The sequence below is a fragment of the Rhizobium mesoamericanum STM3625 genome, assembly GCF_000312665.1.
Taxonomy (GTDB): Bacteria; Pseudomonadota; Alphaproteobacteria; order Rhizobiales; family Rhizobiaceae; genus Rhizobium; species Rhizobium mesoamericanum.
The window spans coordinates 612,526-725,149 of sequence record NZ_HF536772.1 but is presented as its reverse complement, the minus strand read 5'-3'; the positions used below and the strand labels follow the sequence as shown (position 1 = coordinate 725,149).

110 protein-coding genes, 1 tRNA gene, 1 pseudogene and 3 riboswitches (2 of these 115 running past the window's edge) are annotated in these 112,624 nt (G+C 58.7%); of the genes and pseudogenes, 56 read left to right on the top strand and 56 right to left on the bottom strand.

Features of this window, described 5'->3' with window-relative positions:
• The 4 genes from BN77_RS03555 to BN77_RS03540 form a co-directional block, all read left to right on the top strand.
• Positions 1-1,023: the 3' portion of a murein hydrolase activator EnvC family protein gene (locus BN77_RS03555; RefSeq protein ID WP_007528527.1), read on the top strand. It extends 432 nt beyond the left edge of the window; the window shows 1,023 of its 1,455 coding nt (coding positions 433-1,455); its start codon lies beyond the left edge, outside the window; its stop codon occupies positions 1,021-1,023.
• The gene (locus tag BN77_RS03550; RefSeq protein WP_040676691.1) at positions 1,013-2,335 is read left to right on the top strand and encodes a S41 family peptidase; all 1,323 of its coding nucleotides are present in this window, start codon (positions 1,013-1,015) and stop codon (positions 2,333-2,335) included. The genes BN77_RS03555 and BN77_RS03550 overlap by 11 nt, the downstream gene beginning before the upstream one ends.
• A gap of 81 nt (positions 2,336-2,416) precedes the next feature.
• The gene (locus tag BN77_RS03545) at positions 2,417-3,622 is read left to right on the top strand and encodes a divergent polysaccharide deacetylase family protein (RefSeq protein WP_007528523.1); all 1,206 of its coding nucleotides are present in this window, start codon (positions 2,417-2,419) and stop codon (positions 3,620-3,622) included.
• Between the two features lie 13 nt (positions 3,623-3,635).
• Complete coding sequence (locus tag BN77_RS03540; RefSeq protein WP_007528520.1) at positions 3,636-4,169, top strand: RNA pyrophosphohydrolase; 534 nt, start codon at positions 3,636-3,638, stop codon at positions 4,167-4,169.
• A 33-nt stretch (positions 4,170-4,202) separates the two neighbouring features.
• On the opposite strand, the gene bfr is transcribed toward BN77_RS03540, so the two are convergent.
• The 3 genes from bfr to BN77_RS03525 all read right to left on the bottom strand — a co-directional run bounded on the left by bfr (position 4,203) and on the right by BN77_RS03525 (position 5,529).
• Positions 4,203-4,688, bottom strand: a complete 486-nt coding sequence (gene bfr / locus BN77_RS03535; protein ID WP_007528518.1) for a bacterioferritin — start codon at positions 4,686-4,688, stop codon at positions 4,203-4,205.
• Positions 4,654-5,043 (bottom strand): (2Fe-2S)-binding protein, encoded by a 390-nt coding sequence (locus tag BN77_RS34630; RefSeq protein ID WP_081593519.1) that lies wholly within the window; start codon positions 5,041-5,043, stop codon positions 4,654-4,656. Before BN77_RS34630 ends, bfr begins: the two co-directional genes overlap by 35 nt.
• 222 nt (positions 5,044-5,265) lie before the next feature.
• Complete coding sequence (locus BN77_RS03525; RefSeq protein ID WP_007528511.1) at positions 5,266-5,529, bottom strand: helix-turn-helix domain-containing protein; 264 nt, start codon at positions 5,527-5,529, stop codon at positions 5,266-5,268.
• Between the two features lie 106 nt (positions 5,530-5,635).
• Here BN77_RS03525 and BN77_RS03520 point away from each other — a divergent pair, with 106 nt between their 5' ends.
• Entirely contained in the window at positions 5,636-6,547 is a 912-nt protein-coding gene (locus tag BN77_RS03520; RefSeq protein WP_007528509.1) for a LysR family transcriptional regulator, read from the top strand.
• Positions 6,548-6,707: 160 nt separating this feature from the next.
• Here the strand turns inward: BN77_RS03520 and BN77_RS03515 are convergent, their stop codons facing one another.
• The 3 genes from BN77_RS03515 to BN77_RS34625 are packed head-to-tail and all read right to left on the bottom strand — an operon-like array spanning position 6,708 to position 12,500.
• Positions 6,708-10,097 (bottom strand): error-prone DNA polymerase, encoded by a 3,390-nt coding sequence (locus BN77_RS03515; RefSeq protein WP_007528506.1) that lies wholly within the window; start codon positions 10,095-10,097, stop codon positions 6,708-6,710.
• A complete protein-coding gene (locus BN77_RS03510; protein ID WP_280109948.1) occupies positions 10,097-11,638 on the bottom strand; it encodes a Y-family DNA polymerase in 1,542 nt (513 codons plus the stop codon). Before BN77_RS03510 ends, BN77_RS03515 begins: the two co-directional genes overlap by 1 nt.
• On the bottom strand, positions 11,553-12,500 hold the full coding sequence (locus BN77_RS34625) for an ImuA family protein (protein WP_007528502.1): 948 nt from the start codon (positions 12,498-12,500) through the stop codon (positions 11,553-11,555). The genes BN77_RS03510 and BN77_RS34625 overlap by 86 nt, the downstream gene beginning before the upstream one ends.
• A 161-nt stretch (positions 12,501-12,661) precedes the next feature.
• Between BN77_RS34625 and BN77_RS03500 the strand changes: the two genes are divergently transcribed.
• Positions 12,662-13,099 carry a metallopeptidase family protein gene (locus tag BN77_RS03500; RefSeq protein WP_007528500.1) on the top strand — a complete coding sequence of 146 codons (438 nt, stop codon included), beginning with the start codon at positions 12,662-12,664 and terminating at the stop codon, positions 13,097-13,099.
• Between the two features lie 8 nt (positions 13,100-13,107).
• Here the strand turns inward: BN77_RS03500 and BN77_RS03495 are convergent, their stop codons facing one another.
• Both BN77_RS03495 and BN77_RS03490 read right to left on the bottom strand, forming a co-directional pair.
• Positions 13,108-13,314 carry a DUF1737 domain-containing protein gene (locus tag BN77_RS03495; RefSeq protein WP_007528498.1) on the bottom strand — a complete coding sequence of 69 codons (207 nt, stop codon included), beginning with the start codon at positions 13,312-13,314 and terminating at the stop codon, positions 13,108-13,110.
• Between the two features lie 13 nt (positions 13,315-13,327).
• Positions 13,328-14,236 (bottom strand): HpcH/HpaI aldolase/citrate lyase family protein, encoded by a 909-nt coding sequence (locus tag BN77_RS03490; RefSeq protein WP_007528495.1) that lies wholly within the window; start codon positions 14,234-14,236, stop codon positions 13,328-13,330.
• A gap of 112 nt (positions 14,237-14,348) precedes the next feature.
• On the opposite strand from BN77_RS03490, the gene BN77_RS03485 reads away from it, so the two are divergent.
• The 3 genes from BN77_RS03485 to leuD all read left to right on the top strand — a co-directional run bounded on the left by BN77_RS03485 (position 14,349) and on the right by leuD (position 15,875).
• Positions 14,349-14,591 carry a hypothetical protein gene (locus BN77_RS03485; RefSeq protein ID WP_007528493.1) on the top strand — a complete coding sequence of 81 codons (243 nt, stop codon included), beginning with the start codon at positions 14,349-14,351 and terminating at the stop codon, positions 14,589-14,591.
• Between the two features lie 110 nt (positions 14,592-14,701).
• Positions 14,702-15,130: a VOC family protein gene (locus BN77_RS03480; protein ID WP_007528491.1), complete on the top strand. Its 429-nt coding sequence runs from the start codon at positions 14,702-14,704 to the stop codon at positions 15,128-15,130.
• A gap of 136 nt (positions 15,131-15,266) precedes the next feature.
• Positions 15,267-15,875 carry a 3-isopropylmalate dehydratase small subunit gene (gene leuD / locus BN77_RS03475; protein WP_007528489.1) on the top strand — a complete coding sequence of 203 codons (609 nt, stop codon included), beginning with the start codon at positions 15,267-15,269 and terminating at the stop codon, positions 15,873-15,875.
• Positions 15,876-15,936: 61 nt separating this feature from the next.
• On the opposite strand, the gene BN77_RS03470 is transcribed toward leuD, so the two are convergent.
• Positions 15,937-16,869, bottom strand: coding sequence for a pyridoxal-phosphate dependent enzyme (locus tag BN77_RS03470; RefSeq protein WP_007528487.1), 933 nt, complete (start codon positions 16,867-16,869; stop codon positions 15,937-15,939).
• Between the two features lie 172 nt (positions 16,870-17,041).
• Between BN77_RS03470 and leuB the strand changes: the two genes are divergently transcribed.
• The gene (leuB, locus tag BN77_RS03465; protein ID WP_007528485.1) at positions 17,042-18,154 is read left to right on the top strand and encodes a 3-isopropylmalate dehydrogenase; all 1,113 of its coding nucleotides are present in this window, start codon (positions 17,042-17,044) and stop codon (positions 18,152-18,154) included.
• A gap of 116 nt (positions 18,155-18,270) precedes the next feature.
• Complete coding sequence (locus BN77_RS03460) at positions 18,271-19,032, top strand: phosphatase PAP2 family protein (RefSeq protein WP_007528483.1); 762 nt, start codon at positions 18,271-18,273, stop codon at positions 19,030-19,032.
• Between the two features lie 59 nt (positions 19,033-19,091).
• Here BN77_RS03460 and BN77_RS03455 read toward each other — a convergent pair whose 3' ends face one another.
• The 3 genes and pseudogenes from BN77_RS03455 to BN77_RS03450 form a co-directional block, all read right to left on the bottom strand.
• Entirely contained in the window at positions 19,092-20,978 is a 1,887-nt protein-coding gene (locus tag BN77_RS03455; protein WP_007528481.1) for an MFS transporter, read from the bottom strand.
• Positions 20,979-21,186: 208 nt separating this feature from the next.
• Positions 21,187-21,353 (bottom strand): annotated as a pseudogene (locus tag BN77_RS35795) (VOC family protein); the annotation flags it as partial.
• A gap of 293 nt (positions 21,354-21,646) precedes the next feature.
• Complete coding sequence (locus BN77_RS03450; RefSeq protein ID WP_007528479.1) at positions 21,647-23,410, bottom strand: glucan ABC transporter ATP-binding protein/ permease; 1,764 nt, start codon at positions 23,408-23,410, stop codon at positions 21,647-21,649.
• Between the two features lie 321 nt (positions 23,411-23,731).
• On the opposite strand from BN77_RS03450, the gene BN77_RS03445 reads away from it, so the two are divergent.
• From BN77_RS03445 to BN77_RS03435, 3 genes are all read left to right on the top strand, one after another.
• Positions 23,732-24,472 (top strand): helix-turn-helix transcriptional regulator, encoded by a 741-nt coding sequence (locus BN77_RS03445; RefSeq protein WP_007528477.1) that lies wholly within the window; start codon positions 23,732-23,734, stop codon positions 24,470-24,472.
• 113 nt (positions 24,473-24,585) lie between these two features.
• Positions 24,586-28,050, top strand: a complete 3,465-nt coding sequence (pyc, locus tag BN77_RS03440; RefSeq protein ID WP_007528474.1) for a pyruvate carboxylase — start codon at positions 24,586-24,588, stop codon at positions 28,048-28,050.
• Between the two features lie 72 nt (positions 28,051-28,122).
• Entirely contained in the window at positions 28,123-28,683 is a 561-nt protein-coding gene (locus BN77_RS03435) for an NADPH-dependent FMN reductase (protein WP_007528472.1), read from the top strand.
• Positions 28,684-28,704: 21 nt separating this feature from the next.
• On the opposite strand, the gene BN77_RS03430 is transcribed toward BN77_RS03435, so the two are convergent.
• From BN77_RS03430 to BN77_RS03420, 3 genes are all read right to left on the bottom strand, one after another.
• Positions 28,705-29,466: an amino acid ABC transporter ATP-binding protein gene (locus tag BN77_RS03430; protein ID WP_007528470.1), complete on the bottom strand. Its 762-nt coding sequence runs from the start codon at positions 29,464-29,466 to the stop codon at positions 28,705-28,707.
• Entirely contained in the window at positions 29,463-30,143 is a 681-nt protein-coding gene (locus tag BN77_RS03425; protein ID WP_007528468.1) for an amino acid ABC transporter permease, read from the bottom strand. The genes BN77_RS03430 and BN77_RS03425 overlap by 4 nt, the downstream gene beginning before the upstream one ends.
• A 102-nt stretch (positions 30,144-30,245) precedes the next feature.
• Complete coding sequence (locus BN77_RS03420; RefSeq protein ID WP_007528466.1) at positions 30,246-31,019, bottom strand: amino acid ABC transporter substrate-binding protein; 774 nt, start codon at positions 31,017-31,019, stop codon at positions 30,246-30,248.
• Between the two features lie 238 nt (positions 31,020-31,257).
• Between BN77_RS03420 and BN77_RS03415 the strand changes: the two genes are divergently transcribed.
• The 3 genes from BN77_RS03415 (at position 31,258) to ispG (ending at position 34,638) form a co-directional block, all read left to right on the top strand.
• Entirely contained in the window at positions 31,258-32,040 is a 783-nt protein-coding gene (locus BN77_RS03415) for a DeoR/GlpR family DNA-binding transcription regulator (protein ID WP_007528463.1), read from the top strand.
• Between the two features lie 57 nt (positions 32,041-32,097).
• Positions 32,098-33,291: an MFS transporter gene (locus BN77_RS03410; RefSeq protein ID WP_007528461.1), complete on the top strand. Its 1,194-nt coding sequence runs from the start codon at positions 32,098-32,100 to the stop codon at positions 33,289-33,291.
• A gap of 96 nt (positions 33,292-33,387) precedes the next feature.
• Positions 33,388-34,638, top strand: coding sequence for a flavodoxin-dependent (E)-4-hydroxy-3-methylbut-2-enyl-diphosphate synthase (gene ispG / locus BN77_RS03405; RefSeq protein WP_007528459.1), 1,251 nt, complete (start codon positions 33,388-33,390; stop codon positions 34,636-34,638).
• Positions 34,639-34,654: 16 nt separating this feature from the next.
• Here ispG and BN77_RS03400 read toward each other — a convergent pair whose 3' ends face one another.
• Positions 34,655-35,293, bottom strand: a complete 639-nt coding sequence (locus BN77_RS03400; protein WP_007528457.1) for a LysE family translocator — start codon at positions 35,291-35,293, stop codon at positions 34,655-34,657.
• Positions 35,294-35,406: 113 nt separating this feature from the next.
• Positions 35,407-36,321: a polyprenyl synthetase family protein gene (locus BN77_RS03395; protein WP_007528454.1), complete on the bottom strand. Its 915-nt coding sequence runs from the start codon at positions 36,319-36,321 to the stop codon at positions 35,407-35,409.
• Between the two features lie 162 nt (positions 36,322-36,483).
• Here BN77_RS03395 and BN77_RS03390 point away from each other — a divergent pair, with 162 nt between their 5' ends.
• From BN77_RS03390 to BN77_RS03370, 5 genes are all read left to right on the top strand, one after another.
• Positions 36,484-37,200: a biosynthetic peptidoglycan transglycosylase gene (locus tag BN77_RS03390; RefSeq protein WP_007528452.1), complete on the top strand. Its 717-nt coding sequence runs from the start codon at positions 36,484-36,486 to the stop codon at positions 37,198-37,200.
• Between the two features lie 97 nt (positions 37,201-37,297).
• The gene (locus tag BN77_RS03385) at positions 37,298-38,017 is read left to right on the top strand and encodes a DUF1868 domain-containing protein (protein WP_007528449.1); all 720 of its coding nucleotides are present in this window, start codon (positions 37,298-37,300) and stop codon (positions 38,015-38,017) included.
• Positions 38,018-38,029: 12 nt separating this feature from the next.
• Complete coding sequence (locus BN77_RS03380; protein WP_007528447.1) at positions 38,030-38,677, top strand: glutathione S-transferase family protein; 648 nt, start codon at positions 38,030-38,032, stop codon at positions 38,675-38,677.
• A 156-nt stretch (positions 38,678-38,833) separates the two neighbouring features.
• Positions 38,834-39,019, top strand: coding sequence for a 50S ribosomal protein L32 (gene rpmF, locus BN77_RS03375; RefSeq protein ID WP_003543812.1), 186 nt, complete (start codon positions 38,834-38,836; stop codon positions 39,017-39,019).
• Positions 39,020-39,168: 149 nt separating this feature from the next.
• Complete coding sequence (locus BN77_RS03370) at positions 39,169-39,573, top strand: hypothetical protein (protein ID WP_007528401.1); 405 nt, start codon at positions 39,169-39,171, stop codon at positions 39,571-39,573.
• A gap of 3 nt (positions 39,574-39,576) precedes the next feature.
• On the opposite strand, the gene phaR is transcribed toward BN77_RS03370, so the two are convergent.
• Complete coding sequence (phaR, locus tag BN77_RS03365; RefSeq protein WP_007528399.1) at positions 39,577-40,149, bottom strand: polyhydroxyalkanoate synthesis repressor PhaR; 573 nt, start codon at positions 40,147-40,149, stop codon at positions 39,577-39,579.
• A gap of 235 nt (positions 40,150-40,384) precedes the next feature.
• Between phaR and BN77_RS03360 the strand changes: the two genes are divergently transcribed.
• A complete protein-coding gene (locus tag BN77_RS03360; protein ID WP_007528397.1) occupies positions 40,385-41,566 on the top strand; it encodes an acetyl-CoA C-acetyltransferase in 1,182 nt (393 codons plus the stop codon).
• 62 nt (positions 41,567-41,628) lie between these two features.
• Positions 41,629-42,354 (top strand): acetoacetyl-CoA reductase, encoded by a 726-nt coding sequence (gene phbB / locus BN77_RS03355; RefSeq protein ID WP_007528395.1) that lies wholly within the window; start codon positions 41,629-41,631, stop codon positions 42,352-42,354.
• Here phbB and BN77_RS34035 read toward each other — a convergent pair.
• The 8 genes from BN77_RS34035 to metA all read right to left on the bottom strand — a co-directional run bounded on the left by BN77_RS34035 (position 42,351) and on the right by metA (position 48,728).
• Positions 42,351-42,503: a hypothetical protein gene (locus BN77_RS34035; protein ID WP_167540359.1), complete on the bottom strand. Its 153-nt coding sequence runs from the start codon at positions 42,501-42,503 to the stop codon at positions 42,351-42,353. The genes phbB and BN77_RS34035 overlap by 4 nt on opposite strands.
• A gap of 75 nt (positions 42,504-42,578) precedes the next feature.
• Positions 42,579-42,740, bottom strand: coding sequence for a hypothetical protein (locus BN77_RS34030; protein ID WP_167540358.1), 162 nt, complete (start codon positions 42,738-42,740; stop codon positions 42,579-42,581).
• A gap of 136 nt (positions 42,741-42,876) precedes the next feature.
• Positions 42,877-43,605 (bottom strand): SIS domain-containing protein, encoded by a 729-nt coding sequence (locus tag BN77_RS03350; RefSeq protein WP_007528390.1) that lies wholly within the window; start codon positions 43,603-43,605, stop codon positions 42,877-42,879.
• Between the two features lie 14 nt (positions 43,606-43,619).
• Positions 43,620-44,771, bottom strand: a complete 1,152-nt coding sequence (gene nagA / locus BN77_RS03345; protein WP_007528388.1) for an N-acetylglucosamine-6-phosphate deacetylase — start codon at positions 44,769-44,771, stop codon at positions 43,620-43,622.
• Entirely contained in the window at positions 44,771-45,802 is a 1,032-nt protein-coding gene (locus tag BN77_RS03340; RefSeq protein WP_007528386.1) for an SIS domain-containing protein, read from the bottom strand. Before BN77_RS03340 ends, nagA begins: the two co-directional genes overlap by 1 nt.
• Positions 45,799-46,572, bottom strand: coding sequence for a GntR family transcriptional regulator (locus tag BN77_RS03335; protein ID WP_007528384.1), 774 nt, complete (start codon positions 46,570-46,572; stop codon positions 45,799-45,801). Before BN77_RS03335 ends, BN77_RS03340 begins: the two co-directional genes overlap by 4 nt.
• A 115-nt stretch (positions 46,573-46,687) precedes the next feature.
• Positions 46,688-47,710 carry an aldose epimerase family protein gene (locus BN77_RS03330; protein WP_007528381.1) on the bottom strand — a complete coding sequence of 341 codons (1,023 nt, stop codon included), beginning with the start codon at positions 47,708-47,710 and terminating at the stop codon, positions 46,688-46,690.
• A gap of 94 nt (positions 47,711-47,804) precedes the next feature.
• Positions 47,805-48,728 carry a homoserine O-acetyltransferase MetA gene (metA, locus tag BN77_RS03325; protein ID WP_007528379.1) on the bottom strand — a complete coding sequence of 308 codons (924 nt, stop codon included), beginning with the start codon at positions 48,726-48,728 and terminating at the stop codon, positions 47,805-47,807.
• A gap of 34 nt (positions 48,729-48,762) precedes the next feature.
• Positions 48,763-48,840, bottom strand: a riboswitch (SAM riboswitch).
• A gap of 149 nt (positions 48,841-48,989) precedes the next feature.
• Here metA and BN77_RS03320 point away from each other — a divergent pair.
• Positions 48,990-50,816, top strand: coding sequence for an ABC transporter ATP-binding protein/permease (locus tag BN77_RS03320; RefSeq protein WP_007528377.1), 1,827 nt, complete (start codon positions 48,990-48,992; stop codon positions 50,814-50,816).
• A 4-nt stretch (positions 50,817-50,820) separates the two neighbouring features.
• Here the strand turns inward: BN77_RS03320 and BN77_RS03315 are convergent, their stop codons facing one another.
• The 4 genes from BN77_RS03315 to BN77_RS03300 all read right to left on the bottom strand — a co-directional run bounded on the left by BN77_RS03315 (position 50,821) and on the right by BN77_RS03300 (position 54,636).
• Positions 50,821-51,438, bottom strand: a complete 618-nt coding sequence (locus tag BN77_RS03315; protein ID WP_007528375.1) for a hypothetical protein — start codon at positions 51,436-51,438, stop codon at positions 50,821-50,823.
• Positions 51,439-51,577: 139 nt separating this feature from the next.
• Positions 51,578-53,404: an ABC-F family ATP-binding cassette domain-containing protein gene (locus tag BN77_RS03310; RefSeq protein ID WP_007528373.1), complete on the bottom strand. Its 1,827-nt coding sequence runs from the start codon at positions 53,402-53,404 to the stop codon at positions 51,578-51,580.
• A gap of 2 nt (positions 53,405-53,406) precedes the next feature.
• Positions 53,407-54,057 carry a thiamine diphosphokinase gene (locus BN77_RS03305; RefSeq protein WP_007528371.1) on the bottom strand — a complete coding sequence of 217 codons (651 nt, stop codon included), beginning with the start codon at positions 54,055-54,057 and terminating at the stop codon, positions 53,407-53,409.
• A gap of 48 nt (positions 54,058-54,105) precedes the next feature.
• Positions 54,106-54,636, bottom strand: coding sequence for a MarR family winged helix-turn-helix transcriptional regulator (locus tag BN77_RS03300; protein WP_007528369.1), 531 nt, complete (start codon positions 54,634-54,636; stop codon positions 54,106-54,108).
• Between the two features lie 119 nt (positions 54,637-54,755).
• Between BN77_RS03300 and BN77_RS03295 the strand changes: the two genes are divergently transcribed.
• The 5 genes from BN77_RS03295 to BN77_RS03275 all read left to right on the top strand — a co-directional run bounded on the left by BN77_RS03295 (position 54,756) and on the right by BN77_RS03275 (position 61,658).
• Positions 54,756-56,282: an MDR family MFS transporter gene (locus BN77_RS03295; protein ID WP_007528367.1), complete on the top strand. Its 1,527-nt coding sequence runs from the start codon at positions 54,756-54,758 to the stop codon at positions 56,280-56,282.
• A gap of 59 nt (positions 56,283-56,341) precedes the next feature.
• A riboswitch (TPP riboswitch) is annotated at positions 56,342-56,453 on the top strand.
• 44 nt (positions 56,454-56,497) lie between these two features.
• Positions 56,498-57,526 carry a thiamine ABC transporter substrate binding subunit gene (thiB, locus tag BN77_RS03290; protein ID WP_007528365.1) on the top strand — a complete coding sequence of 343 codons (1,029 nt, stop codon included), beginning with the start codon at positions 56,498-56,500 and terminating at the stop codon, positions 57,524-57,526.
• Complete coding sequence (thiP, locus tag BN77_RS03285; protein WP_007528363.1) at positions 57,526-59,157, top strand: thiamine/thiamine pyrophosphate ABC transporter permease ThiP; 1,632 nt, start codon at positions 57,526-57,528, stop codon at positions 59,155-59,157. The genes thiB and thiP overlap by 1 nt, the downstream gene beginning before the upstream one ends.
• The gene (locus tag BN77_RS03280; protein WP_007528361.1) at positions 59,150-59,866 is read left to right on the top strand and encodes a thiamine ABC transporter ATP-binding protein; all 717 of its coding nucleotides are present in this window, start codon (positions 59,150-59,152) and stop codon (positions 59,864-59,866) included. Before thiP ends, BN77_RS03280 begins: the two co-directional genes overlap by 8 nt.
• Positions 59,867-60,113: 247 nt before the next feature.
• Complete coding sequence (locus BN77_RS03275; protein WP_040676667.1) at positions 60,114-61,658, top strand: M48 family metalloprotease; 1,545 nt, start codon at positions 60,114-60,116, stop codon at positions 61,656-61,658.
• 53 nt (positions 61,659-61,711) lie between these two features.
• Here the strand turns inward: BN77_RS03275 and BN77_RS03270 are convergent, their stop codons facing one another.
• From BN77_RS03270 to BN77_RS03250, 5 genes are all read right to left on the bottom strand, one after another.
• Positions 61,712-62,575 carry an RNA polymerase factor sigma-32 gene (locus BN77_RS03270; RefSeq protein ID WP_007528357.1) on the bottom strand — a complete coding sequence of 288 codons (864 nt, stop codon included), beginning with the start codon at positions 62,573-62,575 and terminating at the stop codon, positions 61,712-61,714.
• 375 nt (positions 62,576-62,950) lie between these two features.
• Positions 62,951-63,523 carry a CarD family transcriptional regulator gene (locus BN77_RS03265; protein ID WP_007528356.1) on the bottom strand — a complete coding sequence of 191 codons (573 nt, stop codon included), beginning with the start codon at positions 63,521-63,523 and terminating at the stop codon, positions 62,951-62,953.
• A gap of 397 nt (positions 63,524-63,920) precedes the next feature.
• Positions 63,921-64,259, bottom strand: coding sequence for a ferredoxin FdxA (gene fdxA / locus BN77_RS03260; RefSeq protein WP_028746468.1), 339 nt, complete (start codon positions 64,257-64,259; stop codon positions 63,921-63,923).
• 194 nt (positions 64,260-64,453) lie between these two features.
• Positions 64,454-64,858, bottom strand: coding sequence for an RNA-binding S4 domain-containing protein (locus BN77_RS03255; RefSeq protein ID WP_007528351.1), 405 nt, complete (start codon positions 64,856-64,858; stop codon positions 64,454-64,456).
• 4 nt (positions 64,859-64,862) lie between these two features.
• Positions 64,863-67,898 carry a helicase-related protein gene (locus BN77_RS03250; protein WP_007528349.1) on the bottom strand — a complete coding sequence of 1,012 codons (3,036 nt, stop codon included), beginning with the start codon at positions 67,896-67,898 and terminating at the stop codon, positions 64,863-64,865.
• Positions 67,899-68,412: 514 nt separating this feature from the next.
• Here BN77_RS03250 and BN77_RS31865 point away from each other — a divergent pair.
• Together BN77_RS31865 and BN77_RS03240 are read left to right on the top strand one after the other, a co-directional pair.
• Positions 68,413-68,568, top strand: coding sequence for a DUF3309 family protein (locus BN77_RS31865; protein ID WP_081593518.1), 156 nt, complete (start codon positions 68,413-68,415; stop codon positions 68,566-68,568).
• 27 nt (positions 68,569-68,595) lie between these two features.
• The gene (locus BN77_RS03240; RefSeq protein ID WP_007528347.1) at positions 68,596-68,859 is read left to right on the top strand and encodes a YMGG-like glycine zipper-containing protein; all 264 of its coding nucleotides are present in this window, start codon (positions 68,596-68,598) and stop codon (positions 68,857-68,859) included.
• Positions 68,860-69,014: 155 nt separating this feature from the next.
• On the opposite strand, the gene efp is transcribed toward BN77_RS03240, so the two are convergent.
• A complete protein-coding gene (gene efp / locus BN77_RS03235) occupies positions 69,015-69,584 on the bottom strand; it encodes an elongation factor P (RefSeq protein WP_007528345.1) in 570 nt (189 codons plus the stop codon).
• A gap of 150 nt (positions 69,585-69,734) precedes the next feature.
• Here efp and epmA point away from each other — a divergent pair, with 150 nt between their 5' ends.
• From epmA to BN77_RS03200, 7 genes are all read left to right on the top strand, one after another.
• Entirely contained in the window at positions 69,735-70,802 is a 1,068-nt protein-coding gene (epmA, locus tag BN77_RS03230) for an EF-P lysine aminoacylase EpmA (protein WP_007528343.1), read from the top strand.
• Positions 70,799-71,851 (top strand): lysine-2,3-aminomutase-like protein, encoded by a 1,053-nt coding sequence (locus tag BN77_RS03225; protein WP_007528341.1) that lies wholly within the window; start codon positions 70,799-70,801, stop codon positions 71,849-71,851. The genes epmA and BN77_RS03225 overlap by 4 nt, the downstream gene beginning before the upstream one ends.
• 263 nt (positions 71,852-72,114) lie before the next feature.
• Positions 72,115-72,366: an acyl carrier protein gene (locus BN77_RS03220; RefSeq protein WP_007528339.1), complete on the top strand. Its 252-nt coding sequence runs from the start codon at positions 72,115-72,117 to the stop codon at positions 72,364-72,366.
• Positions 72,367-73,548, top strand: coding sequence for an acyl-CoA dehydrogenase family protein (locus BN77_RS03215; RefSeq protein WP_007528337.1), 1,182 nt, complete (start codon positions 72,367-72,369; stop codon positions 73,546-73,548). It begins immediately after the preceding gene.
• A gap of 4 nt (positions 73,549-73,552) precedes the next feature.
• On the top strand, positions 73,553-74,461 hold the full coding sequence (locus BN77_RS03210) for an amino acid--[acyl-carrier-protein] ligase (protein ID WP_007528335.1): 909 nt from the start codon (positions 73,553-73,555) through the stop codon (positions 74,459-74,461).
• An 8-nt stretch (positions 74,462-74,469) separates the two neighbouring features.
• The gene (locus BN77_RS03205; protein WP_007528333.1) at positions 74,470-75,429 is read left to right on the top strand and encodes a DUF1839 family protein; all 960 of its coding nucleotides are present in this window, start codon (positions 74,470-74,472) and stop codon (positions 75,427-75,429) included.
• Between the two features lie 16 nt (positions 75,430-75,445).
• Positions 75,446-77,920 (top strand): glycosyl hydrolase 2 galactose-binding domain-containing protein, encoded by a 2,475-nt coding sequence (locus tag BN77_RS03200; RefSeq protein WP_007528331.1) that lies wholly within the window; start codon positions 75,446-75,448, stop codon positions 77,918-77,920.
• A 36-nt stretch (positions 77,921-77,956) separates the two neighbouring features.
• On the opposite strand, the gene BN77_RS03195 is transcribed toward BN77_RS03200, so the two are convergent.
• Both BN77_RS03195 and BN77_RS03190 read right to left on the bottom strand, forming a co-directional pair.
• A complete protein-coding gene (locus BN77_RS03195) occupies positions 77,957-78,193 on the bottom strand; it encodes an Lrp/AsnC ligand binding domain-containing protein (RefSeq protein ID WP_007528329.1) in 237 nt (78 codons plus the stop codon).
• A 65-nt stretch (positions 78,194-78,258) separates the two neighbouring features.
• Positions 78,259-79,149, bottom strand: coding sequence for a LysR family transcriptional regulator (locus BN77_RS03190; protein ID WP_007528327.1), 891 nt, complete (start codon positions 79,147-79,149; stop codon positions 78,259-78,261).
• A gap of 218 nt (positions 79,150-79,367) precedes the next feature.
• On the opposite strand from BN77_RS03190, the gene BN77_RS03185 reads away from it, so the two are divergent.
• From BN77_RS03185 to BN77_RS03165, 5 genes are all read left to right on the top strand, one after another.
• Positions 79,368-80,651: an NAD(P)/FAD-dependent oxidoreductase gene (locus BN77_RS03185; RefSeq protein ID WP_007528324.1), complete on the top strand. Its 1,284-nt coding sequence runs from the start codon at positions 79,368-79,370 to the stop codon at positions 80,649-80,651.
• A gap of 17 nt (positions 80,652-80,668) precedes the next feature.
• Complete coding sequence (amaB, locus tag BN77_RS03180) at positions 80,669-82,207, top strand: L-piperidine-6-carboxylate dehydrogenase (RefSeq protein WP_007528322.1); 1,539 nt, start codon at positions 80,669-80,671, stop codon at positions 82,205-82,207.
• 423 nt (positions 82,208-82,630) lie between these two features.
• Entirely contained in the window at positions 82,631-83,659 is a 1,029-nt protein-coding gene (locus BN77_RS03175) for an iron ABC transporter substrate-binding protein (protein WP_007528318.1), read from the top strand.
• A gap of 115 nt (positions 83,660-83,774) precedes the next feature.
• A complete protein-coding gene (locus BN77_RS03170) occupies positions 83,775-85,391 on the top strand; it encodes an ABC transporter permease (RefSeq protein WP_007528316.1) in 1,617 nt (538 codons plus the stop codon).
• On the top strand, positions 85,388-86,428 hold the full coding sequence (locus BN77_RS03165) for an ABC transporter ATP-binding protein (protein ID WP_007528314.1): 1,041 nt from the start codon (positions 85,388-85,390) through the stop codon (positions 86,426-86,428). The genes BN77_RS03170 and BN77_RS03165 overlap by 4 nt, the downstream gene beginning before the upstream one ends.
• On the opposite strand, the gene BN77_RS03160 is transcribed toward BN77_RS03165, so the two are convergent.
• The 11 genes from BN77_RS03160 to BN77_RS03110 form a co-directional block, all read right to left on the bottom strand.
• The gene (locus BN77_RS03160) at positions 86,429-87,754 is read right to left on the bottom strand and encodes a glucoamylase family protein (protein ID WP_040677542.1); all 1,326 of its coding nucleotides are present in this window, start codon (positions 87,752-87,754) and stop codon (positions 86,429-86,431) included. It lies immediately after the preceding gene.
• A gap of 127 nt (positions 87,755-87,881) precedes the next feature.
• Positions 87,882-88,490: a thiamine phosphate synthase gene (locus tag BN77_RS03155; RefSeq protein ID WP_007528310.1), complete on the bottom strand. Its 609-nt coding sequence runs from the start codon at positions 88,488-88,490 to the stop codon at positions 87,882-87,884.
• Positions 88,487-89,260 carry a thiazole synthase gene (locus tag BN77_RS03150; RefSeq protein ID WP_007528308.1) on the bottom strand — a complete coding sequence of 258 codons (774 nt, stop codon included), beginning with the start codon at positions 89,258-89,260 and terminating at the stop codon, positions 88,487-88,489. The genes BN77_RS03155 and BN77_RS03150 overlap by 4 nt, the downstream gene beginning before the upstream one ends.
• 3 nt (positions 89,261-89,263) lie before the next feature.
• Positions 89,264-89,461: a sulfur carrier protein ThiS gene (gene thiS, locus BN77_RS03145; protein ID WP_007528306.1), complete on the bottom strand. Its 198-nt coding sequence runs from the start codon at positions 89,459-89,461 to the stop codon at positions 89,264-89,266.
• Positions 89,458-90,432 (bottom strand): glycine oxidase ThiO, encoded by a 975-nt coding sequence (gene thiO, locus BN77_RS03140; RefSeq protein ID WP_007528304.1) that lies wholly within the window; start codon positions 90,430-90,432, stop codon positions 89,458-89,460. Before thiO ends, thiS begins: the two co-directional genes overlap by 4 nt.
• A gap of 1 nt (position 90,433) precedes the next feature.
• Positions 90,434-92,260, bottom strand: a complete 1,827-nt coding sequence (gene thiC, locus BN77_RS03135; RefSeq protein ID WP_007528301.1) for a phosphomethylpyrimidine synthase ThiC — start codon at positions 92,258-92,260, stop codon at positions 90,434-90,436.
• A 93-nt stretch (positions 92,261-92,353) separates the two neighbouring features.
• A riboswitch (TPP riboswitch) is annotated at positions 92,354-92,465 on the bottom strand.
• Positions 92,466-92,700: 235 nt separating this feature from the next.
• Positions 92,701-93,186: a DUF3597 domain-containing protein gene (locus BN77_RS03130; protein ID WP_007528299.1), complete on the bottom strand. Its 486-nt coding sequence runs from the start codon at positions 93,184-93,186 to the stop codon at positions 92,701-92,703.
• Positions 93,187-93,688: 502 nt separating this feature from the next.
• Positions 93,689-93,955, bottom strand: coding sequence for a PIN-like domain-containing protein (locus BN77_RS03120; protein ID WP_007528296.1), 267 nt, complete (start codon positions 93,953-93,955; stop codon positions 93,689-93,691).
• A 10-nt stretch (positions 93,956-93,965) separates the two neighbouring features.
• Complete coding sequence (locus tag BN77_RS35505) at positions 93,966-94,079, bottom strand: PIN-like domain-containing protein (RefSeq protein ID WP_280109908.1); 114 nt, start codon at positions 94,077-94,079, stop codon at positions 93,966-93,968.
• Positions 94,076-94,357 carry a hypothetical protein gene (locus BN77_RS03115; protein WP_007528294.1) on the bottom strand — a complete coding sequence of 94 codons (282 nt, stop codon included), beginning with the start codon at positions 94,355-94,357 and terminating at the stop codon, positions 94,076-94,078. The genes BN77_RS35505 and BN77_RS03115 overlap by 4 nt, the downstream gene beginning before the upstream one ends.
• 276 nt (positions 94,358-94,633) lie before the next feature.
• Positions 94,634-94,708 (bottom strand) — tRNA-Gly (locus BN77_RS03110).
• A gap of 252 nt (positions 94,709-94,960) precedes the next feature.
• Here BN77_RS03110 and BN77_RS03105 point away from each other — a divergent pair.
• From BN77_RS03105 to BN77_RS03090, 4 genes are all read left to right on the top strand, one after another.
• Positions 94,961-95,470 (top strand): prolyl-tRNA synthetase associated domain-containing protein, encoded by a 510-nt coding sequence (locus BN77_RS03105; RefSeq protein WP_007528292.1) that lies wholly within the window; start codon positions 94,961-94,963, stop codon positions 95,468-95,470.
• Positions 95,471-95,523: 53 nt separating this feature from the next.
• Complete coding sequence (gene trxA / locus BN77_RS03100) at positions 95,524-96,489, top strand: thioredoxin (protein ID WP_007528290.1); 966 nt, start codon at positions 95,524-95,526, stop codon at positions 96,487-96,489.
• Between the two features lie 112 nt (positions 96,490-96,601).
• Positions 96,602-97,270, top strand: a complete 669-nt coding sequence (locus tag BN77_RS03095) for an LON peptidase substrate-binding domain-containing protein (protein WP_007528288.1) — start codon at positions 96,602-96,604, stop codon at positions 97,268-97,270.
• A gap of 9 nt (positions 97,271-97,279) precedes the next feature.
• Positions 97,280-97,468, top strand: a complete 189-nt coding sequence (locus tag BN77_RS03090) for a Trm112 family protein (RefSeq protein ID WP_007528286.1) — start codon at positions 97,280-97,282, stop codon at positions 97,466-97,468.
• Here the strand turns inward: BN77_RS03090 and BN77_RS03085 are convergent, their stop codons facing one another.
• Positions 97,469-98,683, bottom strand: a complete 1,215-nt coding sequence (locus BN77_RS03085; RefSeq protein ID WP_007528284.1) for a ubiquinone biosynthesis hydroxylase — start codon at positions 98,681-98,683, stop codon at positions 97,469-97,471.
• 86 nt (positions 98,684-98,769) lie between these two features.
• On the opposite strand from BN77_RS03085, the gene tesB reads away from it, so the two are divergent.
• The 6 genes from tesB to BN77_RS03055 all read left to right on the top strand — a co-directional run bounded on the left by tesB (position 98,770) and on the right by BN77_RS03055 (position 106,308).
• Positions 98,770-99,654, top strand: a complete 885-nt coding sequence (tesB, locus tag BN77_RS03080) for an acyl-CoA thioesterase II (RefSeq protein ID WP_007528281.1) — start codon at positions 98,770-98,772, stop codon at positions 99,652-99,654.
• 211 nt (positions 99,655-99,865) lie between these two features.
• Positions 99,866-100,216 (top strand): P-II family nitrogen regulator, encoded by a 351-nt coding sequence (locus BN77_RS03075; protein ID WP_019280527.1) that lies wholly within the window; start codon positions 99,866-99,868, stop codon positions 100,214-100,216.
• Positions 100,217-100,244: 28 nt separating this feature from the next.
• Positions 100,245-101,672 carry an ammonium transporter gene (locus BN77_RS03070; protein WP_007528275.1) on the top strand — a complete coding sequence of 476 codons (1,428 nt, stop codon included), beginning with the start codon at positions 100,245-100,247 and terminating at the stop codon, positions 101,670-101,672.
• Between the two features lie 242 nt (positions 101,673-101,914).
• Positions 101,915-104,575 carry an FtsK/SpoIIIE family DNA translocase gene (locus BN77_RS03065; protein ID WP_007528273.1) on the top strand — a complete coding sequence of 887 codons (2,661 nt, stop codon included), beginning with the start codon at positions 101,915-101,917 and terminating at the stop codon, positions 104,573-104,575.
• Between the two features lie 135 nt (positions 104,576-104,710).
• Complete coding sequence (locus tag BN77_RS03060) at positions 104,711-105,382, top strand: outer membrane lipoprotein carrier protein LolA (protein WP_007528271.1); 672 nt, start codon at positions 104,711-104,713, stop codon at positions 105,380-105,382.
• Between the two features lie 122 nt (positions 105,383-105,504).
• Complete coding sequence (locus tag BN77_RS03055; RefSeq protein WP_007528269.1) at positions 105,505-106,308, top strand: exodeoxyribonuclease III; 804 nt, start codon at positions 105,505-105,507, stop codon at positions 106,306-106,308.
• Between the two features lie 4 nt (positions 106,309-106,312).
• Here BN77_RS03055 and BN77_RS03050 read toward each other — a convergent pair whose 3' ends face one another.
• Both BN77_RS03050 and BN77_RS03045 read right to left on the bottom strand, forming a co-directional pair.
• Positions 106,313-106,768, bottom strand: coding sequence for a cyclic nucleotide-binding domain-containing protein (locus BN77_RS03050; RefSeq protein WP_007528267.1), 456 nt, complete (start codon positions 106,766-106,768; stop codon positions 106,313-106,315).
• A 1-nt stretch (position 106,769) separates the two neighbouring features.
• Positions 106,770-107,453: a response regulator transcription factor gene (locus BN77_RS03045; RefSeq protein ID WP_007528266.1), complete on the bottom strand. Its 684-nt coding sequence runs from the start codon at positions 107,451-107,453 to the stop codon at positions 106,770-106,772.
• A gap of 142 nt (positions 107,454-107,595) precedes the next feature.
• Between BN77_RS03045 and BN77_RS03040 the strand changes: the two genes are divergently transcribed.
• Together BN77_RS03040 and BN77_RS03035 are read left to right on the top strand one after the other, a co-directional pair.
• A complete protein-coding gene (locus tag BN77_RS03040) occupies positions 107,596-108,144 on the top strand; it encodes a L,D-transpeptidase family protein (protein ID WP_081593517.1) in 549 nt (182 codons plus the stop codon).
• A 141-nt stretch (positions 108,145-108,285) separates the two neighbouring features.
• Positions 108,286-109,116 carry an aldo/keto reductase gene (locus tag BN77_RS03035; RefSeq protein WP_007528264.1) on the top strand — a complete coding sequence of 277 codons (831 nt, stop codon included), beginning with the start codon at positions 108,286-108,288 and terminating at the stop codon, positions 109,114-109,116.
• A 51-nt stretch (positions 109,117-109,167) separates the two neighbouring features.
• Here the strand turns inward: BN77_RS03035 and BN77_RS03030 are convergent, their stop codons facing one another.
• From BN77_RS03030 to BN77_RS03015, 4 genes are all read right to left on the bottom strand, one after another.
• Positions 109,168-109,707 carry a SixA phosphatase family protein gene (locus tag BN77_RS03030; protein WP_007528263.1) on the bottom strand — a complete coding sequence of 180 codons (540 nt, stop codon included), beginning with the start codon at positions 109,705-109,707 and terminating at the stop codon, positions 109,168-109,170.
• A 107-nt stretch (positions 109,708-109,814) separates the two neighbouring features.
• Entirely contained in the window at positions 109,815-111,224 is a 1,410-nt protein-coding gene (leuC, locus tag BN77_RS03025; RefSeq protein ID WP_007528262.1) for a 3-isopropylmalate dehydratase large subunit, read from the bottom strand.
• Positions 111,225-111,468: 244 nt separating this feature from the next.
• Entirely contained in the window at positions 111,469-112,290 is an 822-nt protein-coding gene (locus BN77_RS03020; protein WP_007528261.1) for an amino acid ABC transporter permease, read from the bottom strand.
• 22 nt (positions 112,291-112,312) lie between these two features.
• On the bottom strand, positions 112,313-112,624 hold the 3' end of the coding sequence (locus BN77_RS03015; RefSeq protein ID WP_007528260.1) for a transporter substrate-binding domain-containing protein. It continues 486 nt past the right edge of the window; only the last 312 of its 798 coding nucleotides appear in the window; its start codon lies off the right edge, out of view; the stop codon is at positions 112,313-112,315.

Here is a 112,624-nt window from a genome sequence, read left to right as displayed (position 1 = left end):
GAAGACGCGGTTCGCCGGTCGCTGCATGAACGGCGTGGTTTGCTGGCGGAGGTGCTGGGGGCTTTGCAGCGCATGGGCCGCAATCCGCCGCCGGCCCTTCTCGTCACACCCGACGATGCGCTCGCTTCGGTCCGCAGCGCAATCCTGCTTGGGGCAGTGGTTCCCGGTATCCGAAAGGAGACCGACAAGCTCGTCGCCGATCTTGCCAACCTGTCTTCGTTGCAGGCAGCAAGTGCTGCGGAGAAATCAGCCTTCACTGCAACGATGACGAACAGTATCGAGGAAGAGCGACGAATGGATTTGCTTCTCGCTGAGAACGAGAAGCTCAGCCGCAGCAGCGCCGCGGAACTGGATGCAGAGAAGAAGCGCTCGGAGGATCTTGCCAGCAAGGCGACAAGTCTGGAGGGGCTGGTCGCATCGATGGAAACCGAGATCGCATCCGTTCGCGACGCCGCCGCTGCAGCGCGCCAAGCCGAAGAGAACCGCAAGCTTCTCACCGACGAGCAGCGTGCCCACGCCAGGGCGCTCGCGGAGAGCGGTGTGCCTGATAAAAACCGTATTGCGCCCGCATATCCCTTCGGAGAATTGAAGGCGAAGCTGGAATTGCCTGTGGCAGGCGATGTCCTCCGCCAGTTCGGCGATGCCGACGGAACCGGCCATGAGGCGATGGGAATGACGCTTGCCACCAATCCGGAAACGGTGGTTACCGCTCCCGCAGACGGCCTTGTCGTCTACGCGGGTGCATTCCGCAGCTACGGCCAGATGATCATCCTCGACGCAGGCGACGGTTACCACCTTGTCCTTTCTGGAATGGAGACGATCAGCACGCGTCAGGGCAAGTTCGTCTTCGCCGGCGAGCCGCTTGCCGCCATGGGTGCAAAAAGAGTGGCGAGCGCGACTGCATTGGCGCTGGAAACCAACCGTCCAACGCTTTACATTGAATTTCGAAAAGATGGAAAACCGGTCGATTCCCGACCATGGTGGACCGCTAAAGACACTGGAAAGGCACGCAATGATTCGTAGGGCTTCTCTTGTTCTGGTCGGCGCATTAATGGGTGCGACCGCGATGAGCGTCATCTATTCGGCGGGCGTGCCTGCGGAAGCAGCCGGAGCCTCCACTTACAAGGAGCTTTCCGTTTTTGGTGACGTTTTTGAGCGTGTGCGCGCACAGTACGTGACGCCGCCTGCCGAAGACAAACTCATCGAAAACGCCATCAATGGCATGCTTTCTTCGCTGGATCCGCATTCTAGCTATATGAATGCCAAGGATGCCGCTGATATGCAGACCCAGACGAAGGGCGAATTCGGCGGCCTCGGTATCGAGGTCACCATGGAAGACGAGCTCGTCAAGGTCATTACGCCGATCGATGATACGCCTGCAGCCAAGGCCGGCGTCCTTGCTGGTGATTATATCTCCGAGATCGATGGTCAATCGGTTCGCGGTCTGAAGCTCGAAGACGCGGTCGAAAAGATGCGTGGTCCGGTCAACACACCGATCAAGCTGACGCTGATCCGCAAGGGTGCTGACAAGCCGATCCAGCTGACGATCGTCCGCGATGTTGTCGCTGTTCAGGCCGTGAAGTCGCGCGTCGAGGATGATGTCGGTTATCTGCGCATTATTTCCTTCACCGAGAAGACTTACCCCGATCTCGAGAAGGCGATCGAGAAGATCAAGAAGACAGTCCCGGCTGACAAGCTGAAGGGCTACGTCCTCGATCTTCGTCTTAACCCGGGTGGTCTGCTCGATCAGGCAATCCAGGTTTCAGATGCGTTGCTGCAGCGCGGCGAAGTGGTTTCCACGCGTGGCCGCAATCCGGATGAGACTCGCCGCTTCAACGCTGGTCCGGGTGACCTGACGGATGGTAAGCCGGTGATCGTGCTGATCAACGGCGGTTCGGCATCTGCTTCGGAAATCGTTGCCGGTGCGCTGCAGGATCTGCGTCGCGCGACTGTTCTCGGCACGCGCTCGTTCGGCAAGGGCTCGGTCCAGACTATCATCCCGCTCGGCGAAAACGGCGCGCTGCGGTTGACGACAGCGCTCTACTACACGCCTTCTGGTCGCTCCATCCAGGGCACGGGCATCACGCCTGATATCAAGGTGGAGGAGCCGCTTCCGGATGATCTGAAGGGCAAGATGGTCACGGAAGGCGAGTCGAGCCTGCGCGGGCACATCAAGGGCCAGAGCGAGACAGACGAAGGCTCTGGTTCGATTGCCTATGTTCCGCCGGAGCCGAAGGACGACGTCCAGCTCAACTACGCGCTTGACCTACTTCGCGGCAAGAAGACCGATCCGGCATTCCCGCCCAATCCTGACAAGGCTGTCAGCGCCAAGTAATCGCAATTTGAGGCGTCAGGCCGGATGGTTTATCCGGCCTGACGCCTTTTTGCTGTCCTGATTCTAAAGCGGAAAAGAAGTTTGGATACCGATCTGCATGCCCCTCTGGGACAGAACCGAAAGGCCAAGCGGCAGCGACCGGGTATTCTGCGTACAGGTCGTGTTGCCGCCGGGATTTGCCTCGTCCTGATCGGGGCTTCGTCCATCTATACGGCATTTCGCGGTGACGGATTGAAGGGGCAGACGCCACCGGCGCAGGACCAGGCGGCTGCGCCATCTTCCGACACGGTTCAGAATCACGTGCCCTCGCAGACTTCATCCGCAGTCGCTCCCAATGGTATGCTGCCATCGGATTCGAGATCGGGCGCAAATGTAGAGCGGATGGTCACCGGCGACGGATCCGTCGTCACGAAATACTCTCCCAGGCAACGGGACGAAAACGGCCCGGTGTTGGTCGATGCCTCGCAGGTCGGCCAGGATCCACGTATGGCGGCGCTACCGAACGACGCGCTTCTGGAAGACACGCCGTTGGGACGGCTGCCGATCGTCGGACCGGACGGGCGCCGCCCAATGGACCAGTATGCGCGACCATGGTCCGGCGTCCACGGGACTCGCATCGCGATCGTCGTCAGCGGTCTCGGGCTTAGCCAGACGGGGACACAGCGCGCCATCCAGCAATTGCCGGAGGAGGTTACCTTCGCCTTTGCCGCCAGCGGTAACAGCTTGCAACGCTGGATGCAGGAAGCGCGCCGCGGCGGCCACGAAATCCTGTTGCAGGTTCCGTTCGAACCATTTGATTATCCGGCAAACGATCCGGGCCCAGATACGCTGCTGACGTCAAGCTCGGTTACGAAGAATATTGAAAGCCTGCACCGGGCAATGGGCGAGATAACGAACTATACCGGCATTATGAACTATCAGGGTGGCCGCTTCCTTTCCGACCCCAACGCCATGGAACCGGTCATGCGGGATCTCGGAAAGCGCGGGTTGCTGTTCCTTGATGACGGAACGTCGGCCCAATCCAAGACCGCCGCGGTCGCAAAGGGAACTGAAGTTCCGTACGCCTTTGCGGATGTGCAGTTGGATAAGCAGCTTGACGTGAACGCGATCATCCAGAAGCTGGATGAACTCGAACGGGTTGCGAAGCGTAACGGCCAGGCGATCGGTGTCGCTGCCGCCTTTGACGAGAGCGTTGATGCAATCGCGCAATGGGCGCAGGAAGCGGCCATGCGAGGCATTGAAATTGTCGGTGTCGCAGCGCTGACCAATGATCCGGAAAGACCTTGAACAGAGAGAGCCTATGAGCAAGCCGATCGTCAAAGCCGAAGACCTGCCGTATCGCCCCTGCGTCGGCGTCCTGATCCTCAATCGCCAGGGCCTCGTATGGGTGGGCCGAAGGATTCCGGAAGAAAATTCTGAGTATGACGGATCGCCGCAGCTTTGGCAGATGCCGCAGGGCGGCATCGACAAGGGCGAGGATCCGCTTGAGGCGGCCTACCGCGAGCTTTACGAGGAGACGGGCATTCGCACGGTGACGCTGCTCGCGGAGGCGCGGAATTGGATCAACTATGATTTACCGCCCCAGCTGATTGGTATCGGATTGAAGGGCAAGTTTCGCGGCCAGACGCAGCGTTGGTTTGCGTTCCGTTTCGATGGTGACGAGAGCGAGGTCACGATCAATCCGCCGCCCGGCGGCCATGCGCCTGAGTTCGATGCTTGGGATTGGAAGCCGATGGAGAGCCTGCCGGGCCTCATCGTGCCCTTCAAGCGGGCTGTCTATGAGCAGGTGGTCGGCGAGTTCAGGCACCTGGTTGGCGTGAGTGCCGCAGAGTAATTGACCGGCGGCTGAGGGCTGCCGGTCATGGTGTTACTCAGCCTCGTTGGCGGAGTCGGCGTTAAGTTGTCCGTACTTGGACTCGCCGATCTTGCCTAGCAGCTCCAGCTGCGTTTCGAGGAAGTCGATGTGACCTTCCTCGTCCGCCAAGAGTTCCTCAAAAAGCTTCATCGAAACATAGTCGCCGGCTTCGTGACAGATGTCGCGTGACTTCTTGTAAGCGGTGCGTGCATCGTATTCGCCGGCAAGATCGGCCTCCAGAACTTCCTTGACGTTCTGGCCGATGCGAAGCGGAGCAAGGGTCTGGAGGTTGGGGTGTCCTTCGAGGAAGATGATGCGTGCGACCAGTCGGTCGGCGTGATGCATTTCCTCAATGGATTCAGCCCGTTCCTTCTTGGCGAGCTTGGTGTAGCCCCAGTCTTCAAGCAGTCGATAATGGACCCAGTATTGGTTTACGGCGCCGAGTTCGAGAAAGAGGGCTTCGTTAAGCCGCTCGATGACTTTTTTGTCGCCTTTCAATATCCGCTCTCCTGTTTTCTTCATGGAATTTTCTCAGGCGGGACATGAAATCAAATAATTCGGCTTCCGTCGAGTGATGGCGGGCGTGATATTCCTCGGTCGTCTGGATGATAATATCGACCACGTTTGGGAAGCAGCCACAGCAGCGACCGCGCTTTTCCATGGCGTGGTAAACCTTTGCAGGTACGATCAGCTGCCAGCAGTCCTGATCGAGAAGCTCGGTGATGACTTCCCGGATTTCGTGATCAGTTATGTAGTTGCAGCTGCAGACAAGCACGTCGACATTCCAAACATGACATTCACTATCGTCTTTTCTGCAAAAGAAGAGGGCGGGTGTCAAGAAAAATAGAGTCATGGAACAAGGTCGTTCGTCGCATGTTAAGAAAATAAAAAGGAAGCTCTTCAGATGTAATGCATCCAGGAGGTCACGAGCTGGCGAGCAAGGCCGGCTGTGATGACGAAGATCCTGATTGCGGAGAGTTCCCGACGACCGTTTCACAACAGCATGAGATCACCGACCAGGCAGACGCAGGTCATTGTCCGTTCAAGCCGATCGAATAACAGCCTCCATGCCCGATCACTTGGTGGCTTTCCGGCCGGGCCGAAGGGGCGTCGGCCTGGGGTCGGTGGGATCCGGTTCTGCAAAAAGAACCGCGATATCTACAGCGAGCGCGGTGGCAAGGCGATCAAGGAGATCGATTGAGGCGTTATGCCTACCTCGCTCCAAGTCACTCACAACCGTCCGATCGATGTTCGCATCTACAGCAAGATTTTCCTGCGTTACGCCCATCGTTGAGCGCAACTGTCGAAGATTCCAGGCGATGCGAGCACGAGTGTCCATGGTTCATGGCCACCATCTTGCATTGCGTTAATCCATCGGATATATCCGACATATTACAATATGGCGGGCCACCGACATCGACCGGTGCCCGAGATCGGTGGTCTCCATGGAACTGCGTCAGCTCTCCTATTTCAAAGCGGTGGCCGAGGAACTGCACTTCGGCCGGGCGGCAGCGAGGGTGCGGATTGCCCAGCCGGCGCTCAGCAATCACGTCATGGCACTGGAAAGGGAGCTTGGCTGTGCGCTGTTCATCCGCTCGACGAGGCGGGTGGAGCTGACCAGGGCAGGGGAAACCTTCTACGATCGCTGCGTGCGCATCCTCAGCGAGGTCGATCTGACCACCGAGCTGACGCGGGCGGCCGGCGGCAGCCGCATGCGCCAGATCAAGATCGGCACCGTCTATCCGGCCACCATCGGCATGCTGCCGACCTTTCTTGCGAAGATCGCCCGCAAGTTCCCTGACGTGAAGATCCATATCGCTGCCGGCAACACCGGCGAGATCATCCGCAACCTGGAAAGCGGCCAGATCAATCTCGGCTTCATCCGCCCGGTGGAAAACATCGGCGCGTTGCGCTTCTTCTCGATTGCCTCGGAGCGCTATTATCTGGCGGTTGGCCATGGCAATCCGCTGGCCGCGCGCGACGAGATCACCATCGACGATCTCAGCGATCAGAAGCTCATCGCCTTTTCCAGGCAGAACCTGTCGTTTTCCGAGCGCTACTTCCAGGAGAAGTTCGAGACCTACGACCTGGTGAAGAATATCGCCTATAGCTGCGACGACACCTGGTCCTTGGTGTCGCTCGTTTCAGCCGGGCTTGGCATCGGCTTTGTCCCGGAATGGACGCGCGAGCTTCCGAACCGCGCCTTCGAACTGAAGAAGGTCAGAGGCATCGACTTTCGGATCGGGCTGGGGGTGGCGTGGAACCGGGAGGATCCGACCGCATCGCGCGACGACATCGTCGATATCGCCCGGTCGCTGGCACGGCCGGGGCGGCATCATGTCAGCAGGGTTGAGTAGCGACGCAATCGCAATGGCTCACCGCGTATGGTCGAAGATACGATAGCGGCCATATCCTACTCCAAGCGTTTCCGCCCTGGCATGATGGCCGCATTGGACTAAAACCATGTTGATCGACGGCCCACCACAGCCAGTGTTTCTTTACCCTGACTTTCTGTCCTCAGTGAAAATTGCGGCCTTTCGGCAGAACTTGAGTTGTTTCTCTCGCGCCAACGCTACCTGAAATCAGCGTTTTATTCATCACTGCCTTATCAGGTGAAGTTGCGAGCTTCCCTTGGCGAGGATCGAATCGATGGGCTTCCTTTTTCAGGATGCCAAGCGCGGGCGTCATATCCTCGATATGGTCGACGACAGTGTGGATCACGCCGCTCTGGCTCTGAAGTTTGCCACGAATCTTTACGAGCCGCGCTCCCATGACGATCGGACGATATTTCTCGAATACCTTCTTCCAGACAATGGCATTGGCAACCCCCGTTTCGTCCTCCAGTGTCATGAAGATGACGCCCTTGGCCGAACCCGGCCGTTGACGCACCAACACCAGACCAGCAATCGTCACTCGTGCGCCATTCGGGATGGTCAGAAGATCGATGTTCCGCACAACCCCGGCATTGTGGAATTCACCTCGTAGGAAGGAGACGGGATGGCTCTTCAAGGAAAGCGAAAGGTAGCGGTAGTCCTCGACTACCTGTTCACCAGCCAGCATTTTCGGCAGCCGTGTCTCAGGCTCGACCTGCAAATCGATGTGGCTCACCTGGTCGAACAAAGGGAGCTTTTCGGCAGCACTCTTCGTATCGAGTGCCCGTACGGCCCAGAGTGCCTCCCGTCGCGACAGTCTTATGGAATGAAAGGCGTCTGCATCGGCAAGTCGTTCTATATCTGCCTTTTGCAGGCCTGAGCGCAGCCAGAGATCGCGGATCGAAGAATAACCCCTGCCTCTGTTGGCGACAAGCTGCTGCATGCTTGTTTCCGATAGGCCTTTTATCTGCCGAAAGCCAAGCCGAACGGCTCGCTTCGTCTGGATAACTTCCCGCATGGCCGCATGCCGGAAATCAACAGCCCCTTTGTTGAATTCGGCCTCTTCAAGCAGACAATCCCAGTTCGATTCATTGATATCGACCGGCCTGATCACAACGCCATGCTCCCGGGCGTCCCGAACGAGTTGTGCGGGAGCGTAGAAGCCCATCGGCTGTGAGTTTAGCATCGCGGCACAGAAGACGTCGGGATAGTAGGCTTTTACCCAGGAAGAGGCGTAGACGAGCAGAGCGAACGAGGCGGCGTGGCTTTCCGGGAAACCGTATTCGCCAAAACCTTTGATCTGGTTGAAACATTGCTGGGCAAAATCGCGAGAGTACTTTTTCGCGACCATGCCCTCGATGAACCGCTTTTCGAAATTGCCGATGGTGCCCGTCCGTTTGAAGGTCGCCATGGCGCGCCTCAGCTGATCGGCTTCAGCCGGCTTAAATCCCGCCGCCGTGATTGCGATCTGCATGGCCTGTTCCTGGAAAAGCGGCACGCCGAGCGTTCGCTCCAGGACACTTTCCAACTCGTTGCTTGGATACTCTATTGGGATACCGCGATCCCTGTCTTCCCTTCGCTTCAGGTAGGGGTGGACCATGTCGCCTTGGATGGGGCCTGGCCGAACGATTGCGACTTCGATGACGAGGTCGTAGAATTTCTTTGGCTTCAGGCGCGGCAGCATACTCATCTGCGCCCGGCTCTCGATCTGGAAAACACCAAGCGTGTCGGCCCGGCATATCATCTCGTAGACTGGCTCTTCGTCCTCATGCGTGTCGTTACCGAGGTCGGCGAGCGTCTTCTTGACGTCGTAATGCAGGAGAAGCAGATCGAATGCCCGCTTCAGCGCGGTCAGCATTCCAAGCGCCAGGATGTCGACCTTGAGGATTTTCAAATTGTCGAGGTCATCCTTGTCCCACTCGACCATGTAGCGTCCGGGCATTGCGGTCTTCATGATCGGAACGACTTCATCCAGCCTGTCCCTGGTAATGACGAAGCCGCCGACATGCTGGGTGAGGTGGCGGGGAAAACCAAGAAGCTCGGAAGCATACTTCAGCACGTTCTTGGTCATGGGATCGAAAATGTCGAGCCCGGCCGCTTTTGCCTCGCGCTCGGACAGCTTCTCTTCCGACCAACCCCAAACCAGGCTGCCGATCGCAGACTGAACATCTTCCGAGAGACCGAAGGCTTTTGAGACCTCCCGTCCTGCGGACCGGGTGCGGTAGGTCGTCACCCCTGCCGTCAGGCCGGCATGCTCCTTGCCATATTTCTCGTAGATATGCTGGATGACCTCTTCGCGCCTCTCGTGCTCGAAATCGACATCGATATCCGGCGGCTCATCGCGGTCCATCGAGAGGAACCGATCGAAGAGCAGGGTGCTCTTCTCCGGATTGACCTCTGTTATCTCGAGACAATAGCAAATGACCGAGTTCGCCGCGGAGCCGCGACCCTGACAAAGAATTTTCTTCTCGTGTCGGGCATACTGGATGATCCGGTGAACCGTCAGGAAGTATGGTTCATACTGCTTCTGGCGAACGAGCCTTAGCTCGTATTCGATGTTCTGCTGGACTTTCTCCGGTATGCCGCCGGGAAAACGTTTTGCCGCGCCTGCCTTGGTAAGGCGCTCCAGGGTTTGATACGGCGTTTCCCCCTCGTCATTCTCGGAGGGATAGTTGTGTTCCAGTTCATCGAGTGTAAAGGAAAGGCTGCCGAAGAACTTTGCGGTGTTCGTGACGGCGTGTGGGTAGTCTTTGAAGAGGCGTAGGATTTCGCCGCCGTCCTTGAGATAACGTTCGGCATTCGGCGCCAGGAGAAAGCCAGCCTCGGGAATGGGAACATGCTCCCTGATCGATGTGACTATATCGGCGAGGGGGCGGCGAGTCGTGTCGTGGTAGAGCGGCTGGTTGGTAGCGATCAGTGGGATACGGCTGCGGTCAGCCAGCATGGAAATGGTCGCAAACATACGCTTGTCGCGGCCGTCATAGGTGGGGGCGAGCGCGATGTGGAATTTTTTCCAGAAGCGTTTTCTGAAGCGATCCAGACAGGCTTCGAACGCTTGGTGATTGCCATTGTCGGCAATAGACGGATCGGGAATGAGCGCGAGCATCATGTCGTCGCCCCATTCTACCAGATCACCTTCCGTTAGGACGCATTTTCCCTTCTCGGTTCGAAGATTCCCGGTGCTCAGCAATCGGCAAAGATGCGCCCAGCCTCGGCGATCCTGCGGATAGGCAAGAATATCAGGCGTTCCATCCGCAAAGACTAAGCGGGCGCCCGGTTGAAAACGAATCGGATGGAGGATGGCGTCATTCTTTTCATGCTCCTCCAAAAGCCCGGCTCTCATTTGTTCGAACTTCTTTTGGATTGCCTTTGATTGGGCATGCGCTCGAACGACCCCCGCAACCGAGTTACGGTCAGCAATACCAAGTCCCCCAAGCTTCAGAACGGCAGCCTGAACGATCATTTCCTCAGGTCTGGATGCGCCCTCCAGAAACGAGAAATTGGTCTTGGCGCCGATCTCGAAGAAGGCAGGCATCAGGCGATGACTCCATGCATGTACCAGTTCTGTGCTGCATCACGCTCATAATGGCCTTGGCGATAAATCCAGAAGCGGCGTCCCTGATCGTCTTCGATGCGGAAGTAGTCCCGATCCTCGGCATCTGATCCATCGAGCCACCATTCCATCGCCAGCCGTTCCGGTCCCTCGCTCTTCAGGACGCGATGCTGCATCCTCCGCCAGTGAAAGCTGGCGGGCGCGCCATCGGGAACTTCGATGGCAAAAGCGTCCATCGGTTCCGGCTTGCACAACAGCCGCACGGGCCGCTCGTTCCGAGCCGGTGGAGGATGTCCTTCCCTGATCATCGGGCCGGATAGGTGATCGATTGCGGGTGCGGTAATAACGGCTCTTTCCGGTACGTGGCTCTCTCGCAATTGGAAGGTCTGCAGGCAGTCTGGCCCGAGGCGGGCGGAAACCCTATCCACGAAGGCAGCAAGAGACGCATCCTTCTGCTGGCGATACTCGAAATCGCCTTGCTCCGTCACGAAATCTTCGTGACGGAGCACGTTGAGGCGAAGGATTTCAAAACCGTAACCCGCGTCGAAATCGTCGTGAATGGCTTGCAGACGTTCGGCAAAGAGAGCAGCAATGCGTTTGGGCTCCCGCAAAGGTTGGGCGGTCCCAGCAGAAATGCGGAACACCTTGCCATCAACACGGAACAGAACGAGTTCGAAGACGCGTCCTCCGACGCCGCGAGCTTCCAATGACGGTTTCAGCGAGACGGCAATCTGATCGGCGACTGCGAGGATATCGTCTTTGGCTTCGATCGGTTCGATCAGGCGACGTTCTACGGAGAGGCTGGCGATCGGAAGGCGGGGAGATATGGGTTCCTCGTCGGCCCCAAGCGCCTGATCGAGCCTCAAGAGCAAGGTTTCTCCGAAGCGGCGGGCGAGCGGGGCGCGGGGCGCGGTCAGCAAATCGCCGACATATTTGAGCCCCATCTTGTTCAGGCCCCCTATGGTTTCTTCCTCGAGGCGAAGGGCCGCGATGGGCAAGGGGGCAAGCGCCTGTTCGGTCTTTCCATGTTCGATGATGCCGCCTTGGCCGAAACGGCTGATGGCCCAAGACAATCCGGGTGAGGAGGAGATAGCGCCGCGAGCGTCAATTCCCATTTGGAAGAGCCTTGCGAGAATATCCTTGAGAAGGGACGTTTCGCCGCCGAACAGATGGGCGCAGCCGGTTATGTCGAGAAACAGGCCGTCCATGCCATCGAGAGCGACAAGCGGAGTATAGCGATCGCACCAATCGGCGATCGCTTCCAGGAAGCGTTGGTTGGCGGCTGGGTCGTCCTCGATCACATCAAGCTTCGGGTAGAAGGCACGGGCTTCGGCAACGCCCATATGCTTCCTAAGATTGAGGGATTCGGCTACCTCATCTAGCGCCGTCAGTCGCATGGTATTGTTGAGGCGGCTGCAACAGACGATCGGTGCGGCCTCAGGACGTCCGTGCGAACGCCAGGAGAGCCCCCATTTCTTTCTTGCGATCCGGTCGGTTGGAAGATGCGGAAATTGGAGTGCCAAGATGCGCTGCGCGTTCGTCTGGAAGGCAAGGGTCGACTGATTGTGAGACGGCGAAAAAACGGCGGTCATGAGGGTTCCACTCCAGTAAAAAGGAGAGGGGAGCCGGATTGCGGCTCTTCTCCAGGGTGAGATGAAAAACTGGATTGCCGATGCTACCGTCCAAGTTCGTGCCATCAGGCAAGTGGCGCACCCGCGCCGGCGCGGGTGCTGCAAGGAAGCGGAAGTAAGCGCTGCTGGCTTCTTCCACTCCAGCCTGTCGCAACAGGAAAAGCGGGCGTTGTACCGCTTTCGCCCGCAAGCTCAAACGGCGGCTCTCCGTCAGGCCGAAACGCTTGGGATTGCCTCGGATCTCCAGAATCGTCGCAGGAAAGACGCCGCTTTCGACTGCGGCTTCGGCAAGCCAGAGGGCGTCCTCCAACTTGCGTGGACTTGCATAGAAGAACTTTTCCGGCTTTAGACCGAAATCGCGCAGACCTATGGCGTAGGGGGCACCTGCTTCCAGTGTAGAAACCATGTCTGCGATCCAAAGGATTGGCAGCGATGCATTGGGGCTCTCCTCGGTTTGACGTTGCAGCATGGCGGCAAGCGCCAACGCAAAGCCGCTGCCGGCACCGGCCTCCCGCAAGTGGCCGGAGCGAACCTCGGTAATTCCATCGAGTGGCAGGCCGCCATCAATCGCTTCGTCGAGCGCAGGGATTCCAAGCGGAAGACGAAGGACACCTTTGTTCTTCGCGGGAGTCCCCTTATCAGCCAAGGCTTCGCTTTCCGCAGCCGCCAAGGCAGGCGCGGGCTTTCCTTCAAGCTTTGCAATGGCTTCGCGGAGCGCAAAAAGCCGCTCGCGCGTCACGGCCGGCTGTGCCATGACGTTCTCCAAATCCCATATGTTCCTGTTATGTTCTTATGGATTCCAGAGGTAGGCGAAAGAGTCAACAGGCATTTGATATGGATTTAGTCCTGCCCTTGATTCCGCTCTCGAAAATCGTGCGCAAAGGTTCTATATGGGCCGCAAAGGAAGGAATGTTCATGGCCCGCATAGACCAGAGCGAGGATTGGCAGGATCGTCACGCGCCGACGATCAGCACCTTCGAGTCGTTAGCAATGGAGGCGTACAGCCACCTGCCGGAGGAATTTCGCTCGCTGACCACCAATCTGACGATCGAGATCGAAGATTTCCCTGATGACGAGGTGTTCGAGGATATGGCGCTCGAAACGCCGTTCGACCTTCTCGGCCTCTTTGAAGGCCGTGGCATCTCGGAGCGTTTCACGATGGAGACCGGCGAACTGCCGAACCGCATCCGCCTCTATCGTCGGCCGATCCTCGATTACTGGGCCGAGAACGATGAGACGCTAGGCGATATCATCACCCACGTTCTCATTCACGAGATCGGCCACCATTTTGGTCTCAGCGACGACGACATGGAACGGATCGAAGCGAGCGCCGAAGAAGCGGCCGAACGCTAAGGTCGCGCTTACTGTTCGGACAGCTTCAAGTCCGGATGGTAGTCCTTGCCTTCGACTTCCTTGACGATCGCCTGAGCGGCGATCACCTGGCCGGTCTGGGCGTTGAAGGTCAGTGACGGCGAGCCGCTCAGCGACCAACCCTTGTTGAGAGCGTCGGTCACGCGGTGACAGAAAGCGGCATCATCCTGGCCGGTCAGAAGGCGATAAAGCTTCATCTAAAGTCGTCTTTCACTTCGCCGTTTGGCGTTCTGCAATCAGGCGGGCTTTATGAACCAGACTTTCCGCCTGGACAAGGTGTAGGCGCTCGATCATCCGACCATTGGCATTGATGACGTTCAGGCCATCGGCAGCAGGGTCGGCAAAGGCGGCGATGATTGCCTCCGCCTCGGCAATTGCCGCCTCATCGGGGCCGAAATGGAGATTGGCGGCTTCGATTTGAGCGGGATGTATTAGCATCTTGCCGTCGAAGCCCATGGCACGGGCATGCGCGCATTCGGCATCAAAGGCATCGGCATCCTTGAAGTCGTTGAAGACGCTGTCGATCGCGTCGAGGCCATAGGCACGGACGGCCAGAACGACCTGCATCAGCCAGGGCACGAGATAGGTGCGGCCCGGCTGCGGCAGGACACCGGTCTCCTTGCGCAGGTCGTTGAGGCCGACGACAAAACAATCAAGTCTTGAGCCCGGCGTGCGACCGGCTTCGGCAATCGCAGCCGCGTTCAGAATGCCGCGGGGCGTCTCTATCATCGCCCAGATCCGGAGGCTTTCGGGTGCGTCGGCATCAGTAAGTCGGTCGCTGATGGACATCACATCCTGAGGCTCGTCCACTTTCGGCAAGAGCACGGCATCCGGCTCCAGTGCCAGGACCAATTCCATGTCCGCATTGTCGAAGGTGGAATCGAGCGCATTGATGCGGATGATCCGCTCCTTGTTCACAAGCGGAGTGCCCGAAAAAAAGGACTTCAGATTCTTGCGGGCTTCCGCCTTTCGCTCAGGTGCCACGGAGTCCTCGAGATCGAAGATGACGGCGTCACAATCGAGCGCATGGGTCTTTTCCAATGCGCGCACATTGATGGCCGGAACGCTCAGGACCGAACGGCGCAGGCTCAAGGAGCGAGTCGGGAAATTTCGGGTCATCACAAATATGTGCCAAGCTTTGTGACAGGTGGCAAGACAACAAAAAGCCATGCTCACCTTGCAGAGAAAGAAATGAAGGACCACATTCCTTTCCGAAGAAAGGTCTAAAACCATGCAAAGTATTCGTTCCGTCTTCCTCCTGCTCGCGGGCATCACTGCCTTCGTTGCCCTGGCGTTCATCACTTTCTCCGTGACGCTCGCAGTTGGCGGTATTCTAACGGTGCTTATGGTTGGACGTGCGCTTTCGTTGAAGATGAAACCGGCGCCAATCCGCACCACCGCCAAGACCAAATCTCATTCTAGCGAGAACATGCGTATCTGGAATGATGGGCGCGGCACGATCATCGACCTCTGACCGTCGGGTCACTTCAGGAAAATTTGGGCTTCGCTGTCGGCTCGACTGATCTTCCTGCGTCTTTGAAAGGCAGGGCTTCCGCCCGAACCAATCAAACAATGGAGGACAGTATGGATACCGCAACGGAAACAGGCATGACAACGATGCCGCCGGTCAAGAATGGTTTGCTGCCTTATGTCACCGTCGATGGTGCGTTGAAGGCAGCGGAATTCTACGAGCGTGCGTTCGGTGCGGAGGAGGCGTTTGTCGTCCCTCCTGACGAAAACGGGCGGACGATGCATGTCCACCTCTACATCAACGGAAGCTCGCTGATGTTATGCGATGCCTACCCCGAGCATGGTCATTCCTTCGAAAAGCCTCAGGGCTTCACGCTTCAGCTCATTATAGATGACATCGATTTCTGGTGGGGTCGTGCCGTTGCCGCTGGTGCAGAGGTGATCATGCCGGTTCAGCTGATGTTCTGGGGCGATCGATACGGCCAGCTACGCGACCCGTTCGGTGTACTTTGGGCGATGAATGCGCCCGCTAATGCAAACTGATCTCAGGCGATCATGGCCGGTTGCGCGTCGAATCCGCGCGCAGCCGCTCCACGGTATAAATTTTCCTTCATTTCGCCGGCAATCTGGACTAAACGCTGATCAACAAAACTACGTCTGCTGATATTGGAGCCAGGCCATGGACAAATTCGTAAAGCTGACGGGCGTCGCAGCCCCTCTGCCGGTCGTCAACATCGATACTGACATGATCATCCCGAAGGACTACCTGAAGACGATCAAGCGTACTGGTCTTGGCAAGGGTCTTTTCGCCGAAGCTCGTTACAATGAAGACGGCTCGCCGAACCCGGATTTCGTTCTGAACAAGCCGGCCTATCAGAATGCGAAGATCCTCGTTGCCGGCGACAACTTCGGTTGCGGCTCCTCGCGCGAGCATGCGCCCTGGGCGCTCCTCGATTTCGGCATCCGTTGCGTCATCTCGACCAGCTTCGCCGACATCTTCTACAACAATTGTTTCAAAAACGGCATTCTGCCGATCAAGGTCAGCCAGGAAAACCTCGACATGCTGATGGACGACGCCTCTCGCGGCTCGAACGCCATCCTGACGGTTGATCTGGAAAACCTCGAAATCACCGGTCCGGACGGCGGTTCGATCAAGTTCGATCTCGACGAGTTCAAGCGTCACTGCCTGCTGAACGGCCTCGACGATATCGGCCTGACACTCGAAAAGGGCGACGCGATCGACAGCTTCGAAGCCAAGAATGCGGCATCGCGCCCATGGGCTGCGTAAGTCTGACAAAACACAGCATCTAGTCAAAGCCGGGTTTTCGCCCGGCTTTTTCTTTGGTAGCTCACAGCAGCCGTTCTTTCCAGGCCTTCAGCTTCTCCAGGGAAACACCGATGCCGCCGCAGACCTCGATCAGCGGATTCTTAAAACGGGCAAGGATATCGGGATGCACGTCGGCGACCGCGAGTGCGGCTCCGCAGGCGGGTTCGACCAGAATACGATAGGCATCGGCGAACTTCAGGCAGGCGGCGACTGCCTGTGCGTCGGTGACTGTCACGCTCTCGATCGGGTGGTGCTTTGGCAGGTCGAAGACGTGCTGGGCTACCTGGCGCGCGCCAAGCGAGCTGGCGATGGAACTGATACCCGGCAAGGCGATGCGCTCTCCTGCGGCAAGACTGGCATGGAGGGACGCAGCCCCTTCGGTCTCGGAGGCAATGACGGGCACATCGGACAAGCCGTTTCGCTGAAGGCCGGCAACAATACCCGCAAGCAAGCCGCCGCCGCCGACGCTCGTGATGACGCAATCGAAGTCGGCATCTTTGCCGACAACCTCATCGATTAATGTGCCATGCCCTTTCCACAGAAGCGGATGGTCGAACGGGTGCACATAAGCGGCGTTGCTGGCCTTCGCTTGCTCGATCGCGAAAGCGTTGGCTTCATCGAACACCGTTCCGTGGACTATAACCGCAGCGCCGGTTGCCTCGATCGATTGGCGCACCTCCGCCGACGTCGTCGCGGGCACGACGATCGTGACTGGAATGCCGAGCGCCCGTCCGGCATAGGCTGCAGCGATCCCGGCGTTACCGCCGGAAGCGCAGAAAATCTCCTGGGCACCATTTTCGATTTCATGCTGACAAAGCCTGCCGACGCCGCGAAGCTTGAAGCTTCCTGAGGGCTGCAGCGCATCGAGTTTCAGCCAAAGCGGCTTGTTGCTCGCGCTGTAATCGGCGGACGTTCGGAAAAGCGGGGTGTCGAGGTGAAGCGGTGCAGATGGCATGGTGGTATCCCATGAGCTTGGCGACGCTTTCCTTGTGGACCCGCTTGCGTTGATCGGTCAACGCGCGATCTCACAGTAATTCCGCAACCGTACCGAAACAGCCTCCCGCTCGCTTGAAATGCCGTTTTTGCGGGGCTAATAAGCCGCAACTTGTTTTTCCGCGGAGGGTTTCATGACAGCGCGCAATCTTTTCCTGTTGCCGGGCGACGGCATCGGCCCAGAAGCCATGGGGGAGGTCCGAAAGATCATTGCCTATATGAACGAGGTGATGAATGCCGGGTTTGTCACTGACGAAGGCCTGGTCGGCGGCAGCGCCTATGACGCACATGGTGCCGCGATTTCTGAAGGCGACATGCAAAAGGCGCTTGCTGCCGATGCCGTTCTCTTCGGCGCCGTCGGCGGTCCAAAGTGGGATAGCGTCCCCTACGAGGTCCGCCCGGAGGCCGGCCTTCTGCGCCTGCGCAAGGACCTGCAGCTGTTTGCAAACCTGCGTCCGGCCATCTGCTATCCAGCGCTCGCGTCGGCTTCGTCGTTGAAGCCGGAGCTGGTCGAAGGTCTCGACATCCTCATCATCCGCGAGCTGACCGGCGGCGTCTATTTCGGCGAGCCGAAAGAGATTATCGACCTCGGCAACGGCCAGAAGCGCGGCATCGATACGCAGGTCTATGATACCTATGAGATCGAGCGTATCGCCGGTGTTGCCTTCGAAATGGCACGTACTCGCCAGAACCGCGTCTGCTCGATGGAAAAGCGCAACGTCATGAAGTCGGGCGTGCTCTGGAACCAGGTCGTGACCGAAACGCACAAAGCCAAGTATTCCGACGTCCAACTCGAGCATATGCTGGCCGATGCCGGCGGCATGCAGCTCGTGCGCCAGCCCAAGCAGTTCGACGTCATTGTTACGGACAACCTCTTCGGAGACATGCTGTCCGACGTTGCCGCCATGCTGACCGGTTCGCTCGGCATGCTGCCGTCCGCTTCGCTCGGCGCCCCGGACCCCAAAACCGGCAAGCGCAAGGCACTCTACGAGCCGGTGCACGGTTCTGCACCCGATATTGCCGGCAAGGGCATTGCCAATCCGATCGCGATGATCGCTTCGTTCGCTATGTGCCTGCGTTATTCCTTCAACCTCGTGAAGGAAGCCGACAACCTCGAGAAAGCGATCGCCAACGTGCTGGACAAGGGCATTCGCACCGGGGACATCATGGCCGAAGGCTGCACAAAGGTTGGAACCACTGACATGGGCGATGCGATCCTCGCGGAGTTCAAAGCGCTTTCTGCCTGATATTTCACGTGAAACATGCTTTGGGCCTCTCGCATCGATCGATGCGGGAGGCCTTTGCTTGAAGGCAGTTGTCACCGCTCCTATCTCCCTTCTGCATTGAGGAAAGAGCGAAGCGGATGCGAGATAAAGTCGACCGTAAGCTAGATTTTTGGAGTTATCTGCGAAAGCGCTACGAGGCACGGCGAACGGTCCATCGACGGGTTCCCTGGAAGGGTTTTGCATTTTCGGCGGTTAATGCCATTGCCATCGCCTTCTTCGTCTTCGATCGCCCGCTCGGCTTGGCAGCCAAGGATTTGGCGCCACCGCTGGTCTCGATCGCCGGCGATGTTACCGATGTCGGCAGGCTTGCCTGGATTCTTGCCGGTCTGTCTACAATCCTCGCTATGAGCTATCTGGTCCGACGTCGGCTCTGGAAGGCTCGCAGACGGTTTCGCGTGGTCTATTTCGGGCAGATGACAGCCTATGTCGCCCTGACCGTGTTGTTCACCAGCATCGCCGCCAACATCCTGAAGTACGCGATCGGCCGGGCGCGACCCTTGATCTATGATCAGGAGGGCATCTTCAGCTTCGCACCCCTCAACATGGATTTCATGCACCAGAGCTTTCCTTCCGGACATTCAGCTAACATTGGTGCGCTGTTCGTGGCGCTCGCGCTTCTCTTCCCGCGGTTTCGCCTTGGTTTCATCGGTATAGGGCTCTGGCTTGGCGCCACACGCATCATCATTGGCGTGCATTATCCAAGCGACGTTGTGGCCGGCCTTGCGCTGGGTGCCTGGGTTGCATTTGCCACCTCCGTCCTGTTCGTGCGCGTCGGCCTGGTCTTCACCATCGATCGCGATGGCGGCTGGCCGAGACCGCGGCTAGGCCGCCTTCTCTGAGGCCTATATGGAAACCGGCGCCTTGTGAGCGCCGGCATCGTGTTTGCAGCTCCCTCGTATCAATCCATCGCGTGGATATCGCGGTCCTTGGTTTCCGGCAGGAAGATCAGACCGATGACAAGCGTGATCGCCGCGAAGACGATCGGATACCAGAGGCCGAAGTAGATATCTCCGGTAGCGGCACTCATTGCGAAGGCCGTTGCCGGCAGCAGGCCACCGAACCAACCGTTGCCGATATGGTAAGGCAGCGACATGCCGGTGTAGCGGATGCGGGTCGGGAAGAGTTCGACCAGCAGCGCGGCGATGGGGCCGTAGACCATCGTTACATAGAGAACGAGCACGAACAGAATGGCGATCGTGCCGATCCAATTTACGCGCGCCGGGTCAGCCGTCATCGCAAAGCTGCCGCCATTGGCGATGTTGTAGACCGCCATCTCGGTGGCGCCCTTGGCTTCGTCAGCGCTTAGAAGCTTGTCGGCGACAAGCTTGTCAGCCGGAATCATTTGCTTCTCGCCGGCGCGTACTGCATCGGCATTGAGAGCAAGTTCCGGGTTGGCCGCGATAAAGGCGTCCAGCTTTGCATCCGGAACTTTGATGGCGCCCCGTTTAAGCGGATAACCAGCATCATGCAGGGCGATATTGACGCTCTTTTCGAAAGCGCCGGTCATTGCCTTTGCCTTATCGCCGGCTGCGACGGCATCGAAGCTGGTGATTGTCTCGTCATTGACCTTGACTGTTGCGGGCTGTCCTGCCGGGCCAGGCACAACATCGTAAGGGACCGAGTTCTTGGTTAGAAAGGCCGTTGCTACATCGCAAGAGCTGGTGAATTTCGAGGTTCCTGTCGGGTTGAACTGGAATTTGCAGTCAGCCGGGTCGGCCGTCACGGTTGCTCGGACCGAGGCCTGGGCTTCGGCAAGCGCTGGATTGGCAGTCCAGGTCATTGCCTTGAACAGCGGTGTGTAGGTGACGGCGGCAATCAAGAGACCGGCCATGAGGATTGGCTTGCGGCCAATCTTGTCCGACAGGGCGCCGAAGACGACGAAGAAAGGCGTTCCAAGGAAGAGTGCGATGGCGACCATGATGTTTGCAGCCTGCAGGTCAACCTTGAGCACGTTCTGCAGGAAGAACAACGCATAGAATTGGCCGCCGTACCAGACAACCGCCTGACCCATCGTAGCGCCGAGAAGCGCGATCAGTGCGATCTTGGCATTCTTCCATTGCCCGAAAGCTTCCGTCAGCGGTGCCTTGGACCCCTTTCCTTCGGCCTTCATGCGCTGGAATGCCGGAGATTCGTTCATCTTCAGACGAATCCAGACGGAAATACCGAGGAGCACGACTGACACGAGGAACGGAATGCGCCAGCCCCAAGCCGCAAAAGCTTCCTTGCCCATCAGGAACTGGACGCCGACGATAACAAGAAGCGACAGGAAGAGGCCGAGCGTTGCCGTCGTTTGGATCCATGACGTGAAGTAGCCACGCCGTCCGTGCGGCGCATGCTCGGCAACATACGTGGCCGCACCACCATATTCACCGCCGAGCGCGAGACCCTGGAGAAGACGCAGTCCGATGAGGATGATCGGCGCAGCGATGCCAATTGTTGCCGCACCGGGGAGAACGCCGACTAGGAACGTCGAGAGGCCCATGATGAGGATCGTCACCAGAAACGTATACTTGCGGCCGACCAGGTCGCCGAGGCGGCCGAAGACGAGCGCGCCGAACGGGCGTACGAGGAAGCCCGCGGCAAAGGCCAACAGCGTGAAGATGTTTCGTGTTGCTTCCGGATACTGTGTGAAATAGGTCGCGCCGATATAGGTGGCGAGCGAACCGTAAAGATAGAAGTCGTACCATTCGAAAACGGTTCCCAGTGACGAGGCGAAGATAACCTTCTTTTCCTCGCTCGTCATCGGGCCCGCCTTAGGGCCGTCGACGCTTGCGATATTTGCCATTTTCTGTCCTCCACAGAACGATGTGAAACGCGGCGCGCGACCATACTCTCCTCAAAGCATACCTCAGGTCGCGGTCTGCCTGACGAGAGTGTGACAGAAAAGGTCCCCCTTAAAGAGAGCGGCTTTGGGATTATGACTTTAGTCTAACGCCGTCGCGCAGATCGTGGAGGCAAGAAACGGTTGCTGGCTTGCAGCGATGCGGGGAGATTCATGCCTTGTGGGAAAGGCTATTCACCAGCATTCCCAAGGGGTCGCGAACATAAAAGCGGCGTACGCTCCACGGCTCGCCAGTCGGGCCGTAGCAAATTTCGAAACCTGCGGTGCACATGGCTGCGCCTCATCGACACCATCGACCTCGATCGACAGGCTTGAAACCGGCGCTCCGGCGCCCTTTCCCTTGCGAAGCTGACGTGGACGACTTCTGATGGCTCGAGGCGTAAGTTGCGATCCGGCCGTGATCCATCAGGAGATCCAACCCCGAAATATCCCAATAGAATGCGCTTGCGTGGGCCGGACCTGGTAGTGAAGATTGGCGACAGTTCGTCTGACTTGCTTCCGACCTCCTTCCGCAGTGTCGTTTCTATTATTTGGGAATGATCGGCGGTGGCAAGAAAAAAGCCGGATGGCAGAACCATCCGGCTTTGGCCAATCGACTTGCCTTCTTCCTGTCAGGCGGCTTCCGTCGTGTGTGCCTTGCGAACTTCCTCATCCGTCAGGATGCCGCTTGCACGCAGCAACGCAGCGAAGCGACCGTTGCTCTGGCTGAGTTCTTCGAAGCTGCCTTCTTCAACGACACGGCCGCCATCCAAAAACAGGACCTTGTCTGCTTCACGAACCGTCGAAAGGCGGTGCGCAATAATGAAGGTCGTGCGGTTTTGGCGCAGGTTGTCGATTGCGGCCTTAACGCGGTTTTCCGTTTCGACGTCAAGCGCGCTCGTGGCTTCGTCCAGCACCAGGATCGGTGCATCCTTGAGGATGGCGCGGGCTATCGCAACGCGCTGACGTTCACCGCCCGAGAGCTTGTTGCCACGCTCGCCGACGTGGGTGTCGTACTGATCTTCGCGCGTCTCGATGAAGTCGGCTGCGGCAGCAGCTTCGGCTGCGCGACGCATGTCTTCATCCGAAGCGCCCTCCCGACCGAGGCGAATGTTGTCGCTGATCGAGCGGTTGAGCAGGCCGGCATCTTGGAACACGGTTGCGATATATCGGCGAAGCGACTTGCGTGTGATCTTCGTCGTATCGTGACCATCGACCAGGATCTGGCCGCTATCCGGGTCATAGACGCGCTGCAGCAGATTGATCATCGTGGTCTTGCCCGAACCGGTCGGGCCGACGATTGCAACCGTCTGGCCGGCCTTCGCGGTGAAAGACACGTTGTGCAGGCCCTGGGCGGTATTGCCGAAGCGGAACGACACGTTGCGGAATTCGACCTCACCCCGCACGTCGGCGATATCGGCATTGCCGGCTGGTTCTTCCCGTTCACGGACCGAGTCTTCGAGCGAGTAGAAATCCTCGAGCTTCGAGCGGGCCTCGAAAATCTGCGTGGCGAATTGACGCATCTGGTCGAGACGCGAAATCAGCAGGTTCGCAAAGCCGATAAAGGCGATGACATCCCCGATGCGAAGCTCGCCGGACTGAACCATCAACGTACCGATCACCAGGATGATCATCATGGCGATGGTTGATGCCATGCGGTTCATGGCGCCGGCCAGAGCCCACCAGTCGAGAACCGGATACTGAGCTTGAAGCAGGCGGTCTGCAAAGGATTTCAGCGCCTTGGTTTCCGCCTCAATGCGGTTGTAGCTGTGAAGGACCGATACGTTGCTGATCGAGTCGCTGACATGCGAAAAGACCGTGTGGTAGTGGTTCTCGACCGAAGCCTGGCCATCCTTGGTGCGGCTCATGACGAGGCGACCGATCAGCCAATAGGCGACACCAAGGACAACCAACACGCCCGAAAGACGCAGGTCCATCGACATCGCAGTCGGCACCAGAAGCGCGATGGCTACAGCGGTCGCCAGGTGGTTGCGCATGAACTCAAGCCAAAGTCCGAAGAGCGTCTCGCAGGCGCGCAACAGCGTATGCAGCGCATTCGACGTGCCGCGCTGATGATGCCAGGACAGGGGCATCGAGATGATGCGCCCGAACGCCTCCGTCAGCAGCGCGGCGCGGCGGCCATGAGCCAGCCGGTCGGCTTCACGCGCGACAAGAACGAACGCTATGGTGTTGAAAACGGCAAAGCCGGCCCACATGAAAAGGATGGGTTTGACTTCGCCCTTGCCTGAAATTGCATCAATGATGCGACCGAACAAAATCGGTTCGGCGATCGTGATCGCGGCAAGCACGATGTTCGCAATAACGACCAGGGACACGCGGAGCTTGTAGGCGCCAAGATAGCGCAAAGCTCGAGCATAGACCTTGAATAGCGACACGGTGATACCTCTTGTGCATCTGCGAAACATGGGACGTTGCAACGCTACAAAAAGATACCTGAACCAGCGATTAACGGGGCGTTCAGGCGGCTGGTTGTGGCAAGATTCTTTTATCCGAATGCCCGTCCGAGCGATCCATCCCGAGGCGGCGGGCTGAAATTTTTTGGCGCGTATCGCAAATTTCGCAATTTTCACTTGCGCTGCGAGGCGGCACTGGCACACCATAGATTGACGTTGTAATTGCGTCGATGGGCGCCCAAACGGGCACATCCATGGGGGTGGTCATTCCGCGTGGAGCCCAATTGGGGTAGGGGCATTACTGTGAGTATTCATTCATTAATTCAATTGCTTGTCATTCTTGAAGAGTGTCGCGAGCCGGAGGGAATCGTTGGTGAACTGGCGCAGGTCATCCACTCCTACGGCTTCCAGTATTATGGCCTGTTGCGACATCTGAAAGCCACGGAAGACCCAATCAGTCTTATGTTTGCCGGGCACTGGCCAGAAAAATGGCCGCAGATCTATCTTTCTAAGAAATACGTTCTGACCGATCCGACGGTTCGCTATCTCGCATATGCGCAAAGGCCATTTCGTTGGAAGGACAGCCTGACTGCCTTCCGCAAGGATCCCCATCACCGTCGCATGGAGCAAATGATGGCGGACGCTCACGGTCACGGCCTGAAGGACGGTTATATCTTTCCTATCCACGGTCGAAACGGGATCCTTGGCAATATGACTGTAGGCGGAAGGCCCGTGGATCTCTCCCCTGTCGAAATCTCGCTATTTGATGCCGTCGCCAGGAAGGCTTTCTGGCGTCTCCTCGAACTCAAGGAAGAGGCTCAGGAACTCGAAGAAGTTTCCGGCGTCGACACGCGCTTGACGCGTCGCGAGATGGAAATACTTCAATACCTAGCCGAAGGAATGACCTCCGTGGAGATCGGCAAGCGCCTGAAGATTTCGAACCATACCGTCGACTGGTACATGAATGGTCTGCAAGACAAGCTGAACGCAAAAAACAGGCAGCACGCGGTTGCCGTTGCCTTTCGGCACGGGCTCATCACCTAGTCTTAGAAATCCTTTTTAGGTCGTTTCCAGAAATTGAACTTTCCGTGACACCACGTTAAGACTTCTTTTCGCGGGTGCAGCATTGCCCGTTTCGATGCCGTGAGGAGACAGCATTGCCCATTTCCAAGATACTTGTTGCTAACCGTTCCGAAATTGCCATCCGCGTGTTTCGCGCGGCCAATGAGCTCGGGATAAAAACGGTCGCGATATGGGCGGAAGAAGACAAGTTGGCGCTGCACAGGTTTAAGGCCGACGAGAGCTATCAGGTTGGCCGCGGTCCGCATCTTGCGCGCGATCTCGGCCCGATCGAGAGCTATCTTTCAATCGACGAAGTGATCCGCGTTGCTAAGCTTTCGGGAGCCGACGCGATCCATCCCGGCTACGGCCTGCTTTCGGAAAGCCCGGAATTCGTCGATGCCTGCAACAAGGCCGGCATCATCTTTATCGGTCCGACGGCCGACACCATGCGCCAGCTCGGCAATAAGGTCGCCGCCCGCAACCTGGCAATCTCCGTCGGGGTCCCCGTCGTGCCGGCAACGGAGCCGCTGCCGGATGATATGGCCGAGGTCGCCAAGATGGCGGCAGCGATCGGTTATCCCGTCATGCTGAAGGCATCCTGGGGCGGCGGCGGACGCGGCATGCGCGTCATTCGCTCCGAAGGCGATCTTGCGCGCGAGGTGACGGAAGCCAAGCGTGAGGCGATGGCCGCTTTCGGCAAGGACGAGGTCTATCTCGAAAAGCTCGTTGAGCGTGCGCGCCACGTAGAAAGCCAGATCCTCGGCGATACGCATGGCAACGTCGTTCATCTCTTCGAGCGCGACTGCTCGATCCAGCGCCGCAACCAAAAGGTCGTCGAGCGTGCGCCGGCTCCCTACCTGACCGAGGCACAGCGCCAGGAACTGGCGGCCTATTCGCTGAAAATCGCACAAGCGACCAACTATGTCGGTGCTGGCACGGTCGAGTATTTGATGGATGCCGACACGGGCAAATTCTACTTTATCGAAGTCAATCCACGCATCCAGGTCGAACATACCGTCACCGAAGTGGTCACCGGCATCGACATCGTCAAAGCACAGATCCACATCCTCGACGGTTTTGCGATCGGTACACCGGAATCGAGTGTGCCCGAGCAGAAAGACATTCGGCTCAACGGCCACGCATTGCAGTGCCGCATCACGACCGAGGATCCGGAGCATAACTTCATTCCGGATTATGGCCGCATCACTGCTTACCGTTCGGCATCCGGTTTCGGCATCCGTCTCGATGGCGGCACCTCCTATTCCGGCGCCATCATCACCCGATATTACGATCCATTGCTGGTCAAGGTGACGGCCTGGGCGCCGAACCCGCTGGAGGCGATCTCCCGCATGGACCGGGCCCTGCGTGAGTTCCGTATTCGCGGCGTTGCCACCAACCTGACCTTCCTGGAAGCGATCATCGGCCATCCGAAGTTCAAGGATAACAGCTACACCACGCGCTTCATTGACTCGACGCCTGAGCTCTTCCAGCAGGTCAAGCGACAGGACCGCGCAACCAAGCTTCTGACTTACCTCGCGGATGTTACAGTTAACGGCCATCCGGAAGCCAAGGATCGGCCGAAGCCGTCAGCTGGCATCGCGGAACCGATCGTGCCCTATACCAACGGCAACGGCATTCCTGATGGCACCAAACAGCTCCTCGATAAGCTCGGCCCGAAGAAGTTCGGCGAGTGGATGCGGAATGAAAAGCGCATCCTGATGACCGACACGACGATGCGCGATGGCCATCAATCGCTGCTTGCGACCCGTATGCGCACCTATGACATCGCCCGCATCGCCGGCGCTTATGCGCATGCCCTGCCGAACCTGCTGTCGCTCGAATGCTGGGGCGGCGCGACCTTTGACGTGTCGATGCGCTTCCTGACCGAAGATCCATGGGAACGTCTGGCGCTCGTACGTGAGGCTGCACCAAACCTGCTTCTGCAGATGCTGCTGCGCGGCGCAAACGGCGTCGGTTACAAGAACTACCCTGACAACGTCGTCAAATACTTCGTCCGGCAGGCGGCCGCTGGCGGCATCGATCTCTTCCGCGTCTTCGACTGTCTGAACTGGGTCGAGAACATGCGTGTCTCGATGGACGCGGTGGCTGAAGAAAACAAGCTCTGTGAAGCTGCGATCTGCTACACTGGCGATATCCTGAACTCCGCGCGCCCGAAATATGATCTGAAGTACTACACCGACCTCGCCGTTGAACTTGAAAGGGCCGGCGCGCATATCATCGCGCTCAAGGATATGGCAGGTCTCCTGAAGCCGGCTGCCGCCAAAGTCCTGTTCAAGGCGTTGCGCGACGCGACCGGCCTGCCGATCCACTTCCACACGCACGACACGTCCGGCATTGCAGCGGCTACGGTTCTTGCTGCCGTTGATGCTGGTGTCGACGCCGTCGATGCGGCAATGGATGCGCTTTCTGGCAATACGTCGCAGCCCTGCCTCGGCTCGATTGTCGAGGCGCTGCGTGGGTCCGAACGCGATCCTGGCCTCGATCCGGAGTGGATCCGCCGCATTTCCTTCTATTGGGAGGCGGTGCGCCATCAGTATGCGGCCTTCGAAAGCGACCTCAAAGGGCCGGCGTCGGAAGTCTATCTGCACGAAATGCCGGGTGGCCAGTTCACCAACCTTAAGGAACAGGCCCGTTCACTGGGGCTCGAGACGCGCTGGCATGCGGTTGCGCAGGCCTATGCCGACGCTAACCAGATGTTCGGCGATATCGTCAAGGTGACGCCATCTTCGAAGGTTGTCGGCGACATGGCGCTGATGATGGTCAGCCAAGACCTGACGGTTGCTGATGTCGTTAGTGCCGATAAGGAAGTCTCCTTCCCGGAATCAGTGGTTTCGATGCTCAAGGGCGATCTCGGCCAGCCGCCGTCCGGCTGGCCGGAAGCGCTGCAGAAGAAGGCACTGAAGGGCGACGCGCCCTATACGGTCCGCCCGGGTTCGCTGCTTGCCGACGCCGATCTCGATGCCGAGCGCAAGGTTATCGAGACTAAGCTGGAACGGGCGGTTAGCGACTTTGAATTCGCATCCTACCTGATGTATCCGAAGGTCTTCACCGACTTTGCACTGGCTTCCGACACCTACGGCCCTGTGTCCGTTCTGCCCACGCCCGCTTACTTCTACGGCTTGGCCGATGGCGAGGAACTGTTTGCCGACATCGAGAAGGGTAAGACGCTTGTAGTAGTCAACCAGGCGATGAGCCAGACCGACAGCCAGGGCATGGTGACTGTCTTCTTCGAGCTCAACGGCCAGCCGCGCCGTATCAAGGTTCCGGATCGCGCCCACGGTGCGACCGGTGCTGCCGCCCGCCGCAAGGCCGATCCGGGCAATGGCGCACATGTCGGTGCGCCGATGCCAGGCGTCATTTCCCGTGTCTTCGTCGCGCCAGGCCAGCAGGTCAATGCGGGCGACGTGCTTGTTTCCATCGAGGCCATGAAGATGGAAACAGCAATCCATGCGGAGAAGGATGGCGCAATCGCCGAAGTGCTCGTCAAGGCCGGCGACCAAATCGATGCCAAGGACCTGTTGGTCAGTTATACCGGCTGATGGAGACTGGAACGATAAACGGGGCGGCCTGCATGTGGGCCGCCCCGTCTATTTTTTACGAAAGGGATTGATATGAGTAAGCTCAAGATTGCCGTGATCGTCGGGAGCACGCGTACCGGACGCTTTGCGGATCATCCGGCCAAATGGATCGCCGAGATTGCCGCAGGCCGTCCGGAACTCGAGGTTGAAGTCCTCGATCTCCTGCACTACCCGATGTCCTTTTTCGGACAGGCAAACGCGACTGAAGCCCAGAACGAAACGGCGGAGCGATGGAAGAAGAAGCTGCGCGAATTCGACGGCTACATCTTCACGGCCGCCGAGTACAACCATGCCCCGACCGCAGTCCTCAAGAATGCGATCGACCTTGGCGATTTCGTCCATAAGCCGGTCGCCTTCGTCGGCTATGGCGGCGTCGGAGGCGCACGCGCGGTCGAGCAGTTGCGGCTCATCTTCGTTGAAATGAGCGCCGTCTCGGTAAAGACCGGCGTCCATATTTCCTTCCCGGAATATCTCTCCGTCGTCAAGGATGGAAAGAGCCTGAACGACTACGCGCATCTCATCGAGGCGGCCAGGAACCAAATCGATCAGCTTGTTTGGTGGGGCAAAGCGCTGAAGGCGGCGCGCGCGGTCTAATGCTTTACACGCCGCCCGTGCCTAGTTGTCGTAGGTGTGGGCGGCGTTGATCGTCGAAATGAAGCGCTTGGTGCGCTCGCGCTCCGGCGCCGTGAAGATGTTCCTTGCACTTCCCGTTTCGACCACGCTGCCGGCCTCGAGGAAGACGACGTCATTGGCGATCTTGGAGGCGAGACGAAGGTCGTGCGTCGCCATCACCATCGTCGTACCCTCACGAGCCAGGCGGCCGAGAACATCGACGACTTCGGCCGACAGTTCAGGATCGAGTGCCGACGTCGGTTCATCGCAGAGAAGAACACGCGGAGACGGGGCGAGCGCGCGGGCGATTGCGACACGCTGCTGTTGACCACCCGAGAGCGTTGATGGCCAGGCGTCAGCCTTGTGGGCCATGCCAACTTTCGTCAGCAATTCCATTGCCCGTTCTCTCGCCTTCTCCTTCGGCCATCTCAGGACTGTGACAAGGCCTTCCATCACATTCTCGATAGCGGTCTGATGTGGAAAGAGCTGGAAATTCTGGAACACCATGCCGGTTTGTCGGCGAATCTTCTGAATTGCCTGCCAGCCGGTCTTCTGGCCCGGCGCAAAGCTCAGCTTCTCTTCGCCGAGGCGGATCATCCCTGCTGTCGGAATCTCCAGCAGGTTGATGCATCGTAGCAGCGTGCTTTTGCCGCCACCGGACGGACCAACAAGTGCGGTAACGCTGCCTTCGGGAATACGGAGGCTGATATCTTTTAGGATGACGGCGTCGCCGAAGCGCTTTTCAATGTGGGAAAGCTCGATCATGCGTTTGCCTCCAGCATCCCGCCATAACGCGCGAAGCGACGCTCGAGGCGAACTTGTAGCGCTGACAAAACGGAGCTCAGAGCAAGGTATATCAATGCAGCCTCGATGTAGAGGATGAGCGGCTCGTAAGTCGTTGCAACGATACGCTGCGCCGCCTGAAACAGCTCCGGCACCGTAATTGCGGCGGCGAGCGACGTGTCCTTCACCAGTGAAATAAACGTGTTGGAGAGCGGTGGCACCGCAACGCGCCCCGCCTGCGGCAGGACCGTGCGGCTCATTGCCTGACGCCAGCTCATACCGATCGAGTAGGCGGCTTCCCACTGTCCCTTCGGTACGGACGAAATAACGGCGCGGATGATTTCGGAGCTGTAAGCACCGATGTTGAGGGTGAAGCCGATCAGCGCTGCCGGAAATGCATCGAGCAGGATGCCGATGCTCGGCAGCCCGTAAAAGATCACGAAGAGCTGCACCAGAAGCGGCGTGCCTCTGATAACCCAGACATAGAAGCGCGCGATCGTGGCAACTGGCGCTGCAGCGAAGAGCCGTGCGATTGCCGTGATTAATCCAAGGACGAGGCCGAAGGTGAACGACAGGAGCGTCAGCGGGATCGTAAAGATCAGGCCGGCCCAAAGGAGCGGACCAAGCGACTCCGCCATCAGTTGAAGCCAGTGCTGCAAGGTGAAATCCTCAAAGAAAGATGCGTCCAGCGAGGTTCGCTGGACGCTTTTCACGCACTTATAAAGGATGTGGCGGGGGCAGCAAGCCGCCTGGGGTGCGACTTACTTCGAAACGTCCTGGCCGAAGTACTTGTCGGCAATCTTCTTGTAGGTGCCATCAGCCTTGATGTCGGCCAGCGCCTTGTTGATCGCTTCCAGCAGTTCCGGCTCGCCCTTGCGGATGATGATGCCGGAATAGTCGGCATTTTCCTGCTGGGCGACGATCTTCACCGGAGCGTCCGGCTTGTGCTTCTTGAAGTCGAGGAAGGAGAGGCTGTCATTGATCGTCGCGTCTGCGCGCTTGGTCAGCACAAGCTGGATCGATTGGTCGAAGCCGTCGGTGCCGACGAGTTCGGCGCCGGACTGTTCAGCAAGCTTGCCGAAGTTGCTGGTCAGCGACTGGGCCGCCTTCTTGCCCTTGAGGTCTGCAAAGCCCTTGATGGTGTCGTCGCCATCGCGAATGATGAGCGCGGCCTTTGAAGCGATGTAGGGCTCGGAGAAGTCATACTTCTGCTTTCGCGCCTCTGTGATGCCGACTTGATTGATGACCGTGTCGTAGCGTTTCGCATCGAGACCGGCGATCAGGCCATCCCACTTGCCTTCAACGAATTCGGCCTTGACGCCGAGCTTAGCAGCGACGGCTTCTCCGATTTCCACGTCGAAGCCGACCAGCTTGCCGCTGTCGTCATGAAATGTGAAAGGCGCATAGGTCCCCTCGGTACCGATCTTGAAGACACCTGATGACTTGATGGCGGCGAGGTTTTCACCGGCAACGGCGGGAAGAAGCGCGGCGGCCTGGATGAGTGCTGCTGCGGCAATGGTCTTCAAAAGGTTCATTTTCTTATCCAATTCATGGGCTGTTCGATGCGCAGAAAGTCGCAGAAAAGCCGCTGCTGCGAAGCGTAGAAAACTGCAAAGAAAATCGGCATCTGCGAATATTTTTCTCATTTATCACGGATTTGGCGGGGCATGTTTCAGTTCGTGAAGAATGACATGAGGTTGCCCACTTGTTTGCACGTTTGCATCGGGTTATGCATGTTTATATCTATTTCTTAAAAACCGGACTCAAATCGGCATGAACACGAACGAACTTCTCTTGCAGGAGCGCCAGAGCGTAATCCTGCGGAAGCTGAAGAGCGATGGTCGGGTGCTTGCAGCAGACCTTGCGGTTGAATTCGGTGTATCCGAAGACACGGTGCGCAGAGATCTGCGTGAGATGGCGGCCGCTGGACTGTGCGAGCGCGTCTATGGCGGCGCGTTGCCGCTCTCCCCTGTTGGTGGAAGCCTCACCCATCGGACGAGTATCGCGCCGGATCGCAAGCAGGCGCTTGCCGTGGCCGCGGTCTCGGAGATCGTTCCCGGTTCAGTCGTCTTTTTCGATGCGGGCAGCACCAATCTTGCAATTGCGATGGCCTTGCCGATGGATTTGTCACTGACGGCTGCAACAAACGCTCCAGCGATCGCTGGCGCCCTGATCGAGAAGCCTGCCGTCAACGTGATCCTAATTGGCGGCCTTATCGACCGGCAGGTTGGCGGCGCACTCGGTGCGAAGGCTCTGCGCGACATGGAGGCCCTGTCGCCCGATCTCTGCGTCCTCGGTGCTTGCGGCATCGATCTGACGGCCGGTGTAACAACCTTCGGCTTCGAAGATGCCGAATTCAAGCGTTTTGCGGCATCGCGAAGCAAGAAAATCCTTGTTGCCGCGACGTCCGACAAATTCGGTACGGCCGCGCCCCATAGCGTGCTTCCGGTGGCGCATTGCGGATGTCTGGTGGTCGAGCGTGATGCGGATCCCGCCATGCTAGCGCGCTATCGCGACGGCGGCTGTAGGACGATCGTGGCTGGCGGACGGACGTAAGTTTCATTCATGAACGTCGTGCGCGATTGCCGGCGTTGAGACATTGTGGGAAGAGAAATGGACAACCCCGTTAATACAGCGCAGATGCTCAGAAGCGGCTTCATAACGAAGAACAGGATTGCGGTTTCGCTGCTGTTCCTCATGAATGGCTTCATAGTCGGCTGCTGGGCGCCGAAAATCCCCGAATTTGCGGAGCGTCTGCAACTGAGCAAGTTTCAGTTGGGCCTGATGATTCTGGTTCTTGGCGTCGGTTCGCTTACGCTTATGCCAATCGCCGGATCGCAGATTGCGCGCTATGGCTCGAAGCTTATCGCGCAGATCACTGCGGTTTGCCTTATGCCAGCGCTTCTTGCGCTGACGCTTGCGCCCAACGTCGTGACGGGGGCGGTTTCGATCTTCCTATTTGGCGGCTTTATGGGCGCCATGGACGTTGCCATGAATGCGAACGCGGTTGCAGTCGAGCAATCAATGCGGCGCTCGATCATGTCCTCGTGCCATGCCTTCTGGAGTTTGGGGGGTCTGATCGGTGCTGGCCTCGGTGGCCTGCTGATCGCCAAGGTCGGCGTGCTCTGGCATGCCCAGATTGCGACTTTGCTTGCAGCAATTGTTCTGGGCGTCGCCTGGGGAATAATCCTTGCCGACCCCCCGCATCCGGACGAAAAGAAGGAAAAACTCCGGCTGCCGTTGGTTCCGCTGCCATGGCTGATCGGCCTGATGGCGCTGTTTTCCATGGTTCCCGAGGGGGCTGTGCTGGATTGGGGCGCGCTCTACCTGCGTCAGGAACTGGGGGCGTCGGTGGCGCTTTCCGGTTTCGGTTTCGCGGCGTTTTCATTAACAATGGCGGTCATGCGTTTTGGCGGCGATCTTGTTCGTGACCGGCTTGGCGGCGTGATGACGCTTCGGATCTGCACGCTGTTTGCGATCGCCGGCATGCTGCTCGCCGCGTTCGCGCCAAATGCGGAAATTGCGATCTTAGGCTTTGCACTTTGTGGGATCGGAATTTCGAATATGGTTCCGATTGCTTTCTCAGCTGCAGGCAATATTCCCGGTCTCCGCGCCGGTATTGGTCTCTCGGTTGTCACCATGATGGGCTACTCCGGGATGCTGGTAGCGCCATCGGCGATCGGCTTCGTGGCAGAGCATATTGGCTTCGGCGTTGTCTTCATGGCGTTGCCGGTCCTGCTGGTGGTCGTGCTGTTGTTCTCGAACCTTGCGCGCTATGCCGACGGCATATCGGGTGGCGGCCACTGAAACTGCTCCAAGCAAAAGTGATGTGCGGGGCGGTTGACAACAAAGCAGGCATGATCCACCTGAAAGACACGAAATTCAGGGGTCCAAGAACTCTATATGTCTTCTGCTGCAGATTTTGATCCGAAACCACGCCGCGCTTCTGTCGCCGTCGATGTTGGCGGCGTGATCGTGGGCGGAGGCGCGCCCGTTGTCGTCCAGTCGATGACGAACACCGATACGGCGGATATCGACTCCACGGTCGCGCAGGTGGCGGCTCTCTTCAGGGCAGGGTCCGAGCTCGTCCGCATCACTGTCGACCGTGACGCGAGTGCGGCCGCGGTTCCGAAAATTCGCGAGCGCCTGCTGCGGCTTGGCATGGACGTCCCGCTTGTGGGCGATTTTCACTACATCGGCCACAAGCTTCTTGCCGATCATCCGGCCTGCGCCGAGGCACTGGCGAAGTATCGCATCAATCCAGGCAATGTCGGCTTCAAGGACAAGAAGGACAAGCAGTTCGGCGACATCATTGAGATGGCGATCCGATACGATAAGCCTGTTCGCATCGGTGTGAACTGGGGTTCACTGGATCAGGAGTTGTTGACGGCGCTGATGGACCAGAACGCCGAGGCTGGCTCGCCGCTTTCGGCACGCCAAGTGACGCGCGAAGCAATCGTTCAGTCGGCGTTGATTTCAGCCAATCTGGCCGAAGAAATCGGTCTGCCGCGCAACCGCATCATCTTGTCAGCCAAGGTTAGCCAAGTACAGGATCTGATCGCCGTCTATTCGATGCTTTCCGAACGCTCCGACCATGCCTTGCATCTCGGTCTTACCGAAGCCGGTATGGGCAGCAAGGGGATTGTCGCTTCATCGGCTGCCATGGGTTACGTGCTGCAACAGGGGATCGGCGATACCATTCGCGTGTCGCTGACGCCGGAGCCGAACGGTGACCGGACGCGTGAAGTTCAGGTTGCCCAGGAGCTGCTGCAGGTAATGGGCTTCCGTCAGTTCGTGCCTGTTGTTGCGGCCTGTCCCGGCTGCGGCCGCACGACCTCGACTGTCTTCCAGGAACTGGCGCAGAATATCCAGAATGACATTCGCAAAAACATGCCGGTCTGGCGCGAGAAATATCCGGGTGTCGAAGCGTTGAACGTTGCGGTGATGGGTTGCATCGTCAATGGACCGGGCGAAAGCAAGCACGCCGATATCGGCATTTCCTTGCCTGGCACCGGTGAAACGCCGGCTGCGCCGGTGTTCATCGACGGCAAGAAGGCATTGACCCTGCGCGGGCCGAACATCGCTTCGGACTTCGAGGCGCTTGTCGTCGACTACATTGAAAAGCGGTTCGGACAGAAGACCGCGGCCGAATAGGGCGCAACGGGAACCGTCAGATGCGGCTGGTCAGCAGCCTCAATCCCGCGACGCAGTAGATAGCGGCCATGGCCCCTTCGATCCAGCGCCGCAGGCTGCGATAAATCTTCAATGCGTGCGGTGTCGAGAACGCCGCCGCGTACCCCATGAAGACGGTAAAGCCCGTTGCCATGCATATGCCGATGATCAGGCCGGCGACCGATGTCGGGGCACCCTGAGGCATACCGAGCGCAATAATCGCCAGCCAAGCGAAGATGGCTTTCGGGTTGGTGACGTGAATGCCATAGCCGCGCAGCAACAGGCCGCTTGTCGTAAGGCTCTTTTGCACGACGGCCTGCGGCAGGTCATGATTGGCGCGCACCGCCCTGAAAGCCTTATAGGCGAGATAAAGCAGGTAGATGCCGCCGAAGATCTTCAGGATCTCCAGCGCCATGGCATAGGTCTGGAGAATGGTCGCAAGGCCGAGAGCGGCAGCACACGCCCAGGTGAACGAGCCTGCGAAGATGCCGAGCGAAATGGTCATGCCCGCCTTTCGACCATGCGTCATCGACGTCGATACGATTGCCATGACCGCTGGGCCAGGGCTGATGACGGCGATCAGATAGGCGACGTAGGCCGGCAGAATCTGCGGGAAGTAGGCCAAGATCTCATGCATCGTGCGTCTCTTATTTTTCCGGCGACTGTCCATCGTTGTTTGGCGCGGTTCCCCGCGATCGACAAGAGATTGCACAGAGTCTGGTAGGGGAAACATTGTCCCGGTGACGCTTTTCAGCTCTTGCGACCGGCGATGAAGCGAGCCGCTTGCGCAAGAACGATGCTTCGCTCAGCGTAAGGCGCCAGCAATGCTTCTGCCTCACGTACTTGCTCGGCAAGCTTGGCTTCTGCCCATGCCATGCCGTGCATTGCCACCAGGGTGCCCTTGCCGCGACTGGCGTCCTTGCCCGTCGCCTTGCCCATTGTGGCGGCATCGGAGGTGAGATCAAGAATGTCGTCCGCGAGCTGGAAGGCGAGGCCGATCCTTTCGCCGAACTGACGCAATCGCGTGCGATCCTCGGGCGAGGCGCCGGCGACGATGGCGCCTGCCTCGCAGGCGAAGCGGATGAGCGCGCCGGTTTTCATCGCCTGCAGCGTCACGATGCCTTGTTCGTCCGGCGCTTGTTTCTCGGCGGCAAGGTCGAGAGCCTGCCCGCCAGCCATGCCTCCGATGCCAGCAGCGCGGGCAAGCGCCAGTGTCAACGCCAGTTTGGCTGCGTCGGGCAATTTCGTTTCGGGCGCGGCGATGATGTCAAAAGCATAGGTGAGCAGACTGTCACCAGCGAGGATGGCGGTCGCCTCATCATAGGCGATGTGCACGGTCGGTTTGCCTCGACGCAGGTTGTCGTCATCCATTGCCGGCAGATCGTCGTGAACGAGCGAGTAACAGTGTACGCATTCGAGTGCCGCACCCACCCTGAGTGCGGCGTCCCTGTCTCCACCGAGCAACGATGCCGCTTCGATGACAAGGAAAGGCCGCAACCGCTTGCCGCCGTTCAGGCTGGCATAATGCATGGCTGAACGCAGCCGTTCCGGCCGGGTGATCTCGCCGTTAAGGGCTGAAGGCGACAGTAAAACGCCGAGCGCGGCCTCGACCTCGCGTGCCGTAGCGGCCAATCTGGCTTCGAATGTTTCAGAGCTTGCATCCATGGCGCGCTGTTTGGCATGAGCCGCCTTCTGCTTGCAACGGAATTGTCGATGGTGAGGTGAAGATTTCCTTTGTCTCTGGCAATGCCAGTTCGCAAACGCTATGGAGGAGAAGGGCAAGAGACTGGGTCGGGGATGGACATAACGCCGGAGAGAGAGGAAAGCATGACCGTGCCGATTCACAGGCACGCGTTGCTTTGGCTCAAGGGTCGGCCCTTGATTAGGCGTGTCGCTCTCGCGCTGGCGGCGCTCGCCATTCTTCCGTATGTCCTGATTGTCCTTTATCTGCTCCCCTTCGTTCACCCCGTTTCGACGCTCATGCTTCGTGATCTGGTGTTGCTGCGCGGCTACGACCGGCAATGGGTATCGCTCGATGATATTTCGCCGGTTCTCGTTCAGTCAGTGATGATGTCCGAGGATGGACAGTACTGCTTTCACGGCGGTGTCGATTGGGGCGAGATGCGGATGCTGTTAGAGGATACGCTGAATGGCCAGGCGACCCGCGGCGGCAGTACGATCCCGATGCAGACGGTGAAGAATCTGTTCCTGTGGAACAGCCGGTCCTTCGTTCGCAAGGCGTTGGAGCTGCCATTGGCTGTGACGGCGGATTTCATCTGGTCTAAGCGGCGCCTAATGGAGATCTATCTCAACATTGCCGAATGGGGGCCGGGAATTTACGGGATCGAGGCTGCAGCACGTCATCATTTCAAGGTGCCGGCATCGAAGCTGACCAGCCGGCAGGCAGCCCTTCTCGCCGTATCGCTTCCCAATCCCTTCGATCGCAACGCCGGCAAGCCCGGGCGTGGATTGCGACGGCTCGGTGGCCTCATAGAGCGGCGCGCGCGAGGTTCAGGTGATTACATTACGTGCATTTATGATTGATATCGCAATAAGTCGTTGGTGTTCATGAGTGTCATCTGGCATTCGTGCTTCAAACGTATGGACGGAAATCCCGCCACCAATGACTGGATTGCCAACGATGACTTCTGCCTTTTCGCCTAGCCTTCTCACGTATTCCACCGTTCATAACCCGGCCCCGCCGAGCCATGTCGGGACGCGCTATGATGCATCCGGCACGTTTCTGCGCGAGCCTGGCAATACGGTCGTCTGCCATTTGGTCGAGGCGGCGCCGTCGCAGCAGGCGATCATTGAAGCGCGCCAGAGTTTTCTGGCGATGCCTGAGGCATCTCAGTTTGCCTTCACGCCGATCTCCAGTCTGCACATGACCCTATTTCAGGGTATTATCGAATATCGCCGGTCGCGGCCTTATTGGCCGGCGGATGTGGCGCTGAATACGGGGATCGAGCGCATGAACGAGATCTTTCTAGATCGGTTGCAATCCTTCGAGCCGCTCGGCCCGTTTGACATTGAAGTAACCGAAGTCACGCCGGTCGGACTTACGGTGGACGGCATTACCCCAGCGGACCGGCGGATAATGAAGGAATGGCGTGATGCGTTCGCACGTGTGTTCGGCTACCGGCACCCGGATCACGACACCTATGCATTCCACATCACATTCTGCTATCCGATCGCAAGGCTGCCGGAAGCGGCGCTTCCGGCATGGCAGGTCATGCTCGATGGCACGCTTGCCACACTGCGCGAAACCGTCCCGGTGATAGAGTTGAAGCCTCCGGCATTCTGCACTTTCAACGATATGAACCGTTTCGAGGAGCGGCTTGTGTTCGCCCCTGCAGCGTAAAAGGGAGATTTCATGGACAAGCTCACGCTCTACATAGGCAACAAGAACTATTCGTCCTGGTCGTTTCGGCCATGGATCGCCATGACGGCCGCCGGCATTCCCTTCGAAGAGGTGCTGGTTCCCTTCGATTTTCCCGCCGGCAATCCGCGCTTCAGGGAGTTCTCACCAACGGGTCAGGTTCCTGTGCTTCAGCACGGCGAGGTTCGTGTCTGGCAGTCACTGGCGATCATCGAATATGTTGCAGAGCTCTTCCCGGAAGCCGGGATCTGGCCAAAGGAGCGGGCGAAGCGAGCGGTCGCGCGCGCTGTTTCCATGGAGATGCTTGCGGGTTTCAGAGCCCTGCGGAACGCCTGCCCAATGAATATTCGCAGGCCGAAGGGCAAGGTCCCACTTGCAGATGGGGTCATGGCAGATGTCGCTCGCATCGAGACGATCTGGCGTGACCTGCGCGCGCATTCCGGCGGGCCGTTCCTGTTCGGTGCATTCTCCGGCGCCGACGCAATGTTCGCGCCAGTTGTCAGTCGATTCGATGTATACGATCTGGTATCTGCCGGCGACACCCTCAGTTATATTGCAGCCGTTAAGGCGCATCCCGCCTGGAAAAAGTGGGAACAGGCGGCGCGATCCGAGCCCTGGATTGTCGAGGAAGACGAGGTCTGACCGTTGAACTGCATGATTCTCAAAAAATAAGCTTGGGGACTGGTCAAGTACCCTCAAGGCATGTATAAGCGCGCAAAATTTCCGAAATCGCGATACGTCGTTTCGGCCGCCAGTCTGGCCGTAGGATGTGTTTGCCCGTGAAGTGGAGTAAGAGAAATGGCTGTACCGAAGAGAAAAACGAGCCCGTCCAAGCGCGGTATGCGCCGCTCTGCAGACGCACTGAAGGCTCCGACCTACGTTGAAGACAAGAACTCCGGCGAACTGCGTCGCCCGCATCATATCGATCTGAAGACCGGTATGTATCGCGGCCGTCAGGTTCTGACGCCGAAGGAAAGCGCATAGTACCTTCGCGCTTGCTTGAGCGAAACTTGCAAGGTCGGCCATGTGCCGGCCTTTTGCTTTTGCCCCCGGGACAAATACCTTCTTCTGATATCTTGAAGTGATGCGATAGTTTGCGGCACTGTTCCCCGGCTGAGGGGGAGCTGCGCCATATGGTCAATGCTGTGCCGTTGATGATTATTCCGTTCATTCTTTACAATATGTCGATGCTAGGCTTGATGGGCAGCAGCGGGCTTCCCTCCCTGCAGAACGACATCATCGTTTTGTCGATGATTTCGGGAGCTATGTGGAGCATGTCGCTAGGCGACCTCTTCATCGTCATCGCGCTCGGTGTCCTGTTCTTCGAGATCCTGAAGGCGACGCGCAATGACGGTAGCCTGACCAACCACATGCTATCGATGCTCGTCTTTATTGCCTTTCTGGTCGAGTTTCTCCTCGTCCAGGATGCGGCCACTCAGGTTTTCTTTATCCTGATGACGATTGCGTTGATCGATGTGGTTGGTGGCCTTGTCGTATTCATTCGCACCGCCGGGCGCGATGTATCGATTGGGCTCTGAAGCTTAAAGGTTATCGAGTTTGTTCTGAAGCGCGCGCAGCTGTTCCTTCAGCTCGTCGATGTCCTTTGCTTCCGCCTTGCGGCTTTCCTTGGCCGGCGGGGTCATGAACGGCGAGAACATCTGCATGGCTTGTTGGAACATCTCGGTATTGCGACGCACCTGATCTTCCACCATCTGCATCGGCAGTTGCAGATTCTTGCCGATCGGCGTTTCGCCGAAAGCACGCGTGACCTGTTCGCGCATCTGTGCCTGCTGCTCGGTAAAGGCACGCATGGAATGTTCCAGGAAGCTCGGAACGACCATCTGCATCTGGTCGCCGTAGTAGGTAATCAGCTGGCGGAGGAACGAGATCGGCAGCAGTGTGTTGCCCGTCTTTGATTCCTGCTCGAAAATGATCTGCGTCAGCACAGAGTGGGTAATGTCGTCCCCGCTCTTCGCGTCTTGGACTGTAAAATCCTCGCCCTTCTTCACCATCTCCGCCAGATCTTCCAGCGTCACATAGGTGCTGGTGCCTGTGTTATAGAGGCGGCGATTGGCGTATTTCTTGATTACGATCTGCCCGTCATTCTTCGCCATATCAGTCTCCCAAAGCCCGTCTGATTATTATGGAAATTCCTCCACCTAGGAATGTAGACGCAAACGAAGCCCAGTGACAATCTCTTTGTGCGATGCGGCAACCCCTTTTAGGGCAGAGATAATTTGTCTCAATGTAAGCAGTCCCTAAAATTGTTTGGCGCATTCTTGTCGTTTGACTTGACGGGGAAGCTTTGTCAGTTTCCTCTAAGCTGGTTGAGTTAACGAGGAGATCGTAATGTCGAGTTCATCCATCGTCATCGCTAGTGCAGGCCGCACTGCTGTTGGCTCATTCAATGGGGCCTTCGCCACCGTCCCTGCCCACGAACTGGGTGCAGCGGCAGTCAAGGGCGCGCTACAACGTGCGGGTGTCGACGCCAGCGAAGTCGACGAGGTCATTCTCGGACAGGTTCTTCCCGCTGGCGAGGGCCAGAACCCGGCTCGCCAGGCGGCCATGAAAGCGGGCGTACCCAAGGAAGCAACGGCGTGGGGTGTCAACCAGCTCTGCGGTTCTGGCCTTCGCGCGGTGGCGCTCGGCATGCAACAGATTGCGCTTGGCGATGCGAAGATCATCGTCGCCGGCGGCCAGGAGTCGATGTCGATGGCGCCGCATGCCGCGCACTTACGCAGCGGCGTCAAAATGGGCGACATGAAAATGGTCGACACCATGATCAAGGATGGTCTGACAGACGCCTTCTATGGCTACCATATGGGCATCACCGCGGAGAACATTGCCCGCCAGTGGCAGCTCTCCCGTGAGGAGCAGGATCGGTTTGCTGTTGCATCACAGAACAAGGCGGAAGCCGCGCAGAAGGCCGGGCGTTTTGCCGACGAGATCATTCCTTTCGTCATCCAGACACGAAAGGGGGATGTGACGGTCGATGCCGACGAATACATCCGCCACGGCGCGACCTTGGACTCGATGGCCAAATTGCGCCCGGCTTTCGACAAGGAGGGCACTGTCACCGCGGCGAATGCCTCCGGCCTCAATGATGGCGCTGCCGCAGCCGTGCTGATGACCGAAGCCGAGGCGTCCCGCCGGGGCATCCAGCCGCTCGTCCGCATCGTTTCCTGGGCTACCGCAGGGGTTGATCCGCAGGTCATGGGAACGGGTCCTATCCCGGCATCGCGGAAGGCGTTGGAAAAGGCGGGGTGGTCCGTCGGTGATCTCGATCTAGTCGAAGCGAACGAAGCCTTTGCCGCACAGGCTTGTGCCGTCAATAGGGACCTTGGCTGGGATCCGTCGATCGTCAACGTCAACGGTGGCGCGATTGCAATCGGCCATCCGATCGGTGCATCCGGCGCACGCGTGCTCAACACGCTCCTATTTGAGATGAAGCGCCGCGGCGCGAAGAAGGGGCTGGCGACGCTGTGTATCGGTGGCGGCATGGGCGTTGCGATGTGCTTTGAAGCTCTTTGAGGCAATCCAACAATAACCTGAGCCCCGCAGCATAGCGGGGCCTTCAAATAAGGGAGCGGAATATGAGTAGAGTGGCTGTTGTCACTGGTGGTACCCGAGGCATTGGCGCCGCAATTTCCGTCGCACTGAAGAATGCAGGCTATGCGGTTGCCGCAAACTACGCGGGCAACGATGAAAAGGCGAACGCCTTTAACGGCGCTACAGGCATTCCCGTCTTCAAATGGGATGTCTCCGACTACGCATCATGTGGCGAGGGTATAGCGAAGGTTGAAGCCGAGCTTGGTTCGATTGACGTCCTCGTCAACAACGCCGGCATCACGCGGGATGCAATGTTTCACAAGATGACGCCGCAGCAGTGGCATGAGGTCGTCAACACCAACCTCACCGGTCTCTTCAACATGACGCACCAGGTATGGGGCGGCATGCGCGACCGGAGCTATGGGCGGATCGTCAACATATCCTCGATTAACGGCCAGAAGGGCCAGATGGGGCAGGCGAACTATTCCGCTGCCAAGGCAGGCGACCTCGGCTTCACCAAGGCGCTTGCGCAGGAAGGTGCTGCCAAGAACATCACCGTGAACGCGATCTGCCCAGGCTACATCGGGACGGAAATGGTTCTTGCGGTTCCGGAGAAAGTTCTGAACGAAAGGATCATTCCGCAGATACCGGTTGGTCGTCTCGGCGAACCTGAGGAGGTGGCGCGCTGCGTCGTGTTCCTAGTTTCCGACGACGCAGGCTTCATTACCGGATCGACGCTTAGCGCCAATGGCGGTCAGCTGTTCGTTTAACGGATGGACGCAGTAAGGCCGTTATCGTGGCTCTCGATCTGCTGCGAATAGCGGCCTTCCTGGCTGCGCGTATCGTACGGATTCAAGTATGCCGCATAGGCCGCCATGGCGATCGTCAACAATGCGGCTGCACCGATAATTTTGGTCATTGCCCTGCACTCCAAATTTCCCCACGACGCATTGGTCATCCAACCCGATGTCGATATTGGGGCCGATTTGAGGAATTATTTGGTTGTCTTTTCGCCCATTGGGTGGCGCCTGGCTTTAGCCCTGACCGGCACCTTCTGCATAGCGCGGTTCTCGCCACGAAGAGCGGCGGCGGTCGTTGTCACGAAGGCAGTCGCAATTAGGATGGCGATGACTGAATTTAAGATGATCTGGGTCATTGGACCGTTCCTTTCCAAGCCCGCGGGAGCTGGCCTCGCGGCGTTCTTGACAGGAATATGCGCCTGACCCTTTCGGTGCGGAAGATTGAACTTTGGCGACCGACTGTCGGTGTGGCATTGACAATGGGTCGCTCTCTTAGAGATGAGGATTGCGCGGCCGATACTTCTTGACCAGTCGCTGGTTGACCGCGGCAGCTCCGGGCATATTGGCACTGAGATAAATCGGTGCATCGCCGTCCTTGGATAGTACTGACGCCACTTCAGCGAGAATGGCGTTGAGGATCGTTGCACCGATAGCGGTAGAAACCGGACCAACCTTCAGTTCCGTACCCGGGAGCTCGATCACCGCATCGCCGGGTGGTAGGCCGTTATCTAAGACGATGTCGGCGATGTCCGCAAGTCGGCGCCGGCCGTTCGCAACCGCACTCGAGTAGGAGACCGAGGTGAGTGCGATCACCTTGGCGCCGATCTCGCGGCCGTAATCGGCAGCCTCGATCGGCGCTGCATTCACACCGGAGTTCGATGCGATGATGATGACGTCACCCGGCTGCATGCCATAGCGCTCCAATACCGGCCGCACCAATCCGTCCGTGCGCTCGTAGACGGAGCTGATCACCGCGCCCTCGTGGAGCATTGCGGAGCCGACGAGAACCGGAACAGTAAAAGCAAGGCCGCCTGCCCGATAGTGGACCTCCTCCGCCAGCATGTGAGAGTGTCCTGTTCCGAAGACATAGACCCGCTTGTCATTGCGAGCAGCTTGCAGAATTGCATTGGCTGCCAGGGTCATCGGTCCGGCGAGTTCCGCCTTCAAGGTCTGAAGTCGGTCGATCAGGTTGGAAAAATAGGCATCGGTGATCGCTGTCATCACGTCCTCGCGTTCTAGGCTGCTTCGCCGCTGATGAACGTTCTTGTGACATCCAGGGCATCGGTAAGATGCGCCAGATCGGCTCGGGAACCCGGCGAAAGATCACCGCGATCTTCAAGGCGCAGAAACCGCGCCGGGTAGAGCGTCGCCATGCGAAGAGCCTCTGCGAGCGTCAACTCCAGATAGGTCACGCCATAGCGGATGGTGGATGCCATATCGACGTCGGAACCGGCGAGCGTGCCATCGGAGAGAACCAGTTTGGAGCAGAAGTCACCTCTTTCGCGTCGGACGGTCCGGCCATTCAATGTGAAGGAGTCTTGTTCCGATCCAACCAGCGACATCGCGTCGGTGACGAAGAAGAGCTTACCTTCGCCCCGTTTGGCGCGAAGAGCGGTTCGCAGCGGCTTCGGATCCACGTGGTGACCATCCGCAATGATACCGCACCAGACCGAAGGATGGTCGATGGCCGCACCGACAAGGCCAGGGGCCCGGTGGCCGAGTTGGCTCATGGCGTTGAAGAGATGTGTCACGCCACGCGCGCCGGCGTCAAAGCGCGCCTCCGCCGCCTCGCTGGAGCAATCGGAATGGCCGATGCTGACGGTAACGCCAGCTTCGCTGAGTTCACGCACTTGCTTCGCCGTGACTTGCTCGGCTGCCATCGTTACCAGCAGTGTGCCGATCGCCTCCTTTGCCGCAATGAGAGCTTTCACGTCCTTGTCTTCGACCGGGCGCATGAGTTCGGCAAGATGGGCTCCCTTGCGCGCCGGCGCCAGATGCGGGCCTTCGAGGTGGAGACCCGCGACCCCCCGGTTCGTCTTAACGGCTTCCTTGGCTGCTTCGATCGCCGCAGCGGTCGCGTCTGACGTATCGGTGATCAGCGTCGGCAGTAGTGCAGTCGTACCGTAGGGCCGATGGCCGTCGGCAATGATGTACATGGAGGCTGCGGATGGCTCGTCGTTGAGCATCCGGCCGCCGCCGCCATTCACCTGCGCATCGATGAAGCCCGCCGAGAGGACACCGCCCTCAAAGCGCGTGTGCTCGCCCTCCGGCAGGTCGCCCGCCGCCGCAATGGACTCGACGCGCCCGTCCAAGACAATGAGCGCTTTGTTGTCGTGGAAGCGCTGACCATCAAAAATCCGCGCGCCGGAGAAGATCTTGCGAACCATCACATCGTCTCCGTGACCTTGAGCAGGTTGGCGGGCTTGTCCGGGTCGAAACCCTTGCGGCGCGTCACCGACTCGATCAGGCGGTAGTAGACCAGCAGCGAAACGAGCGGATCGAGTAGGCCGCTGCCGGTCGTCGGCACCTGCAAGTTGATGCCGGAAATTGGCTGCGCCGAGAACGGCACGGTAGTCGCGCCGAGTTTACGCAGTCGCTCAAGCGCCTGGACGTTGTTGCTGAACGCTGGATCATCAGGCGTAAAGGCGACAATCGGGAAGCCTGGCTGAACAAGACGCATCGGTCCGTGCATCAATTCGGCAAGCGAAAAGGCTTCTGCGTGCAAGCCTGCCGTCTCCTTGGCTTTCAAAGCTGCCTCAAGCGCAATGGCGAAAGCGGGGCCGCGGCCGGCTGTATAAAGTGAGCTGGCCTCGAAAAGTACATCCTCGGCTGCCTTCGTATCGATGCCACTGGTCGCCTCCAGGGCTTCCGGCAGCTTTTCCAGAGACGCGTGCAGGTCGCGTTTGCCGCTGATGGCTGCCGTGACACCGGAAAGCGCGGCGACCGAAGCAATGAAGGACTTGGTCGCCGCAACACTCTTCTCCGGGCCTGCATTGAGGCCGAGAACGATATCGGCCTGCTTTGCGAGCGGGCTGTCGGTGACGTTGACGACGGCGATGGTTGTTGCACCGCCGTGCCTTGCCGCATCCTGCAAGGCAATGATGTCGGGGCTCGCACCAGATTGCGACACGGTGAAATGGATGCCGCCTTTGAGATGCAGAGACGCGCCATAGACCGACGCGATCGACGGACCAACCGACGCCACCGGTACGCCGCAACTGATCTCGAACAGATACTTGAAGAAGGTCGCTGCGTGGTCCGAGGATCCGCGGGCTGCTGTCGTGACTACAGCCGGCGCACCCGACCCAAACAGCTTCGCAATTTCGTCGAAGGCGGGCTTTTCTTTCTGAAGCAGCGTTGCGACGACCTCCGGTGACTGGCCGGCTTCTTGCAACATCAGCGAATGGCTTTCACTCATAGGTCATCTCCGATTCTCAATTCCGCAACAAAATCATATGCATCACCACGGTAGTGGGAGCGGGTGTATTCGACGACACGCTGGTCTTCCAGGCGCGACACACGTTCGATCAGCAGCGCCGGTGCGCCGGCCTTTACGTCCAGCACCGCAGCCGATGACGGATCGAGCGTGACCGCCGTTAATCTTTGCAGCGCTCGAACGGGGCGGTGACCGCTTGCCGTGAGCGCTTCGTAAAGAGATCCTTCCCCGCCAGCATTTTCTCCCAGGAACTTCACCGGCACCACGGCGCGTTCGATTGCAAGCGGGAGGCCATCGGCAAGGCGCAGGCGATCCAAACGAAGGACAGGTTCATCAAGGCCGAGCCCAAGCAAAAACGCTTCGTCAGGAGATGGCGTATTGACTGTTCGAGACAAGATCCTCGCAGCAGGTGCACGACCGCGTGAGCGCATATCGGCAGAGAACGAGGAAAGCCGCCACAGCGACTGCTCCATCCGCTCGACCTTGCTCGAGACGAAGGTGCCGCTTCCATGTCGAGATTCAAGTGCGCCTGAATTCATCAGGTCGCGATAGGCGGTCCGAACGGTTACGCGTCCGACCTTCAAGGCTTCAGCAAGGTCGCGCTCACCCGGAAGCGCCGTTCCGGGCTTCAACAATCCTTCCTGGATAAGGCCGGTCAGAGCCTGTGCCAACCGCTTGTAAAGCGGCCCTGTGAGGGCCACGCCACGCAGGCCGCGGCCGTTCAACTCCGCTATCAGACTGGTTCTATCCATCTTCCAATTGTAGAACCTATTTAGAACCAATCGCAAGCGGGAAAATCAGTCTGAAAAAGAAAAACCCTCGCAGGCGACCTGCAAGGGTTTGTTTCTTCGAGCCGAAGGGAGAGCGTCAGCTCTTCGAGAAAATGTAATCCGTTTCCTGACGCAGCACTTCGCCCGGACGTAGAACCGCGTTGGGGAACCCCTCGTGGTTGATAGCATCCGGCCAAACCTGCGTTTCCAAGCAGAAGCCGGCGAACGGACCATACTTGCGTCCGTCGAGGCCGGGTACCGGCACGTCAAGCTTGAAGCCAGCGTAAAACTGCAAGCCGGGCTCCGTCGTGCGGACTTCCAGCGAAACGCCTGAGTTCATGCTGCGGGCAAGCGCGACCGACCGCTTGGCCGTCCGGTCATGGGACAGGCAGAAATTGTGATCGTAGAGCGCCTGTTCACTCCCGTCGAACTGCTTCATCGGCGACATCTCACGGAAGTCGAAGACTGTTCCGGTGACGGGCCGAACTTCGCCCGTCGGGACCTGCAGTTCATCGGTAACGAGATAAGCGTCGGCCGCGATCATGATGTCGTGACCGAGCGCATCATCGCGGCCGTCGAGGTTGAAGTAGGCATGCTGGCAAACGTTGGCGATCGTCGGCTGGTCGCTGGTCGATTCGTAGCTGACGGAAAATTGGCCGTCGCCATGAACCCAGTAGGTTGCCTGGATGGTGCAGTTGCCGGGATAGCCGCCGCGACCGTCCGGATCGACGATCTTCAGCACGACCCGGTCGAGATCATGCTCGACGATTGTCCAGTTACGCTTGGCGATGTTGTCCTTGCCGCCATGAAGATGGGTTAAGCCATTCTCGTTGAGATCGAGCTGATAACTCTTGCCATCCAACGTGAACTTGCCACCGCCTATGCGGTTTGCGCAGCGCCCCGGTGTCGCGCCGAAGTAGGAGGAGTGGGCGGGGTAGCTGTCAAAATCATCGAAGCCGAGCAGTAGGGGCGCATCGTGACCGTCAAGGCGGAGATCCTGAATGACGGCACCCCAGGTGATGATCTTGGCCGTTAGCCCGCCACCCTTGATCTCGACGCGATAGACTGTCTCGCCCGACTGGGTCTGCCCAAAAACTTCTCGTTTCAACATTTCCGCCATCGCGACCGTCCAGACATTTATCGATTGAGGCAGGAACCTGCCCGCATTTGCCGCAAACCGCAACCGGGATGTGCCGCAAAAAAAGAAACGCTGGTCAGTCGCCCTTGCCGATATCGTTAAGATCGTAAGGTGTGGTCTGGTAGATCTCGTTGATCCAGTTGCCGAACAAAAGATGCGCGTGGCTGCGCCAACGGTTTTGCGGCGTCAGCGACGGATCGTTGTGCGGGAAGTAGTTGTGCGGCATCTTGATCGGCACGCCGGCGTTCACATCGCGGAAATATTCGTCGGAAAGCGACGTTGAGTCATATTCCACGTGATTGAACATATAGAGCCGCTTGCCCTTCCGCTCGTGCACGAGGCAGACGCCCATTTCGTTAGATTCCATCAGGATCTCCAAGCTTTCCGATTTCTCGATGTCTTTGCGGCGTACTTCGGTCCAGCGCGACACGGGCACTTCGAAATTGTCGGAGAAGCCGTTCAGGTAGACCGACGACGGCTTCAGGTTCCGGTGCCGGTAAACACCGAAGGCTTTCTCCTTGAGTTCGTACTTGGGAACGCCGTGGAAGTGATAGATCGCGGCCATCGCGCCCCAGCAGACGTTCATTGACGAATGAACGTTGGTTTCCGTCCAGTCGAAAATCTGCTGCATTTCGCCCCAATAGTTCACGTCCTCGTAGGGCAGCGTCTCGATCGGCGCGCCTGTCGTGATGAAACCATCGAATTTACGGTGCTTCACTTCCTCCCACGTCTGGTAGAAGGCGAGAAGATGGTCCTCCGAGGTGTTTTTTGCTTTGTGGTTGCCGACGCGGATGAGCGAAAGCTCGACCTGCAGCGGAGAGGCGCCGACGAGGCGGGCCATCTGCAATTCCGTTTTGATCTTGTTCGGCATGAGATTGAGCAGCCCGATCTGCAGCGGACGGATGTCCTGACGGATAGCCACCGTCTCGGTCATCACGCGCACGCCTTCCTGAACCAGGGTCTCAAATGCAGGCAAGGTATCGGGAATCTTGATGGGCATTGCGGTCACTCGATCAAACAACGAATAGATTGCTATCGGTCCGCACGCGGCCCTTTAGCAACTTCTTTAACGTGGCTGCAAGCCGGCCGGCCAAATCACCACGGAGCGTCTTAAATAGCGTCACTCGATCCGCGAATCAATTGCTCAAACGAAAGGTCGGGCGATATGAACTCACCGCAGCGTTAATGACTGCTAGAATCTGTTGGTGGACACAGCGAAACACCATGTTTATTGAAGTAGAATAACGGCTAGGGACGCGTAATGGCAGATGACCTCGAAGGCAGGCCAAGCATTCAAGGGCAGGACAGAGTAGGATACGATCTGAGCCTGGGCTATCGCTTGAGGGTCATGTTCTCGGCTTTCTGGCATTCGCCCGTGCGAGGAAGGGTCTTGGTGATCGCCCTTGCGCTGATCGCCATTATTCTCGCCACGGCCTATGCGACCGTCATTCTCAATCAGTGGAACGCGCCTTTTTACGACAGCATCGCTCGGCGCGACCTGCGTGGGTTCTTCCATCAGTTGAAGGTCTTTGCACTGATTGCGGGCATGCTGTTGTTGCTCAACGTCGTACAGGCTTGGTTAAACCAGATGACCGCGCTTTACATGCGCGAAGGTCTGACACGCGATCTCGTCAACCAATGGCTCCAGCGCAAGCGCGCGCTTCGGCTTTCGGCCAGCGGCCTGATCGGCGTCAATCCCGATCAGCGGCTGCACGAAGATGCCCGCAATCTCGCGGAGAGCACAACGAGCCTTATGATCGGGCTGGTACAGGCGACGATCCTGCTCATCAGCTTTATCGGCGTGTTATGGGACCTCTCAAGCGGCTTTGTCTTCCATTTCGGCACGCGCTCCTTTTCCATTCCCGGCTATATGGTTTGGGCGGCAATCTTCTATGCGGCGTCCGCATCGATTCTCAGTCAGCTGGTTGGCCGCAAGCTGGTGAAGCTCAATGCCGACCGTTTTTCGAAGGAAGCGGAACTTCGCTTTGCGCTGATGCATGCCAACGAGAACATGCCGGCGATTACGGTGGCGCGCGGTGAGGAGAATGAGCAGCAACGTATCAATACCGACATCAGCGCGGTGCTTGCCGTTATCAAGCGGGTGGCGATGGCCAACGTCAACCTCACCTGGGTATCGGCCGGCTACGGCTGGCTCGTCGTTGTCATCCCGATCATCGTCGCTGCGCCCGCCTACTTCTCCGGTGGATTGACGTTTGGCCAGCTGATGGTGTCGGTCGGTGCCTTCAATCAGGTCAATACCGCCCTTCGCTGGTATGTCGCTAATTTTGGTCCTATTGCCGAGTGGCGCGCCACGCTGATGCGCGTCACCGATTTCCGGCAGGCGCTCACCAGCATGAGCGACGAGATCAATCTTAGGGGCACGATTAGCTACGAGCACAGCGCGCCCGGAACGCTGACGCTGGACCATGTGCGGGTTGCTTCGAAGATTGGCGAAGAGATCGACCAATGTGGCGGCTTCCGCGTGCACGAGAATGCAGTAACGATCAGGGCCGGCGAAAAGGTCATGATCAACGGCGATCACAACGTAAACCGCAAACTGCTTTTCCTAGCACTCTCCGAGCTTTGGCCGTGCGGTGGCGGCAAGATCGGCTTGCCGCCCCAGGACGACATGCTTTTCGTCCCACAATCGGCCTACATTCCGGGTGGTTCACTTCGCGAAGCGCTAGCGTTTCCGGAGCCTGCGGATACCTATCAAACCAGGGATGTTGTGGCGGCACTCGAAAAAGCAGGACTCCACAGCCTCGTTTCCCGCCTCGATAGTCGGGCGCGGTGGGACAAGCTGCTTGATTCCGACGAGCAGCGTGCGATCGGTTTTGCTCGCCTGCTTCTTGTACAACCAAAGTGGATCGTGTTTGACGAAGTACTGGAGGGCATGGAGCCGGAATGGCAGTCCACGATGATGGAGGTCCTTACCTCCATGCCGGACGCGGCGATGATCTACATCGGTCGGTCAGACGTTTATGTGGAGACCTTCAAGCCGCGTATACTGCATCTCGAAGCTCTGCATGCGAAGCCTGAAGCAAAGGTCGTGGCAAAGGCGCCGAACGCGCCCGCCCCAGCACTTTGATCGTCTACATCAGCGGGACAACGCCGTTCGTGCCGACCGTGACGTTTGCGGCGGACAGAGTGCCATCAGGTGCCTTTTCACCCATCACGATGACGCGCGCCCCAGCGCCGAGGTCCGCCTTTCCAGCAGGGGTGAAGGTTACGATCGGTGTATCGCCGGCGATCGATATCATCTTTTCCTTGCCCTGGTAGGTGAGCGTGATCGTGTGGCCATCGACCGCCTTCACCGCCTTCGCGACGGTTGCGTTGGTCATCGTGCTGTTGGGCTTCAGATCCCAAGGGTGAGTTCCCTCTCCGGTCCCCTTCATGGCGGTCGGGAAGATCAGCACTTCAAGAGCGCCATCGCCACCATCCGCTTTCGGCAGCGATACAACGCCAACGAAATCGCCCAGTTTGATGTCTTCAACAGAGGCTTTCGTGATGCCGCGGACTTTCCAGTCCGGCTTCAATATCACCGTCTGATCGGTGCCTTCGCGTGTTTTGACCACTAACGTGTTACCGATCAGGCTTTCAACGGTTCCACGCACGCGCTGCGCTTCTTGACCAAGCGCGCTGTGCGCCGCGACAGTGAGGTAACCCGCGACCCAGAGGAGCGCGGATATTGCTTTGAGCTGTTGTGGCATAGGCTGCTTCCTTGCCGTCGTGCAAGCTGCGGATTGGCGCGCAGCTTAGTCCCGTCGCCGGAAGGCTGACGAATCAATGAAACGTGAAAGCCAGTTTGCATAGCAAAACAGTTGGATGGCATTAACGGGCGAGCGATGCCTAGCCTTCCAATTCCTCCCGGAGCATCTCAAGCTCCAACCATTCCTCTTCCATCTTCATCAGGCTGTCGCGGAGCTTCTCCATTTCCGCCGCCAAGCGGTTGAACGTGGTAGGATCCTTAGTGAACAGGCTGGGGTCCGCCATCCGCTCCTCGCGTTGGGTGATCTCGGCTTCCGCTTTGGCCATTTCCTTTGGAAGATTATCGAGAGCGAACTTCTGCTTGTAGGAGAGCTTGCCCTTTCCTTTAGCCGTCTCGGAGGAAGCTGCTGCTTCTTGCGGCTTTGATCGTTCCGCCGCCTTTTCGGCCCTTTTCCGCTCTTCGACGGCGCCCTTTCGCTGCGCAAGCATGTCCGAATAACCGCCCGCATATTCTATCCAGCGCCCATCAGGCGCATCTGGAACTGCCGGCGCGATCGTCGATGTCACAGTCCGATCGAGGAAGTCGCGGTCGTGGCTGACAAGGATCACAGTACCCGGGAAGCCTGCAACGATTTCCTGCAGCAGATCCAGCGTCTCGATATCGAGGTCGTTAGTCGGTTCGTCCAGGATCAACAGGTTTGCCGGACGCGACATGATGCGGGCCAGCATGAGCCGCGCTCGCTCGCCTCCGGAAAGGTTCCTAATCGGCGTACGGGCCTGTTCCGGCTGGAACAGGAACTCCTTCATGTAGCCCGTCACATGTCGCTGCTCACCGTTTACGAGAAGGTTCTCACCGCGCCCATCCGTCAGGTAGTGGGCAAGCGTCTCTTCCGGATTGAGGTCCTCGCGCTTCTGATCCAGGGTCGCGATTTCCAGATTGGTTCCAAGCTTGACGGTGCCGCTATCGGGCGCAAGCTGTCCGGTCAGCATCTTCAGCAGTGTCGTCTTACCGGCCCCATTCGGGCCGACAAGACCGATGCAATCACCACGATGCACGCGAGTGGAGAAGGGAGCGACGATCGGCCGATCACCAAATGTCTTCGTAATCTTGTTAGCCTCGATGACGAGCTTGCCGGATTCCTGAGCGTCGGAAATCGTTGCCTGCACGGTGCCCTGCGGGCCTTTATGACCGCGATATTGCGAGCGCATCGTCTGTAGTTCGCCGAGGCGGCGCATGTTGCGCTTGCGCCGGGCGGTGACGCCGTAGCGCAGCCAGTGCTCTTCGCGCTCAATAGCCTTGCCGAGCTTGTGCTGCTCGAGCTCTTCCGCTTCCAGCACTTGGTCACGCCAGGCTTCGAAATGGGCAAAGCCCCTATCGAGCCGCCGCGATGTGCCGCGGTCGAGCCAGACGGTCGCCGTCGAGACCTTCTCGAGGAAACGTCGGTCGTGGGAGATCAGAACAAGTGCGCTTCGGCTCTTTTGCAATTCTCCTTCCAGCCATTCGATGGTCGGAAGGTCAAGATGGTTGGTCGGCTCATCAAGAAGAAGGATATCGGGCTCCGGCGCGAGAACGCGCGCAAGCGCGGCGCGGCGCGCCTCGCCGCCAGAGAGGTTTTTGGGATCTTCCTCCCCGGTCAGGCCGAGGTGCGAGAGGAGATAAGCCACGCGGTAGTGGTCGTCACCAGGACCAAGCCCCGCTTCGGCATAGGCCTGTACCGTACTGAAGCCGGCGAAATCCGGGGCTTGTTCCAGGTACCGGACAGTCGATGAGGGATGGCGGAAGACCTCACCCGACTGCGCTTCGACGAGGCCGGCGGCGATTTTCAGCAGCGTCGACTTGCCGGAGCCGTTGCGACCGACGAGACAGATCTTATCTCCGGGCTCCACCTGGAGGGCCGCGCCGGCAAGCAATGGCGCGCCACCGAAGCTGAGGAAGATGTCATCGAGTTTCAGAATGGGAGGCGCCAAGATCAGACTCCGGAAAAGTCATAGGGGCGGGCGAGCACAATGGCGCGGCCGCTCTCGAGCGAAAAGCGCACCTTGCCCATCGCGACATTGGAAATGGTGCGCGACGAGCCGAAGGGCAAATGGAAATTGGCCAGCGGATAGCGCGCGTTTTCGATCGTCAGGCAGCGCAGTTCACTGAAGCCGGGAACCGAAAAGAGGCTGTCAGGAGGCAGATCCAGCTCGATTGCGCCGCCAACTAGCGGCACGGCCTCCTCGTTGCCGGACGTCAGGAGCACGTCGTAACCCTTTTCTGCAAGGCTGACCGCATAGAGCAGGTGCTGGATGGCATGGTCGGAACGCTCACCCGCAAGGGCGCCGGCCAAGACGAGCCGTTTTGCGCCGCGGGCGATCGCTTCCGAGACGGCAATCTCGCCGTCGGTGGAAGCCTTCGCCGCGGGATAAGGTTGCTTAGGCACATTAGGAAAGGCGCTCTCGAGGTCAGCCGGCGTCGAGTCGAAATCACCGACCCATAGCTCCGGAACGACGCCGAGGGCTGCCGCATGACGCATTCCCCCATCGGCGGCAATGAAACGGCTGCCTGAGATGGCGTCGCGCAGGCGGTCGGTTATTTGCAGCTCGCCGCCAAGCAGAATGGTGAAGGTGGATTGGCTCATGCGCATTGCCCATAACGCAAAGCAGGGGGGAAGGGAAAGGGCCGCTGCTCAGGCTTCGTCGGCAATATCCTTGATGTGCGCCTGAAAAATGTCTTCGTAACCGGAAATGAACTTTTCGAAAAGTTCTCCGAATGCCTTGATCTCTTCCGGGTTCCAGTCTTTGACCACCTCGGAAACAAACGCCAGCTTTTGCGCGCGTATCTCTGACAACAGCCGCTGTCCGAGTGGCGTCATCACGACGATGATCCGCCGCGCATCCGCCTGAGATGCCTTTCGCCGTAGAATGTTCCGCCCCACCATCTCCGCGATGATACGGCTTGCGCGCGACGGGTCGATCCGCATCATTTCGGCAATTGTCCCAACCGTTACGTCACCAACCTCCTGGGCACGACGTACCGTATCCAGCACGTCGAGGTGGGACAGTTCGAGGCCGGGCGCCACACTTTGGATGGCAAGCCGCCCGATCAGTCTGCGGCCGGTCATAAGGCGCATGCGGGTCATGCTTTGACCAATTCGCAGGATGTCCGGTTTGTGGGCCTCGGCGTCAGTGTCGGTCAGGTTGGTCAAGCTCTCGTTCATTGCAGGAACATAGCATCTCAGGCGCCAATTGAGAATATGCCGATGTCAGCCAAGTGACATTGACAAATATATGCTAACAGCACATAAATGGTCTTTCTCGTATTTGGAACGATTTTTTCATGGACACTCCAATTGCTGCGGCGCCGCTTGTGACGGACCATCGCCGGCGGTTTATCCTCTTCCTTTTCCTGATGGCCGCCATGTTCATGGCGACACTCGACAACCAGATCGTTGCAACTGCCCTGCCGACAATCGTCGGTGAGTTCGGTCGCCTCGAGCGGTTCGGTTGGGTCGGCTCCGCCTATCTTCTCGCTGTGAGCGCGGTGATGCCGCTTTACGGCAAGCTCGGCGACCTATTTGGCCGCAAATACGTGATGATGGCTGCGATCACGATTTTCACGGTCGGCTCTGCCGTCTGCGGACTGGCAATATCCATGAATACACTGATTGGCGCCCGCGTGCTGCAGGGGCTCGGTGGAGGCGGCATTATGGTGTCCATCTTCGCCGTAAACGCAGACCTGTTCGAGCCGCGTGAACGCGCGCGCTATCAGAGCTATTCCAGTCTTGTTTTGATGGCATCCGGTGCAATTGGGCCCGTCCTCGGCGGTGCGATGAGCGATCTCTTCGGTTGGCGTTCAATTTTCCTCGTCAACGTTCCGCTTGGTTTTGTCGTCCTTATCGGTCTGGGTCTCATGCTGCCTTACCGGAAGCCGAACCGCCGACCAAAGATCGATTACGCTGGAGCCCTGCTGCTCGCCTTGACGGCAACCTGCATTGTGCTGGCTGCCGATGGCGCTCAAATCTTCGGCTCGCTTGCTGCTGCCCAAAACCTAGCCATCATTGCGCTGGGCGCAGCAGCGGTCATGGGTTGGATTTTCGTCGAGCGTCGCGCTGCCGAACCGATCGTTCCGCTGTCGCTTTTCCGCAATTCGACGTTCACCCTGTTGCTTGTGATGTCTGTGATGAGTGGCGCGATCGGTATCGGCATGGTCAATTATTTTGCGCTGTTTCTGCAGACGACGACCGGTCTTTCACCGTCGGCGGCCGGAGCGTTCTTCATTCTTTTGACCGGCGGCATCGTTTGCGGGTCGCTCTCGGCAGGCCGCATCATCTCAGTAACCGGGCGCTACAAGCCGTTCGCTATCGCTAGCCTGAGTTGCAGTGCCATCGCATTCGTGCTGTTCACTCAGATTCATGCAGGAACGCCGGTTCTGCTGATTGGAGCGGCGATGGCTCTCCATGGTTTCGGTGTCGGCCTTGCACAGCAGGTGCCGGTCATCGGCGTTCAGAATGCTGCTCCGGCGCGCGATGTCGGTGCGGCGACCGGGTCGGTAACGCTATCGCGCATGGGCGGCGCATCGATCGCCATCTCCGTTTACGGGGCGATCGTCAGCTCACAGCTCGCCAAGGCCGAGCTTTCGATTCCTGGTGTAACAAATATCGAGCAGCTGACGCCGAAGATGCTGGCGGCTTTGCCGGAGGAGTTGCGTCAGGCCGTCGCCGAAGCCTATGCCAATGCGTTCACGCCGCTTTTCATGGCGTCCTGCGCGATCGCTTTTATCGGCCTGTGCGCAGCGGTGATGCTCAAACCGACGCAGCTACCTCGGATGGCCGGATCGGCGGCAAGTGCCGAAGCCGCCGAGTAAGTGCCGAGGGCAGTTGAAGGCCACCACTTGCAAGACGCCAGGCGTGGCGATACATCTGAAGCGCTCTAACGGGGTGCCTCGTGCCATCAGGCATGCGGCTGAGAGGCTGAAAGCCAACCCGCGGAACCTGATCCGGCTAACACCGGCGGAGGGATTAGACGCGTGACATCTGGCACCGCCCTTTTCCCCTTCAAGCAAACCAGAGGAGAGGTGCCATGTTCAAAACCAAGTTCAAGAGCCGTTCGCTGCTAGCTGCGGCCTTAGTCGCGACTTTTGGTCTGGCCGGTGCAGGCGTGCAGGCGGCAGACAAGACGCTCACCATTTACACCTACGAGAGCTTCACATCCGAATGGGGGCCGGGTCCGAAGGTTAAGGAAGCATTCGAGAAGATCTGCGGCTGCAGCGTCAATTTCGTCAGTGTGGCCGATGGCGTGGCGTTGTTGTCGCGTCTCAAACTTGAAGGCGTCGGCACGAAGGCCGATGTGGTGCTCGGACTGGATACGAATCTGACCGCGGAAGCAAAAGCAACCGGTCTATTCGATGCGAGCGGTGTCGACGTCGGCGGGCTTAAAGTGCCGGGAGATTACAAGGACGATGTATTCGTACCTTACGACTATGGCCACTTCGCCGTCATCTACGACACGCAGACGATCAAAAATCCTCCGAAGAGCATGAAGGATCTGGTTGAGGGTGATCCTTCGCAAAAGATCGTCATAGAGGATCCGCGCACCTCGACACCCGGGCTCGGTCTCCTGTTGTGGGTAAAGTCCGTTTACGGCGACAAGGCGCCCGAGGCTTGGGCAAAACTAAAGAAACGGGTGCTTACGGTGACCCCCGGCTGGTCCGAAGCCTATGGGCTCTTCACCAAGGGTGAGGCGCCGATGGTGCTCTCTTACACCACCTCGCCCGCCTACCATATGGTCGCGGAAAATACGGATCGGTATCAGGCCGCCGCGTTTTCGGAAGGCCATTACGTACAGATCGAAGTGGCGGGCCTGCTTAAGCAAACGCATGACAAGGAGCTTGCGCGTGAGTTCCTAAAGTTCATGGTGACGCCTGGCTTCCAGGATACCATTCCGACCAACAACTGGATGATGCCAGTTTCGGTGACGTCACAGCCGCTGCCGGATGCGTTCGGCAAGCTCGTGAATCCGTCAAAGACCTTTCTGATGAGCTCGGATGAAGTCGCCGAAAATCGCAAGGCCTGGGTCGATGAGTGGCTGGCTGCCATGAGCATGAATTGATGCTTTTGACTAAGGCGGAGATTCGATGTGCGATGCTGGGCGGGGCGGCAAGCCTTGCCGGCATTGTCGGCCTCGTGGGCGTTGCAATCTTTGCCTTGTTTCCTTCGAGCGGCGCCTCCATTCTGACGGCGGTGTTCGAACCATATGTACTGCGTGTCCTTCGTTTTACGTTGTTGCAGGCCCTACTCTCGACGCTGCTGTCGATCGCTTTTGCCATTCCAGTCGCGCAAGCCCTGGCGCGTCAGCAGCATTTCCCCGGCCGCATCTGGATCGTCAGGCTGATGGCCGTGCCCATGGGTCTTCCTGTTTTGATCGGGGCGCTCGGATTGATAGGTATCTGGGGGCGGCATGGCATCATGAACGCGGTATTGCTTAGCCTCGGCGCGGCGGAACCGGTCAGCATCTACGGGCTTTCGGGGATATTACTGGCGCATGTTTTCTTCAATATGCCGCTGGCGTGTCGCTTGATGTTGGCGGCACTGGATCGCGTCCCGGCGGAATACTGGTTGATGGCGAGTGGTCTTGGCATGCGGCGCCGGTCGGTCTTCCGTTTCGTCGAATGGCCGGTTCTGCGCTCGGTCATCCCCGGCATTGCTGGCCTGATCTTCATGCTGTGCGCCACGAGTTTTACGCTTGTACTGACGATGGGTGGTGGACCGGCCGCAACTACCGTCGAGGTCGCCATCTATCAATCGCTGCGCTTCGATTTTGATCTAGGCAGGGCCGTCGCGCTCTGCGTGCTCCAGATCGTCCTTACAGCTGTGATCCTCGGAGCGCTTTCGTTTCTTCCGGCGCCGAGGGATGAAGGGACTACGGCCGGCAAGGCCGTCAGGCGTCCGGATGGGGAACAGCCGGGTGCGCGGCTTGTGGATGGCACCGTCCTGCTGCTTGCCACTCTATTTCTGGTCTTGCCTTTGATGTCGGTGGTTTTCGCGGGCCTTCGATCTGATCTGATGAAGCTGTCGCGCGAATCCATTTTCTGGCAGTCGGCTGCCACCAGCCTTGCCATCTCATTCTCCGCAGCGGTCCTCGCTTTGTTGATCTCGATAACGCTGGTGCGCGCGCGCCAGGCGGTGCTTCTCCGACGACCAGGAGCCCCGGGTGCGGGAGCATTCTTTGCCGCCATGGGTGGCGCGTCGTCGCTGGTATTGCTCGTGCCACCGATCGTCCTTGCGACGGGCTGGTTTCTCGCGTTGAGAAGCTTCAGTGACGCGAGCGCCGCTGCTCCGCTGCTGATTGTCGCGATCAACGCTTTGATGTCTCTGCCCTTTGTAATGCGCGTTGTCGAGCCCGCTTTCATCGTTCATAAGCGCCGGACGCAGAAACTTGCGGCGAGCCTCGGTGTCACAGGTTGGGTGCAGTTGCGTCTCATCGATATGCCCGCTCTGTTTAAGCCGATGTTCACGGCATTTTCATTTGCGATGGCGCTGTCGCTCGGCGACCTCGGTGCCGTCGCTCTGTTCGGTTCGGACAATTTCGTCACGCTACCTTGGCTTGTATATAGCCGCATGGGGAGCTATCGAACGAACGATGCCGATGGGTTGGCATTGATCCTTGGTATCGTCTGCCTGCTGCTGACCATCGCCGGCACCATGGGGCCTGCGAGGCGAGAGGTGCTTCTTCATGGATGATCCGCAGTTCTCGATCGAGATGCGCGATGTTGGTCTCCAGCTTGGCACGCAAGAGTTTCACTTCAATTGCCGGCTTCCCGCCGGTGCCGTGATTGCAGTGACGGGCGCATCGGGAGCTGGCAAGTCAACGTTCCTGAATTTGCTCTCCGGCTTCGACACGGCCCTTCGAGGACGGATACTGATCGCGGGAAAAGATGTAACCTGCACCTATCCGGCCCGACGCGCCGTCTCGCTTGTATTTCAGGACAATAACCTGTTCGCGCATCTCGATGTTTTCACCAACATCGGCCTTGGCATTAACCCGGCGATGAAGCTCACGGCTGCTGATCGCCGTTCGATCAAGTCTTCGCTCGAAAAGGTGGGGCTTGCCGGTTTTGAGCGGCGAATGCCGGGGACGCTCTCTGGCGGGGAGCGGCAGCGCGTGGCCTTCGCGCGTGCTCTTGTCCGCAATCGCCCAGTGCTACTGCTAGACGAGCCTTTTGCTGCGCTTGATCCCGGCTTGCGAAATGGAATGGCGGCGCTGCTGCTCGATATGCATCGTGAGACCGGCAATACCGTCGTCGTCGTCTCACATGATCCGGACGAGATCAGACGCATCGCAGACTTCGGCCTTTTTATCGAAGCCGGCAGGATTGTCGTGGCCGCTCCGATTGACGAATTTCTGAGCCACGAGGATCATCCCGGATTGACCCAATTTCTCCGCAGTTGACGAATCTGGCAATCGCAACGGCACTTTCGCCATAATTTGAGGCGACCGAGGAAACTCAAAAGCACGTTAGGCTTGCTAAAATACAACGGCGCCACATTTAGTCAGAGTCTCGCTATGCAACCGATGCGGAAATCAGTTACAGCAAAGACTTGTGTCCCCGATTGTGCAGTGCAAGAACGGGGACGGACGCCTGTTGAATCACCATGAGACCGACCGAGTCCCCGAAGCGGGCCGGTCGACAAGCAAAATGACTTGGAGAGCCAGACTGGACAGCATGCCGACGTGGAAATTCCCCGCGCCTTCCAGTGATGTGTTCTCGTCTGCGTGCCGTCTGGTACGCCAGGTGTCGTTTGTGTGTGCGACGAGCGTGGCATTGTACGGCTGCCAATCCATTCTTGAGCAGTCCTATCAACCAAGTGTTGCACCATCCTCCAATCCGCAGATCGTCGACGAAGTGCAGAAGAACGATCCGCGTGCTGCCATGGGCGCTCGCGAGCATCCGCGGATCGTCGCGAGCTATGGCGGCGAGTACAAGGATGCGAAGACCGAGCGCCTGGTTGCCCGTATCGCGGGTGCACTTACCGCCGTCTCGGAGAATCCGAGCCAGTCCTATCGCATCACCATTCTGAATTCGCCGGCTATCAACGCCTTTGCACTCCCGGGCGGCTATCTCTACGTGACGCGCGGCTTATTGGCGCTTGCCAACGATGCCTCCGAGGTCGCTGCTGTTCTTTCGCATGAGATGGGCCACGTTACCGCAAATCATGGCATCGAAAGGCAGAAGCGCGAGGAGGCGGAAGTTATCGCCAGCCGTGTTGTTGCCGAAGTGTTGTCGAGCGATATCGCCGGCAAGCAGGCGCTGGCGCGGGGGAAGCTGCGACTGGCTGCCTTCTCGCGGCAGCAGGAACTGCAGGCAGACGTGATCGGCGTGCGCATGCTCGGCGAAGCGGGCTACGATCCCTACGCTGCCGCGCGGTTCTTGGATTCCATGGCTGGCTATAGCCGTTTCATGTCGGTCGATCCCGAGGCTGACCAGAGCCTGGACTTCCTCTCCAGTCATCCAAATTCTGCGCAGCGCATCGAGCTCGCGCGCGATCACGCACGTGCCTTCGGTCAAGAGGGCAAGGTCGGCGACACGGGCAGGGACTATTATCTCGACGGAATCGACGGCTTGCTCTACGGCGACAGCCCGGAGGAAGGCTATGTGCGCGGCCAGACCTTCCTGCACGGTGGTCTCGGCATTCGCTTCGACGTGCCTCCCGATTTCAAGATCGATAACAAGGTCGAGGCGGTCATGGCGACAGGTCCCGGCGATGTTGCGATCCGTTTTGACGGGGTCGCCGACAATCAGAACCAGAGCCTGACGAACTATATCTCGAGCGGCTGGGTCACCGGTCTAGATCCATCGACCATTCAACAGATCACGGTCAATGGAATGGAGGCGGCCACGGCGCGGGCGAGTGCAGATCGTTGGGACTTCGACGTCACCGTCATCCGTAACAACGCACAGATCTTCCGGTTCCTGACGGCCGTGCCGAAGGGTAGCGCGACGCTGCAGCAGACCGCCGATGTGTTGCGGGCAAGCTTTCGCCGCATGACCCCGGAAGAAACGGCATCGCTGAAGCCGTTGCGGGTCAGGGTCGTCAAAGTTCGGCCGGGCGAAAATATCACGACGCTCGCGGCGCGAATGATGGGCACCGATCGCAAGCTCGACCTCTTCAAGCTTATCAATGCTTTGCCGACTGGCGCCGCGGTTTCTCCGGGCGACCGCGTCAAGATTATTGCGGAATAAAAGAAGGCCCGGCTTTCACCGGGCCAGTTCCATTGCTGGGGGAGTAAGCTCCTTCAGGCCGATGCAGCCATATACGGGTCCGCGCTAACGAGCGCACTGCGCAGTTTTTCCATCGCCCGGCTTTCGATCTGCCGGACGCGTTCCTTGGAGATGCCAAGATCCGCACCGAGTTCCTCAAGCGTAGCGCCGTCCTCCGCGAGTCTGCGCGCGCTGATGATCTTCATTTCCCGCTCATTGAGGTGTTTTAGAGCAGATGCGAGCCAATTGCGGCGGCGTTCACCGTCGATCATGTTCGATACCTGCTCGTCAGGCAGAGGTTCGTCGCTGACGAGGAAGTCCATTTTCTCGGCGCTGTCGGCGTCACCGGAAACCGAAGGTGCCTGAAGCGACGCATCGTTGCTGGAGAGCCTGGCATCCATCGTCTGGACGTCCGAAAGGCTGACGCCGAGGGCGGCTGCGATCTCCTGGTGAATGGATTGGAGCGTAAGCTGCGTGTCGCCTCTGGCAAGCTTGGCGCGCAGGCGACGAAGATTGAAGAACAGTGCTTTTTGGGCAGAGCTCGTACCGCCGCGAACGATCGACCAGTTGCGAAGAATGTAGTCCTGGATAGAGGCACGGATCCACCAGCTTGCATAGGTCGAGAAGCGGACGTCGCGCTCAGGTTCGAAGCGCGCCGCGGCCTCGAGCAGCCCGACGTAACCTTCCTGTACGAGGTCGCTCATCGGCAAGCCGAAGTTACGGAATTTCCCCGCCATGGAAATAACGAGGCGCATGTGGGCCATGGCGATTTGATTGCGAGCGCCACGGTCATCATTGTTCTTCCAACGGATTGCGAGATCGTGTTCCTCTTCGCGAGCAAGGTAGGGAGCCGCCATGGCGATTTTAATCATGCGCCGGTCTGCTGACATGTTCTTCATATTGGTCTCCTGAATTCAGGCGTGACGCCAAAAAGGGCAAAGAATCCTTGCTTCCGGACATCGCTGCCCAGACCAAATTCATGTCTTGAACGTATAAAGGCCCCGAACTCTGGACGTTTCCAGATGGAGCCCTAGCTTAGGATTATGCGCCGGTAGTGTGGCCGGATAGGACCAGTTTCTTCAAGTTGCCGGATAGGCAGAACGTGGAAGGCATGATCCGCTCCTTGTCGAACGTTTACAGGGATGCGAGCGTCCGAGCGAGATGTCAGTTCCCGACGCAGTCCGCAGCTACATTATAAAAACGCGCGAGCACGGAAAAAGTTCCAATAAAAAACCCGGCGCTAGGCCGGGTTTTTCCTAAGAAAAACAGGGGACTTATGCAGCTTCGTCCTGAGATTCATCCTCTTCGATCGCCTTGCCGCGCTTCGGACCCTTGTTAAGGTTGGTCTCGACGAGACGGACGGCTTCCGTTTCCGACATCTTGTTCACGGCAGCGATTTCGCGTGCCATGCGATCAAGCGCCGCCTCATAGAGCTGGCGTTCGGAATAGGACTGTTCCGGCTGGTTCTCGGCGCGATAAAGATCGCGGACAACTTCAGCAATTGAGATGAGGTCGCCGGAATTGATCTTGGCATCATATTCCTGAGCGCGACGGGACCACATGGTGCGCTTCACGCGCGCCTTGCCCTGCACAACCTTCAATGCACGCTCGACGAAATCGGTTTCGGAGAGCTTACGCATGCCGATGCTCATGGCCTTAGCGACCGGCACTTTCAGGCGCATCTTGTCCTTCTCGAAATCGATAACGAAAAGTTCAAGCTTCATACCTGCTACTTCTTGCTCTTCGATGGCGCTGATGGTACCGACGCCATGTGCGGGGTACACGATCGATTCACCGGTCTTGAAGCCGTGACGTGCGGAAGAAGGTTTTTTCTGCTGGGTCGTCATTCTATTCAAACACTCCCTGTTACGCTTCCGGCCGCGGCCGGAGCCGGGTCAGTCAGGCCCGGATGAGACGGTCGGATCCGTCGGGTGACTTACTTCTGGTCCCACCGGACAAAAACAAACATATCCATGCGCACAAGCTTGGAGCCTCACGGCTCAAGGCGTTGATATGTCACGGAAACCGCGTTTTTGGATTTGTTTTGCTTTCGTGGTGGTTTGGGCATGCGTCATGCCGCAAATGGATCAGTGAGGGAGAAGCTATCACAAAAATATGAGGAAATCAATAATTTACTGCGCCTGAGTCATGCGCGCAACACATGACACCCATATGCCGCAGACACTCTTCACGCGTCTCGCGGCTCGCTGAACCCGCTTTTGGGCCCCGATTTCGAATGAGCGATCAGTCTCCTGATCCTGGCTTTCCAGAGAAGTATTTCTCGAACTTCCCGGTTTCGCCGTCCATTTCCTTCGCTTCGGGCATGGCATCCTTCTTGACCGTGATATTCGGCCAGATGCTGGCATACTCGGCGTTGATTTTAAGCCACTTGTCGAGGCCCGGCTCCGTGTCCGGTTTGATCGCCTCGGCGGGACATTCCGGCTCGCAAACGCCACAGTCGATGCACTCGTCAGGATGAATGACGAGGAAGTTTTCGCCTTCATAGAAGCAGTCAACGGGGCAGACTTCCACGCAGTCGGTATATTTGCAGCGAATGCAATTGTCGGTCACGACATAGGTCATGAAGAACTCCAGGACTTCCATACAATGGGGCCGGGCAACCTGGAACGTCGCGCCTTTCCCCTAACCGGAAAGCAAGCGGTGAAATGCTGGGGAGGCAGTCACGCTATCCGGCAAGTTGATTGTCAAGTATCGGCTTTGTCTGCGGATTTCAAGAATAAAGAAATCCCAAAACGCCGCAGTCCGGACAGAGTTTTCTAATCCTCGTCCGACATCAGCTTGTCGATTGCGCGGCGTTCCTTTTTTGTGGGTCGCCCTGCTCCCGTTGCCCGCATTGCCTGCTCATAAGGTGTGAGGCGCTTTGTTTCGTCGGGTGGCGGCGTCAAATCCTCATAGAGCAGCCGGGCTTCCTCATAGGGGCCGCGTCGCTCACCGCCGGATTTGACAATGAGGACAACATCGCGCCGCTCGAGCGCCAGCTCGACCCTGTCGCCCACCTTGACCGTCTGACTCGGCTGAAGAGCGCGCTCGCCATTGATCCGGACATGCCCGGATTGAATATGGCTTTGTGCCAGTGAGCGCGATTTAACCATGCGCGTGAAGAACAGCCACTTGTCGATGCGTTGCCGCGAACCGCTTCGTGGCTGTGTCTCCCCGCCCATCCGCTTATTTCTTCATTTGCTCCTTCAAGGCAGCGAGCTTCGCGAAAGGAGAATCCGGATCGATCGGCTTTTCCTTTCGCGGGGGCTTTGCCTCGAAGCGCAACGGCTGTGGGCCGGCACGGTTGTTGCGATCCTTGCGGTCGCCACGGTCTTGACGGTCGCCACGCTGCTCGTTGCGGTCGCCGCGTCCCTGATGTGACTTGCCGCCATCCTTACCGTGATGCTGGCGATTGCCGTCGCGGCCTTCTCCACCACCTGCACCCTGGCGCCGTTGGTCGGTCCCGCGGTCCTGGCCGCGATGGTTGCCACCACGGCGTTCACCCTGGTTGCGAGCCTGCCGCTGATTGTCTGTGCGGCCGCCGAGGCGCCAGAGAAGAACCGGCTTCGGCTCCTCCGCTTCTGCGGAGTTTGCAGCGACCGGTTGTTCGGTAGCGACCGCTTCAACAGCGCCCGGAGCTTCTGAAACGGTTTCCTCCGATGCGCTGTCGGCATCGTCGTGATCCGCCTTTTCGGCATTGTCCTCAACCGCAGTCTCGGTCGCCGGCGTTGCTGCAGCGTCCTGAGCCGACAGATGGGCTGCCGCCTCCTCTGCCCTAACGGCATCGGCGCGATAGCCCAGTCCCTTCAGGATCTCTTCCATATCCTCCAGCGTTGCGCCGAGGATCGAAAGCATGGCGGTCGTCGTCGTAAAACGGCGGCCGTCATATGCGCCTTCGGGACGATTTGCCTGGCCCGGCTTCCACTGAAGCAGCGGGCGAATGATATCGGCCAGACGCTCCAGGATGTCGATGCGCACGGCACGTTTGCCAAGGAACCGGAAGCCGGCCAGCTTGTAGAAGGTGCGCTCAAAACCTGGATCGGTGACAACCGAGGTGCGGCCTGCGGCCAACACCGGTATGAGATCGCCATAGCCGGGCTTTTCGAGGCCGTCATTCTTCAGCGCCCAAAGGAGCGTGATAAGCTCGGCGGGCGCCGGCTTCAGAAGGGCAGGGACGAAGATGTGGTAGGCGCCGAACCGGACACCGTAGCGGCGCATCGAAGCGCGCGCGTCCTGGTCCAGAGACTTTACTTCCTCGGTCACATCGCGCCGGAAAAGGACGCCGAGGTTCTCGACGAGCTGAAATGCGAGGCCTTTTGCCAGGCCCTGCAGATCCTCTGCGCGGGACAGGTCGTCAAGCGGCTTCAGAACCGTGCTTATATGGTGATTTACAAAGCGCTCGATACGAGCGGCCACGTGGTCGCGGGCATTGCCGGTCAGCTGTTCATCGGCGAGGATGATGACGCGCGGGCGCATGACATGATCGCTGCCTGCCAGGCGCGCCACCGGATCGCCCAGCCAGCGGATCGAACCGTCGGAGCTGATCGCGAGATCGCTATTGCCGGCCGCATGGAGGCGAGCCGCGCGTGCCTCGAATTCCAGAGCGAGCGCCTTTTGCGAAGCAGACTGAACAGCCTTAGCATCCGGTCCCTCCGCTCCCGAAATGGGCGTGAACCGGAATCCCGACAGTTGCCCCACATGATGTCCTTCAACGAAGACATCGCCATTTACACTGATTTCAGCTTCCAGCATCGCATTCTCTCTCAGGCGCTTCATGAGCACAGATGTCCTGCGATCAACAAAGCGTTTCGTCAACCTTTCATGTAACGCATCGGACAATCGATCTTCGATTTCCCGCGTCTTTTCCTGCCAGTGTGTCGGATCGGCAAGCCAATTGGGCCGATTCGACACATAGGTCCAAGTCCTTATCTGCGCGATTCGCGCCGAAAGCGTGTCAATCTCACCGTCTGTTCGATCCGCGCGATGTACCTGCTCGGCAAGGAAGTCCTCGTTTACCGTGCCATAGCGAACGAGATCCGAAAAGAGGGTGGAAATCAGATCGGCGTGTTGAGCCGGTGCAATGCGCCGGTAGTCCGGAAGGGCGCAAGCCTCCCATAACTTTTCGACGCGTACTGGGTCGTCCGCAAGATCGATGATTTCGGGGTAGCGCGAAAGGTGTTCCAGTGCCTGCTGGTCGACGGCAGGCAGAGCGCGTGTCAGGCCGGAGACGGTTGGGCTGCTCTCAAGGCTCGCACGCAACGCGTGAAGGGAGCTGAAGTCTAGGTTTTTCGTGCGCCACTGCAGCACTTTCACATTATCGAACTCGTGACCTTCGATGCGCTCGACAAGTTCCTGGTCAAAGGGATCGACCTGACCCGTGACTCCAAACATCCCGTCTCGAATGTGGCGACCTGCGCGACCGGCAATCTGGCCGAGTTCGGCAGGATTGAGATTGCGGAATTGATAGCCGTCGAATTTGCGATCCTGTGCGAAGGCGACGTGATCAACATCGAGATTGAGACCCATGCCGATCGCATCCGTTGCGACTAGATATTCTACGTCTCCGGCCTGATAGAGCGCCACCTGCGCATTGCGGGTGCGTGGACTGAGAGCTCCGAGAACAACAGCGGCACCACCGCGCTGCCTGCGGATCAACTCGGCGATCGCGTAGACCTCGTCCGCAGAGAAGGCGACGATCGCCGAGCGTTGAGGTAGGCGGGTGATCTTTTTCTGGCCCGCATAGAACAGGTGGGAAAGGCGCGGCCGTTCGACGACGGTGATTCCGGGGAGGAGTTGCTGCAGGATCGGGCGCATGGTACCGGCGCCGAGCAACAGCGTTTCGTCGCGGCCGCGCAGATGCAGAAGGCGGTCCGTGAAGATGTGCCCGCGTTCGAGGTCTCCGGCGAGCTGAACCTCGTCTATGGCGACGAAAGCGGCCTTGGTCTCGCGTGGCATTGCCTCGACAGTACAGACCGAAAAGCGGGCGTTGGGAGGTGATATCTTCTCTTCGCCCGTCACCAGTGCAACATTCTGGATCCCGACCTTTTCGGCGACGCGGGTATAGACCTCGCGCGCCAGTAGCCGCAGCGGCAGCCCGATCACCCCGGTGCCATGTGCAACCATGCGCTCGATGGCATAATGGGTCTTGCCTGTATTGGTTGGCCCGAGTACCGCGGTTACCCCGCGCCCACTCAGTATCATCGGCTGCGATGTCAGTGTCATGGTCCTGCAGATGAGGCGGGGGTGCCCCAGGTCAAGTGAGCTCCTCTCCGAAGCAGACAACACATGGACAGCCATTGCCCCAAACGCAAGGGCTGATTTGAATTTACTCGGCGGTTTTCGGTTGCGCGAATAGCTTGTAGATTGCTCGTTTTGCGATTCGGAACAGCTTGAGAACGAATCGGAGACGAATCGCTGACTCCCGCGGATTCAGTGTTTGTTCACGGCTAAGTATTGATTTTGAATCGCTTTTTTCCACAAGATGATGAATCTCGAAGTTCGCGTTCCGCGTGCATTCTTGGTGCATTCCGACTGTTAACCGCTCTCTTACAGCAATTCATCCGATGATTTTTGCCTCAGTTTTGTGATGGTACTAATTGTGTACGGAGCGACCGAAATTGGGAGGCTATCGGTTGGTTTTGCGCCCAAGATGGAACATTTGATACATTTGGAACAAAAATCGGTGATACGTGTTTCTCGTCCATTCCTGGTGTAATGACCTTGAAGGATTTGAACCATGCTTGGCACGATACTTCTCATTATCCTTGTTCTGCTTTTGATCGGCGCCTTACCCAATTGGGGTTATAGTCGCGGATGGGGCTATGGACCTTCAGGCGGTTTGGGGCTAGTTCTCCTGATTATTATTATTCTTGTGCTGCTTGGTCGCATCTAAGCGACCGAAAAAACTGGGAGATATGTCATGATGAAAAAGATTGTGCTCGTTGGCGCCCTCGTTGGCGCGCTTGCTTCCTGCACCGCGACCGAACAAGGAACCGCCATCGGCGCCGGTACAGGCGCTATTATCGGTGGTGCTGTCAGCAACAGTTGGGGCGGCGCTGCAGTGGGTGCTGTTGCCGGCGGTCTTGCAGGCGCATTGATTGGCCATTCTGTCGAGCATCGCGGTTACTGCGTCTATAGAGACCGGTATGGCCGCCGCTACGAGGCCCGTTGCCCGCGCTACTAAGGCCGCAGGCCGAGGCGCTGAGGCTTCCGTATTGGTCTACAAACCGAAGCGCCGGCTTGACCGGCGCTTTTGCTTGTGGGTTGGCTACCTCTGATGCCCATGCACCCAAGAAGGCCGTATCTTATATCCGGCCTTTGCCTTTGAGCTGCACATGATTAGTTCTTGGCGCGTTCTACGTAGGAATTGTCTTCCGTCGCGATAACGACGCGCGTGCCGGCGTCAATATGCGGAGGCACCATTGTGCGGATGCCATTCGAAAGCATCGCCGGTTTGTAGGAAGACGATGCCGTCTGGCCCTTCACAACCGGTTCGGTTTCAGTGATTTCGAGGACGACATGGCGCGGCAATTCGAGCGCCAGCGGAACGCCTTCATGGATCGAAAGAATACAGGTCATGCCTTCCTGCAGATAGGCTTTCTGATCCCCCATCGTCTCATTGTCGACGACAACCTGATCATAGGTCGCCGGGTTCATGAAGTGGAAGCCTTCGCCATCTTCATAAAGAAACTGGAAGTTCACGTCTTCAACAAAAGCGCGCTCGACCTGTTCGGTCGTGCGCCAGCGCTCGGAAACTTTCACGCCGTCGACGATACGACGCATGTCGACCTGCGTGACCGGCGTTCCCTTGCCCGGATGAAAGTTCTGAGCAGTCAGAACGACGTAGAGCTTGCCATCCACGTCGAGAACGTTGCCTTTGCGGACAGAAGAGGCGATGACCTTGACCATTAAGACTTCCTTGTAACTCGGCTTTTGGCGTCGTAGAGGACTGTCGATAGAGTCCCGGAGACGCGTTTGATTGTTCTTTGGGGGCGCAACTAACCTAAAATCCGGCAAATAGCCAGCCCCAGCGTTGGAAGACCGGTCAGGACGATGCCAATGAATCCCTCGATCGCCAAAGTATCGCCGTGGTGGACGCCGAGTGTGCATTTGGACCGCCGCCCGTTCCTGATTGGGCGTAATGCGATCCAGTCTGCGCTGCGCGGCTACCTCCTGAGCGAGGGCTTTATGGAGGTCGACACCGCCACGCTGCAGGTCTCGCCTGGCAACGAGGCGCATCTTCACGCGTTTGCTACCGAGGCTTTGACGACAGATGGCCAGACGGCGGCACCGCTTTACCTGCATACTTCGCCCGAGTTCGCCTGCAAAAAACTGCTTTCGGCCGGAGAACAGCGCATCGCCTGTTTCGCGCACGTTTATCGCAATCGCGAACGTGGGCCCCTGCATCATCCGGAATTCACGATGCTTGAGTGGTATCGCGTGGGTGAAGGTTATGAGAGCCTGATGTTGGATTGTATTCGCATTCTGGCGCTCGCTGGAGAAACCATGAAGACGGCGCGGCTCACCTATAAAGGCCGGGACTGCGATCCCTTTGCCGCGCCGGATCGGATAAGCGTTGCTGCAGCCTTCGAACGCTACGCAGGCATTGATCTGCTGGCCTCCGTCTCCGTCGACGGTGCCACGGATCGGGCCCATCTTGCTAACCAGGTGAAGCGGATCGGCATGCGTTTTGCGGACGACGATGGCTGGGCCGATTTGTTCAGCCGCGTACTTGTTGAAAGGGTCGAGCCTCATCTGGGTTTCGGTCGAGTGACCATTCTTGACGAATATCCAGTGTCGGAAGCAGCGTTGGCGCGCCCCTCGGCGCGTGATCCGCGTGTTGCCGAACGATTTGAGGTCTATGCTTGCGGCGTCGAGCTTGCAAACGGCTTCGGCGAGCTTACCAATCCGGCAGAACAGCGTCGCCGATTCGAGATCGAGATGTCTGAGAAGGCCCGCATCTACGGCGAAAGCTATCCTCTCGACGAGGATTTTCTGGATGCACTTGCAATCATGCCCGAGGCAAGCGGCATCGCTCTGGGCTTCGATCGGTTGGTGATGTTGGCAACCGGGGCGTCGCGGATCGATCAGGTGATTTGGGCGCCGGTCGCGGAGTACGGCAGATGAACGGTATCGGCTCAATCAAGACTGTCGAGGGGCTGGAACGCGCAGGGTTGCTGGGTCAGAGAGGCCGGGACGCGTTGGCTGACGTCGCCGCCCGCTACGCTATTGCATTGACTCCGACCGTCGCCGGTTTGATCGATCGCGCCGATGACGCAGACCCTATTGCGCGTCAATTCGTGCCTGACGCGGCCGAGCTTATCGTTGCGCCCGAAGAGCGCGCTGACCCAATTGGTGACGAAGCCCATAGTCCAGTGCAAGGCATCGTTCATCGCTATCGTGATCGGGTTTTGTTGAAGGCCGTGCATATCTGCCCCGTCTACTGTCGCTTCTGCTTTCGCCGTGAGATGGTGGGCCCGCAAGGCTTGGGCACGCTCGACGCCAACGCAATGTCGGCCGCCTTTGCCTATATCCGCGATCATAAGGAAATCTGGGAGGTGATCCTGACGGGTGGCGATCCGCTCGTGCTGTCCCCACGGCGACTGGAAGGTATCCTTCGCGAACTGGCATCTATCGATCACGTGAAGATAGTGCGATTCCACACGCGCGTTCCTGTGGTGGATCCGTCAAAGGTAGATGCGGCTCTGATTGCTGCTCTGAGAGTTAGCGGCAAGACCGTCTACGTGGCGCTGCATGCCAATCATCCGCGCGAGCTGAGCGATGAGGCACGAGCGGCATGTGCCCGCCTGATTGATGCAGGAATGGTCATGGTCAGCCAGTCGGTGCTTCTGAAGGGCGTCAATGATGATCCGGCCATACTTGCAGAGTTGATGAAAGCCTTCGTCGAGACGCGTGTAAAACCCTACTACCTGCACCATCCGGACCTGGCACCCGGCACGAGCCATTTTCGGCTGGCCATTGAAGAAGGACAGAAAATAGTCGCCGCGCTGCGCGGGCGGATTTCCGGTCTCTGCCAACCCACCTACATACTCGATATACCCGGCGGCCATGGCAAGGCAGTAATAGGCGAGCAGTCGATCAGAGAGACGGGTGAAGGCTGCTATTCTGTTTCGGATTATCGCGGAGTCGAGCACTTATATCCGCCGGCAGCTTAGTAAAAAAGATGCGAGCGAAAGTGTTGTTCTTGGACACTGAGTTGCAAGACCTCTGATTGCGCGGAAATATCGGAATCAGGACAAGTTATTGAAATCAAACGCAAGGTCCGCTTCCTCCCGGGTTTCTTCTAAGAATTTAGCTGAGGTGATCAGCTCACTTTAACTACGTCATTTAGGGGAATTTTGTCTTTTCCAGATTACGCCTGTCCCGAGAACAAGGCAGTTTCGCCACTCGAGATATGAACATCTTTGGAGGAGACATAATGAATACTACGATCCGCGAGCTATTGGTCAAATTTGGAAAGCTTCCCGCCTCGGTTGACCAGATTGCCGACGATGCCGATCTTTATGCGGTCGGCCTAACGTCCTTCGCTTCTGTGCAGCTTATGCTTGGCATTGAAGAGGCCTTTGACATCGAGTTTCCCGACAATCTCTTGAATCGTAAGTCTTTCGCCAGCATCAACGCGATCGCCAAGACTGTCGACCAGATCAAAGATAACCGGAAAGTCGCCTAAATGAACTTTCCGGTCAAAATCGTGGAAGAGGATCTTGCCGCCAGGGTCGCCCGCGTGTCCGCGATCGCGGCAAAGCATGCGGACTCCGTCGATTTTGATGGAAGGTTCCCATACGAAGCTGTGGAGGCCTTGAGGGCCGAGCGGCTGCTCGGAATTCAGATTCCACGCCATTTCGGCGGCGAAGGGGCGACTATTGCGCAGATCGCGGAGCTGTGCTCGATGCTTGGGCAGGCGTGTTCTGCGGCTGCCATGGTCTTCGCCATGCATCACATTAAGCTTTGCAGCCTGGTCGAGCACGGTGCCGAGAGCGAGTGGCATCGGGCCTTCATGCAACGCGTCGCACTTGAACAATTGCTGATCGGCTCGGCGACCACCGAAGGTGGCATTGGCGGCAACCTCAGGAATAGCATCTGTGCCATCGAGGTGGACGGCGATACCTGCCGTCTGGAGAAAGATGCGACCGTGATATCCTACGGTTCCTATGCCGATGCGATCATGATTACCTCGCGAGCGCACGCAAACGCGGCTTCTTCCGATCAGGTCCTGACCGTTTTTCTCAAGGAGCAATACACGCTGGAAAAAACCCACGCGTGGAATACGCTCGGCATGCGCGGCACGTGTTCGGATGGCTTCCTCTTCAAGGGTGAGGCGCTCGCAACACAAATTCTGCCTAAGCCCTTCGCGGAGATTGCCGCTCAATCAATGCTGGCGTCGTCGCACCTTCTTTGGAGCGGCGTTTGGTATGGCATCGCCGTCGATGCTGTCGGTCGCGCCCAAGCATTCGTGCGCGCTGCGGCGCGCAAGTCGCCGGGGACACCACCGCCCGGAGCCCTGCGATTAGCCGAGGTTTCCAACCTCCTGCAGTTGGTTCGCTCGAATGTCGTCGCCGGTCTGAAAGCCTACGAGGATGCAAGGGACGACGCGGACAAACTTTCCTCGATGGGCTTTGCCGTCACGATGAACAACGTGAAGATCGCATCATCGGAGACGATTCTCGAGATCGTCAATCACGCGATGCTGATCTGTGGGATCATGGGCTACAAGAACGGCACGCCGTTCAGCGTCGGACGACACCTGCGCGACGCCCACTCCGCACAACTCATGATCTCGAACGACCGCATCCTCGGCAACACGTCGAGCATGCTTCTTGTCCACAAGCAGGACACTAGCTTACTGGGGTGATGACATGGACATGCAGACGACATTTCTGGACAGGCTCTTTGAATCGGGCCTCCTGATCGATACGGGTGTTGACGGTCTTTACGGGCGCAGCGGACAATTCGAAGACGTCATCGCCGCCTTCGAGCGCCTGATCGACAAGTTCGGTGGCGCCGACGGCGCCGAGGCGATGCGTTTCCCGCCGGGGATGAACCGCGCCTTCTTCGAGAAGAGCGGTTACATGAAGAGCTTTCCGCAGCTCGCCGGCACCGTTCACAGTTTCTGCGGGGGCGAACTTGATCACATGAGTCTCCTTCAGTGCATGGAAGTGGGCGACGACTGGACGAAGGATCAGCAGGCAACGGACATCGTGTTGACTCCTGCGGCCTGCTATCCGCTCTATCCGACGGTTGCTCGCCGCGGCAAACTGCCGATGGGCGGCGGCCTCTTCGATCTGCAATCCTATTGCTTCCGCCATGAGCCTTCCCGGGATCCCGCGCGCCAGCAGCTTTTCCGCATGCGTGAATATATTTGCATGGGGACGGAACAGCATGTCACGGATTTCCGGCAGTGCTGGATGGATCGCGGCGTTGAAATGATGAAGGCAGTCGGCCTGGATGTGACGATTGATATCGCGAATGATCCGTTCTTCGGCCGTGCCGGCAAAATGCTGGCCAACAATCAGCGCGATCAGAACCTGAAATTTGAACTGCTCATTCCGATCACTTCGGTTGCCGAGCCAACGGCCTGCATGAGCTTCAACTACCATCAGGACGCGTTTGGCGCAAAATGGGAGCTCTATCTCGAAGACGACAGCGTCGCGCATACCGCTTGCGTCGGCTTCGGGCTTGAGCGAATTGCGCTTGCGCTGTTCCATCACCACGGGCTCGAGGTTAGACATTGGCCCTCCAAGGTGCGTCAAGCGCTGTGGGGCTGAACGAAGCGATGACAGTCTTCCCACGGGTGCGCCCGGGCGGGTATCAGTCGCATCCGCTGCACTCCAGCGAGCGTATGTGGCCCGAAACCAATTGCTACGTCGACCTTTGGATCGAAGTCCTGAACGCTGTCGGCGCTGCGCCGGAAGCGATGCTTAGTTTCACGCTCACACAGGACTTTGAGGGCGACCAATTCACCTTTTTCAAGGTGCCCTACGAGGATCTCGAGTCGCTCTACGATATCCGCGTCACGGAACTTGCGATCTTCGACCGCGTCGAACGGCACATCGACGTGCAGATCGCACGCGGCCGTCTTTGCCTGATCGAGATGGATCCGTTTTATATGCCCGACACGCAGGGCACTGCATATCGATCCGAGCATGGCAAGACCACCGTGGCAATCAATAGGCTCGATGTTGCCGCTAGACGCGTCGAGTACTTTCACAACGGCGGTTACTTTCAGCTCGAGGGCGATGACTTCGACGGGCTGTTCCAGCTTCACCTGACGCCAGGAGATCCGTCGTTCCTTCCATACGCCGAATTTGCAAAGTTGCCGGCCTGCGTTCCTGACGCTGCGCATGCCGGCACGACGGCGCGGAAACTTCTCAAACGTCATTTCGCCCGCCGGCCGGTCTCGAATCCCATTCGCGCCTTCGCCGAAGTGTTTCCGCGGCAGGTGGAAGCAGTGGCAGAGCGACCGTTTGGTTTCTTTCACAAATATGCATTCAACACGTTACGCCAGTTTGGTGCCAATTTCGAACTTGCCGGTGATCATCTTGCCTGGCTCTCCGCCAATGAATTTTCATCCGCCATCGCTGATGCGCGCCGCATATCCGAAGTTGCAAAGTCAGTGCAGTTCCAGCTCGCCCGGGCCGTGCTGCGGAAGAAATATGATCCACTGCGCACAGCGCTTGATCCGGCGGCCGATGCATGGGATGCCATGATGGCTTCGCTGAAGGAGCGGTTGTGAAGCTGGGAGTCTAAGCATGCGGGGAAGGTTGGCGAGTGTCGGCGCGCAGGAAACTCTGCTCGCCGAAGGCTGGAATCTGGTTCTGACGGAGCCGGACGCTTGCACAACTCCTCATGATATTCCCTTGTCCGCTCAGTTCATCGCTGCCGAAGTGCCGGGAACTGTCGCTTCGGCCTTGGAAAAGGCAGGGCGGTTCGATCGTGAAAATCCGGAGCCGCTCGATACCCGCGATGCGTGGTATCTTTGCCGGCTATTTGACGCACAGCCGGGCGATGCGATCCTTCGCTTCGAGGGATTGGCGACGCTGTGTCATGTCTTTCTCAATGGCCGGGAGATATTGGCGTCGGAAAGCATGTTCACCTTGCACGAGATACCGGTGACGCTCTCCGGCGGCGACGAGCTGGCGCTTTGCTTCCGAGCCTTGGCGCCGAAGCTGGCCGAATCCGGCCCGCGCGCCCGCTGGCGTACGCAGATGATCACGCCGCAAGGACTAAAGAACGTTCGCACGACGTTGCTTGGGCGCATGCCGGGCTGGTGTCCGGAAATTCATGCGGTTGGTCCTTGGCGTCCCATCACGCTCGTGCGCCGCGATGTCGCTTCGATCGACAATGTGACTGTCCGCGCCGCGCTTGAGGCGGACGGCAGCGGACGGTTGAGCGTTTCGCTACACACGAATGTCGACAACCCGAATTTGATGCTTCGTTGCGGAGAGATCGCGCAGGCCTTCGAAAAGATTGGAGAGAGCCACTACTCGGCAATCCTAAAGCTGAAGGATGTCGATCTCTGGTGGCCGCACACGCATGGAGCGCCTCAACTTTATGATTACCTGATCGTCATTGACGGTGTTGCACATCACGCAGGGCGAACAGGTTTTCGGCGGATAGACATCGATCGCGGAGCTCACGGAGAGGATTTTGCGCTGTTGGTTAACAGCGAGCGCATCTTCTGCCGTGGTGCTGTTTGGACGACAGCCGATATCGCTCGGTTGCCGGGCGGCAGGGCGGATTACGAGCCGTTCCTGCGCCTAGCTGCCGAGGCCGGCATGAACATGATTCGTATCGGCGGGACGATGGCCTATGAGTCGCCAGAGTTCTTTCAGCTCTGCGACGAGCTGGGTCTGCTTGTCTGGCAGGACTTCATGTTCGCGAGTTTTGACTATCCGAAGAACGACAAAACTCTGACGGCGCATATCCATGCGGAGGTCGAGGAACTCCTGCATGCCGTCCAGGGATGCCCGTCGCTGGCGGTATTGTGCGGCGGCAGCGAGATCTACCAGCAAGCGGCCATGCTTGGATTGCCGCGGGACTATTGGTCGGGTCCGATCACGGAAGAGATTATTCCGGCGATTGCCGGGCGCATGCGGCCCGACGTCCCGTATGTGCCCAATTCACCTTCAGGCGGCGCAATGCCGTTTTCTCCGAACGTCGGGGTTACCCATTACTATGGCGTCGGCGCCTATATGCGACCGCTTGACGACGCACGCCGAGCGAATATTCGCTTCGCGGCCGAGAGCCTGGCTTTCGCCAATGTACCGCAGCAGAGAACGTTGCAACGCCATCTGGACGTGCCGCCGGTCCACAGTCCGCTATGGAAATCGCGAGTTCCCCGTGACCGCGGGGCGTCGTGGGATTTCGAGGACGTCAGGGATTTCTATCTGGCAGAACTCTATGGCGAGGATTCGGCGCGCCTCCGGCGTGAGAATCGCGAGCGGTACCTCGAACTTTCCCGCGTCGTTACCGGTGAAGTTGCAGAAGCGACCTTTGCCGAATGGCGACGCAAGGGGTCGACCTGCAACGGCGCACTGGTCTGGACGCTGCAGGATTTAATGCCTGGCCCTGGTTGGGGTGTGATTGATTCGACCGGCGAGCCGAAACCCATCTGGTACGCGCTAGGTCGCGCGTTCCGGCCGGTTCAGGTTGTCCTCACTGACGAAGGCACGAATGGCCTCGATATCCACGTGCTGAACGAGACCGAGAACGCTCTCCAGCTTGATCTCGAGCTTGTTTGCTTGCGGCACGGCAGGCAGCACGTCGTCAGCGGCGGCCGCATTCTGGCTTTGGCCCCAAGGAGTTGCGAGACCTTTGCTGCGACCGATCTCTTTGGTGCGTTTTTCGACACGACTTACGCCTTCCGCTTCGGCCCGCCTTCCCATGACGTCACCGTTGCCCGCTTGCGTCTGCCGGACGGCGGTCCGGTGGTTGCCGACGCCTTTCATTTTCCCTTGGGGCGCTCCAAGAGTTTCCACGACGCTGAAATCCAGGTGGCGGTGACGCGACAGGACGATGCATGGGTGCTCGATATCGCAGCCGACAGGTTTGCGCAGTCCGTTCACGTCAGTGTCGATGGCTATCGCCCGCACGACGACTGGTTTCATCTTGCCCCCGGCGCTGCCAAACGCGTCCGGTTGCTGCGACTATCTGGGTCGGTGGATGGAGAAGCGCCGTCCGGTGCGATTACAAGCCTCGGCAGTTCGCGCGCCGTCGCATTTTAGTGCACTTGCGAGGAGGCCGGTGTTGCAAACGGCTGCTTAGAAGGCCTTGAAGGTCAGCGTTGTCAGCGAGCGCACAATGCCGGGGATGTTGGCAATATTATCGTTGATGAACTTGCCAATGTCCTGACCCTCTTCGACGTAGATCTTGAGCAGAAGATCATAGTCGCCGCTCGTCGAATAGAGCTCCGAAACGCGCTCGGTCTGATAGATGGCATCGGCGACCTCATAGGTCTTGCCCGGCGCACATTGGAGCTGAACGAAAATTGGCTTCATGAAGAGGTTCCTGATCATATTCTGGTTCGGGCATAATGCTCGAAAGCGCCCTGTTGGCGCAAGCTTCAGATCGCGGCTTCACGAACGATCCAGGCGCGAAATGCCAGCAGCGGCGCGTAATCGGCTCGTTCCGGCGGATAGGCAAGATAGTAATGCCCACTGCTTTCCGTTTCGCGGTCCACGGCTGCAACGAGGTCGCCGCGTTTCAGCTCATCCTGAATCAGGAAAGTCGGTAGCAGCGCAACGCCGAGGCCGGCCGTCGCCGCTTGGGCGGCCGTCGCGAACTGATCGAAGAGCATACCGTGGACACTTTGAAAGCTCACACCATTGTCTGCGAACCACCGCTCCCACGCATCGGGGCGTGTCGTCAGGTGCAGCAGTGGGGCTTCGAGCAGATCCTGCGCAGCGTTGATCAGGTGCCGGGTGCGAAACTCGGGGCTGCAGGCTGGGACGGTCTTCTCCGACATGAGAAATGTCAGCTCCGCGCCGGGCCAATGTGCGTGACCGAAGTGAATGGCCGCGTCAATTGAATCGAGCCGGAAGTCGAAGGGCGACAATCGGGTGACGAGATTGATCATCACCCCGGGATTGGCGGCGAGGAAGCTTCCCAGTCGGGGTGCCAACCATCGCATCCCGAAGGTGGGGAGGATGGCCAAATTGAGCGTACCGCCGTGGGGGTTGGCGCGCAGGTTCAGCGATGCGCTCGAAATGCGTCGTAGTGCCTCGCGTATTTCGCGGGCATAACCGTCGCCGGCAAGCGTCAACCGCACGGTCTGGCGCTCACGCACGAACAGTTCGACACCGAGTTGCTCCTCCAGCGCCTTGATCTGGCGACTGACAGCGCTCTGCGTGAGGTCGAGCTCGCGCGCGGCTGCCGTTACGCTACCGGTGCGAGATGCCGCCTCGAAGGCGACAAGCAGGGATGTCGACGGAAGAAAGCGTCGTGACGGCAGCATCCATCATTCCATTTGAGAATAAGCTATTTCCTAAATGTCGATATTTACCGCCTGCCCCGCTTTGTAAAGTAATTCATCTGACGGAATCGGAATGAACTGGAATGTGATCGACGCGCCGGGCACCCAGCTCCTGGCTGCAATCGGCAACCGCGTCAGCGGTTTTATAAGCAATCGCACGGCGCTACAATGTCGCTGCCCAATGGATGGATTTTGATCGAATGCTGAACGATCCCCGTTCCCACGGCCTTTGGGAAAAAACGGCTCCCCAGCCGCCCATGACACCGTCGCTAGCTGGCGCCGTGAGTGCCGACGTCGTTGTTGTTGGTGGCGGCTATACTGGTCTTTCGTCCAGTCTCCATCTGGCCGAAGCGGGCTCGAAGGTTGTTTTGCTTGAGGCCAAGGAAATCGGCTTCGGCGGTGCGGGCCGCAACGTCGGCCTCATCAACGCCGGCATGTGGGTCATGCCGGACGACCTTCCGGGGGTTCTCGGCCCGGTCTATGGCGAACGTCTACTCGATCTTTTAGGCAATGCGCCAAAGCTCGTTATGAATTTGATCGATAAGCATGGCATTGCCTGTGAGCTCGAACGGAACGGTACGCTTCACGTCGCTGTTGGCGAGAGTGGCTTAAAGGAGATCGAAGATCGCGCGCGGCAATGGGCGGTGCGCGGAGCGCCCGTGACGCTGCTGGATGCTGTCGAGACGGCCAAGCGTGTCGGCAGCAGCGCCTATACGGGATCGTTGCTCGACATGCGCGCGGGTACGCTGCAGCCGCTTGCATATGCCCGAGGTCTCGCCCATGCAGCGGCCAAAGCTGGCGTTTCAATCCACACATCGAGCCCGGTCATCGCTACCGAGCGGAAAGGGAATCGCTGGGCCGTCAGGACGACCAAGGGCGAGGTGATGGCCGACTGGATCATCGTGGCGACTGATGCATACAGCACGGGTCCCTGGCAACCAGTGCGCAACGAGCAGGTCCACCTGCCCTATTTCAATCTTGCGACTCGGCCACTTGGCGACAATTTGTGCCGCTCGATCCTTGCAGGGCGCGAGGGAGTTTGGGACACGAAGGAAATCCTCTCCTCCTATCGCATGGACCAGGCCGGGCGTCTGATATTCGGCAGTGTCGGTGCTTTACGCAATACCGGGCTTGGCATCCACACGGCCTGGGCAAAACGCTCCTTGAAGAAGCTCTTTCCGCAGCTTGGCGATGTCGAGTTCGAATGCGAGTGGTATGGCAAGATTGGGATGACCGACAATGCACTGCCGCGCTTCCACAGGTTCGCGCCGAATGTCGTAGGCTTCTCCGGTTATAATGGTCGCGGGATCGCACCGGGCACCGTTTTTGGCCGCACGCTTGCGCAGCTTATTCTGGGGCAGACGAAGGAAGCGCACCTGCCACTGCCGTTGACAGCGCCATCCGAGCCGAGCTTCCGCGTCGTGAAGGAAATGTGGTACGAAGCCGGCGCCCAAGTCGCCCATTTCGCCGATGCCCGTTTTTGAGAACCGAGGTTGAATCCATGACCATTTCTGCACTTGATCTCGCCGCCGAGACGAAAAGACTGCTCACGGAACTGGGCGTCAGTGCCGACCGCTATATCGGGGGCACGCTCCGCGTAACCTCTCCCGTCAACGGTAACGAGATCGGTGTGCTGAAGGAACATTCTGCCTTAGAAGCAAAGGACGCCATCGAGGCGGCACACCAGGCATTCCTCGAGTGGCGGGCCGTTCCGGCTCCGAAGCGCGGCGAACTTGTGCGCCTGCTCGGCGAGGAGCTCCGTGCGGCAAAAGCCGCTCTCGGCCGACTCGTCTCGATCGAGGTTGGCAAGATCACCTCCGAAGGGCTCGGCGAAGTTCAGGAAATGATCGACATCTGCGACTTTGCCGTCGGCCTGTCGCGCCAGCTCTACGGTCTGACCATTGCCACGGAGCGCTCGGAGCACCGGATGATGGAAAGTTGGCACCCGCTGGGCGTCGTCGGCATTATCTCTGCCTTCAATTTCCCGGTTGCTGTCTGGTCGTGGAATGCCGCATTGGCGCTGGTTTGCGGTAACTCAACAGTGTGGAAGCCTTCGGAGAAGACGCCGCTGACGGCGCTTGCCGTTCAGGCGCTGTTTGAGAAGGCATTGAAGCGGTTTGTTGCCGAAAGCGGGGCCGCGCCTGCGAACCTTTCGACGTTGCTCATTGGCGGACGCGATGTCGGGGAAGCGCTTGTCGACCATCCCAAGGTACCGCTCGTCTCGGCCACGGGTTCGACGGCCATGGGCCGCGTTGTCGGTCCCCGTCTGTCACAGCGTTTTGCGCGATCAATCCTCGAGCTCGGAGGCAATAATGCCGCGGTCATCTGCCCGACGGCCGATCTTGACCTGACGCTGCGTGGTGTTGCCTTTTCCGCCATGGGGACCGCGGGCCAGCGTTGCACGACGCTGCGCCGCCTGTTCGTTCACGAGAGCGTTTATGACAAGCTCGTTCCGCGCCTGAAGACGGCCTATGGCTCGGTTTCGATCGGCAACCCGCTGGAAACGGGGACGCTTGTGGGGCCCCTCATCGACAAGCAGGCCTTTACGAACATGCAGTCGGCTCTTGAGCAAGCGAGGGCTGCCGGCGGTAAGGTTACTGGTGGCGAGCGTGTGGAAAACGGTGCGGGTGACGCCTTCTATGTTCGTCCGGCGCTCGTTGAAATGCCCGCACAAACCGGCCCTGTCGAGCACGAGACATTTGCGCCGATCCTCTATGTGATGAAGTACACGGATTTCGATCAGGTGTTGGAGCTCCATAATGCGGTGCCGCAGGGACTTTCTTCTTCAATTTTCACGAATGACATGCGTGAGGCTGAGACCTTTGTTTCGGCGCGCGGTTCCGATTGTGGCATTGCCAACGTCAACCTCGGTCCGTCAGGAGCCGAGATCGGTGGTGCCTTCGGCGGCGAGAAGGAGACTGGCGGCGGCCGCGAGTCCGGCTCAGATGCCTGGAAGGCCTATATGCGCAGGGCGACGAATACGGTCAATTACGGCAAGACGCTGCCGCTTGCGCAGGGCGTAAGGTTCGACGTCGAATAGCGTTGCTACATTGTAGCCGTAGGGGTGGTGGCATAACACGTCGTCACCCTTTCAAGCCGCGGCTCGAAAGGCTGTTTCCCGCCGTCGCGCGGATCGCCTGCCACGGCTACGCCTATCCCACCTTCGATCTCGCAGCCTCGGTTCTCCGTGAGAACTGGCCCAATTCCTCCTTCGGGTCTTTGCATTTCGACGATAAGATTCGGCACCCGGCTTGGGCGGAAGTTTGTTTTCATCAACCCGACTGCTAGAGAGGTGTAATCGGCGACACTTGATCCCGCGCGACCTAGAACGATTCTAAAGTTGATGAATTTGTTCAAGTATTTGTGATGCTTGTGCCACCACTAAAACTTGAAATATCAAATCAACAAAAATATACGGGCCCCGACATCCCGGGATCTCGGGTGAAACAACATGGAGGGCTTCATGAAAACTTCCCTTAACCGCCTTTCCGGCGGGCTGGCGTTTGCGGCCTCGCTCGTTGCCGCAACTTCGCTGGCCAGTGGCACCGCTGTGGCGCAGGAATCTGAAGGCATTGTCATCTACAATGCTCAGCATGAGAGCCTCGGGCGCGAGTGGATCGATGCATTCACAAAGGCAACCGGCATCAAGGTAACGATGCGCCAAGGCGGCGACATGCAGCTCGCCAACCAGATCGTTCAGGAAGGTGATGCCTCGCCGGCGGACGTTTTCCTGACGGAGAATTCTCCCGCTATGACGCTGGTCGATGCGGCCGGCCTTTTTGCGCCGGTCGACAAGGAAACGTTGGATCAGGTACCTGAGCAATATCGTCCGTCTGACGGCATGTGGACTGGCATTGCGGCCCGCTCGACGGTTTTTGCTTATGACAAGACGAAGCTGACCGAGGACAAGTTGCCGAAGTCGCTGCTCGACCTCTCGGATCCGGCCTGGAAGGGGCGATGGGGCGCTTCGCCGGCTGGCGCTGACTTCCAGGCAATTGTCAGCGCTTTGCTCGAACTCAAGGGTGAGGAAGCAACGGCGGCTTGGCTCAAGGCGCTCAAGGAAAACTCCATGCCCTACAAGGGCAATAGCGTCGCCATGAAGGCGGTCAACGCCGGTGAAGTCGAGGGTGCGGTCATCTATCACTACTACTGGTTCGGCGACCAGGCGAAGACCGGTGAAAACAGCAAGAACGTGGCCCTGCACTACTTCAAGAACCAGGATCCGGGTGCTTTCGTTAGCATCTCCGGCGGCGGCGTTCTGAAGTCGAGCCAGCATGCCAAGGAGGCTCAGGCCTTTCTGAAGTTCGTGACGGGCAAGCCTGGCCAGGACATCCTCAAGAACGGCACGTCCTATGAATATGCCATCGGCAAGGGTGCGGCATCGAATGACAAGCTCGTTCCGCTGGCTGATCTCAATGCACCGAAGGTCGATGCGGCCAAGCTGAACAGCAAGAAGGTGACGGAACTGATGACCGCCGCTGGCATCATCTAGTCTTTCTGTCACAGGTCCTGCGGGTCAAAACTGTTGCTTTTGGCTCAAGAAAAACGTAGGGCATGACGAAATCGGCAACCGCCTTTCATAGGCGGTTGCCTTCCTTTTTCAGCGTATGAAGGCGGCGGCCTTGCTGCAGGACAACAGATTGCTTGTTCCCGGTCATGAAAGGCCGATGGCGCGGTCGGTGGCGAGAATAGATCGGCTGCGTGCACGTCTCCCTCACGCCGCTGTCATCCTCTTTGCCTCCGTCGTGGCGCTGTTCAGTCTGGTGCCGCTTGGTTTCATCGCCTGGATAACCTTCGATGTCGGCTGGCAGACCGTAAAGGAACTTGTGTTCCGTGCGCGGGTCGGCGAGTTGCTCGTCAACACAGTGCTATTGGAAGCCTTTACCATCCCACTGTCGATCGCTCTTGCCGTGACGCTGGCCTGGCTGGTCGAGCGGACAGATATACCCTTCGCGCGGTTGTGGTCATGGCTGGCGGTTGCGCCACTCGCGGTGCCGGCCTTTGTCCACAGCTACGCGTGGATAAGTCTCATCCCCGGAATGCGCGGGCTGCAGAGCGGCGTCTTCGTTTCCGTGCTTGCGTACTTCCCGTTTCTCTATCTGCCGGTCGCCGCCGCCCTGCGCCGGCTCGATCCCGCCATTGAGGATGCCGCTTCGTCCCTCGGCCTTGGGCCCTGGCGTTTGTTCTTCCGGACTATCCTGCCGCAGTTGCGCTTCGCCATCTGCGGCGGCTCGCTGCTGATCGGGCTGCACCTGCTGTCGGAGTACGGCCTCTTCGTGATGATCCGTTTCGATACATTCGCGACGGCGATCGTCGATCAATTCCAATCCGCGTATAACAGCCCGGCCGCCAACATGCTGGGTGGCGTTCTTGTCGCTTGCTGCCTGCTTCTGCTGGGTCTCGAAATCCTGTTGCGCGGCAACGAGCGGTATGCCCGCGTCGGCTCCGGTTCTGCTCGGCCTGCGGATCGCCGTCGGCTCGGCTGGTTCGTTGCGCCGGCGATCATGCTTCAGGTCGGCTTGACGGCTTTGACGCTTGGCGTTCCCTTGGTGACGCTGGTGCGGTGGCTCTGTCTCGGTGGACTCGAGGTTTGGCGCCTCGACACGGTTGGCAATGCGTTTGCACAGACCATCATTGTCGCCATCGCCGGCGGGGTGCTTGCCACGATTGCCGCCGCGCCGATGGCCTGGCTTTCCGTGCGAGCGCCGGGGCGTCTGCAGCGCCTGCTCGAGGCCTGCCACTATTATGTTGGCTCGTTGCCGGGCGTGGTGGTCGCGCTCGCGCTGGTGACAATTACCGTTCGTCTCGTTCTGCCTCTCTATCAGACCTTTGCCACCCTCATTGCTGCATACATCCTACTGTTCCTGCCGCGCGCCATAGTGGGCCTGCGCGCAAGCATCGCCCAGGCGCCCGTGGAGCTTGAGCGTGCCGCAATGGGCCTTGGCCGGACACCTGCCCAGGCTGTGCGACAGGTTACCATGCGGCTCGCCGCGCCGGGCGCAGCTGCCAGCATCGCGCTTGTTGGTCTCGGCATCACCAACGAGCTGACCGCGACATTGATGCTGGCGCCAAATGGGGTGGAAACCCTTGCGACGAAGTTCTGGTCGTTGACCAGCGAGATCGACTACATTGCAGCGGCGCCTTACGCTTTCATGATGGTCGTGTTATCGCTGCCGCTCACCCTTCTTCTCTATGCCCAATCGAAACGGACTGCCGGACAATGACGCTGCTTACGATCGATCGCATCAGCAAGCGCTACGGACATGTCCAGGCATTGCAGAACATTTCACTCGATGTTACCGCCGGGAGCCGCACTGCCGTGGTCGGGCCTTCCGGGTCGGGCAAGACGACGCTGCTGCGCATCATCGCCGGTTTCGAGCAGCCTGATGACGGCCGTGTGACGCTCAACGGCGAGCTTCTGGCGGATGGTCCGGTAGTCGTGCCTGCGCACAAGCGAGGCATCGGTATCGTGTCGCAGGACGGCGCGCTGTTTCCGCATCTGAGTGTTGCCGATAATATCGGTTTCGGCTTCGAGCGCGGCGCGCCCGATCGCGAACGACGCATTATCGACCTGCTCGATATGGTCGAGCTTGACCGCAACATGCTCACTCGCCGCCCGCACCAGCTGTCCGGCGGCCAGCAGCAGCGCGTGGCGCTAGCCCGCGCGCTTGGCCGCAAGCCGCGTTTGATGCTGCTCGATGAACCGTTCTCGGCACTCGATACCGGCCTGCGTGAGAATATGCGCAAGGCCGTGGCCCGCGTTCTCCAGTCCGCGGGCATCACGACGATCCTGGTCACGCATGATCAGGCGGAAGCGCTTTCCTTCGCCGATCAAGTCGCCGTCTTACGGGAAGGCAAATTGATCCAGGCGGGGTCACCGCAATCCGTTTACCTGCAGCCCATTGATCGCGAGACAGCTCTTTTTCTCGGGGACGCGGTTATGCTTCCGGCCATTGCTCGCAATGGTTTTGCCGATTGTGCGCTCGGCCGCGTCGCCGTTGACGGAGGCCACAAAGGCAAGGTCGAGATCATGCTGCGGCCCGAACAGATCAGGGTCGTTCCCGATGAAAGCGCGCAGACCTATCGCGGACGGGTCGTCGAAGTGGAGTTCGGTGGGGCGACCTGCACCGTCGCGGTGTCGCTTGAAGGCGTTGCCCTTCCGCCGATCATGATCAAGACGTCAAGCGTGGCGCTTCCGGAACGCGGCGATCATGTGCGTCTCGACATCGCTGGAAAGGCACACATTCTTGGAAGCCGCTAATCAGGCGATCTTCCGATCGGAACTCTCATCTTCTGATAACCAGCCACCGCTAAATCCCGCTAGCTCAAGACCGCGCCGGATGACCGGTGAACCGCGCATAAGACCCCAGATGAAGTCCGAGCGATCATTCTCGATTGTCATGACCAGAAGGCCCTGGTCGATGCCTACGCAGCGGTCGTCAACCCAGCCTTCAGGCCGCTTGGTCTTGACAGTCGGATTGAACCCACCGGGAAAGCGATCTTCGTAAAGTAGGTTCGGATAGGTCGATATCAGGGCGCGAAGGCCATCGAGCGAAGCCTGACGGTCATATGGCAACGATGCGAGCGCTGACCAGGGTGCGATTGTGCCGTCGTCTGGTCCGAGCGGCGCGCCACGCGCGGCATAGCCGAGCACGCGCGGGTGACGACCGCCACGCATGTTTCGGGTTGGAGGAGGGCCATCGGAGGCAGACAGGCCCCAAATGTCCTTGCTATAGCCGACAAAATGCCCTGGATTGCGCTGTGCATAGTCCCGCTGCACGGCGATCGACACCTGGGTATTGCGGAAATAATCCCAGTTGCGCTCGGCCATTGCCTTGTCCTGGATCCCGCGGAAATCAATCCAGGCATGCGAGAAAAAGTGAATGAAGAGCGGGCCGGCATAAACATACGGCTGGTCACCGAACAGCATCCAAGAATAGCTCGCGGTAAAGGCATCGTAGCTTGACGAGGGTATTGGATGTGTTGGCGAAGCGAGCGCCAACGTATAAAGCAGGATGGCCTCGTCGTAGCCCTGCCAGCGCCAACGCAGGAAGCCGCTACCCGGCTTCCAGCCCATGCAGACCGTTTGTCCCTTGTTGAGGGCCCAGTGCCAGTCGATCCTCTCGTAGATCAAGCTTGCGAGCCTGCGGATTTCCGTCTCCGCGTCGGTGTTGCGATCGAAATAGGCCGCGGCAGTCAGCATGCCCGCTACAAGAAGCGTGGTGTCGATCGTCGACAGCTCGCTGTTCCAAGCGCGGTGGCCGGTGTCCATATGCAGGAAGTGATAGAAGAAGCCGCGATAACCGATGGCGTGGCGCTCGCGACCCTGGTGGCCGTTGGCGAAGAAGCAAAGTGTCTTCAGCGTGCGCTCGATCGCCTCGGAACGCTGCATCCAGCCACGCTCCACCGCGACGGGATAGGATGACAGGCAAAAGCCGACCGCGGCAATGCTACAGGGGACGCCCGCGATAGAAGTATCCGCAACCAGCCCGTTTTCGGGATTGTAGTGCTTCGGGAAATAATTGAATGCGCCTTGCTGAAGCCTATCGATCAGCGCGGAATCCGTTTCCTCGGTCCGTTGTAACATACGTGCCAAGCCCAACATGTTGTCCAACCCGGCTTCAACATGGTGAAGCATTGTGCGCAAATCAATCATTTTCGAAGGCATGTGACTACACGATCGGGTGACCGCTTTGCTACCCCTCAAGGGCACTTTACTGTCGCCAGGCTGCCGTGGCAGCGAGCCATTGCCGCGTTCGCGTCTCGGGATCGGCGTTTAGGGTAATGTCGGTCACGACGGCAGCACTGTCGGCGCCATGAGAAAGAACGCCATCCAGTCGATCGGCGTTCAACCCGCCGATGGCGACGAGCGGCAGGTCGCCAATGCGCTCCTTCCAGACGCGCAGGCGTTCAGGTCCTTGCGGTGACCACTTCATCTGCTTGAGGATCGTAGGATAGATCGGCCCGAGCGCGATATAATCCGGTTTTGCCGCCATCGCAGTCTCGAGTTCCGCACTGTCATGGGTTGACAAGCCGAGCTTCTGGCCGGCAGCACGGATGGCGCCGAGATCAGCCACTTCCAGATCTTCCTGCCCGAGGTGGATGAAATCACACCCTTCCTCGATGGCGAGTTGCCAGTAGTCGTTGACGATCAGCTGAGAGCCATACGCAGCGCAAATTGCCTTTGCAATGCGGATTTCGACGCGAATCTCGGCGGCTGTCTTGTTCTTGATCCGTAACTGCACAAGTTTGACGCCGAGCGGAACAAGTCGCGAAATCCACTCGGCACTATCGACGATAAGATAGAAGGGATCGAGTCTCATGCGAATACGGCCTTTCCAATAATCGGTGTCGACGGAACAGCAACGTCACGCGGTTCCAGCATGCCCGCACCGAAGGCCTCGCGGCCCGACTCGATCGCCTTGGCAAACGCCCCGGCCATGGCAACCGGATCGAAGGCACCGGCGATGGCGGTGTTCAACAGCACTGCGTCGAAACCGAGTTCCATGACAGTTGCCGCGTGTGATGGTCGACCGATACCAGCGTCGACGATGAGAGGAATGCCTGGAAAATGTGCGCGCATCGAACGCAGCGCCGTCAGATTGAGCGGCCCCGCGGCGCTGCCGATCGGTGCGCACCAGGGCATAAGCACACGGCAACCTGCTTCGAGCAACCTCTCCGCCACTACGAGGTCGTCGGTCGTGTAGGGAAAGACTTCAAACCCTTCGCCTGACAGGATGCGGGCGGCCTCGACCAGCGCGAACACGTCAGGCTGAAGCGTATCGTCATTTCCGATTACCTCCAATTTGATCCACTTCGTGCCGAACAACTCGCGCGCCATCTTGGCTGTCAGTACGGCCTCCGAGACCCCATGACAGCCTGCTGTATTCGGCAGAACCCGAACGCCTAGCGCCCGTATCATCTCGATGAAGGCGCCGCCGCCGCGCCCGCCAGCGGTCTCGCGGCGCAGGGAGACGGTGACGATCTCCGTCCGTGATCGTTTAACGGCCTCCGCTAATATCCCGGGTGAGGGATATCGTGCGGTGCCAAGAAGCAAACGGGACGAAACCTCGCTGTCGTATAAGGTCAGCATCCTTCAGCCTCCCTGCATGGGCGACAGGATTTCGATCCTGTCATTGTCGTTCAGCGCGTGGTTGGCGCGATCCTCGCGGTGGACGATTTCGCCATTGACGGCGGTTGCCAGCCAGTCGCCTTCATATTCCATTAGTGTCAGCAGTTCGGATAAGGTTGGCGCAATCAGATCATGATGCTCGCCATTGACGATCAGTATCATCGGCAATTTCCTCCCGGTTCGGTTCTGGAGAAGACAAGGTTCGCGGCCTCCTGCGCCATTGCAGGCGCCAGCAGGAAGCCGTGGCGATAGAGGCCGTTCAGCACAATCGCATCAGCCTCGCGGGTCGCGCGTGGAAAGTTATCGGCGAACGCCGGTCGCACACCGACCCCGGTTTCGACGACGGCTGCTTCCGCAAAGGCGGGATGCACCGTATAGGCGGCATTCAGCAACTCCATCATTGAACGTGCCGAGATCGGGCCGCAGAACTCCGTCTCGATCATCGTGGCGCCCACCATGAAGAGGCCATCTCCACGAGGAACGATATAAACAGGGAAACGAGGGTGCAGCAGGCGGACCGGTCGACTGAGGTAAACCTCACGCGTTTCCAGATAGAGCATTTCGCCCCGAACGCCGCGAAGTCCGTTCGTCCGCCCGATGCGCGCTGCGCCTGTGCAATCGATGGTGTCATCATAGTCGGTAGTTTCGGTCACTTGGGCAATGAACTGGACACGCCGAGCGGTGAGCTTTTCTCGAAGCAGACCCAGTACTCGCCTTGGATTGAGATGGCCCTCCAGTGGGAAGAAAAGCGCGCGCCGGAAGCGACCGGCCAGAGCCGGCTCCAATGTGGCGATTTGTTCTTCGTTCAGCCATTCGTGGCCGCCGGTGCGGCCGGCGAAGCGATCAAGTTCGCCTTGGTCGCGCGCGGGAGCAACGATCAGCGTTCCGTTTCGATGGACCTCGCCCGGCAGCATCATGCTCCACCGGTCGATGGCGTCGCGGCCGCGCAGCAACACGGCTTCGTCCGCACTTTCGCGCTCACACCAGGGCGCGAGCATTCCGCCCGCGAGCCAGGAGGCAGCCTGGCTGGAGGCGGGACGCGGATCCACAACCGTGACGTCGGCACCGCGAAGGCTGAGCTCGTATGCGACCGCGAGGCCGGCAACGCCGCCCCCTTTGACAAGGACATGCATCTCAGTCACGCGACGGGTCGACGGCGTCGATCGGCATATAGAGATCGCCGCCCTCGCGGTATTTTGCTGCCATGGCGTCGAGCCCTTCCTTCTGTGCCTCGGCGCGGATGTCGTGCGAGATCCGCATCGAGCAGAATTTCGGGCCACACATGGAGCAGAAGTGCGCGACCTTATGGGCCTCCTTTGGCAGTGTCTCGTCGTGGAAGCTTCGGGCCGTCTCCGGATCCAGCGACAGATTGAATTGGTCCTCCCATCGGAACTCGAAACGGGCGCGCGACAAGGCATCGTCGCGCAATTGAGCGGCCGGGTGCCCCTTGGCGAGATCGGCGGCGTGGGCGGCGATCTTGTAGGTGATGACGCCGGTCTTGACGTCGTTGCGGTCCGGAAGGCCAAGGTGCTCCTTCGGGGTGACGTAACAGAGCATCGCGGTACCGAACCAACCGATCATCGCAGCACCGATGCCCGAGGTGATGTGATCGTAGCCGGGGGCGATGTCGGTGGTCAGCGGCCCCAGCGTATAGAACGGCGCTTCGCCGCAGACGGCGAGCTGCTTGTCCATGTTTTCCTTGATCTTGTGCATCGGCACGTGGCCGGGTCCCTCGATCATGACCTGGCAGTCCTTGGCCCAGGCGATCTTTGTCAGCTCGCCGAGCGTTTCCAGTTCGGCGAATTGCGCGGCGTCGTTGGCGTCGGCAATCGAACCCGGACGCAGTCCGTCGCCGAGCGAGAAGGAGACGTCATAGGCACGGCAGATATCGCAGATCTCCTCGAAGTGCTCGTAGAGGAAGCTCTCCCGATGGTGATGAAGACACCACTTGGCCATGATCGAGCCGCCGCGCGAGACGATACCGGTGACGCGATTGACGGTGAGCGGGATATAGTGGAGCCGCACGCCGGCATGGATGGTGAAGTAGTCGACGCCCTGCTCGGCCTGTTCGACCAGCGTGTCGCGATAGACTTCCCAAGTTAAGTTCTCGGCAATGCCCTCGACCTTTTCCAGCGCCTGATAGAGCGGAACGGTGCCGATCGGCAGTGGCGAGTTGCGGATGATCCATTCGCGGATGTTGTGGATGTTGCGGCCGGTGGAGAGATCCATCACGGTATCGGCGCCCCAGCGGGCTGCCCAGACCATTTTTTCGACTTCTTCGGCCATCGAAGACGTGACCGCGGAGTTGCCGATATTGGCGTTGATCTTCACCAGGAAATTGCGGCCGATGATCATCGGTTCGGATTCGGGGTGGTTGATGTTGGCGGGGATGATCGCGCGACCGGCGGCCACTTCCTGCCGGACAAATTCCGGGGTGACGTGATCCGGGATCCGGGCGCCGAAGCTTTCGCCATCGCGCGTGATGGCTTCAGCCTGTGCCTTGCGGCCGAGATTTTCGCGGATGGCGATGAACTCCATCTCCGGCGTGATAATGCCGGCGCGGGCGTAGGCGAGTTGAGTGACGGCCTTGCCGTCCGTCGCGCGGAGCGGCTGGCGCTTGGCGGGGAATTCCGGCGTCAGCCGTTCGCCGCTGGCAAATCCATTGTCTTCGGGGCGCACAAGGCGGCCTTGATAGGTTTCGACATCGCCGCGAGCGAGGATCCACTCGCGGCGCAGCTCCGGAAGCCCGTGCTCGATGCGGACGTCGGCGCCATCGACTGTATAAATTCCTGAGGAGTCATAGACCGCAACTGGCGGTTCTCCGGATGTCGGGTGGAGACTGATCTCCCGCATCGGCACGCGGATATCGGGATGAAGGTTCCCTGGGATGTAGATCTTGCGGGATGCCGGCAGCGGGCCTGTTGTAACGGTCGGGGTGATGTTCTTTGCGGCAATATTCATGGTTTGAGGCTCCAAGTTTTAAGTTTGGAGACCCAGTCCTCAGCCGGAATGATGAAAAGACGCCGTCACCGATTCCACGCGAGAATCCAATGCCTTCGAGCGCTTGCACCGTCCCTACGCCAGTATGAACTGGATCAGGTTCAACGGGTCACTGCGCACGACAGCAGTATCTCAGCCCCTTGCCGGGACCCCCCTGGTGAATGGGAAAAGGTTAGAGCGAGAGCAGCAAAGCTGTCAAGCCGACTGCGGCAACCTACATGGAAAGGTCCAGCGATATTGCCAAAGAACTCGAAAAGGTAGGTTAAAAGTCCAGCACTGGCACCCGTTTCGCTAGGGTTGCGGTCTCAAGCATGCTCGCACGGAAATCAGAGGCGAAGTAGGCAGGGGGCTACCGCCCGGGAGCTTACCGGCAAGGGTGCTTGATGCTTGCGGCCGATGTGCTAGTCGAGGAGGTCGGGCGGAACCTTCCCGCCGTTTTCAGACAGCCTCTTCATGAGTGTCTTATGCAAGAAGGTGTTCATCTTCGCGCTGTCGGTCGTGTCTCCGGCATAGCCGAGTTCCCTCGCCAGTTCCCCGCGCTCATGAAGGCTCGCGTCCATCCCGACGGCCTTCATGAGGTCGACGATCGAGTGACGCCAATCGAGCTTCTGTCCCGAGTTCCTGACGGCTTCATCGAGCACGTCCTCGATATCCACTGCGGGCGCCGGGGCTGGCGGAGGTGCACCTGTCGCCGGATCGGTGATAATCGGCGGCCGCTCGGCAATCTGACCCGATTGCGGCGCGCCGGGTCCCGGAGGCGGAACGGCATCGGAAGGCAAATCTGGCGACGCCGGTGGCGTCAAAGGAGACGCAGGAAGAGACTGAACGGGCGCCGCTGCCTGCGCATCTCCAAGAATGGCTTTCCCTATGCGGTCGAAAATGCTCATCGCTTCCTTCCTCCATTGGAGTATGTGCTGAGACAACAACACCGGCGGAAGAACTCGGTTCCGTTCTGGAACATCATAGGCCCACTCTAATTTCCTCGATAAGCAGCTTAGCAAATTTAGGCACCTCATGAACTTAGAGCCGTTCATCGATGTTTACCGCTTAGGCGGATTGGACGCGCTGAATGTTGCGCTGAACGGCCTCGCCGCGTTCGAGCGCCATGCGGTTCTTAAGCAGCTCGAAGCAATCGGCTACGCAATTAGATGGCGGCACTTGGGGCACAGATACGGTTATGTGTGGTCTGGGCCGATTGAACGGTAGTTGCGATCCTGCTGCAGGTGGTGGCGGCGATCTGGTGCAATGGCCCTTGTGGCGCTTCATCTACGCATGCTCGAACGGAGGCCAGAGGCGAAGTAGGGAGGCTACCGCCCCCGCAGGCCCTCGGCGGGTGCGGTGGGGTGGCAAAGAGGGTCCCTGCTAGGCAGAAACCGCTCACCAAACGTCCTACAGCTGCTTGACCCTCGTGCTCGTCATTGACAGCTCGAACATGGCGCCGCCCTGTACAAGCCCCGCCTGCGTTTCGATAGCCTGCCAGAGCGCCAGGACGCGCTCTATCTGCTTTGTGAGCGGCGACTGGTAGAGACCCTTGGAGAGAAAGAACCCTACCAAGTGAGAGCTTCTGAAGGCGTTGTATTCGGCTTTGTTGCGGGTTATCCGCCAATCGCTGGAGATCACGATCCATCGGCCTTCGGCGCTAAGCACCCGATCCATTGGATGTCCTTTACGCCAGGTCCGAACCGCTCCTGACGTGGATGATTTCGTGCTTACCAGAAAACAATGCGTGTAGGGAGCGGGCGAGCGCGGGCGGAAGGTTTTCGTCAACCAAAACCTTCACGCAGCTCTCTTCAATCCGTGTTCAAACTGCACTGCGTCGTGAACCACGCTGACTGACACTTCGAATATTCGAGCGGCATCCTCGACCGATCCCTCTGCCTCGACGGCATCGGCAAGCGCAACAGTTGGAACGCCAGACTGTGAGGCAACCGGCTGACCGAATTCGCGGCCGGGATCAATCACGATCGATTGCTTGCCGTTGAAAGGACGCCACCGGACAACAGCATCGTCCTCGATATCGAGTTCTTTGAACGTGCGCTCAACGACCTGCTGAAACACGTACTGTCGGCGTTTCAGATCGAGGAGCTTCGGCTCTACGGATCGCTCAATGCTGTAGGAAGATAGTGCGGCCGTCCGTCTGAAAGCGACGCGTGGAGAACGGTCGCTCCTCGCTCGCGAATGTGCACGCAAAGTCGAGGCAGTTGCGTGATGGGCCGTGCCTTCGCGGTTTCCAACGCCAGATTTTTTTCGCGGTGGCGAGAATTACGCGAAATTTGAACAACAAAGCCGCCTTACGGCGGATATCGTTATGATCTTGATTTCCTTTAGGAAAATTGGAGCGGGCGAAGGGATTTGAACCCTCGACCCCAACCTTGGCAAGGTTGTGCTCTACCCCTGAGCTACACCCGCTCAATCCGCATCGGTCCGGGGTAGTTGTGAGGACCGTGGGCGCCACCTTGCGGCGACGGGCGCTATATCGCCCAAACGATTTTCAAATGCAACAGGGAAATGACGGAAATTCGAAGAAAAATTTCCAGGCCTCGTCCAAAGACATCGGAAGTGCCGCAAATGCAGGGCAAAGCGTCGACCAGGAGCGTTGCAAAACATAGTGGCGGGACGTAATCAGGCGTCCTCTATTCCACCGACCGCATGGATTTTCAAATGACCCACGCAACTCCGAAGACCAGAGACGACCTTTTTGCCTTTCTTGATGGCCTGGATATAAAGCACAGCACCAAAAACCACGCGCCGGTCTTTACGGTTGCCGAATCGGTCGCGCTGCGTGACGAGATTCCCGGAGGCCACACGAAAAACCTCTTCGTCAAAGATAAGAAGGATCAGTTCTTTCTGCTTACTGTGGAAGAGAATGCGACGGTGGATCTAAAGACGGTGCACACACGGATCGGCGCCGCCAGCAAGGTCTCGTTCGGAAAGCCGGAAAAGCTGATGGAGTACCTTGGTGTTGTCCCCGGCGCTGTCACGGCTTTTGGGGCGATCAATGATACCGGCGGAAACGTAACGTTCGTTCTCGATGCCGATTTGATGGAAGAAATGATCATCAATTGCCATCCGTTGTCCAATGATGCCACGACTTCGATTGCAAGCGCCGATCTTATTCGCTTTATGGAAGCGACGGGGCATAAGCCGCTTGTCTTGAAAGTGACGTCCTGACATACGATTTTAGCGCTAGAAAAGCCGGCTGACCGGCACGGCGGGAGATTTCCATGAGCGGCAACGACAATCCTTACAGCAATTCCTTTGGTCAGATGACGGCAGCTGCCAATTATGGAGCGGCGCCGACCTCTGGTACGGGCGGTTACATCAAGGATACGACGACTGCGACTTTTGCGAAGGATGTCATCGAGGAATCGCGCAGCCAGCCGGTTCTCGTCGATTTCTGGGCGCCGTGGTGCGGTCCCTGCAAGCAGCTTACCCCGGTGCTTGAGAAAGTCGTCAATGAAGCGCAAGGGCGCGTCAAGTTGGTCAAGATGAACATTGACGACCATCCCTCGATCGCCGGGCAGCTCGGTATCCAGTCGATTCCGGCTGTGATCGCGTTCGTCGGTGGGCGTCCGGCCGATGGCTTCATGGGCGCTGTGCCGGAGAGCCAGATTAACCAGTTCATCGATCGCATCGCCGGTCCCGTCGGCGCCGATCAGGCGGCGGAAATCGAAGGCGTTCTCAAGGAGGCCGAGGAACTGTTGGTGTCCGGTGATATCAACGGCGCCGCACAGCTTTACGGTGCTGTCATGCAGGCCGATCCCGAGAATGCGAAGGCATTGGCGGGAATGGCGGAATGCATGATTGCTGCAAACCAGCACGAGCGTGCGCGTGAGGCTCTGACGGAATTGCCAGAGGAAATGGCGAAGGACCCGGCGATCCAGGCCGTATCGAAGAAGCTCGATCAGATCGAGGAAGCACGCAAGCTCGGTGATCCCGTTGCCTTGGAGGAGGAGTTGGCGCGAAATCCCGACGATCACGAGGCCCGCCTGAAGCTTGCCAAAATCCGCAACGTCGAGGGTCGGCGGGAAGAATCGGCGGAGCACCTGCTTTACATCATGCGGAAGGATCGTGCTTTCGACGACGACGGCGCACGCCGGCAGTTGCTGCAATTCTTCGACGTCTGGGGTTTCAAGGATCCTGCCACGGTTTCGGCGCGGCGCAAGCTTTCGGCCATGCTGTTTTCCTAATCGGCCATCTAAGTTTCGGTCGACCGCCCTTGCGTTTTTGGAGGCGGGCCCCACATTTCCGTTTGTGCGGGCGCATCGTCTCTCGCCCGTCGGCAATGCAGGACCAGTCTCTATGCAAGTGGGGAATGCACGATATCTGAAGCCCGCTGATCTGCCTGATACGATTGCGGTCTTTCCGCTTAGCGGCGCTCTGCTGCTGCCGACAGGGCAGTTGCCCCTCAATATTTTCGAGCCGCGCTATCTTGCGATGTTCGATGCTGCTCTATCTGGTAATCGGCTGATCGGCATGGTTCAGCCGGCGCTCGGAGACCAGGAAGGGCAGGGCGAGGTTCATCTGGCCCCGGTTGGCTGCCTTGGCCGCATCACATCGTTCGCCGAGACCGGTGACGGTCGTTATATCGTGTCCCTGACCGGTATCTGCCGCTTCCGCCTCCTGGAGGAGAGGGAAACACATCATCCCTTCCGAACCTTTCGTATCGCGCCGTTCATTGCCGATCTTTCGGCGCGGGACGAGGAGGACGCGGTCGATCGTGCGGCACTTCTCGCTGCCTTCAAGGCTTATCTTGATGCAAACAAGCTCGAGGCGGACTGGGAAAGCGTCGAGCGCGCGAGCAACCTGACGCTCGTCAACTCGCTCGCGATGATGTCACCGTTCGGACCGGCCGAGAAGCAGGCGCTTCTCGAGGCACCCGATCTGAAGACGCGGGCCGAAACGCTGATCGCGATTACGGAGATCGTTCTGGCGCGCGTATTCGGTGACTCGGACACGGTTCTGCAGTAAAACCGGTTCATGGACGAAAAACTCAGCCGCGTTGACCCGAAGCTTCTCGAACTGCTGGTATGCCCCCTGACGAAGGGCCGGCTTACTTACGATCGCGAGCACAACGAACTTGTGTCGGAAAAGGCGCGGCTCGCTTATCCGATTCGTGATGGTATTCCGATCATGCTGGTCTCGGAGGCACGCGAGCTGGACGACTGACTAGATCGTCTGTCCTGCGAGCAGGCGAGGATTGTCCTTTGCGGTCGTGCCCGCAGCCTGGCCGACGAAGAACGATTTGAGGCCGGGTAGCCGATCGACGATACCCAGGCCGAAATCGCGGGCGATGCGTAGCGGTGCCAGGTCATTCGAGAAGAGCCGATTGAGCACATCCGTGGTGACGCCCATACGGAAGGTATCGAAGCGGCGCCATGCCTGATAGCGCTCGAGAATATTGATCGAGCCGATATCGAGCCCAAGCCGATCAGCCTCTACGACGGTTTCGGCCAGGGCGGCAACATCCTTGAAGCCGAGGTTAAGGCCCTGTCCGGAAATCGGATGAATTCCGTGCGCGGCATCGCCGGCCAGCGCCACACGCGGAGCCACGAAAGCCCGCGCAAGCGTTAGCCCGAGTGGGAAGGCGCGTTTGTCACCGACAACCTTCAATGCACCGAGCTTATGACCGAAACGACGCTCCAGCTCTTCTTCAAAGATGAGGTCGTCGGATGCGACAAGGCGATTCGCCTCCGGAGTTGGCTCCGTCCAGACGAGTGACGAGCGGTTCCCTTTCAACGGCAGGATCGCAAAGGGTCCGGATGGGAGAAAATGCTCTTCCGCGCAGCCGTGATGTGGACGCTCGTGTTCGACCGTCGTGACAATCCCCGACTGACCGTAATCCCAGGACACGGTTTTGATGCCTGCCAGGTCCCTGAGGTGTGACCGGACGCCGTCGCAGGCAACGACAAGGCGGGTTTCCTGCACGCTGCCATCCGAAGCCGTGACTGTCGCATGCGTATCGGCAATAGAAAGGCCGGTCGCGCTAAAGCCATGATGGATGTCGATGCCAAGCCTTTCGCATGCACCACGCAGCGCCCGAACGAGGACGACATTTGGAATCATATGTGCGAACGGTCGTCCATCCTCCACCTCACCATCGAAGGTCAGGAAAACCGGACGTACGGGATCTGATGTCTTCGAATCGGTGACGATCATCTTCGTGATCGGCTGCGCGTCCGGCTCGATATCCCCCCACATGCCGAAAACCTCAAGCATTCTGGTAGCGGCAGCGATAATGGCCGAGGCGCGCATGTCCTTCTGCCATACGCCGGCAGGCGCTGCCTCGACGACTGCGATATCGAGATGAGGCGCCGCCTGTTTGACCGCCACGGCAGCGGAGAGCCCGACGTAACCCGCGCCTACAACCAGCATGTCCCGCATGGAGTTCCGTTCCGTTTCTTGTGAATATCGTATTGATCTATATAGGTCATCGCTGCTGCACTTCCTATCGCCTGGAGCTATACAAAATGACGCCTGACACCGAAAGACCAACTGCGATGGAGACTCTGCTTTCTACGCTGGACCTTGAGCCGATCGAGGTCGACATCTTTCGCGGACGCAGCCCTCAGGTTGGCTGGCAGCGTGTCTTCGGCGGTCAGGTCATCGCGCAAGCATTGATGGCGGCACAGCGCACGGTGGAGCGTGACCGTATCGTGCATTCGCTGCACGCCTATTTCATGCGCCCGGGCGATCCCTCGGTGCCGATCGTCTATCAGGTGGAGCGGATTCGCGATGGATCGAGTTTCAATACTCGTCGTGCCGTCGCCATCCAGCATGGAAAGGCGATATTTGCTCTCTCGGCCTCATTCCAGATCGAAGAACCCGGGTTCTATCATCAGATCACCATGCCTGATGTTCCCACTCCTGAAAAGCTCCTCGACGAACAACAGATCGCCGCGCAATTTCTTGCCAATGCGCCAGCGCCGATTCGCAAATATTGGGAGCGCGAGCGGCCGATCGAGATTCGGCCTATATCGCTCACGCACTATTTCTCGGACAAGAAGCTGGACCCGGTGCAGCATATCTGGGTGCGACCGACGGGACCGGTCCCCGACGATCGCTCCTATCAGGCGGCCATTCTCGCCTATCTCTCCGACATGACGCTGCTTGATACTTCGCTCTATCCGCATGGAACATCGATCTTCGACCAGACGATCCAGGTCGCCAGTCTCGATCACTCGATGTGGTTTCATCGACCCTCGAAACTCGACGATTGGCTTCTTTACACACAGGATAGCCCTTCGGCTTCCGGCGCAAGGGGACTGACGCGCGGTAGCCTATTTACGAGGGAAGGCGTCCTGATTGCGTCGGTGGCCCAGGAGGGGCTGATTCGTAAAACGGCAAATGAATAAATTGTAGGCATATTTGTTCATTCGGGTATTTTTTGAGCGATTATTGGGCAATCATTTGCCTGTTTATTGGCGTCTGTTTAATTAGTTATTATTTTTCAAATAGTTATCTTCTTCCATCGAATCTGGCACGCACTTTGAATGTATATCCTCGCTCGCTGTTCGGGAACGTCAGCGGCAAGGAGAGTCGGCTCCGTGCCGAGGATAACGAAGGATGGGAAACCAGATGAAAATTGTGATGGCCATTATCAAGCCGTTCAAGCTGGATGAGGTGCGCGAAGCCCTCACGGCGATCGGCATTCAGGGCCTGACCGTGACCGAAGTGAAGGGCTACGGGCGCCAGAAGGGGCATACTGAGATTTATCGCGGCACCGAATATGCGGTCAGCTTCCTGCCGAAGCTCAAGATCGAAATCGCGGTTGCTTCCGAACTCGTCGATAAGGCCGTAGAGGCCATCGCGTCATCCGCCAAGACCGGCCAGATCGGCGATGGCAAGATCTTCGTCTATTCGATCGACCATGCCGTGCGCATCCGTACCGGCGAAACCGACACAGAAGCGCTGTAAGGGCGGCAGAGCAAGGGAGCCTCTTTCAATGTCAATTTCGAAGTTTTCTTCCAATTTTGCGCGGCTTGGCGCTGCTTCCGCTGCGCTGCTGGCGCCGGTCGCAGCCTTTGCGCAGGACGCCGCCGCGACGGCTGCGCCTGCTGCAGCTGCTCCTACAATGACGATGGACAAGGGTGACAATACCTGGATGCTCGTCTCCACGGTTCTCGTCCTGCTGATGACCATCCCTGGCCTGGCACTATTCTATGGCGGCCTCGTTCGCGCCAAGAACATGCTCTCGGTTCTGATGCAGGTGTTCATGATCACGGCCGTGGTCATGATCATTTGGGTTACCTACGGCTATTCGCTGGCCTTCACGGACGGCGGTTCGCTGAACAGCTTCGTCGGCGGCTTCTCGAAGGCCTTCCTTGCTGGCGTCAACACGACGAGCTTGTCCGAGACCTTCACGAAGGGCGTCGCCATTCCGGAACTGACCTTCGTCTGCTTCCAGATGACCTTCGCCTGCATCACGCCGGCCCTGATCGTCGGCGCCTTCGCCGAACGCATCAAGTTCTCAGCGGTCATGCTTTTCGTCGTCCTTTGGGTCACTTTCGTCTACTTCCCGATGGCACACATGGTCTGGTTCTGGGGCGGTCCGAGCTCTTACACGTCTCCATCGGGCCTGATCTTCTCCTATGGCGCACTTGACTTTGCCGGCGGCACGGTCGTCCACATCAACGCTGGCGTGGCCGGTCTGATCGGCGCCATCATGCTTGGCAAGCGCACCGGCTACAAGAAGGAAATCATGGCTCCGCACTCCATGACCCTCACCATGGTCGGTGCATCGCTCCTGTGGGTTGGCTGGTTCGGCTTCAACGCCGGTTCCAACCTTGAAGCCAATTCCTTTGCTTCGCTGGCGATGATCAACACCTTCGTCGCAACGGCTGCTGCCGCGGTGTCCTGGTGCCTGGTCGAAAACTTCGCACGCGGCAAGGCTTCGATGCTCGGTGCAGCTTCGGGTGCCGTTGCTGGTCTGGTTGCCGTCACTCCGGCTGCTGGCTTCGCCGGCCCGATGGGTTCGATTGTTCTCGGTCTTATCGTTTCACCGGTCTGCTACTTCTTCGTTGACGTCGTCAAGAACAAGTTCAACTACGACGACTCGCTCGACGTGTTCGGCGTGCACTGCATCGGTGGTATTCTGGGTGCCCTCGGCACCGGTATCCTGGTTAATCCGGCGCTCGGCGGCGCAGGTATTGTCGACTATTCGACGGCTGATTTCGCAGCCAGCTATCCAGGTACGGCGACCCAGGTTTTCGCTCAGCTGAAGGGCGTTCTGACAACGATCGCATGGTCGGGCATCGGTTCCGCGATTCTCTACAAGATCGTCGATGTCGTCATCGGCCTGCGCGTTTCTGTCGAAGCCGAGCGCGAAGGTCTCGACCTTTCGACCCACGGAGAAGCCGCTTACCACGCATAGCCAAGGCATAGCAGGGCTTGCATAAGCAGGCGCCGCTGAACAGCCCGTCGCGGTCTATTCGTTCGAATAGACCGCTCTTGGCCCGGACCTCCACAGGTTCGGGCCTTTTTATTTTCCGATGCAAGATGCGGGCGCGGCATGGTTAATACCGCTTTAACCGTCCTCTGATTAGGGTGGGGCGAAGGTACTGGGTGCAGACGCTTGGCGATTCGCACGCTCTCACGCATTGAACGGGTACACACATGGCAAGAAGCACATCGCCAGCAATGGATGGCCGGCCGGACCGTTTTTCCCTCTCGGGTTTCGTGTTCCGGCAGGCGCAGACCCTTGTTGGCTTCGCGATTTTCCTGCTGCTCGCTTTGGCAGTCGCAGCGCTCGCGACGTGGAACGTTGCGGATCCAAGCTATTCCTATGCGACGGGGAACGAACCGACCAATGTTCTGGGCTATGGCGGGGCCGCGTTCGCCGACATCGCTATGCAGTTCTTCGGCCTTGCCAGTGTAGTGGCACTTCTGCCGGTCGTAGCCTGGGCTCTCGCATTGATTTCCGGCCGTCGAATCAGTCGCATCTCTGCGCGAGCCGCCGCCTGGGGGCTGGGTTCCGTGCTCTCCTCGGCCGTTATCGGCTGTTTCCCGCCGCCCCTCACCTGGCCGATCCCCAACGGCATTGGTGGCGTTATCGGCGATATGATCCTGCGGTTTCCTGCGCTCTTTGTCGGCGCTTATCCGACCGGGGCCTTTGCGACCGCGGTCGGTTGCGTATTCGCCATCCCGACGATCTGGATGATGTTGTTTGCTGCCGGTCTCGTTGGCCGCAGCGAAGACGATGATGACGAGGCCGAGGAGGAGTATGCAAATACTCGTTCGAAGCTGCGCTCGGTTGGCGATGAAGACGAGGAGGACGATGAAGGTGGCTGGCTTGCCTTCGGCGCGCTGACGCATGCCTGGTACATGAGCCAGGCTCGGATCAGGCGCTTGCTCGGCATGGGTCCCCGCAAACGGCGGCGGGACGACTTCGAGTCGCCTTACGACTTCAATGATGACGAATTCGGTAAACTGAACGAGCCGGTCCGCGCCAAGACGCCGGTCACGCGCGGAGAGCGCATGGAGCCATCGATGGACCCGCGCGCCGCCTCGCAGCGCCGGGTCGTTTCTGCGCCGTCCATCTCGCTCAACGATGACGAGGATGACGACGATCTGCCATTTGATGACATGCCGCCGCGTCCGGCCGATATCCTGCCCGATGACGATGACTGGATGATGCGTGCGCCAGCCAAACCCGCCGGCCGCGCGGAGCCGCGCGTTGTGCAGCCTGCCGCGCGGCCGAAGCCCGGGGCTCGCATCGAACGCGAGCAACAGGGTTCCTTCATTCGTCCGGAGGGCTTCCAGCTTCCCTCGATGCACTTGCTGGCAGAACCGAAGAATGTCGTGCGTGATTCGACGCTCTCAGCTGATGCGCTGGAACAGAATGCGCGCATGCTCGAAGGCGTGCTCGAGGATTTCGGCGTCAAGGGAGAGATTATCCATGTCCGGCCAGGTCCCGTCGTGACGCTTTACGAATTGGAGCCCGCTCCGGGTATCAAGTCGTCTCGCGTCATCGGCCTCGCCGACGACATTGCCCGTTCGATGAGCGCGATTGCTGCCCGTGTCGCCGTCGTACCGGGTCGCAACGCGATCGGCATCGAACTGCCGAACTCCACGCGCGAAACGGTCTATCTGCGCGAGCTCATCGCCTCGCGCGACTTCGAAGGTTCGAAGGCAAAGCTTGCCATGGCGCTTGGAAAGACGATTGGCGGCGAGGCTGTGATCGCGGATCTGGCGAAGATGCCGCACTTGCTGGTCGCCGGCACGACCGGATCCGGTAAGTCGGTCGCCATCAACACTATGATCCTGTCCCTGCTTTATCGCATGACACCGGAGCAATGCCGTCTGATTATGATCGATCCGAAGATGCTCGAATTGTCGGTCTACGACGGTATTCCGCACCTTCTCTCGCCTGTCGTCACCGATCCCAAGAAGGCCGTTGTTGCGCTAAAGTGGACCGTCCGTGAGATGGAAGAGCGCTACAAGAAGATGTCCAAGATCGGTGTCCGAAACATCGATGGCTTCAACAGTCGCGTCGAGCAGGCACTCGCCAAGGGCGAGGTGATCTCGCGCACCGTGCAAACGGGGTTCGACCGCCATACCGGCGAGGCGATGTACGAGACGGAAGAATTCGATCTGCAGCCTATGCCTTACATTGTCGTCATCATCGACGAGATGGCTGACCTCATGATGGTCGCCGGCAAGGACATCGAAGGCGCGGTGCAGCGCCTGGCGCAAATGGCGCGCGCTGCTGGCATCCACGTCATCATGGCCACACAGCGTCCGTCCGTCGACGTCATCACCGGGACGATCAAGGCAAACTTCCCGACGCGCATCTCTTTCCAGGTGACGTCGAAGATCGACAGTCGCACCATCCTCGGAGAACAAGGCGCCGAACAACTTCTCGGCATGGGCGATATGCTCTATATGGCCGGCGGCGGGCGCATTCAGCGTGTCCATGGCCCGTTCGTTGCCGACATGGAAGTCGAAGAGATCGTTTCCTACCTGAAAACACAAGGCGCGCCGCAATATCTGGACGCGATCACCGCCGATGATGACGAAGACGGCGACTACGGCGGTGGTCCGGCTGGGACGTCCAATCTCTCGGATTCCGACGATCCGTACGATCAGGCTGTCGCGATCGTACTGCGTGACGGAAAGGCGTCGACGTCGTATATTCAGCGTAGACTTGGCATTGGGTACAACCGCGCCGCATCACTGATCGAACGGATGGAGCAGGAAGGCATCATAGGTCCGGCCAATCATGCCGGAAAACGCGAGATCTTGGTTCCGACCGAGGGCGATATTCTCGATCGCTGAGGCGGGCGCCAATTGAATGATGCCGGCATCACGGAAACCTGATTGAGTTGACGCCGTTAGTTTATGCAGGTCTGCGAACTGCGCCATGAAGGCGCCGTGTTTCCGCAGCATTCAAATTGCATAAAGGAGACATAAATGAACAACTCCAATTCCATCCCGGACCGCATCTTGCTGACCCGGCGCCATCTTCTTGGCTCGCTGGCCGTCGCTGCGGCGGCCACGATCCCGATTGCTGCCTACGCGCAGACGGCATCCGCTGCTTCGGGGACTGCTACCGCGCAGGCTATTGCGGATCACTTCTCGAGTGTTGCGACAATGCAGGGCGAATTCGTACAATTCGGCCCTCGCGGCGAACAAACGGGGGGGAAGTTCTACATTCAGCGCCCCGGCAAGCTGCGCTTCAACTATGACAACCCATCGCCGATCCGTGTCATCGCTGACGGGAAGAACGTTGCTGTCGGAAATACGAAGCTCAAGACCTGGGATCTCTACCCGCTCTCGAAAACGCCGCTCAGCCTGCTGTTGGCACAGCGGATCGACCTGTCGGCAGCTTCGGTGAAGAGCGTGAAGCAGGAATCTGACCTGACGACGATCGCCCTCGGCAATAACACGGTTTTTGGTAACTCGACGATCACGATGATGTTCGACCCGAAGACCTATGACCTTCGTCAGTGGACGATTACCGACAATCAGGGAAAGGACACCTCGGTCATGGTGTTCAACGTCAAGACGGGCGTTCAGTTCGACGACAAGGTGTTCAGGGTGCCGTACGAGGTGATCCCCGGAACCGCCGCCTATCGCGATTGACTTTGCTGCCTTTGGAACAATGCGCGTCCTGCGATCTCGCGGGGCGTTTTTCTTTGTGCGTCCGTTCCATCGGCGCAGCCTTTGCTCTAAAGCCAGTTCGTCCGGTTTTGAAAGGCAATGGAATGGGCTTCTCGGTCACGACTTGGAATATCAACTCTCTGCGGCTGCGTCTGCCGATTGTCGAGCAATTTGTCCTCAAGCATAAGCCGGACATCCTTTGCCTTCAGGAAACGAAGGTTCCGAACGACCTGTTTCCTGCCTCGCCACTGCGCGCGATGGGTTACGAACACATTATCATCCATGGCCAGAAGGGCTATCACGGCGTTGCCATCGCATCGCGCTTTCCCTTGGTCGAGGACCACCGCCAGGACTACTGCAACGTCGGCGACGCGCGACATATCTCGGCCGTCTTCGAGCGCGGTGGCCGGCGTATTCGCCTGCATAATTTTTACGTACCTGCCGGCGGAGACGAGCCAGATCGGACGATCAATCCGAAGTTCGGGCACAAGCTCGATTTCATTGACGAGATGAAGCAACTCAAGGCAAATGGCGAAGCAAACACCTCGGCAATCCTCGTCGGCGACCTCAACATTGCGCCGCTTGAGCATGATGTCTGGTCACACAAACAGCTGCTCAAGATCGTCAGTCACACGCCTGTGGAGACGGACGGTCTTCTCGAAGTGATGCAGCGCGGCGCTTGGATTGACCTGATGCGGCAGTACGTTCCGGAGAACGAAAAACTATATACGTGGTGGAGCTATCGTGCCAAGGACTGGGAAGCGGCTGATCGCGGCCGCCGCCTTGACCATATCTGGTCGTCAAGGGATCTTGGGCCACATCTGCAGCGCATCGAAATTCTGAAGGAAGCGCGCGGCTGGGAACGGCCGTCCGACCATGTGCCGGTTACGGCGCACTTCAATCTCTGATCTGTTAGATGAAGCGGTGAAGTTCGGCTGCGGCCCTGGCTGCGAGCTCTGCAATGTTGTCGCGGATGCGGCTTTCGATCAGTCGAGCGGCATCCGGATATTCCTCGATAAGCCGATGAAAGAGCGAGCGGGTGATGCGGATGATGCTCGTGTCTTCTGTCGCAACGGCCGTGAACTTGCGTTCGACGAGTGTGATTAGCGCAAGTTCGGATAGAAGCGTGCCGGGTCCGGCGGTTTTCTGGACTTCCGGCTCGCCATCGCGGCCGATCCGGCTGAGCTCCACGCCGCCACTAAGGATGACGTAGGCGCTTTCAGCCGGCGAGCCTTCCCGAAAGAGCATCTGACCGGCGGAAATGACGCGTCGATCTGCGCCGAAGGCGATCAGCCTTAATTGATCCTTCGACATATCGTGGAACAGCGGCAACTGCGACAGCAGCCCTATGTCGTCATTGAGTGCCATCTTACGGTATGATCTTGTAGCCGCCGTTTTCCGTTACCAGAATCTCGGCGTTGGAGGGATCGCGTTCGATCTTCTGGCGCAGACGATAGACGTGGGTTTCCAGCGTATGCGTCGTCACACCGGAATTATAACCCCATACCTCTTCCAGCAACACGTCACGGGTAACGACCTTTTGCTCGGCGCGGTAGAGGTAGCGAATGATCGCCGCTTCCTTCTCGGTCAGGCGGATTTTCTGGCCACTGTCCATTGTCAAGAGCTTTTGGCTCGGCTTGAAAACATAGGGGCCGACGTTGAAGGTGGCGTCCTCGCTTTGCTCGTGCTGTCGCAGCTGCACGCGGATGCGCGCAAGTAGGACGGCAAAACGGAAGGGCTTGGTGATATAGTCGTTGGCGCCGGCTTCGAGGCCAAGGATCGTATCCGAATCCGTGTCATGGCCGGTTAGCATGATGATCGGAGCTTTTAAACCACCCTTGCGTAGCAGCTTCACAGCCTCGCGACCGTCCATATCAGGTAAGCCAACGTCCATGATAAGTAGGTCGATCGGCGTTGATCGTGCGCGCTCGACACCCTTGGCTGCCGTCGTTTCCTGGAGGACCGTGAATTCGTCATAGAGCGAAAGCTGCTCCGTAAGTGTTTCGCGGAGGTCGTCGTCGTCATCCACCAAGAGAATGGTGCGTGCGGTCATGCGGCTCTATCCCTCGCCTGCGGTCCCTCACTCCTACGCCAATTTTTCAACATTGGCAAAGATCGGGGACCGCGCTGTTGTCGTATACGATGCTATATGATTTCAATCATGATCCTAGCAATCGCAAACACATGTGAGAAAAATGGAGAAAACAAGGCGTCCAAGACGGATAACGTCGACGACCGTCCTCGTTCGGCCTGCGCCGGGAAAAAAAAGCCGGGCTTTGGTTCAGTTCGGCGCAATTAGATTGCCTGCCGCGATCGGCCGGGCCGGTCGAACGGTGCTCAAGCGCGAGGGCGATGGTGCTACCCCAATCGCTCCGATGAAGCTGCTTTACGGGTTTCGCCGCGGTGAACGTCCGATGCGTCTCGAGACATCGCTTTCGATTCGGCGCATTCGTACAGATATGCTCTGGTGCGACCAGGTTGAGGATCCGAACTACAATAGGCTCGTCAAAGCGCCTTTCCGGCCGAGCCACGAGGAAATGAAGCGCAAGGACGGGCTTTATGACGTCTGTCTGGTCATGGACTGGAATATCACCTCACGGGCACGCAATCGCGGTTCGGCAATCTTCTTCCATTTGATCAAGCCCGGCTACGAGCCGACCGCTGGATGTGTGGCGATTCATCCGCGCGATATGCGGCGCCTTCTTCCCTTCCTGCGCAAGGGCACCGTCATACGGGTTCTTTGATTTCATGGGGTGATAAACCGGCCTCGCTGACCTATATGCCTTTTCGACCGGCGCAAGGGCTGAAAGGCGCGCAGGGAAATCCGCGAGGCTGCGGGTTCAATTACGCCCCCGTCCATTTCTTCAAACTTCCGGAGATATATTGTGGCACAACAACCCATCATCACTTTCCATGACGGACATTCCATTCCCCAGGTGGGACTTGGCGTATGGCAAACGCCCCAGGAGATTGCAGCACCGACAGTGCGCGCGGCCATTGCCGCCGGCTATCGTCACATCGATACAGCTTCCGGTTACGACAATGAGGAAGGCGTCGGCGAGGGCATCCGCTCATCCGGTCTTGATCGTAAGGACATTTTCGTCACCACCAAGCTCCGCAATACCGACCAGGGCTATGATGCGACCATGCGTGCCTTCGACGGCAGCCTGAGGAAGCTCGGCACGGAATATGTCGACCTCTACCTCATCCACTGGCCGTCGCCCCACCGCGGTCTGTATCGCGAAACCTGGAAGGCCTTCGTGAAGATCAGGGGAGAAGGCCGCGCACGGTCCATCGGCGTTTCCAACTTCTATCCCGATCATCTGGAACAGATCATCGGCGACACAGGCGTCGTTCCTGTTATCAACCAGATCGAGTTGCATCCGGATTTCCAACAGAAAGCGGCGCAGGAAGCACACAAGAAGCTGAATATCGTTACCGAATCCTGGAGCCCGCTTGGTCAGGGTAAGTTGGTCGCCGATACAACGATTGGCGAGATCGCCAAGAAGCACGGAAAAACGCCTGCGCAGGTCATCATCCGGTGGCATATCGATAGTGGCCTCGTCGTCATACCGAAGTCGGTGACGCCATCGCGCATCGAGGAGAATTTCAAGGTTTTTGATTTCAAGCTGGACGCCGCCGACATGGCAGCAATTTCCAAGCTCGACGACGAGGGCGCCCGCATGGGTCCGGATCCCTATACGGCCAACTTCTGATGCGGAGTTCGCTCTCCTTTTTCTACGTGGGGGAGGGAGAGCGGCCTTCGTTCAGTCGAGCGAGCGCGGCGTGACAAACCGTTCCAGCGTGCCGCTTTTCGGTCTCAACTGTTCCCACCGATCTGCATCGAAGGCGATGACGGCAAGTGCTGCTGTCGGGAATTTCTGCCTAATGCCGGCACATGCCTCGGCATCGCCTGTGCCGATCAGGCCCTCTGCGAGATCCTGAAAACCGGGATTGTGTCCTATAAGCATAAGCGTTCGAACCGATGGGTCGACCGCCCGTACGACACCAGCGATTTTCGCCGCGGAGGCTTCGTACAAGTCCGCCCTATCCATCTTATCAATCGACGATGGAAGCTTTTTGGCAACGAGTTTCCACGTCTCCTGTGTGCGGCGAGCGGATGACACCAGCACAAGATCAGGAATAAGCTTTTCCCGCGCGAGATAGCGCCCCATCAGCGGTGCTGCCTTTTCTCCGCGACCTGCAAGCGGACGATCGTGGTCGGCAACGTCCGTCGGCCATGCGGATTTCGCATGACGAAGAAGGAGGAGGCGTCGTTTTGCGGGCGTATTTGGTGCGGCGTTCATGTCGCTCTCCAGAGAGCCAGGTTCGAACGCGGCTATTGTCTCACCGAATGCGTCCGGTGTCTGCTGAGATAGCCTCCCCTCGTTTCCGATAGGGAGGCTTTCGTGTCTTAGTTCCACTCGCGAATATCGACGAAATGGCCGGCGATCGCGGCCGCAGCGGCCATCGCTGGAGAGACGAGGTGCGTGCGGCCCTTGAAGCCCTGACGGCCCTCGAAATTGCGGTTCGACGTCGAGGCGCAGCGTTCGCCGGGCTTCAACCGGTCGTCGTTCATGGCGAGGCACATGGAGCAGCCCGGCTCGCGCCAGTCAAAACCGGCGGCCTTGAAGATTTTGTCGAGGCCTTCCTGCTCCGCCTGCTCCTTCACGAGGCCGGAGCCGGGAACGATCATGGCATTGACGGTGGAGGCAACGGTCTTGCCTTCGACGACCTTGGCAACGGCACGCAGGTCTTCTATGCGGCCGTTCGTGCAGGAGCCGATGAAGACGCGGTCGATGTTAATCTCGGTGATCGGCGTGCCGGGCTTCAGGCCCATGTAATCGAGCGCACGCCACTTGGAAGCGCGCTTCGTCTCTTCCTGGATTTCGTCCGGGTTCGGAACGACGCCCTGAACGGAAATGACGTCCTCCGGCGAGGAACCCCAGGACACGATCGGAGGCAATTCCGCGGCGTTGAGCTTTACGACACGGTCGAAGTGCGCGCCTTCGTCCGACTTCAGGGTCTTCCAGTAGGCAATCGCCTGTTCCAGCGCCTCGCCCTTCGGCGCACGCGGCTTGCCCTTGATGTATTCGAAGGTAGTCTCATCAGGCGCGATCAGGCCGGCGCGGGCGCCGCCTTCGATCGACATGTTGCAGATCGTCATGCGGCCTTCCATCGATAGCGCGCGAATAGCTTCGCCGGCATATTCGATGACGTAGCCGGTGCCGCCGGCGGTGCCGATTTCGCCGATGATGGCGAGAACGATATCCTTAGCGGTGACGCCGGCCGGCAGCACGCCGTCGACCTGCACCAGCATGTTCTTCGCCTTCTTCTGGATCAGCGTCTGGGTGGCGAGCACGTGCTCGACCTCGGAGGTGCCGATGCCATGCGCGAGCGAGCCGAAGGCGCCGTGTGTCGAGGTGTGGCTGTCGCCGCAGACGATCGTCATGCCAGGAAGGGTGAAGCCCTGCTCGGGTCCGATAATGTGGACGATGCCCTGCCGCTTATCGTTCTCGGAGTAATACTCGACGCCGAATTCGGCGGCGTTGATGGCGAGCTGCTCGACCTGGATACGGCTTTCTTCGTTCTTGATGCCGAGATGGCGATCGGGCGAAGTCGGAACGTTATGATCGACGACGGCCAGGGTCTTTTCAGGTGCGCGAACCTTGCGGCCGGTCATGCGCAGGCCTTCGAAAGCCTGTGGCGAGGTGACTTCGTGGACCAGGTGGCGGTCGATGTAGAGAAGACAGGTGCCGTCGTTTTGCTGATCGACCAAGTGGTCGTCCCAGATCTTGTCGTAAAGGGTACGCGGTGCGCTCATTGCGGTAGGTCCGTTCTTGGATGCGTATGGAGAAATGGAGCTGGTGGCGGTGAGGCCGCCGGGCCGTCATTCGATCAACGAAGTCGGCTGTTAAGTGCACCGGAAACGGCCGCAAAGAAGCGTGCCGGCAGGCGGTAATGATCCTGCAGCACGAAAATATGCGCCCCAATGCAACTGAACTTGGATTCCATGGGCTGTCACATACCAATTTTTCGCGACGGCGGCAATTCGAATCCTTCGTACGCTAGCGTCGCTCTTTCCCTCGCATCCGTTTCTCCACTTGCCTCAGCGCAAGCGACAGACCGATCGTCAGGATGAGATAGATGTAGGTGACGATGGAGTAGGTTTCAAAGAAGCGAAACGAGCCGGAGGCATAGACCTTGCCCATCTGCGTGATGTCCGAGACGCCGAGGACCGAGACAAGTGAACTGTCCTTGACCATCGCCACGAAATCGTTCGACAGCGGCGGGAAGATTACCCTGATCGCCTGCGGAAAGATGACGAACCGAAATCGGTGGTAGCGGGAAAGGCCAAGCGCCTTGGCAGCCTCGATCTGCCCCTGATCGACAGACTGTATGCCCGCGCGGAAAACTTCGGCGATGAAGGAAGAGTAGCCGATCATCAGCGCGATGATCGCTCGCCACATCAGCGAGAAGTCGCGTACCATCACCGGTTCGGCCAAGCCGGCCTCGACCAGCGGGCTGGTCAGGAAATTATAGGCCGCGACGATGCCGGGGGCGCCGACGAAAGCGACATAGAACAGCAGCACCAGCATCGGCACGCCGCGGATAACCTCGACATAGAAGCGAGAGATCTGGCGGAGCACGAGGCTGTCGGATAGTCCGAGCAGCGCAATGCCGAGGCCGAGAAGGGTCGCCAACGCAAATCCCACCAGCGTCACGAAGATAGTGACGCCGACGCCGTTGAAGACGGTGCGGAAGACCTGTGCATAGATGTCGTTGGTGATGATGACGGCGGCAAGGACGACACCGATCGCGACAAGGGCGACTAGCCACCAGGGGTAGTCGCCCTTGCTATGCCCACTGGGGGGCGGGTGAGGAGCCATCACGCGCTAACCGTAGACAGGATCATTCGCCCATCTTGTAGTCGAGGAACCACTTCTTGTTCAGCGCGTCGAAGGTGCCGTCGGCCCTCAGGCTCGCAATTGCGGCGTTGATTGGGGCGACAAGTTCGGAGCCCTTCGGAAAGATGAAACCGAAATCTTCTGTACCGAGCGGGCCGCCGATCACCTTCAGGCCGCCGCTGGACGCGTCTACATAGCCCTTGGCAGCAACGCTGTCCGTTAGCACGACATCAACATCGCCCGCCTTGAGAGCCTGAACTGTGGCGCCGAAGGTTTCGAAGAGCTTAATGCGCGGATTCTGTTCGTTGCCGTCAAG

Excerpts from the sequence above, each read along its gene's own strand:
- BN77_RS03130 (WP_007528299.1), bottom strand. The coding sequence starts at position 93,186 with ATGAGCATTTTCGACCGCATAGGGAAAGCCATTCTTGGAGATGCGCAG.
- BN77_RS03085 (WP_007528284.1), bottom strand. The coding sequence starts at position 98,683 with ATGCGGGACATGCTGGTTGTAGGCGCGGGTTACGTCGGGCTCTCCGCT.
- BN77_RS03390 (WP_007528452.1), top strand. The coding sequence starts at position 36,484 with ATGACCGTGCCGATTCACAGGCACGCGTTGCTTTGGCTCAAGGGTCGG.
- leuD (WP_007528489.1), top strand. The coding sequence starts at position 15,267 with ATGGACAAATTCGTAAAGCTGACGGGCGTCGCAGCCCCTCTGCCGGTC.
- BN77_RS03040 (WP_081593517.1), top strand. The coding sequence starts at position 107,596 with ATGGAGAAAACAAGGCGTCCAAGACGGATAACGTCGACGACCGTCCTC.
- BN77_RS03435 (WP_007528472.1), top strand. The coding sequence starts at position 28,123 with ATGAGTAAGCTCAAGATTGCCGTGATCGTCGGGAGCACGCGTACCGGA.
- BN77_RS03030 (WP_007528263.1), bottom strand. The coding sequence starts at position 109,707 with ATGAACGCCGCACCAAATACGCCCGCAAAACGACGCCTCCTCCTTCTT.
- BN77_RS03045 (WP_007528266.1), bottom strand. The coding sequence starts at position 107,453 with ATGACCGCACGCACCATTCTCTTGGTGGATGACGACGACGACCTCCGC.
- BN77_RS03160 (WP_040677542.1), bottom strand. The coding sequence starts at position 87,754 with ATGTTACAACGGACCGAGGAAACGGATTCCGCGCTGATCGATAGGCTT.
- thiC (WP_007528301.1), bottom strand. The coding sequence starts at position 92,260 with ATGAATATTGCCGCAAAGAACATCACCCCGACCGTTACAACAGGCCCG.
- BN77_RS03050 (WP_007528267.1), bottom strand. The coding sequence starts at position 106,768 with ATGGCACTCAATGACGACATAGGGCTGCTGTCGCAGTTGCCGCTGTTC.
- BN77_RS03185 (WP_007528324.1), top strand. The coding sequence starts at position 79,368 with ATGCTGAACGATCCCCGTTCCCACGGCCTTTGGGAAAAAACGGCTCCC.
- BN77_RS03495 (WP_007528498.1), bottom strand. The coding sequence starts at position 13,314 with ATGAAGCTTTATCGCCTTCTGACCGGCCAGGATGATGCCGCTTTCTGT.
- BN77_RS03455 (WP_007528481.1), bottom strand. The coding sequence starts at position 20,978 with ATGGCAAATATCGCAAGCGTCGACGGCCCTAAGGCGGGCCCGATGACG.
- BN77_RS03170 (WP_007528316.1), top strand. The coding sequence starts at position 83,775 with ATGAAGGCGGCGGCCTTGCTGCAGGACAACAGATTGCTTGTTCCCGGT.
- BN77_RS31865 (WP_081593518.1), top strand. The coding sequence starts at position 68,413 with ATGCTTGGCACGATACTTCTCATTATCCTTGTTCTGCTTTTGATCGGC.
- epmA (WP_007528343.1), top strand. The coding sequence starts at position 69,735 with ATGAATCCCTCGATCGCCAAAGTATCGCCGTGGTGGACGCCGAGTGTG.
- BN77_RS34035 (WP_167540359.1), bottom strand. The coding sequence starts at position 42,503 with ATGACCAAAATTATCGGTGCAGCCGCATTGTTGACGATCGCCATGGCG.
- BN77_RS03190 (WP_007528327.1), bottom strand. The coding sequence starts at position 79,149 with ATGCTGCCGTCACGACGCTTTCTTCCGTCGACATCCCTGCTTGTCGCC.
- BN77_RS03205 (WP_007528333.1), top strand. The coding sequence starts at position 74,470 with ATGACAGTCTTCCCACGGGTGCGCCCGGGCGGGTATCAGTCGCATCCG.
- thiO (WP_007528304.1), bottom strand. The coding sequence starts at position 90,432 with ATGCATGTCCTTGTCAAAGGGGGCGGCGTTGCCGGCCTCGCGGTCGCA.
- BN77_RS03410 (WP_007528461.1), top strand. The coding sequence starts at position 32,098 with ATGGACAACCCCGTTAATACAGCGCAGATGCTCAGAAGCGGCTTCATA.
- BN77_RS03350 (WP_007528390.1), bottom strand. The coding sequence starts at position 43,605 with ATGACAGCGATCACCGATGCCTATTTTTCCAACCTGATCGACCGACTT.
- phbB (WP_007528395.1), top strand. The coding sequence starts at position 41,629 with ATGAGTAGAGTGGCTGTTGTCACTGGTGGTACCCGAGGCATTGGCGCC.
- BN77_RS03270 (WP_007528357.1), bottom strand. The coding sequence starts at position 62,575 with ATGAAGAACATGTCAGCAGACCGGCGCATGATTAAAATCGCCATGGCG.
- BN77_RS34625 (WP_007528502.1), bottom strand. The coding sequence starts at position 12,500 with ATGGCACAGCCGGCCGTGACGCGCGAGCGGCTTTTTGCGCTCCGCGAA.
- rpmF (WP_003543812.1), top strand. The coding sequence starts at position 38,834 with ATGGCTGTACCGAAGAGAAAAACGAGCCCGTCCAAGCGCGGTATGCGC.
- BN77_RS03300 (WP_007528369.1), bottom strand. The coding sequence starts at position 54,636 with ATGAACGAGAGCTTGACCAACCTGACCGACACTGACGCCGAGGCCCAC.
- BN77_RS03105 (WP_007528292.1), top strand. The coding sequence starts at position 94,961 with ATGACCCACGCAACTCCGAAGACCAGAGACGACCTTTTTGCCTTTCTT.
- leuC (WP_007528262.1), bottom strand. The coding sequence starts at position 111,224 with ATGAGCGCACCGCGTACCCTTTACGACAAGATCTGGGACGACCACTTG.
- BN77_RS03385 (WP_007528449.1), top strand. The coding sequence starts at position 37,298 with ATGACTTCTGCCTTTTCGCCTAGCCTTCTCACGTATTCCACCGTTCAT.
- tesB (WP_007528281.1), top strand. The coding sequence starts at position 98,770 with ATGACGCCTGACACCGAAAGACCAACTGCGATGGAGACTCTGCTTTCT.
- efp (WP_007528345.1), bottom strand. The coding sequence starts at position 69,584 with ATGGTCAAGGTCATCGCCTCTTCTGTCCGCAAAGGCAACGTTCTCGAC.
- BN77_RS03305 (WP_007528371.1), bottom strand. The coding sequence starts at position 54,057 with ATGAGCCAATCCACCTTCACCATTCTGCTTGGCGGCGAGCTGCAAATA.
- BN77_RS03265 (WP_007528356.1), bottom strand. The coding sequence starts at position 63,523 with ATGACGACCCAGCAGAAAAAACCTTCTTCCGCACGTCACGGCTTCAAG.
- thiB (WP_007528365.1), top strand. The coding sequence starts at position 56,498 with ATGTTCAAAACCAAGTTCAAGAGCCGTTCGCTGCTAGCTGCGGCCTTA.
- BN77_RS03250 (WP_007528349.1), bottom strand. The coding sequence starts at position 67,898 with ATGACACTGACATCGCAGCCGATGATACTGAGTGGGCGCGGGGTAACC.
- BN77_RS03020 (WP_007528261.1), bottom strand. The coding sequence starts at position 112,290 with ATGGCTCCTCACCCGCCCCCCAGTGGGCATAGCAAGGGCGACTACCCC.
- BN77_RS03370 (WP_007528401.1), top strand. The coding sequence starts at position 39,169 with ATGGTCAATGCTGTGCCGTTGATGATTATTCCGTTCATTCTTTACAAT.
- BN77_RS03075 (WP_019280527.1), top strand. The coding sequence starts at position 99,866 with ATGGGAAACCAGATGAAAATTGTGATGGCCATTATCAAGCCGTTCAAG.
- BN77_RS03460 (WP_007528483.1), top strand. The coding sequence starts at position 18,271 with ATGCGAGATAAAGTCGACCGTAAGCTAGATTTTTGGAGTTATCTGCGA.
- BN77_RS03195 (WP_007528329.1), bottom strand. The coding sequence starts at position 78,193 with ATGAAGCCAATTTTCGTTCAGCTCCAATGTGCGCCGGGCAAGACCTAT.
- metA (WP_007528379.1), bottom strand. The coding sequence starts at position 48,728 with ATGCCCATCAAGATTCCCGATACCTTGCCTGCATTTGAGACCCTGGTT.
- BN77_RS03500 (WP_007528500.1), top strand. The coding sequence starts at position 12,662 with ATGGCCCGCATAGACCAGAGCGAGGATTGGCAGGATCGTCACGCGCCG.
- BN77_RS03275 (WP_040676667.1), top strand. The coding sequence starts at position 60,114 with ATGACTTGGAGAGCCAGACTGGACAGCATGCCGACGTGGAAATTCCCC.
- BN77_RS03295 (WP_007528367.1), top strand. The coding sequence starts at position 54,756 with ATGGACACTCCAATTGCTGCGGCGCCGCTTGTGACGGACCATCGCCGG.
- BN77_RS03330 (WP_007528381.1), bottom strand. The coding sequence starts at position 47,710 with ATGGCGGAAATGTTGAAACGAGAAGTTTTTGGGCAGACCCAGTCGGGC.
- BN77_RS03485 (WP_007528493.1), top strand. The coding sequence starts at position 14,349 with ATGCAAAGTATTCGTTCCGTCTTCCTCCTGCTCGCGGGCATCACTGCC.
- BN77_RS03335 (WP_007528384.1), bottom strand. The coding sequence starts at position 46,572 with ATGGATAGAACCAGTCTGATAGCGGAGTTGAACGGCCGCGGCCTGCGT.
- BN77_RS03360 (WP_007528397.1), top strand. The coding sequence starts at position 40,385 with ATGTCGAGTTCATCCATCGTCATCGCTAGTGCAGGCCGCACTGCTGTT.
- BN77_RS03055 (WP_007528269.1), top strand. The coding sequence starts at position 105,505 with ATGGGCTTCTCGGTCACGACTTGGAATATCAACTCTCTGCGGCTGCGT.
- BN77_RS03210 (WP_007528335.1), top strand. The coding sequence starts at position 73,553 with ATGGACATGCAGACGACATTTCTGGACAGGCTCTTTGAATCGGGCCTC.
- thiS (WP_007528306.1), bottom strand. The coding sequence starts at position 89,461 with ATGATACTGATCGTCAATGGCGAGCATCATGATCTGATTGCGCCAACC.
- fdxA (WP_028746468.1), bottom strand. The coding sequence starts at position 64,259 with ATGACCTATGTCGTGACCGACAATTGCATTCGCTGCAAATATACCGAC.
- BN77_RS03070 (WP_007528275.1), top strand. The coding sequence starts at position 100,245 with ATGTCAATTTCGAAGTTTTCTTCCAATTTTGCGCGGCTTGGCGCTGCT.
- ispG (WP_007528459.1), top strand. The coding sequence starts at position 33,388 with ATGTCTTCTGCTGCAGATTTTGATCCGAAACCACGCCGCGCTTCTGTC.
- BN77_RS03150 (WP_007528308.1), bottom strand. The coding sequence starts at position 89,260 with ATGCTGACCTTATACGACAGCGAGGTTTCGTCCCGTTTGCTTCTTGGC.
- BN77_RS03090 (WP_007528286.1), top strand. The coding sequence starts at position 97,280 with ATGGACGAAAAACTCAGCCGCGTTGACCCGAAGCTTCTCGAACTGCTG.
- BN77_RS03470 (WP_007528487.1), bottom strand. The coding sequence starts at position 16,869 with ATGCCATCTGCACCGCTTCACCTCGACACCCCGCTTTTCCGAACGTCC.
- BN77_RS03065 (WP_007528273.1), top strand. The coding sequence starts at position 101,915 with ATGGCAAGAAGCACATCGCCAGCAATGGATGGCCGGCCGGACCGTTTT.
- BN77_RS03515 (WP_007528506.1), bottom strand. The coding sequence starts at position 10,097 with ATGCCTGCCTTCTTCGAGATCGGCGCCAAGACCAATTTCTCGTTTCTG.
- BN77_RS03490 (WP_007528495.1), bottom strand. The coding sequence starts at position 14,236 with ATGACCCGAAATTTCCCGACTCGCTCCTTGAGCCTGCGCCGTTCGGTC.
- nagA (WP_007528388.1), bottom strand. The coding sequence starts at position 44,771 with ATGGTTCGCAAGATCTTCTCCGGCGCGCGGATTTTTGATGGTCAGCGC.
- BN77_RS03400 (WP_007528457.1), bottom strand. The coding sequence starts at position 35,293 with ATGCATGAGATCTTGGCCTACTTCCCGCAGATTCTGCCGGCCTACGTC.
- BN77_RS03380 (WP_007528447.1), top strand. The coding sequence starts at position 38,030 with ATGGACAAGCTCACGCTCTACATAGGCAACAAGAACTATTCGTCCTGG.
- BN77_RS03315 (WP_007528375.1), bottom strand. The coding sequence starts at position 51,438 with ATGCCACAACAGCTCAAAGCAATATCCGCGCTCCTCTGGGTCGCGGGT.
- trxA (WP_007528290.1), top strand. The coding sequence starts at position 95,524 with ATGAGCGGCAACGACAATCCTTACAGCAATTCCTTTGGTCAGATGACG.
- BN77_RS03540 (WP_007528520.1), top strand. The coding sequence starts at position 3,636 with ATGAGCAAGCCGATCGTCAAAGCCGAAGACCTGCCGTATCGCCCCTGC.
- BN77_RS03430 (WP_007528470.1), bottom strand. The coding sequence starts at position 29,466 with ATGATCGAGCTTTCCCACATTGAAAAGCGCTTCGGCGACGCCGTCATC.
- BN77_RS03225 (WP_007528341.1), top strand. The coding sequence starts at position 70,799 with ATGAACGGTATCGGCTCAATCAAGACTGTCGAGGGGCTGGAACGCGCA.
- BN77_RS03520 (WP_007528509.1), top strand. The coding sequence starts at position 5,636 with ATGGAACTGCGTCAGCTCTCCTATTTCAAAGCGGTGGCCGAGGAACTG.
- BN77_RS03415 (WP_007528463.1), top strand. The coding sequence starts at position 31,258 with ATGAACACGAACGAACTTCTCTTGCAGGAGCGCCAGAGCGTAATCCTG.
- thiP (WP_007528363.1), top strand. The coding sequence starts at position 57,526 with ATGCTTTTGACTAAGGCGGAGATTCGATGTGCGATGCTGGGCGGGGCG.
- BN77_RS03280 (WP_007528361.1), top strand. The coding sequence starts at position 59,150 with ATGGATGATCCGCAGTTCTCGATCGAGATGCGCGATGTTGGTCTCCAG.
- BN77_RS03060 (WP_007528271.1), top strand. The coding sequence starts at position 104,711 with ATGAACAACTCCAATTCCATCCCGGACCGCATCTTGCTGACCCGGCGC.
- BN77_RS03120 (WP_007528296.1), bottom strand. The coding sequence starts at position 93,955 with ATGGATCGGGTGCTTAGCGCCGAAGGCCGATGGATCGTGATCTCCAGC.
- BN77_RS03420 (WP_007528466.1), bottom strand. The coding sequence starts at position 31,019 with ATGAACCTTTTGAAGACCATTGCCGCAGCAGCACTCATCCAGGCCGCC.
- BN77_RS34630 (WP_081593519.1), bottom strand. The coding sequence starts at position 5,043 with ATGACTCTATTTTTCTTGACACCCGCCCTCTTCTTTTGCAGAAAAGAC.
- BN77_RS03550 (WP_040676691.1), top strand. The coding sequence starts at position 1,013 with ATGATTCGTAGGGCTTCTCTTGTTCTGGTCGGCGCATTAATGGGTGCG.
- BN77_RS03175 (WP_007528318.1), top strand. The coding sequence starts at position 82,631 with ATGAAAACTTCCCTTAACCGCCTTTCCGGCGGGCTGGCGTTTGCGGCC.
- BN77_RS03215 (WP_007528337.1), top strand. The coding sequence starts at position 72,367 with ATGAACTTTCCGGTCAAAATCGTGGAAGAGGATCTTGCCGCCAGGGTC.
- BN77_RS03200 (WP_007528331.1), top strand. The coding sequence starts at position 75,446 with ATGCGGGGAAGGTTGGCGAGTGTCGGCGCGCAGGAAACTCTGCTCGCC.
- BN77_RS03320 (WP_007528377.1), top strand. The coding sequence starts at position 48,990 with ATGGCAGATGACCTCGAAGGCAGGCCAAGCATTCAAGGGCAGGACAGA.
- BN77_RS03165 (WP_007528314.1), top strand. The coding sequence starts at position 85,388 with ATGACGCTGCTTACGATCGATCGCATCAGCAAGCGCTACGGACATGTC.
- phaR (WP_007528399.1), bottom strand. The coding sequence starts at position 40,149 with ATGGCGAAGAATGACGGGCAGATCGTAATCAAGAAATACGCCAATCGC.
- BN77_RS03155 (WP_007528310.1), bottom strand. The coding sequence starts at position 88,490 with ATGAGACTCGATCCCTTCTATCTTATCGTCGATAGTGCCGAGTGGATT.
- BN77_RS03095 (WP_007528288.1), top strand. The coding sequence starts at position 96,602 with ATGCAAGTGGGGAATGCACGATATCTGAAGCCCGCTGATCTGCCTGAT.
- BN77_RS03480 (WP_007528491.1), top strand. The coding sequence starts at position 14,702 with ATGGATACCGCAACGGAAACAGGCATGACAACGATGCCGCCGGTCAAG.
- BN77_RS03255 (WP_007528351.1), bottom strand. The coding sequence starts at position 64,858 with ATGGGCGGGGAGACACAGCCACGAAGCGGTTCGCGGCAACGCATCGAC.
- BN77_RS03220 (WP_007528339.1), top strand. The coding sequence starts at position 72,115 with ATGAATACTACGATCCGCGAGCTATTGGTCAAATTTGGAAAGCTTCCC.
- leuB (WP_007528485.1), top strand. The coding sequence starts at position 17,042 with ATGACAGCGCGCAATCTTTTCCTGTTGCCGGGCGACGGCATCGGCCCA.
- BN77_RS03395 (WP_007528454.1), bottom strand. The coding sequence starts at position 36,321 with ATGGATGCAAGCTCTGAAACATTCGAAGCCAGATTGGCCGCTACGGCA.
- BN77_RS03340 (WP_007528386.1), bottom strand. The coding sequence starts at position 45,802 with ATGAGTGAAAGCCATTCGCTGATGTTGCAAGAAGCCGGCCAGTCACCG.
- amaB (WP_007528322.1), top strand. The coding sequence starts at position 80,669 with ATGACCATTTCTGCACTTGATCTCGCCGCCGAGACGAAAAGACTGCTC.
- BN77_RS03525 (WP_007528511.1), bottom strand. The coding sequence starts at position 5,529 with ATGGACACTCGTGCTCGCATCGCCTGGAATCTTCGACAGTTGCGCTCA.
- BN77_RS34030 (WP_167540358.1), bottom strand. The coding sequence starts at position 42,740 with ATGACCCAGATCATCTTAAATTCAGTCATCGCCATCCTAATTGCGACT.
- BN77_RS03240 (WP_007528347.1), top strand. The coding sequence starts at position 68,596 with ATGATGAAAAAGATTGTGCTCGTTGGCGCCCTCGTTGGCGCGCTTGCT.